A 111606-nucleotide genomic window follows, 5' to 3' on the forward strand; every position below is an offset into this window, starting at 1 on the left:
ACGCTGCTCGTCTACGTGGTCGCCGGCCGCTACTTCGTGCGCGGGCTGACGGCGGGCGCGGTGAAGGGGTAAGCGCGGCTTCATCCGATACGACGAACCGGCCGCGCACGACGCGCGGCGCATCGAAACGAACCCGACGCGGCGTTGTGGCGCCGCGCGAGACGAGACAGAGGATTCACAGCATGGCAAGCCTTTCCATCCGTGACGTGTACAAGACCTACCCGAACGGGGTGCCGGTCCTGAAGGGTGTCGACATCGAGATCGAGGACGGACAGTTCCTGATCCTGGTCGGCGGCTCGGGCTGCGGGAAGTCGACGCTGCTCAACATGATCGCCGGTCTCGAGACCGTGACGAGCGGCGAGATCTGCATCGACGGCAAGGTCGTCAACGACCTGTCGCCGAAGGATCGCGACATCGCGATGGTGTTCCAGTCGTACGCGCTGTACCCGTCGATGACGGTGCGCGAGAACATCTCGTTCGGCCTGAACATCCGCAAGGTGCCGAAGAGCGAGCAGCAGCAGATCGTCGAGCGCGTGTCGGCGATGCTGCAGATCCAGCATCTGCTCGACCGCAAGCCGGGCCAGCTGTCGGGCGGCCAGCGCCAGCGCGTCGCGATGGGCCGCGCACTGGCGCGCGATCCGTCGCTGTTCCTGTTCGACGAGCCGCTGTCGAACCTCGACGCGAAGCTGCGCATCGAGATGCGCGCGGAAATCAAGCTGCTGCACCAGCGCCTCGGCACGACGATCGTCTACGTGACGCACGACCAGATCGAGGCGATGACGCTCGGCGACCGGATCGCGGTGATGAAGGACGGCGTGGTCCAGCAGTTCGGTGCGCCGCAGGAAATCTACGATTCGCCGTCGAACCTGTTCGTCGCGGGCTTCATCGGCGCGCCGCCGATGAACTTCATCAACGGCCGCCTGGTCGAGCAGGGCAGCGGGGTCGCGCTCGAGATCGATACGGGCCTCGCGCGCAGCGCGCTGAACCTGCCGTTCGACGCGAAGCGGATGAACGGCCACGTGGGCCGCGAGGTGATCCTCGGCCTGCGTCCGGAGCGCATCACCGACGCGCGCAATGCGCACCACGGCGAGGCGTCGAAGCTGCAGCCGATCGACGTGCGCGTCGACGTGACCGAGCCGACCGGGCCGGACACGCACGTGTTCGCGCAGGTCAACGGCAAGCGGATCGTGAGCCGCGTGCATCCGGCCGCGAACCCGCAGCCGGGGCAGACGCAGTCGCTGCTGTTCGACGTGTCGAAGGCGGTGCTGTTCGATCCGGCGTCGGAAGAGCGGATCGCGTGAGGCCGCGGTTGCGCTGAATGAAGAAGGGGCCGTCTCGAAGGAGCGGCCCCTTTTGTTTCTGGCGGTGCGTCTGGTGTCGCGGCGGCGATCAGTGCGGCAACCGCACGTCGAACTTGAACGTCGCGAGCCGCGCGACGAGGATGAAGCCGGTCGCGAGCAGTACGCTGTACACCGAGTCGAACTGCAGCCATGCGAGCAGCAGGTAGAACCAGCAACCGACGAACGCGCAGGTCGCGTACGGCCGCGAATCGCGCAGGATCAGCGGGATGTCGTTGCACAGCACGTCGCGGATGATCCCGCCGACCACGCCCGTGATCACGCCCATCATCACCGCGATGAAGCGCGGCATCTCGGCATCGAGCGCGATCGCGGTGCCCGAGATGCTGAAGATGCCGAGCCCGATCGCGTCGGCCACCAGCAGCAGCCGCTCGGCCGACAGCCGCGACAGCATCCGCAACACGAACGGCGCGAACAGCGCGAGCACGAAGATCGCGATCACGTAGTCGTCGTGCACGACCCAGTAGAACGGTCGGCGTTCGAGCAGGATGTCGCGCAGCGTGCCGCCGCCGAACGCGGTGGCGAGCGCGACGACGAACGTGCCGACCGAGTCGAGACGGTTCTTGCGCGCCTCGATGAAGCCCGAGATCGCGAACGCCAGCGTCGCGATCGCCTCCAGTACCGCGATCGCGAGCGTCAGCCTAGGATGCGGCACGCGGCCCCCGATCGGCGGGCGCCGCGAGCGGCTGCAGCAGCACGAGCACCGCGCCCGCGCCGCCGTCGTGGCTGCGCGCCTCGCAGAACGCGATCACTTCTTCCTTCTGCACGAGCCACGCGCGCACCTTGCCTTTCAGCACGGGTTCCTTGCCGATCGAGCCGAGCCCCTTGCCATGGATCACGCGCAGGCAGCGCAGCCCCTTCTTGCCGGCTTCGCGGATGAATTCGGCGAGCGCATCGCGCGCCTCGTCGCGTCGCATCCCGTGCAGGTCGATCTGCGCCTGCACGATCCACGCGCCGCTCCTCAGCTTGCGCACGACGTCGCGACTGATGCCGGGGCGGTGGTAGTACAGCGATTCGTCGCTGTCGAGCAGCGTCTCGGGATCGAATTCGTCGGACAGCGTCGCGTTCAGCACGGCTTCCTCGTCGCGCTGCGTCTGCTTCGGCACCGGGTCGGGCGGCGTACGGCCGGATTTCGCGCGCGGCGGCGCGTTCAGCGGCTGGATCGCGCCGATTTCGTTGCGGAACAGGTTCGCGTCGGCTTCCGCCTTGCGTTCGGCCTTCGCGGTTTCGATGCGCTCGCGGTCGCGGCGATCGGCTTCGCCTTGCAGCGCCTTGCGCAACGCGCCGAGGCCGGCCAGGCCCTGGCCGCGCAATGCGGCCGGATCGGGCGCGGGCGGCGGGGCGGCCGGCGCGGGACGGGCGGCGATCTTCCGCTTCGCGGGATCGCTCGGATGGGGCTGGTTCTTCGCCATGATTCGGTAACCGGGCAGGCGCGTTCGGGCGCGCGGGCACAAAAAAAGCCGCTGCGCGACGGCAGCGGCTTTCCGGTCAAGCCTGCTTCGCGGCAGCGGACGCCATTGTAGCGCCCGGCGCGCGAAGGCTCGACGCTTACTTCTTGTCGTGCAGGCTTTCGAGGTAGCGCTGCGCGTCGAGCGCGGCCATGCAGCCCGTGCCGGCGCTCGTGATCGCCTGGCGATACACGTTGTCCTGCACGTCGCCGGCGGCGAATACGCCCGGCACGCTCGTCGACGTCGCGTTGCCCTGCAGGCCGCTCTTCGTCAGGATGTAGCCGTCCTTCATCTCGAGCTGGCCCTGGAACAGGTCGGTATTCGGCTTGTGGCCGATCGCGACGAACACGCCCTGCACGGTGAGGTCCTGCTTCTCGCCGGTCTTCACGTTCTTGATGCGCAGGCCCGTGACGCCCGAATCCTCGCCCGTCACTTCGTCGAGCACGTGATCCCATTTGATGTCGACGACGCCTTCCTTTTCCTTCTCCAGCAGGCGGTCGATCAGGATCGGCTCGGCGCGGAACTTGTCGCGGCGATGGATCACCGTGACCTTCTTCGCGATGCCCGTCAGGTAGAGCGCTTCCTCGACCGCGGTGTTGCCGCCGCCGATCACCGCGACTTCCTGGTTGCGGTAGAAGAAGCCGTCGCAGGTCGCGCAGGCCGACACGCCCTTGCCCATGAACAATTCTTCGGACGGCAGGCCGAGATACTGTGCGGATGCGCCGGTCGCGATGATCAGCGAGTCGCACGTGTATTCACCCGAATCGCCGATCAGCCGGATCGGCTTTTCGTGCAGTTTCGCGGTGTGGATGTGGTCGAAGACGATTTCGGTGTTGAAACGCTCGGCGTGCTCGAGGAAGCGCGCCATCAGTTCCGGGCCTTGCACACCCTTCGCGTCCGCCGGCCAGTTTTCGACGTCGGTCGTGGTCATCAGCTGGCCGCCCTGCGCGATGCCGGTGATCAGCACCGGGGACAGGTTGGCGCGAGCCGCATAGACGGCAGCCGTGTAGCCGGCGGGGCCGGAACCGAGAATCAGGACTTTGGCGTGTTTGGGCGTGGACATGTGCGAATCCGTAAAGGGCGGCCGCGGCGGGCGGGGTAAGGCTCGCCGGACGGTCTGGGTTGACCGGGATGCCGTCGTAGATGGGTATCAGACGCGCATTATAAAGGCCCCGTTGCTGCGCTGCCGAACGAGAGTTTCAATCGTGGCGATAGCGTTTCTCGGTGGGGCGCCCGCAGCCGCGGGGCAGGTTGGGCGGGCGGGTCGGCGTGGGAGAGGCGGGCGGCTGCGGCCCGTGGCGCGCATTGCCGCGGCCCGGCGTCACGGGCCGACCGGCGGCCGGATCGCATGCGCGGCTATCGGCGTCGGCCGCCCCGACCCTCTTATGTAACCGTCATTTACACTTGGCGCCCCGGTGCAGCGTTTACAATAAGCGCGATCGAACGACAGGCGGGCGCGCGGCCCGTCCTCTTTATACGGATTCATGGCAAAAGCTCCTTATTCCGCCCAGGCACAGGCGTTGCCGCACCGGATGTCGAAGCTCCTCACGGAGATCCGCTGGATTCTCCAGGTCGCGCTCTGCGCTTTTCTGGTGATGGCCCTGTTGAGCTACAGCCGGCGCGATCCGAGCTGGACGCACGCCGCGCAGGTGGACCACATCTCGAACTGGGCGGGCCGCGTCGGCGCGTGGACGGCCGACATCATCCTGCTGCTGTTCGGCCTGTCGGCCTACTGGCTGATCGTGCCGCTCGGGCGGCGCATCGCGGTCAACTACCGGCGCATCACGCGTCACGAGGCGGTCGCCGACGAACCCGAGCGGCCGATCGGCTGGCTCACCGAGATCCTGGCGTTCGTGCTCGTCGTGCTCGCGTGCGACGGCATCGAGGCGCTGCGCATGTGGTCGCTGAAGGTGCAGCTGCCGCGCGCACCGGGCGGCGTGATCGGCGAGGCCGTGGCGGGTGCGATGTCGCACGCGTTCGGCTTCACCGGCGGCACGCTGCTGCTGCTGATCCTGCTCGCGATCGGCCTGTCGCTGTATTTCCGCTTCTCGTGGCTGTCGGTCGCCGAGCGCGTGGGCGGGGCGATCCTGTCCGCCGTCAACGTCGCTAAGCTGCGCCGCGAGGCCGAGCGCGACCGCAAGCTCGGCGAGGCCGCGGCCGTGCGCCGCGAAGGCAAGGTCGAAGAGGAGCGTGTGCGCATCGAGGATCACGAGCCCGTGACGATCGTGCCGCCGGTCGTCACGCCGGCGAAGTCCGAGCGCGTCGAGCGCGAGCGCCAGGTGCCGCTCTTCACCGACCTGCCGGGCGATTCGACGCTGCCGCCGGTGTCGCTGCTCGATCCCGCGCCGAAGACGCAGGAAGCGATTTCCGCCGATACGCTCGAATTCACGTCGCGCCTGATCGAGAAGAAATTGAAGGACTTCGGCGTCGAGGCGAGCGTCGTCGCCGCGTATCCGGGCCCGGTCGTCACGCGCTACGAGATCGAGCCGGCCACCGGCGTGAAGGGCAGCCAGATCGTCAACCTCGCGAAGGATCTCGCGCGTTCGCTGTCGCTCGTGTCGATCCGCGTGGTCGAGACGATCCCCGGCAAGAACTACATGGCGCTCGAGCTGCCGAACCAGCGCCGCCAGACGGTCCACCTGTCCGAGATCATCGGCTCGGAAGTCTATGCGGCCGCGTCGTCGGCGCTGACGCTGAGCCTCGGCAAGGACATCGGCGGCAAGCCGGTCTGCGCGGATCTCGCGAAGATGCCGCACCTGCTGGTCGCCGGCACGACCGGTTCGGGCAAGTCGGTCGGGATCAACGCGATGATCCTGTCGCTGCTGTACAAGGCCACCGCCGAGCAGGTGCGCCTGATCCTGATCGATCCGAAGATGCTCGAAATGAGCGTCTACGAAGGCATTCCGCACCTGCTGTGCCCGGTCGTCACCGACATGCGCCAGGCCGGCCACGCGCTGAACTGGACGGTCGCGGAGATGGAGCGCCGCTACAAGCTGATGAGCAAGCTCGGCGTGCGCAACCTCGCGGGCTACAACAACAAGATCGACGACGCGGCGAAGCGCGAGGAAAAGATTCCGAATCCGTTCAGCCTGACGCCGGACGATCCTGAACCGCTCGGCCGCCTGCCGAACATCGTCGTCGTGATCGACGAGCTGGCCGACCTGATGATGGTCGTCGGCAAGAAGGTCGAGGAACTGATCGCGCGGATCGCGCAGAAGGCGCGCGCGGCCGGCATCCACCTGATCCTCGCGACGCAGCGTCCGTCCGTCGACGTGATTACCGGCCTGATCAAGGCGAACGTGCCGACGCGGATCGCGTTCCAGGTGTCGTCGAAGATCGACTCGCGCACGATTCTCGACCAGATGGGCGCCGAGTCGCTGCTCGGGATGGGCGACATGCTGTACCTGCCGCCGGGCACCGGGCTGCCGGTGCGCGTGCACGGCGCGTTCGTCGCCGACGACGAAGTGCATCGCGTCGTCGAGAAGCTCAAGGAGCAGGGCGAGCCGAACTACGTCGAAGGGCTGCTCGAAGGCGGCACGGCCGACGGCGACGAGGGCTCGGCCGGCGCGGGAACCGGCGAAGGCGGCGAGGAGTCTGATCCGCTGTACGACCAGGCGGTCGAGATCGTCATCAAGAACCGCCGCGCGTCGATTTCGCTCGTGCAGCGCCATCTGCGGATCGGCTACAACCGTGCGGCGCGGCTGCTCGAACAGATGGAACAGTCGGGGCTCGTGTCGGCGATGTCGTCGAGCGGCAACCGCGAAATTCTTGTGCCGGCGCGCGACGCGGAATGAGTCCGCGGCGCCCGCAGCGCCGGCCACCCAGGGAGAAAACCGCAATATGCAGCAACATTCGTTCGCAGTGTCCCTTCGTTCGACGCGGCGCTGGCTCGGCGCGGCGCTCGCCGGCGCATCGCTGATGCTCGCGGCGACGCACGCGTTCGCGGGCGGCACCGAGCAGCTGAAGGCCTTCGTGTCGCAGGTGCGCTCGGCGAAAGGCGATTTCACGCAGCAGATCGTCAAGGCGCCGGCCAAGGGCGCGAGCGCCGTGCAGGCCGCGCCGAAGCCGAACGACAATTCGAGCGGCACGTTCGTGTTCTCGCGTCCCGGCAAGTTCATCTGGACGTACCAGAAGCCGTACCAGCAGGTGCTGCAGGCCGACGGCGACAAGCTCTACGTGTACGACCGCGACCTGAACCAGGTCACCGAACGCAAGCTGAACGGCGCGCTGGGCGCGAGCCCGGCCGCGATCCTGTTCGGCAGCAACGATCTCGACAAGAACTACACGCTGCGCGATGCCGGCGAGAAGGGCGGCATCGAGTGGCTCGAGATGCTGCCGAAGGCGCAGGACACGCAATTCCAGCGGATCGGCATCGGCTTCCGCAACGGCACGCTCGCCGCGATGGAATTGCACGACGTGTTCGGCAACGTCACGCTGCTCACGTTCACGAACATCCAGACGAACCCGCCGCTCAAGAGCGATACGTTCAAGTTCGTCGTGCCGAAGGGCGCGGACGTGATCAACGGCTGACCGGCACCACGCCGTTTTCCCGACACGGGCCTGCCGGCGACGGCAGGCCCGTGTTGTTTTGGGGCGCGGGCATCGGGCGCGGGCACTGGGCGCGCGGGCACCGGGCGCGGCACCAGGCGCGGCGGTGCAGTCGCGCGGCTGTCATAATGTCGGGTCCGGCGGCCCGTTCGGCCGCCATCGTTTGATCTGGAGCGAGGGTTCATGTCCGACCTGTTTCAAGTCGAGCCGCGCCGGCCGCTCGCCGAGGCGCTGCGGCCGAAGACGCTCGCCGAGGTGATCGGCCAGACGCATCTGCTGGGCGAAGGCAAGCCGCTGCGGCTCGCGTTCGAATCCGGCAAGCCGCATTCGATGATCCTGTGGGGGCCGCCCGGCGTCGGCAAGACGACGCTCGCGCGCCTCACCGCGCTCGCATTCGACTGCGAGTTCATCGCGCTGTCCGCGGTGCTCGGCGGCGTGAAGGACATCCGCGAGTCGATGGAGCAGGCGAAGGACACGCTGAATCGCACCGGCCGCCACACGATCCTGTTCGTCGACGAAATCCACCGCTTCAACAAGGGGCAGCAGGATGCGCTGCTGCCGTTCGTCGAGTCGGGGCTCGTGACCTTCATCGGCGCGACGACCGAGAACCCGAGCTTCGAAGTCAACTCGGCGCTGCTGTCGCGGGCGCAGGTGTACGTGCTGCAGTCGCTGAACGACGACGAGATGCGTCAGCTGCTCAAGCGCGCGCAGGAAATCGCGCTCGACGGGCTCGCGTTCGACGACAAGGCGATCGATACGCTCATCGGTTATGCGGACGGCGACGCGCGGCGCTTCCTGAACCTGCTCGAGCAGGCGCAGACGGCCGCAGCGTCCGCCAAGGTCACGACCATCGATGCCGAGTTCGTCAGCAGCGCGATGACGCTGAACGCGCGGCGCTTCGACAAGGGCGGCGACAACTTCTACGACCAGATCTCGGCGCTGCACAAGTCGGTGCGCGGTTCGAGCCCGGACGGCGCGCTGTACTGGTTCTGCCGGATGATCGACGGCGGCGCGGATCCGAAGTATCTCGCGCGGCGCATCGTGCGGATGGCGTGGGAAGACATCGGCCTCGCCGATCCGCGCGCGCTGCAGGTGGCGAACGACGCGGCCGAGACCTACGAGCGGCTCGGCTCGCCCGAAGGCGAGCTGGCGCTCGGGCAGGCGGTGATCTATCTCGCGTGCGCGGCGAAGAGCAACGCGGGCTACAACGCGTTCAACCAGGCGATGGCGTTCGTGAAGCAGGACAAGTCGCGCGAGGTGCCCGTGCATCTGCGCAATGCGCCGACCAAGCTGATGAAGGAACTCGGCTACGGTCACGCGTATCGCTACGCGCATGACGAGCCGAATGCCTATGCGGCCGGCGAGTCGTATCTTCCGGAAGGGATGCGCGAACCGCGCTGGTACAAGCCGGTGCCGCGCGGGCTCGAATCGAAGATCGCCGACAAGCTCGCGTGGCTGCGCGAGCTCGACCGCGAGGCCGGCAAGAAGGACTGACCGGCCGCGCGCGGCGCGACGGCCGGCGCTGCCTGGGGCGTGTCATCGCCGGCGGCCCGGCTGCTTCTTCCAGTACTCGAACGGCTCCTCGTGGCAGTCGATGTCGAGCTCGGCGACCCGTGCGTGCAGGCGCTCCTGCGCATCGGCGATCGCGAGGTTGTAGATTGCCGGCGCGATTTCCTCGACGAAGAAGTGCAGCAGCGCTCCGGCCTGGATGTTGCCGATCGGCTCGTCCATGTTTTCTGTGAAATAGCGTTGCAGCGACGCGATCGCGCGGTCGCGGACATCCTTGTCCAGTTCGATGGCCATCGGGTTCCCTCGGGTGATGATGATGCGAAGACGGGTGCGTTGCCCGCCGCGTTGCGCCCGGCCGGAGCGGCTGTCGCGCGCTGCGCCGCGGCGTCGCGCAACGCGCTTCGCCGGCTGCGGGCGCGCAGGCCGGCAATGCGATACTGCCACGCCCGTCGCGCGTTTGCGGCACTGTCCATCCGGCCAATGCCGTGGCGGCCCCGCGGTGCGTTAGAATTCCCGTCTTACACAACGATTTTCCAAGTCCTCCCATGCTCGACATCCAGTTGCTGCGCAAAGACCTCGACGGCGTCGCGAAGCGCCTCGCCGATCGCGGCTACACCCTCGACGTCGCCGCGTTCTCCGCCCTCGAAGCGGAACGCCGTGCGATCCAGACCCGTACCGAAGAGCTTCAGGCGCGCCGCAACAGCCTGTCGAAGCAGATCGGCGCGATGAAGGGGAAGGGCGAGGACACGTCGGCCGTCATGGCCGAAGTCGGCGGGATCGGCGACGAAATGAAGGCGTCGGAGGCCAAGCTCGGCGAGATCCAGACGCGCCTGTCCGACCTGATGCTGGGCATGCCGAACATCGCGCACGAAAGCGTGCCGGTCGGCAAGGACGAAGCCGACAACGTCGAAGTGCGCCGCTGGGGCACGCCGCGCCAGTTCGACTTCGAGGTGAAGGATCACGTCGACGTCGGCACGCCGCTCGGCCTCGATTTCGAAACCGGCGCGAAGCTCGCCGGCGCACGCTTCACGATGCTGCGCGGCTCGATCGCACGCCTGCACCGCGCGCTCGCGCAGTTCATGATCGACACGCACACGCTGCAGCACGGCTACAGCGAGACGTACACGCCGTACATCGTGAATCCCGAGATCCTGTACGGCACGGGCCAGCTGCCGAAGTTCGCGGACGACATGTTCCGCGTCGAGAAGGGCGGCGCTGAAAACACGATCACGCAGTACCTGATCTCCACGTCCGAGATTTCGCTGACGAACACCGTGCGCGAGTCGATCGTCGAAGGCTCCGCGCTGCCGATCAAGCTGACCGCGCATTCGCCGTGCTTCCGCTCGGAAGCCGGCTCGTATGGCCGCGACACGCGCGGGATGATCCGCCAGCACCAGTTCGACAAGGTCGAGATGGTGCAGGTCGTCGCGCCGGACGCGTCGTATGCGGCACTCGACGAGATGGTCGGCCACGCGGAGGCGATCCTGCAGAAGCTCGGCCTGCCGTACCGCGTGATCACGCTGTGCACGGGCGACATGGGCTTCTCGGCCGCGAAGACGTTCGACCTCGAAGTGTGGCTGCCCGCGCAGAACACCTATCGCGAGATCTCGAGCTGCTCGAACACCGAGGCGTTCCAGGCGCGCCGGATGCAGGCGCGTTTCCGCAACGCGCAGGGCAAGCCGGAACTCGTGCATACGCTGAACGGCTCCGGCCTCGCGGTCGGCCGCACGCTCGTCGCAGTGCTGGAGAACTACCAGAATGCCGACGGTTCGGTCACGGTGCCCGAGGCGCTGCGTCCGTACATGGGCGGCATGGAGCGAATCGAAGCGCCTGCGCAGGCGTCGTGAGATCGCTGCGCGATCGGTCTTCGACGGGCTCGCAAAAATTTTTGCAAAAAACGCTTGTGAGTTCCGAAGAGATCGTTCTATAATCTTTTCTTTCCCGGACACGACCAACCGGGAAATGAAGCAGCAAGGAAGGAGAGGTGGCAGAGTGGTCGAATGTACCTGACTCGAAATCAGGCGTACGGTTTCCCCGTACCGTGGGTTCGAATCCCACCCTCTCCGCCAAAATACGAAGCCCCGTGATCCGGAAGGATCACGGGGTTTTTCGTTTTGGTCGCCCGGTGGCGAGCGTGGATGCGATGTGCGGTACGCGCGCGCGTACCGATCGGCCGGCACCCGCTTGGGCGTTGCTGCCTCGGTTCCCGCCGCCGACGGATCGCCACGGGCTTCGTGCTCGACCCGCACGGTTCCCGCCGCCGCTTGCCCGCTTCAGCCTTGACCTCGCGCGCCGTTAACAGAGCGGTCGGCGGCTCGCGCTTTTTGCGCGGTCGCCGTTCTCCGACGATCCAAGGTCCCATGAAGCTGAGCTACAAGATTCCCCTCGCATTCGCCATTGCGCTGCTGCTGATGTTCTGCGGCGCGCTGTACGGCATCCGCATTCTCAATCGCTCGATCGACACGTTCGCGAACGACGTGCAGACGCACGTTGCCGACGAGCGGCTCGTATCGGCCACGCTCGTGCAGTTCAAGCTGCAGGTGCAGGAATGGAAGGACACGCTGCTGCGCGGCAAGCAGCCCGACAAGCTCGACAAGTACTGGCAGGCATTCCAGACGCGTGAGCGCACGGTAGACACGCTGGCCGCGCAACTCGTCGGCGAGCTGCCGCCCGGAGAGAGCCGGACGCTCGTCGAGCAGTTCATGCGCGCGCATGCGGCGATGGGCGACGGCTACCGGCGCGGGTTCGACGCGTTCAAGGCCGCGGGCTTCGAGCCGACGGCCGGGGACGCGGCCGTGGCGGGCGTCGACCGGGCGCCCGCCGCGCTGCTCGAGCGCGCGGCGAAGGCGATCGCCGACGAGAGTGCTGCCGTGTCGGCGCAAGCGAGCCGCGATGCGCGCCACGCGACCGCGGCGAGCGTCGTGCTGATGCTGATCGTGCTCGGCATCGCGATGATCGGTGCGTTCCTGTTCAGCCGCGCGATCCTGCGGCCGCTCGATCGCGCCGTGGCCTGTGCACAGGCGGTGGCCGGCGGCGACCTGACGCGCGACGTCGACGCGGCCGGCCGCGACGAGATCGCCGATCTGCTGCGCGCATTGAAGACGATGCAGGCGAGCCTGTCGGGTGTCGTGCTCGAGGTGCGTACGCATGCCGAAGCCGTCGCGACCGCGAGTGCGCAGATCGCGGCGGGCAATCACGACCTGTCGTCGCGCACCGAGGCGCAGGCTGCGTCGCTCGAGGAAACCGCGGCCAGCATGACCGAACTGACGGGCATCGTGCGCCAGTCGGCCGAACACGCGCAGCATGCGGCGCAGCTCGCACGCGACGCATCGGACATCGCGTCCGCGGGCGGTGGCGTGATGACGGACGCGGTCGGCACGATGAGCGGGATTGCCGCCAGCGCGGCGAAGGTCGGCGAGATCATCGCGGTCATCGACGGCATCGCATTCCAGACCAACATCCTCGCGCTGAACGCGGCCGTCGAGGCGGCGCGCGCGGGCGAGCAGGGGCGCGGCTTCGCGGTCGTCGCGTCGGAGGTGCGCACGCTCGCGCAGCGCAGCGCGGCCGCCGCGAAGGAGATCAAGGCGCTGATCGAGCAATCGACGCGGCGGGTCGACGAGGGCGCCGTGCTGATCGCGCGCGCGGGCGAATCGATCCACGAGATCGTCGGCGCGGTGCAGCGGGTCACGTCGATCGTCGGCGAGATCTCGTCCGCTTCGCAGGAGCAAAGCGGCGGCATCCAGCAGGTGAACGTCGCGGTCACGCAGATGGATGAAGCGACGCAGCGCAATGCGGCGCTGGTCGAACAGGCGTCGGCGGCGACGCAGGCGCTGGCCGAGCAGGCGAGCGCGCTGCGGCACGCGGTCGCCGTGTTCAGGCTGCCGCAGGCCGCGTGACGATATTGCCGACCGCGACCGCGACCGCGACCGCGACCGCGACCGCGACCGCGACCGCGACCGCGCCGTCCTGCGTCACCCCGCGGCCGAATACTGCGCGAGCACGCGAGCGCGGATCGATGGCTTGATGTTCGATTGCGCCATGTTGCCGCCATAGTGCGCGACGACACGCGGATTCATCACGCGATACCAGAGCGGCGGCACATAGGCGAACAGGATCATCGTCGCGTAGCCGGCCGGCAGTTGCGGCGAGTCGTCGAAGTGTCGCAGCGCCTGGTACGAGCGCGTCGGGTTCGCGTGATGGTCGGCGTGCCGCTGCAACTGGTACAGGAACAGGTTGGTGACGACGTGATTGCTGTTCCACGAATGCTGCGGCGTGCAGCGCTCGTAGCGGCCGCTCGGCAGCTTGCGGCGGCCGAGCCCGTAGTGCTCGACGTAGTTGACGACTTCGAGCAGCGACGCGCCGTACACGGCCTGGATCACGAGGAACGGGATCACGATCTTGCCGGCCATCGCGATCGCGATGGCCCACACGACGACGGTCATCGCCCACGCGTGCAGCACCTCGTTGCGCCAGGTCCACGGCGAATGCCCGAGCCGCTCGAGGCGTGCCTTCTCGAGCCGCCACGCCGAGCGGATGCTGCCCGTCACCGTGCGCGGCAGGAAGGCCCAGAACGATTCGCCGTAGCGCGCGCTCGCCGGATCCTCGGCCGTCGCGACGCGCACGTGATGGCCGCGGTTGTGCTCGACGAAGAAGTGCCCGTACGCCACCGGCGCGAGCGTGACTTTCGCGAGCCAGCGCTCGAAGCGGCTGGTCTTGTGCCCGAGTTCGTGCGCGGTGTTGATCGAGATGCCCGTCGCGGCGCCGAGCGACAGCGCGAAGCCGACGTAGTCGTACCACGCGAGCGCATGCGTGCCGACGATCCGCACGCACATGAAGAACGCGCTGTATTCGACCAGCGTCGCGAGATAGACGATGTAGCGGTAGTAGCGCTCGCGTTCGAGATGCGGGACGACGGCTTCGGGCGGATTGTCGCGATCGTCGCCGATCAGCGTGTCCAGGACCGGGATCACGCCGAACGCGAACAGCGGGCCGAACCACCAGAACACGTGGAGGCCCGTCGACAGCGCGAGCTGGGCCGAGAGGATCGGCAGCGTGATCGTCACCGCGCCGAGCAGCCACAGATAACGTTTGCCATCCGACCAGCCCGAGGCCGATGCGTCGGTCATTGCCATTGTCTCCCTCCTTTTCGGGGCCGGCTCCCGCGTGTGCGGTGCGGCGGCCGAGTGACGCGCTTGTCGTCGGTCGAATCGTCGTGGGTCCGCGGCACGGCGCGCGGCACCGGATCGGTGGTCCGGTTGTGCCAGTTATACGACCGTCGCGCGCGCTTTCCAAACCCCGCCGCTAGGCGGGCAACTCCAAACGGCGGGCCGTGCAGGACGCGGGCCGGGAGGGGCCTGCGCCACGGTGATTGAAACAGGCCGGAGCGGGCCCGATCCGCTCGCGCAGCCGGTATTCTCGTCGGATGAATACGCGATGAATACGCGAGGCCACACGCGCGAGTATGCGGCGGCGCGGTCCGCAACGAATGTTGCAATGCAATAAATGCGACGCGACATCGCGTGGCGGCGAGGCTTTTTGGGATACATATATTACGGATCATTACGGCGCCGCTGCGGGGTAACGTCGGACCTGGACCACGTGAATGCCATGCATGACAAGGCGAGCGGGGCGACGCGTCCGACTTCGCCGTTCGGACTGCCATGCGTCGCGGCCCGTCGACGCGTCGATGCTGCACCCGCACACCCGCGCGTGCGCGACGCGTGCTGCCTTTCGATCCGCGCTGTCATTTGAAAATTACGATTTGACTCATGCCCCGCTTTCGGTTGAAGCTAGTAACTTGCTGTCCGAAGGGGGCTGTGCCTGCATGAGTTCGACCTTGACCGTTCGTCGTATCGCTGCCGATCAGGGCGGCGTGTATCGCGAACTCCGCGCCGCATCGCTGCGTGAGCCCTACGCGCCCGGTGAAGCGCCGGAGGCCGAATTGCTGAACGTCGATTCCGACGCGGCGGCGGCCATCGCCGCGCTGCGTGCCGCGTCCGACGAGTCGACGACTTTCCTGCTGTACACCGAAGGCCATCCGGCCGGCATGATCGGCGCGTATTTCGACACGACGCCCGAGCGGCGCGCGTTCGTCAGCGAGCTGTGGGTCGCGCACGCGGTCCGCCACCTGCGCGGCGGCGTGCTGTTGCTGGAAACGGCTACCGCGTGGCTGGCCGAACGCGGGGCGCGGGACGTCTACGCATGGATCGCCGATGCGAACCGCAACGCGATCCGTTTCTACGAACGCGCGGGCTTCGGCAACACGGGCGAGCATGCGCCGATCGCGCGGATGCCCGGCGCGATGAAGTCGTTGTTCGTGTCGCACTTCAACACACCCTGACGCATGAATGCGCGGGCCGCACGGCGTGATGAAGGCCCGGCCGCCCGCCCGACTGCCCGCCTGCCGGTTGCGCGCTCGCCGCGACGGTCGCCCCCCCGGCTCCCCAAAAATAATGGCCGCACGCGTGGACGCCTGTAAAATACGCAAAAATTTTTTGCAGAGTGTCCATGTCGCTTAAAAAATCGCCATTCTTCGAGCTGCGCAGCGGATCGGTCGATACGTTGCTGTTCACCGTGAAGACGACCGATCTCGACGCGTTGCGTACCGAACTGGTCAAGCGCTTCGAAGCGACTCCCGAGTTTTTCGCCGACGATGTCGTCGCGATCGACGTCCGCCGCCTCGCGGACGGCGAACGCGTCGCGCTCGCCGACATCCGCCAGATGCTGAACGACGTGCGGATGCGCCCGGTGGGCGTCGTCGCGCTGGCCACGCAGGGCTGGGCGGGGGAAGCCGGCCTGCCGTTGCTCGAGGCGCGCGATCGCCGCGTGTCGGCCGCGAAGCCGGCCGACGAAGCGGAGCCGGCGCCCGTCGCGGCGCCGGCCGCTGCCGCGGCAGCCGAACCGGCGCCGGAACCTGCGCCGACGCCGGTTGCGGCGGGCGGCCAGACGCTGGTGATCGATCGGCCGCTGCGTTCGGGGCAGCAGATTTACGCGAAAGGAGACCTCGTGGTGCTGGCGCCGGTCAGTCACGGCGCCGAGATCATCGCGGAAGGCAACATCCACATCTACGCGCCGTTGCGCGGCCGCGCACTCGCGGGCGTGCACGGCAATCACGACGCGCGCATTTTCTGCACGTGTCTCGAGCCGGAACTGATTTCGATCGCGGGTATCTATCGAACGACCGAGAACCCGTTGCCCGCCGACATACTGGGCAAATCGGTGCAGATCCGGCTCGAAGAGGAAAAACTGATGATCGAACCGCTGCGCCTGACGTGATTCACGCGGCACGCTCCGGGTCGATCGGCTCTCATTGACGAACACAGGGTATTGGGTAAATGGCAAAAATCATCGTGGTGACTTCGGGCAAGGGCGGCGTGGGCAAGACGACGACCAGCGCGAGCTTCGCGTCCGGCCTCGCGCTGCGCGGCCACAAGACGGCCGTGATCGACTTCGACGTCGGCCTGCGCAACCTCGATCTCATCATGGGCTGCGAGCGTCGCGTGGTGTATGACCTCGTCAACGTGATCCAGGGCGAAGCGAACCTGAACCAGGCGCTGATCAAGGACAAGAAGTGCGAGAACCTGTTCATCCTGCCGGCATCGCAGACGCGCGACAAGGATGCGCTCACGCGTGACGGCGTCGAGAAGGTGCTGAACGACCTGGTCGCGATGGACTTCGAATACATCGTCTGCGACTCGCCGGCCGGTATCGAGGCGGGCGCGCTGCACGCGATGTACTTCGCGGACGAAGCGCTGATCGTCACGAACCCGGAAGTGTCGTCGGTGCGCGACTCGGACCGCATTCTCGGCATCCTGTCGTCGAAGACGAAGCGCGCGGCCGAAGGCAAGGATCCGATCAAGGAACACCTGCTGATCACGCGCTACAGCCCGAAGCGCGTGAGCGAAGGCGAAATGCTGTCGCTCGAGGACATCAGCGAGATCCTGCGCATCAAGCTGATCGGCGTGGTGCCGGAATCGGAAGCCGTGCTGCACGCGTCGAACCAGGGCCTGCCGGCCGTGCACATCGACGGCACCGACGTTGCGGAAGCGTACAAGGACGTCGTCGCGCGCTTCCTCGGCGAGGACAAGCCGCTGCGCTTCACCGATTATCAGAAGCCGGGCCTGCTGCAGCGCCTCTTCGGCAGCAAGTAACGGAGGCCGCCCATGTCCATCCTTTCGTTTCTCCTCGGCGAGAAGAAGAAGTCCGCATCGGTCGCGAAGGAGCGCCTGCAGCTCATCATCGCGCACGAGCGGGTCGGCGGCCGGCCGCCGGCCGACTACCTGCCGGCGCTGCAGAAGGAGCTGGTCGCGGTCATCTCGAAGTACGTCCATATTTCGAACGATGACATCCGCGTGAGCCTCGAGCGCCAGGACGATCTCGAAGTCCTCGAAGTGAAGATCGAGATTCCGCAAGCCTGACCGCTGTCTGTCCCCCCGCACGGTGGCGCCTGCCGCCGTGCGCGTCTTACGCCCTGTTGCACTTTCGGGCGCGCCGTAACACGGCGTCTGTCGGCCGTTGGTCGATCTCCCGCATTGAACGAATACGCTCGCGTCATTTGTCAATCAGGAGGTTGTGATGGCTGTCTCTACCGTTCAACGCCGTATCGTGTCGCTCGTACTGTTCGCCGCGGGCCTGTCAGCCGTCGCCGCGCCGCTCGCCGCACGCGCCGACGAAATCCTCGTCGGTACGCCGGTGATGGTGCAGTCGGGCCGGATGCTCGTCGCCGAACCGGTGGCCGCGCCCGCCGAGGAAATCGTCGTCGTCGCGCCGAACGCGCCGCCGCCGCTGCGCTACGAGGTCGTGCCCGACGCACGCGTCGGCTATGTGTGGGAGCGCGGTCACTGGCACTGGGATCATGGCCGCTACGTCTGGATCGGCGGCCGCTGGGAAACCGAGCGTATCGGCATGCACTGGGTGCCGGGCCACTGGGATCAGCGCGGCCCGAACTGGTTCTGGACGCGCGGCCACTGGGCCTGACGGAGGCGCGCGATGAAACGAACCGCCCTTGCCATTGCGCTCGTCGCGATCACGCTCGCCGGCTGTATCGTCGTGCCGGCGCGGCCCGTCTACTATCGGCCCGCGCCGGTGGTGATCTACTGAGGGGTAGGCGGGCCCGTCTGCGCCGGGCCGCTCGTGCCGGAAGGAGTCGTGCCGGATACGGTCGTGCCGGAACCGGACGGTCCGTCGTCGTGCGACGTCGCGGGCGTGTGCGTGGCGGCGTTGCCGGCCGCCGGGGCCTGCCGCTCGCCACCGTCCCGTTCGCGCAGCGTGTCGAGCGGATCGGCGGGCGCGGCGGCCGCATCCTGCGGCTCGACGACGCCGGCCGTAGCCGCCGGCGCCACGGCGGGTTCAGCGGCGGCCGCTGGCGGCGCGAGATAGCGCTGCGCGAGTGTTTCGTAGAGCGGCGGCGCGAAGAAGCGCGCCATCCGGCTCGACACCAGCGCGGTCGCCATCAGCGAAATCACGAGCGCGTGACCGTTGATCATCTCCATCACGATCACGAACGACGTGATCGGCGACTGCGTGACCGCCGCGAGGTAGCCGACCATCGCGAGCGCGATCAGCATCGGCAGGCTCATGTCGCCGAACACGAGGTGCAGCAGGTTGCCGAACCCGGCGCCGATCGACAGCGACGGCGCGAAGATCCCGCCCGGAATGCCCGGCAGGTACGACGCGACCATCGACACCATCTTCAGGAACGGATAGAGCACCGACAGCCGTTCATGGCCGTCGAGCAGGCCGCGCGCCTCGGCATAGCCGCTGCCGAACGTCGTCCCGCCCGACACGAGGCCGACGACGGCGATCACGAAACCGCACAGCGCCGCGAACGCGATCGGGCGCTCGCGATACAGGCCGAGCAGGCGCGCGGGCAGCCAGCGCCCGGTATTGAGCAGGAGCCAGCTGAAGAGGCCGCCCGCGACGCCGGTCACGAGCGCGGTGACGAGCACGGCGACGGCGAGCATCTTCGGGAAATGCTGGCCGGCGTCGATCGTGCCGAAGTACGTGTAGTTGCCGTTCAGGCCCAACGCGACGACGCCGGCGAGGATGATCGCGGTGATCAGCACGCCGCTTGCGCGGGCGGAGAAGCTGCGGGTGAGTTCCTCGATCGCGAACACGATCCCGGCGAGCGGCGTATTGAACGCGGCCGACAGGCCGGCCGCCGCGCCGGCGAGTACGAGCTGTCGTTCGATCTGCGCGTTCGAGCGCGGGTAGAAGCGCCGCAGGTTGAACATCAGCGACGCGCCGACCTGCACGGTCGGGCCTTCGCGTCCGATCGTGAAGCCGCCGAGAATGCCCATGAACGAGATCAGGACTTTGCCGAACAGGATGCGCAGGGTCAGCAGCCGCGCGCCGAATGCGCCCGGGCTCGCATGCAGCGTTGCAATGACCTGCGGGATCCCGCTGCCTTCGGCGCCGCGGAAGAAGCGGCGCGTGAGCCATGCCGACGCGGCGGCGATCGACGGCGTCAGCAGCAGCGGCAGCCACGCGGCGTGGTCGCGCATCGTGCGGAACGTGTCGTAGCCCCAGTCGATCAGCCGCGCGTACAGCACGGCCGCGAGGCCCACGGCGATCGCGCCGAGCCAGAACACGCCGTACTGGCGCCAGATCCGCAGCGAGCGGCGGGTGAGGGCGGGAAACAACCCGGAAAGCAGGGCAGGAAGGGCGGGGCGTTGCATCGGCGGACGCCGGGAGGGCAAAGAGCGCATTATAAAAAGAACCTGATGCAGCCGGGGCTCGACAAATCCTCACCCAAGCGTCGCACTTTGTTGCAAATGTAATGTCGGCGTAATGTATCAACGCGGCAACCGTCGTTAGCATCACCAAATGGCCGGCCCACCCCATTCATCATAAGAAAAGTGAAACGCATCCTCATCGTGAAAGTGACGTCGCTCGGCGACGTCGTCCAGACGCTGCCTGTCGTCGCGGACCTCCACCGTGCCTTTCCGGGCGTAACGGTCGACTGGGCCGTCGACGAATCGTGCGCCGAGGTCGTGCGCTGGCATCCGGGTGTGAGCAAGGTGCTTTGCGCGCCGTTGCGGCGGTTCAAGAAGCTCCGGAACGGCGGCGACCTGAAGGCGATCTCGGCGTCGATCGGCGCGCTGCGCGCGCACCGCTACGATGCGGTCATCGACCTGCACGGCGTCTACAAGAGCGCGATCATCTCGGCACTCGCGCGTGCCGCGCGCCGCGTCGGCTATCAGACGCAGGATCTCGGCGAGGCGGGTGCCCGCTTCGCCTACTCGCATCGCTTCGGCCCGCGGCCGGACTGCGACGCGTGGCACGGGATGCGCGTGAGCGCCGGCGAGGCGCTGGGCTATGTCCCCGAGGGCAGCGCCGCTTACGGGATCGTCCCGCCGCAGGATGCGAACCTGCCGCCCGCCGTGACCGACGGCGCGCCGTTCATGCTGCTGTTTCACGCCACGTCCAATCCGGACAAACAATGGCCCGCCGACCACTGGGCCGCGCTGGCTACGCAGATGATGGCGCGCGGCGTGCGCGTGCTCGTGCCGTGGGGATCGGCAGCCGAACACGACGCTGCGCAGGACATTGCCGCGCGTGCGTCGGGCGCGATCGTGCTGCCGGCGATGTCGGTGCGCGAACTGGGTGCGGCCATCGGCCGGGCCGCGCTCGTGGTGGGCGTCGATACCGGGTTCGTGCATATGGCGCACGCGCTGCAGCGGCCGACCGTGATGATTTTCGTCGCGACGTCGCGTCACCATTGCGGCATCGGCGGCGCGCCGAACGCGCTGTCGATCGGCGAACCGGGCGCGCCGCCGTCGGTTGCGCAGGCACTCGATGCGATCGATGCGGTCGGGCCGGCCTATGGCGCGCTGCGTGACCGGCTGACGGCCTAGGGCCAGCGCGAGCCCGCTATTGGCATGAACCGGCCCGGGGGAAGCGGGCCGCGCGTTCAGGCGAGCAGCGCTTCGACCGTCATCACCGCGGCGACGGCGGCCAGGTTGGCGAGAAGTGCCTCGAACAGGAGGCCGCGCCGGGTTTTCGGCCGGAAGCGCGCCGCGAGCAGCAGGGCGCCACCCGGCGCGAGCGCCAGGATCAGGACGAGGTCGGCGTTGTCGAGGCCGAGGTCCATTGCGGCGGCTCCTTCAGCGGAGGGAGCCCCGGGTGCGTGACGGCGCCCCCGGATCGAACGTAAGCGGCGGCCCCCGCCGCACAACCCGGGGCGCCCCGAGGGCTCAGACGAGCGATGCGTCGCGGGTTTCGCGCATCAGCAGCACGCCGACCAGGCTGATTGCCGCCGCAACCGACACGTAGCCGCCGACCCACGACAGGCCGCCGCGCGCGGCGAGCAGCTGCGCGATGTACGGCGCGATCGACGCGCCGAGGATCCCGCCGAGGTTGTACGCGACGCCCGCGCCCGTATAGCGCACGTTGGTCGGGAACAATTCGGGCAGCAGCGCGCCCATCGGCGCGAACGTCACGCCCATCAGGAACAGCTCGATGGTCAGGAACAGCGCGACGAGCGGCATCGAGCCGCTGCCGAGCAGCGGCTCCATCGCGAAGCCGGACGAGAGCGCGGCGATCGCGCCGACGACCAGCACCGGCCTGCGGCCGAAGCGGTCGGAGGCCCACGCCGACAGCGGCGTCGCGAGCCCCATGAACACGACCGCGAAGCACAGCAGGCCGAGAAAGCTCTGGCGCGGAATATGCAGCGTCGACACGCCGTACGACAGCGAGAACACCGTCGAGATATAGAACAGCGTGTAGCAGACCACCATCGCGAGCGCGCCGAGCAGCGTCGGCTGCCAGTGTTGCGAGACGAGCGTCGCGACCGGCACGCGCACGCGCTCGTTGCGCTCGAGTGCGGCCTGGAACGCCGGTGTCTCGGTGATCTTCAGCCGCACGTACAGGCCGAGCGCGACGAGCACCGCGCTGACGAGGAACGGGATGCGCCAGCCCCAGCTGCGGAATTGTTCGTCGGACAGCGACAGCGCGAGCGCGAAGAACAACCCGTTCGACATCAGGAAGCCCACCGACGGGCCCAGCTGCGGGAACATCCCGAACCAGCCGCGCTTGCCTTGCGGCGCGTGCTCGGTCGCGAGCAGCGCCGCACCGCCCCATTCGCCGCCGAGGCCGATCCCCTGGCCGAAGCGCAGCACGCACAGCAGCACCGGTGCGAGCGCACCGATCGTGTCGTAGCCGGGCACGAAGCCGATCGCGGTGGTGGACACGCCCATCACGAGCAGCGACGCGACGAGCGTCGATTTGCGGCCGATGCGGTCGCCGAAGTGGCCGAACAGGAACGAGCCGATCGGCCGCGCGATGAACGCGATGCCGAACGTGACGAATGCGGACAGCGCCTGTGCGGTCGCGGAGCCGTGCGGAAAGAACACGGGGCCGATGACGAGTGCCGCGGCCGTCGCGTACACGTAGAAGTCGTAGAACTCGATCGCGGTGCCGATGAAGCTCGCGAACACGATGCGCCGGTGGCTGACGGCGCCGGCCGAACCGGTTGCGTGTGCAACGGCCGGGGGAGATGCGGACATGGATGTCTCCGTTTTGTCGTTGGGCGGTCGGCCGGGTGAGCGCTCGGGCAGGCGGACGCCAGCCGGGAGCGGCCGAGCGGATGAGGCGGCGGCGTGGACGCGCGGCGTGGCGCGGACGTCACCCGCCGGTCGACGATGGAGACGGATAGGTCGCCGCCGCCCGGTGCCGGCGTGGTCGGCTCGCATGCCGGGTGCGGCGCGCGAACGCGCGCGGGAGGGTGGCCGCGCGATTGCGGAAAATTATAGCCAGCGCCGCGACATGGCGGCAAACGCGGGCGGGCGCGGGCTCAGTCGATCGATTGCGCCTGCGCGGATGCGGTGCTTTGCAACTGGAAGTGGCCGTCGTCGTTGAACAGCCAGCCTTCCATCATCTCGAGCCGGCCATTGCCGTCCAGCAGTTTCGACGGCGGTGGCGGCAGTGGCGCCGAGCGGCGCAGCGACGCGAGCGCGAGCGCTTCCGCTTCACTGTCGCCGTTGCTGCGATAGACGGATGCGTTGACGAGCTGGCCGCTGCGATCGACGGTGAACGCGACGACGACGAGCGAGCGCAGCATCGCCTGCGGCATCCCGTGCGACACGGCGGACGGATTGTGCTCGGCGACGCACTGCGCGACTTCCACGCGGTACTGGTCGCGATTCGCGCTGCGGATGACCGACGGAATCGTCAGGATCGAGCGCAGCGACGGGGGCGGTGTGATCGTGCAGGCGGCAAGCATGACGGCGGCGACCAGCGCGGAAATGCGCAGCCGGTCGACGCCCGGGCAGGGAAGAGAAGGCATGGGGGAGTGCCGGAGGGTGACGATAAAAAAATGATAGGCGTCTGCGCGCGGCGCGTTATCGGGACAAACGCATAGCACGCGAAGCGCGATGTGCCGATTCGCGGATGATGGCGATTCGGCGGGGCTTCCGGCGCGCATCGCGACGCGATGTGACATGACACGTGACCATGCGGGCACGACGATTGCGCACGCGCGGCGCGTGCGGGACGCAACGGCAGCGGCGTGCTCGACCGGCTCAGTAGCCGTGTGTCACGAGCGATAGAACGGACAGGTCCGGATGCGTGCCGTCGATGATGGTCTTGCCGATGTGCACGGCTTCATGCACCGCTTCCTCGACGCTCGCGAAGCTTTCTTCGCCGTCCGCATGGAACGGTACGGCATGATCCGGCAGCGCGGGGTTCACGCCCGGATGGCAGACATAGCCGGTGTAGGTGTAGCGCGCGTCGCTGCCGGGGACGAGGCCCGGCACCACATGGATCTCGAAGCCTTCGTAATCGACGTGATCGGGCGCTGTCGACAGTTCGGTCATGGCGGTCTCCGTGTGCCGCCCGCACGGATGGTGCGGGCGGCATCGAATTGCGGCGGCGGTCGTGTCGCCGTGCTGATCGAATTCTAGGCGATGGCGGCCCGGCCCGTGAGGGCTGCGCGCGTCGCCTGCGGCAACGTCGAGCGTGCCGCAGGCGGTGCGTGTTACCGCGTGCAGCGCGCGTCCTTGCGCTGCACCACGAGGATCACCGGATACTTCTGGCCGTGCTCGAGTTCCACCGGCGCGACGACCGTCAGCGTCGCCGGGTCGGAATCGTCGTACACGCTGACCTGCTCGTTGCGGATGTAGGTCACGCCGGTGCAGTTCGACGCGCGCCCGTCATCCGACACCTTGCACTGGAGCTCGTTTTCCTTCAGGTAGTTGTACGGCGTCGGGCTCGCGAGATATTCGCGCAGGCCGCGCGGCGAGCCGCCGACGCCCTTCACGTACGCGATCGCGCACGACGGTGTTTGCGCGTCGGTGCCGGAGGCGGAATCGGCGGCCGCTGCGTGCGTGCCGACGGCGGCCAGCAGGGCGACGAGCGACGAGGCGATGAAGGGCTTCATGACGTGGATTTCCCGTTTCGCGAATCGGAGCGCCGGATTGTAACGGCATCGGGCGAGATGCGTCGGCAGGCGGAGGCGGGCAGCGTGCGCGCCGCGGACAAACAAAAACCCCGTCATTCGATGAATGGACGGGGTTGGGCGAACTTCCTGGCGGAAGCGGTGAGATTCGAACTCACGGACAGTTTCCCGTCGCCGGTTTTCAAGACCGGTGCCTTAAACCGCTCGGCCACGCTTCCACACGAGGCGGCATTGTAACCGAAATGCCGCCTCGTTCCGCTTCAATCGTCACGCAGGAACAATTCCTGCAAGTCGTTGAGGAAACGCTGGCCGAGCGGCGTCGGCGCGATCTGCGCGAAATCGCGCGTGATCAGCCCGCGCCGTTCCGCTTCCTTCAGTGCCGGCTCGATCGTGCTGATCGGCAAACCCGTGCGTTCGACGAAGCTGTGCACCGGGAAGCCCTCGACGAGCCGCAGCGTGTTCAGCATGAACTCGAACGGCAGGTCGCGCGCACCGACTTCGCGCTCTTCCTGCACCGGCGTGCCGGCCATCGCCTGTTCGATGAAGGTGGCCGGATGCTTGTAGCGCGCCTGCCGCAGGATCCGGTTCGGGAACGACAGCTTCGTGTGCGCGCCCGCACCGATCCCGAGATAGTCGCCGAAGCGCCAGTAGTTCAGGTTGTGCTTGCACTGATGATTCGGCTTCGCGTACGCCGACACTTCGTAGCGGTCGTAGCCGGCCTCGGCCGTGCGCGCGTGGATCCATTCCTGCATGTCGGCCGACGCGTCGTCGTCGGGCACCGCGGGCGGAAACTTCGCGAACAGCGTGTTCGGCTCGAGCGTCAGGTGATACAGCGACAGATGCGGCGGCGCGTACGACAGCGCGGTCTCGATGTCGGTCCGGCATTCGTCGAGCGTCTGGTTCGGCAGCGCGAACATCAGGTCGAGGTTGAAGTTGTCGAACGTCTTCGCGGCGATCTCGACGGCCGCGCGCGCCTGCGCGGTGTCGTGAATGCGGCCGAGCGCTTTCAGATGGCCTTCGTTGAAGCTCTGGATGCCGACCGACAGGCGGTTCACGCCGCTCGCGCGGAATTGCGCGAACTTCGCGGCCTCGAACGTGCCCGGGTTCGCCTCGAGCGTGATCTCGGCGTCGGCATCGAGCGGCAGCAGCGCGCGCACGTCGGACAGCAGCCGGTCGAGGCCGGCCGCGGACAGCAGGCTCGGCGTGCCGCCGCCGATGAACACCGTATGCACCTGCCGGCCCCAGACGAGCGGCAGCGCCTGTTCGAGATCGGCGCGCAGCGCATCGAGGTACTCGGTTTCCGGGAACCGCTCACCTTTCCACTCGTGCGAGTTGAAATCGCAGTACGGGCACTTGCGCACGCACCACGGAAAATGCACGTACAGCGCGAGCGGCGGCAGCGACGTGAGCCGTACCTGCCCGGGCGACGTGAAGGTCGCGACGACGCGCGCGCCGGTTTCCGCCGCCTGGCTCATGCGGCCTCCGGTTGCGAATGCGTGACGAAGACGATCATGCCGGTTCCTCCGCGAGCCGCGCGAGCAGTGCCTTCAGCGCGAGCGCGCGATGGCTGTGCGTGTTCTTCACGGCCGGCTCGAGTTCGGCCGCCGTCGCGCCGAGCGACGGCAGGAGGAAATACGGGTCGTAGCCGAATCCGTGCTCGCCGCGCGGCGTGTCGACGATCTCGCCCACCCAGCGGCCTTCGGCGAACAGCGGTTCGGGATCGTCCGCGTGGCGCACCAGCGCGAGCACGCAGCAATAGTATGCGCGTCGGTCTGCGACGCCGCGCAACTGCTCGACGAGGTACGCATTGTTGGCCGCGTCGCCCTTGGCGCCGCCCGCGCGCTGCGCGTAGCGCGCCGAATAGACGCCCGGTGCGCCGCGCAGCGCGCGCACGCACAGCCCCGAATCGTCGGCGATCGCCGGCAGGCCGGTGAGCCGCGACGCGTGCCGCGCTTTCGTCAGCGCATTCTCGATGAACGTGCCGAACGGTTCTTCCGCCTCGGGCACGGCCAGGTCGCCCTGCGGCACGATCTCGATGCCGACCGTCGAGAACAGCGCGGTGAATTCGCGCAGCTTGCCGGCGTTGTTCGACGCGAGCACGATGCGCGACAGCGGCGCGAGGGTGCGATCATCAGACATGGCCGGCGCCCAGCACGTCCTTCTGCAACTGCACGAGCTGGCCGATCCCGTTTTGCGCGAGGTCGAGCAGCGCGTTCATCTCGGCGCGCGAGAACGGCACGCCTTCGGCGGTGCCCTGGACTTCGACGAAGCCGCCGGCGCCCGTCATCACGACGTTCATGTCGGTATCGCACTGCGAATCTTCGGCGTAGTCGAGATCGAGCACGGGCGCGCCTTCGTACACGCCGACCGAGATCGCGGCGACGTGGTCGGTGATCGGCGAGCGCGCGAGCTTGCCGGCCGCGATCAGCTTCGACACGGCGTCGTGCGCGGCGACGAAGGCGCCGGTGATGCTGGCCGTGCGCGTGCCGCCGTCGGCCTGGATCACGTCGCAGTCGATGTGGATCGTGCGCGGGCCGAGCGCCTCCAGATCGAACACCGCGCGCAGCGCACGGCCGATCAGGCGCTGAATTTCCTGCGTGCGGCCCGTCTGCTTGCCGCGCGCCGCTTCACGGTCGCTGCGCGTGTGCGTCGCGCGCGGCAGCATCCCGTATTCGGCCGTCAGCCAGCCCTGGCCGCGATCGCGCAGGAATTCGGGCACGCGCTCGGCGACGCTCGCGGTGCAGATCACCTTGGTATCGCCGAATTCGACGAGTACCGAGCCTTCGGCGTGTTTCGTGTAGTGGCGCGTGAGGGCGACCTTGCGCAGTTCGTCGGCGCGGCGGCCGCTCGGGCGGGACAGGGAAGACGTCATGGGGGAATCGTGGACGGAAGAGGAAACCCCGATTTTAGCGCCGAACGGCAGGCGTGCCCGGCGGGGTGGGACGCAAAAATGGGATAATGCGCGCTTCCCGCCCCGCGCCTTGCAATGCGCCGGGCGCCTCGACATATTCCCGCCCGTGAAGGGCACCCAGACGGCGAGACGAACCATGATCTACAGCATGACGGGCTATGCGAGCGCGACGCGCGAACTCGCGACGGCCACCGGCAACGGCGGCACCAGCGTGTCGGTCGAACTGCGCACCGTGAACTCGCGCTTCCTCGACCTGAATTTCCGCATGCCGGACGACGTGCGCGCGTGCGAACCCGCGCTGCGCGAAATGCTGATGAACAAGCTGTCGCGCGGCAAGGTCGACGTGCGCATCAACCTGCAGCGCGGCGAGCAGAGCATCGGCGCGGGCGCGCTGAACCAGTCGGCGCTCGGCCAGCTGGCCGATCTCGAGCGCGCGGTGCTCGATTCGTTCCCGGGCGTCGGCCGCCTGCGCGCGGGCGAAATCCTGCGCTGGCCGGGCGTGATCGCCGAGAGCGGCGTGTCGGCCGAAGCGATCCGCGACGCGGTGCTCGCGTGCGGCAAGGAAGCGATCGGCGAGCTCGTCGTCGTGCGTTCGCGCGAAGGCGCGCAGCTGGCGACGATGCTGCTGTCGAACGTCACCGAAATGGAAGCGATCGTCGCGCGCATCACGCCGCTCGTGCCTGAGCTGATCGCGAAGCATCAGCAGAAGATCGTCGAGCGGCTGCAGGAAGCGCTCGGCATCGCGGCGCCCGAAGGCAGCGCGCCGATCGTCACGCGCGAGGAAGCCGCGGAACGCATTCGTCAGGAAGTGACGATGTACGGCATCCGGATCGACATCGCGGAAGAGCTGTCGCGACTCACCGCGCACCTGAACGAAACGCGTCACGTGATCGAGAAGGGCGGCCGCGTCGGCAAGCGTCTCGACTTCATGATGCAGGAACTGAATCGCGAAGCAAACACGCTCGGCTCGAAGGCGGCGGCGAAGGAACTCGCCGACGCATCGATGGCGCTCAAGCTGTTGATCGAGCAGATGCGTGAGCAAGTGCAAAACCTGGAGTAAAGCAAGATGATCCACCCCACTCACGACGCACATACGCTTCACGCGGGCGTCTATCCCGGCAACCTGTTCATGGTCATCGCGCCGTCGGGTGCCGGCAAGTCGACGCTCGTGAACGCGTTGCTGTCGAAGGACAGCGACATCTGCCTGTCGATTTCGTACACGACGCGCAAGCCGCGCCCGGGCGAGCAGGACGGCCAGCACTATCACTTCACGAGCGTCGAGGATTTCCGCGCGCGCCACGCCGCGCACGAATTCCTCGAGAGCGCGGAAGTGCACGGCAACTATTACGGCACGTCGCGCGTCTGGATCGAAGAGCAGATGATGAACGGCCACGACGTGCTGCTCGAGATCGACTGGCAGGGCGCGCAACAGGTGAAGAAGCAGTTCCGCAACGCGGTCGGCATCTTCATCCTGCCGCCGTCGCTCGATGCGCTCGAGGAACGTCTGAAGAAGCGCGGCCAGGACGAGCCGAACGTGATCACGCGGCGCTTGCTGGCTGCCGGCAGCGAGATCGCGCACGCGTCGGAAGCGGAATACGTCGTGATCAACGAGAATTTCGATCGTGCGCTCGCCGAACTCGAATGCATCGTCGCGGCCACGCGCCTGCGCTTTGCTTCGCAGTACGCGCGACACGCGGAGCTGTTCATCGAGCTCGGCATCCATCTGCCCCACGCGGAATGACGCGAGGGTAGAGGGACATAAGGTAGAATAACGACTATATTCAGAAGGAATTTCCAACATGGCTCGCATTACCGTCGAAGACTGCCTGAAGCAAATCCCCAACCGCTTCGAACTGGCGCTCGCCGCCACCTACCGCGCGCGGCAGCTCGCGCAAGGCCATACGCCGAAGATCGAGAGCCGCGACAAGCCGACCGTCGTCGCGCTGCGCGAGATCGCCTCCGGCCAGGTCGGCGTCGAGATGCTGAAGAAGGTGCCGGTGTAACGCGCATCCGGCCCGTTCCAGCCATGTAGTCCACGCGCGCAACGACTCGACCTGGAGGCGAATATGAGCACCACCCCATCGTCCGCCTCCGCGGATTCGACCACCGAAGCCACGGCCCAGTCGCCTGCGCGCCAGTACATCGACGCGGTCCTCGAACAGTCCTTTCGGCACCTGTTCGGGCCGACCGCCACGCCGGAGCAGCCGCGCAAGCACGGCGTCGTTTCGATCGCGAAACTGACGGGCGTGCTTGCCGAGTATCTCCCTCCGGAAGAAATCAAAGAGGTCAAGGCGGCGTTCCATTTCAGCGACGAAGCCCACCTCGGTCAATATCGCCAGAGCGGCGAACCCTACATCACCCATCCCGTCGCCGTCGCGGAAATCTGCGCCGGCTGGAAGCTCGACGCGCAAGCCGTCATGGCGGCGCTGCTGCACGACGTGATGGAAGACCAGGGCGTGACCAAGAGCGAGCTGGCCGAACGGTTCGGCCCGAAGGTCGCCGAACTGGTCGACGGCCTGTCGAAGCTCGACAAGATGGAGTTCCGCAGCCGCGAGGAAGCGCAGGCGGAAAACTTCCGCAAGATGCTGCTCGCGATGGCGCGCGACGTGCGCGTCATCCTCGTCAAGCTCGCCGACCGTCTGCACAACATGCGCACGCTCGGCGCGGTGCCGATGGAAAAGCGCCGCCGCGTCGCCCGCGAGACGCTCGACATCTATGCGCCGATCGCGCACCGCCTCGGGTTGAACAACACGTATCGCGAGCTGCAGGACATGAGCTTCGCGAACTTCAACCCGCATCGCTACGCGACGCTCGAGAAGGCCGTGAAGGCCGCGCGCGGCAACCGCCGCGAAGTGATCAGCAAGATCCTCGAGGCCGCCCAGCGCGCGATGGGCGACGCGAAGCTCGACGCCGAGATCACCGGCCGCGAAAAGACGATCTACAGCATCTATCGCAAGATGCGCGACAAGCAGCTGTCGTTCTCGCAGGTGCTCGACGTGTACGGCTTTCGCGTCGTCGTCGAGAGCCCGCTCGACTGCTACACGTGCATCGGCGCGCTGCACGCGCTGTACAAGCCCGTACCCGGCAAGTTCAAGGACTACATCGCGATCCCGAAGATCAACGGCTATCAGTCGCTGCACACGACGCTCGTCGGCCCGTTCGGCGCGCCGATCGAGTTCCAGGTGCGCACGCGCAAGATGCACGAGATCGCCGAGGCCGGCGTGGCCGCGCACTGGCTGTACAAGAACGGCGGCGCGGACCTGAACGACGTGCAGAAGCGCGCGCACCAGTGGCTGAAGTCGCTGCTCGACATCCAGAGCGAAGCCGGCGATTCGAGCGAGTTCCTCGAACACGTGAAGATCGACCTGTTCCCGGATGCGGTCTACGTGTTCACGCCGAAGTCGAAGATCATGGCGCTGCCGCGCGGCGCGACGGCGCTCGATTTCGCGTATTCGATCCACAGCGATCTCGGCAACCAGTGCGTGGCCGTGAAGATCAACAACGAGTTGCTGCCGCTGCGTACCGAGCTGAAGAGCGGCGACATCGTCGAGGTGATCACCGCACCGTATTCGAAGCCGAACCCCGCATGGCTCGGCTTCGTGCGCACCGGCAAGGCGCGTTCGGCGATTCGTCACTACCTGAAGACGATGCGCCTGAACGAGTCGGTGCAGCTCGGCGAGCGGCTCGTCGACCAGAGCCTGAAGGGTTACGGGCTCGCGCTGGCCGATGTGGGGCCGGAAGTGTGGGAGAAGCTCGTGCAGTGGACGGGCAACAAGAGCCGCCAGGAAATCTTCGCGGACATCGGCCTCGGCCGCCGCGTCGCCGCGGTGATGGCCAAGCGCATCGAGGTGCTGATGAGCGGCCGCGATGCGGACGACGATCTGCCGAAGTCCGAGCGGCATCCCGCGCACAATGCGCCGCCGGTCGTGATTACCGGCACCGAAGGGATGTCCGTGCAGCTGTCGGCGTGCTGCCGGCCGATTCCGGGCGACGCGATCATGGGCTATATCGGCATCGGTCTCGGGATGGCGATTCATACGACGGATTGCCGCGTCGCGCAGCGCATCCATCGCCGCGACCCGGGCCGCTGGATCGACGTCGAATGGGCGCCGCAGCCCGGTCGTCTGTTCGACGTCGCGGTGAAGGCGCTCGTGAAGAATACGAAGGGCATCTTCGCGCGCGTCGCGGCGGATATCACGTCGGCGGACGCGAACATCGTTCACATCGCGATGGACGAGGATCTGACGCACGAATCGACGGTGCTGCGCTTCGTGATCCAGGTGAGCGATCGCGTGCATCTCGCGAACGTGATGCGGCGCGTGCGGACCAATCCGGACGTGATGCGGATCATGCGCGAGCGCTCGACTGACGACAGTGTGCACGCGCGTCACGACGGCGGCATGCGCATCGAGCGCGAGCGGCAGGATTACTGACGCCGCGCATTGCGATGCAGCGGAATGAGACGGCGGCCACGGGCCGCCGTTTTCGTTTGTGATGTGGGCTTGGCGTTGTGTGGCGGCAGTTCCCGCACGATTCGGGCGCGATCGGTGTTGCCGGGAAGAGGGGGGAGAGGCGAAGAGGTAAGCGGAAAAGAAAAAAGGGCCTTCCCGGAGGAAGGCCCTTCTGAGGTGGCGCGGCTGGCAGGATTCGAACCCACGACCCCTTGGTTCGTAGCCAAGTACTCTATCCAACTGAGCTACAGCCGCACGCAAAGCGGTACTACTTCAACTGTCGGAACCTTCTACGGTGGGAAGGTTCCCAAAAAGGTGGCGCGGCTGGCAGGATTCGAACCCACGACCCCTTGGTTCGTAGCCAAGTACTCTATCCAACTGAGCTACAGCCGCACGCAACAACAAAACGCTACAACATCGAACTGAAAGGGCCTTCGGTTGGGAAGGCCCTCGAAAAAGGTGGCGCGGCTGGCAGGATTCGAACCCACGACCCCTTGGTTCGTAGCCAAGTACTCTATCCAACTGAGCTACAGCCGCACGCAGAAGCGGAAGTATAGCAGGGTTGTATAAAAAGGGAAGCCTTATTCGCAAAAAATGTCACCCGATCTTGGGAAGGCCGCCTTCGTGTACCCTTGAAGCATCAGTCATCCATGCGTTGAATCTGCATCATGAACAAGGCGTTTGTCAAAGAGTCGGACGGCGACGACGACGATCTCGACCCGAGTCAGCCCGCGATTCCGGCGGGCACGAAGAATTACATCACCCCGGCCGGCCACAAGCGGCTCAGGGACGAGCTCCTGAACCTGATCGACGTCGAGCGTCCCGAGGTCGTGCGGCTGGTGTCGTGGGCCGCGTCGAACGGCGACCGGTCGGAGAATGGCGACTACATCTACGGCAAGCGCCGGTTGCGCGAGATCGACCGCCGGATCCGCTTCCTGACGAAGCGGCTCGATCTCGCCGAAGTCGTCGACGCGAGCCGCCAGGAGAACGTCGACCAGGTGTTTTTCGGCGCGACCGTCGATTACGCGACGCCGGACGGCGAGGATCATACCGTTACCATCGTCGGGATCGACGAGGTCGATCTCGATCGCGGTTGCGTCAGCTGGATCTCGCCGGTCGCGCGGGCGCTCATCAAGGCGAAGATCGGCGATACCGTCACGCTGATGACGCCGGCCGGTCCCCAGCCGATCGACGTGCTCGACGTTCGCTATCCGGCATCGGGCAGCGCGTGAGCATGGCGCGGCGCATGCGTGCGGTGCAGCGCTGAAACGAACGAGCGCCCCGGGTGGGGCGCTTCGTCATGACGGTCCTGGCCGAACGGCCGGGCTCACGCGCATCGCTCAGAAGCGATGACGCATGCCGGCCGTGACGGCGATCTGCTTGTTGGTGGACGACGCGGTGCCGAGCCCGTTGATGTTCGCGCCGATCGCCAGGCCGTCCGCATTGACCCGCTGGTATTCGCCCTGCAGGTACAGGTCGGTGCGCTTCGACAGCGCATAGTCGGCCTGAAGGTTGAACTGGTGCCAGCTCGGCGTCTGGCCGTCGAGGCGGCTGTCGGTGTACGTGTACGAGCCGGCGAGCGAGAACGCCGGCGTCAGCGCGTAGCGGCCGTTCACTTCGTAATTGTTGAAGCGCGTGCCGCCGATGAGCGGGATGCCGCCCGACACGCCGGACTGCCCGGCGCTGATCCTGGCCGAATCGGTCAGGCGTGTCTGCGTGAACACGAAGCCGGCCGTCGCGGGCCCGAACGCGTAGTTGAGGCCCGCGCCCCAGGTGCGCTGACGGCTGGCCCCGAACGTCCAGTCGCCGGCTACCGCGCCCGGGTCGCTGGCCGCGAGCGCCAGCGCGTTGACGTTGTTGTTCAGCTGCATGTACGCGGCCGCGACGTTGAAGCCCATGTAGCTGTACGACGCGCCGACGCTGTACGCGCGGTTGTTCGAGAAATTGCTGGAATTCGAGAAGCCGTACAGCGCACCGAATTTCAGGCCGCCGTAGTTCGCGCTCTGGTACTTGACCGCGTTGTTGATCCGGAACGAGTTGTTCAGGTTGTCGTTGTCGAACGGGTGCGCGAACTGCGTGCCGCCGTACTGGGTGCCGGTCAGCGACAGCGGGCCGAGGAAATCGACGACGCTGTCGTACTGGCGGCCGAGCGTGAGCGAGCCGTAGCTCTCGTGCGCGAGCCCGACGAACGCCTGGCGGCCGAATTCGCGGCCGTTCTGCTTGAGTGAACCGTTATTGATACCGAAGCCGTTTTCCAGCGTGAAGATCGCCTTCAGGCCGCCGCCGAGATCCTCGGTGCCGCGCAGGCCCCAGCGGCTGCCGTTGATCGAGCCGCTCGTCTCCTGCCACGCGCTGTGACCACCCTGGTTGTTCGTGTAGGTGATGCCGGCGTCGATCAGGCCGTACAGCGTGACGGCGCTTTGCGCATGGGCGCCGGTGGCGTACGCGCCCGCCAATGCCGCGACGATCAGGGTCTTTTTCATGATCTGTCTCCAAACAGGATGATGTCGATCGAACCTGCTGCGGGTATCGGCGGCGTCGCAGGTTGGCGACGCCGTGCGCATTGGGCGCGGCACCCTCGTCGGATATCCATTTGCAGTGTACGGATCGGTCCGGGCGTAGAAGAAAATTGCTTCCCGCAATACTGTATTTTGAATCCGGCAAGAATCAGCATATGCGCCGAGAGGCCCGGCCATCAAGAGTTTGCGGCAATGCAGCACGCAAAAAAAAGCAATCAGGACTGCGTATCGGGTGTCGCGGGCGTTGCGCGATCGCGACAGGCGATCAATGACGGGCGAGAGCAGGCCTAGCGCGATTATTGACACATCGGCAATAGAGGTTTGTGCAGGGCATGGATAATGAAAGGATGTTCTCTCGCTATACTGCGATCTCTGCTTTCCGAAGCAGACTTTTTCGTTGACGGAAAAGATCTCCAAACCTTTGTCGGCGCGACTTCCCAGTCGCGCTTTTTTTTTGCCCTGTGGTTCCGATCCCTACTGCGCGTACGAGCGCCGTTTGCGCTTGCCGGTCGGCTGCGTGTCGTCGGCTTCGGCCTGCGGCGGCGTGTACGTCCAGTCTTCCATTACGTAGTGACGGGCGTCCAGCGGTGACGCCAGCAGGTTCTGCCAATGATCGCCGTGCCAGGTCGGGTCGAACTCGGTGTCGCACGGCGCTTCACGGGTCTCGGCCAGCGCGCGGGACTTGCGGCGTACGCGTGCAAGCCGGCTCGCGAAGCGCTTGAATCCGTCCAGCCACATGGCCTTCTCCTTCCCATTGCCTTTGCACCAGCATCGCAACGTTCCCCGTTTTCCGCAACCCGGAAAAAACCCGAGGAATTTACCGAAGCGATTCGTCCCCGGTATGTTTTTCACGATTTCGATTATTGGCGATCCGATCCCGGTAATATTGACAGGTTCTTGATGCGAATCAATTAATAAAAGGCGATCGTGTACCGATTCCAGTGGCATTAGCGTTTTTTTGATAAAGAAAGCCCTAAAAATTCCCTTGACGCACCCGGATTGTCCAATTTATAAAGTCAGCACTCCGTCCCCGGGCGGAGCGCTGGGGGAGTGTCGGCGCGCCGTTGCGGGATTTCGGGAAGCGGCTATAACAGTAGCTTTTTTGATCTAAACGAGTGGGGAACGAAGGTATGGATACCGGTATCGTAAAATGGTTTAACGATGCTAAAGGTTTCGGCTTTATTACGTCCGACAATGGCGGCGAAGATTTGTTTGCGCACTTTTCCGAAATCCGGATGGACGGCTTCAAAACGCTGAAGGAAAACCAGCGCGTTTCCTTTGACGTGAAAGTCGGGCCGAAAGGCAAGCAGGCAGCGAATATCCAGGCGGTCTGACGCGCCACGCTTCGCCGATCACGTCCGGCCCCCGCATCGCGGGGGCTTTTTGCTTTCCGGGGCACGAAAACCGGCGGCCGGCGAATCGATTCGGGTTCGGACTGGTCGCGAACACGCCTGCCGGTGCATACTCACGAAAGCATCGTTTCCCCCGTCTTTTCATGTCCGATTCCCGTCTGTCCGATCCCGCCTGCGACCAGCCGCTCGTCTTCGTCGACCTCGAAACCACCGGCGGCTCGTCCGCCGAGCACCGCATCACTGAAATCGGCGTGGTCGAACTCGGTCCGCTCGGCGTATCGACATGGACGACGCTGGTCAATCCGGGACAGTCGATTCCGCCGTTCATCCAGCAGCTGACGGGCATTTCCGACGAGATGGTGCGCGACGCGCCGTCGTTTGCGTCGTTCGCGCCCGCGCTGTTCGAGCGGCTCGACGGCAAGCTGTTCGTCGCGCACAACGCGAGCTTCGACCGTGGCTTCCTGCGCGCCGAATTCGAGCGCGCCGGCATCGCGTTCAATCCGGACGTGCTGTGCACGGTGCGCCTGTCGCGCGCGCTGTTTCCGCGCGAGGCGCGGCACGGACTCGATGCGCTGATCGAGCGGCATGGCCTCGTTCCATCCGCCCGCCACCGGGCACTCGCGGATGCCGATCTGCTTTGGCAGTTCTGGCGGCAATTGCACGAGATCGTGCCGCTCGAGCGTCTGCGCGACCAGATTGCGCGTACGACGCGCCACTTCCGTCTCGCGGGCGGCATGACCGAAGCGTGGCTCGATACCGCGCCGGCCGGATGCGGCGCGTACGCGCTGTTCGGGGAGGACGACCAAGCGCTGTATGTCGGCCGCAGCGTACGCGTGCGGCAGCGCTTGCGCGCGCTGCTGACCGGCGAGCGGCGCTCGTCGAAGGAAATGCGGATTGCGCAGCAGGTACGGCGGGTCGAGTGGCGGGAGACCGGCAACGAACTGGGCGCGATGCTCGCCGAAGCGCAGTGGATCGCCCGCCTGCGTCCGTCATACAACCGGCGTCCCGCAGCCGATCACGCCCGTGCGGGCAATGCGCCCTGGCCGTTCGACGGTGCGGTCGCTTTCGAAGCGAGCGGCGAGCGCCGCCTGTTTCATGTGATCGACGGCTGGCGCTACCTCGGTACGGCCGAATCGCTCGACGCGGCCGTGCGGCTCGTGGCCGACGGCACGGACGGCGCGTTCGAACCCCATACCCATCGTCTTCTGCAGACGCATCTCGCGCGCGGCCTGCAACTCATTCCGCTCGCGGCACTTACGCCTGCCGACTGAGCAGCGCGGGCCGCGGCGCGCGACGCCGCCGTCAGCCGATCGCGCTGGCGCCGCCTGCGGCGCAAACGTGCGACAGCGCGGTGCCGAGCGCCTGCGTCTGGGTGGAGTCGTAGCGGGTGAGCGTCTTCCAGTTCGCGATGCTGCGTGCGAGCCGCGCCTGGCAGTCGGGTGCGTCGCGCAGCGGTGCGACTTGCGCGAGGCCCGTCAGCATCTTTTGCGTGAGCTGGTCGAGCGCCGGCCGCGTGCTGGTCGCGAGGTCGGGCGGCGTGCCTTCCGGCGGCTGCGTCGCGCGCCACTTTGCAAAGAGCGCGTTCTGCACGTCCTTGCTGGCCGCGATCTGATCCTCGAAAAACGTGCGCGCGAACGCCGGATCCACGCCGGACTGTGCGGCGCGCTTCTCCACCGATGCGAGCAGTGCCGCTTCGCGCGGCCGATCCTCGATCGCCTGGTGGTTCGCCCATTTCCATCGTGCGACGGGTTCGGCAAGCGCGAGCCGCTGCGATGCGAGCGCGACGAGATTGGTGAGCGCCGTGTCGTCGCCGTCCGCGCGCGCGACATGCGGTGACGAAAAAAGGGCGACGCCGAGCGCGGCGACAGCGACGCTGGCACGAATGGCTTGTTTCATCGGAACGATCGGGAGAGGGGCGAGCCGGACAGGCCGGAGGTGGAAAACCAGAAGGATAGACGAAGACAGTCGCGCGGCGGAACGACGCGACAGAAGAATCAGCGGACGGGCTGATCCGGCACCGTCAGGCCGTTGCAGCCGGGGTGCGAAGCGATCTGCGCCGAAAACGCAGCGATGAACCGCACGATATCGATCGACACGTGGCGGTTACAGGACGGAACGTAGGTTCACTTCGGCGAGTACAGCTTGTGCTGCTCGTCGAAGAATGCCCGGACGTGCTCGGGCAATTCGGCGAGGAATTCCACGCCGACGGGTTCCGGATCCGGGCTCATCACTTGCTCGGGCGGGGGCATGCGGGTTGGTCTTTCGTCCATGTTCGTTTCTCCAGCGGGTTCAATGATTATCAACCTCGCGCTTGGATTTATGCCAGTGGCGAATCGTTAGATTTTGTCTCTGTTGTATTAACGGCACATGCGCTGCTGCGCGCCGAGCAATGCCGACTATCACACCCTGCACAATCGGCAACAATCGGGCCGCTTGCTATACTTGCGCGCACTTTTTCCTGGACCGCGATGAAACGAACGACGCGATGGATCGGCCTCGTATGGCTGGCGCTGGTACTGAACGTACTGTCGCCCGTCGTCGGCTACGCGCGTCTCGCATCGAGCGGTTCCGGCGGCCTCACGCTCGAGTTGTGCAGTGCGGCAGGCGCTCGCGAGGTCGTCCTCGCGCAGTCCGGCGACGACCGCGGCGCGGCGTCGTTCGATCATGCCGGCGTGCCGCACTGCGTGTACTGTCCCGGCTTCGCGGCGAACGTCGCGCTCGGCACGAGCCTGCCCGCGTTGCCGGGTTTCGTGCGCGCGTTCGCGTACCGGGCGGCCGCGCCGGCCGTTCCCGATGTTCCCCGCACGGGCATCCGTCTCGCGCAGCCGCGCGGTCCGCCTGAAAACGTCCCGATCTGATTGATATCGTTCGCGCGCCCCGGTGGCGCGCGTGCCGCCCGCGGCCCGGTCCGCGCGCCGTGCCGTCTGCGCGCGGCGCGTTGGCTTGCGTGCGGCGGCGTCCGGTCACGTTTTCAGGAATTCATCCATGTCGTTCACCTTCGCCGCGCGGCCCTCGCGCGGCCGGCTCGCGCTTGCCTGCGCGGCCGCTTTTGCCTGGCCGGCCGCGCAGGCGGCCTCGATCGATGGCGCATCCGCCGCGCCAGTGCCCGCCGGCGCCGGCAACCCGGCCGGCCGTGCCGCACCGGTCGCCGCGCTCGCCTCTGCGGGCGACACGCTGAGCGCCGTCAGCGTCACCGCAAGCCGGCAACCCGTCGATCCGGACACGCCGGCCGTCGTCGAGTCGATCACGCGCGAGCAGATCGACGCGCATACCAACGTCACCACCGAGGACGCGCTGAAGTACGCGCCCAACCTGATGGTTCGCAGGCGCTACATCGGCGACCGCAACAGCGTGTTCGCCGGCCGCGACTTCAACGAACTGCAGAGTGCGCGCGGGCTCGTGTACGCCGACGGCCTGCTGCTGTCGAACCTGCTCGGCTCGAGCTATGCGTACCCGCCGCGCTGGTCGCTGATCGCGCCCGACGATATCGCGCGCGTCGACGTGCTGTATGGCCCCTTTTCCGCGCTGTATCCCGGCAACGCGATCGGCTCGACCGTGCTGCTGACGACGCGGCGTCCCGACAAGCTCGAGGGGTCCCTGTCGACGCAGTTCTTCACGCAGCGCTATCACGACGGCTACGGGTTCGCGGACAGCTTCGGCGGCAATCACCAGACCGCTCGGATCGCGAACCGCGTCGGCAAGTTCTGGTTCTCGCTGTCGCTCGACCGGCTGGAGAACGACGGCCAGCCGATGCAATATGCGAGCCCCAACGCCGCCTACAACCCGCGGCTGGGTGCCGCGGTGCCCGTGACGGGCGCGGCCACCGACATCGGCCCCAACGGCAAGCCGCGCACGATCGTCGGTGCGCAGAACATCGAGCGGACCGAGCAACTCAACGAGACGGTCCGGATGGGCTATGCGTTCACGGACCGCGTCGACGCGACGCTGACGCTCGGGCACTGGGAGAACCATTTCCGGCAGCACGGCGAAACCTTCCTGCGCGACGCGGCCGGCAATCCCGTGTACGGCGGCAACGTGTCGCTCGGCGGCCGGAACGTGACCGTCGCGCCGAGCGCGTTCGCGCCGCAGCGCGGCGACCAGGAGAACTGGCTGTACGCGCTCGGGCTGAACGGCCGGCTCGATTCGGGCTGGCGGCTGTCGGGCGTGGTTTCCGCCTACGACGTGTCGCGCGACGTGCTGCGCGCGGCATCGACCGTGCAGGGCGGGGCGGGCACGCTGTTCCAGGGCGACGGCACGGGCTGGCGCACGCTCGACCTGAAGGCCGAGGCGCCGGAAGTGAAGGGGCACACGCTCACGTTCGGCTATCACTACGACAACTACTTCCTGCGCAACGTCACGTACAACACGGCCGACTGGCTGGCGGGGCCGACCACGTCGCTCGCGAGCGTCTACCGGGGCGACACGCGCACGCAGGCGCTGTTCGCGCAGGACGCGTGGCGTTTCGCGCCCGGCTGGCTCGCGACCCTCGGGCTGCGCTACGAGCGCTGGGATGCGTACGGCGGCGCGCTCGGCAACGCGAACGGCACGCTCGGCTACGCGGACCGCGGCGCGAATGCGCTGTCGCCGAAAGTCGCGCTGCAATGGGATGCGACGGACGTCTGGCGTTTCCGGCTGTCGTTCGCGACCGGCACCCGCTTCCCGACGGTCGGCGAGCTGTTCCAGGGCACGATCTCGAACAACGCGATCGTCAACAACAACCCGAACCTGCGGCCGGAAAAGGCGATCGACTGGGACTTCACGGCCGAGCGCGACGTGGGCGTCGGCGTCGTGCGTGCGAGCGTGTTCCAGAGCGACCTGCGCGATTCGATCTACAGCCAGACGACGGTGTCGGGCGCGTCGACCGTCACCAACATCTCGAACGTCGATCGCGTGCGCGTGCGCGGCGTCGAACTCGCATTCGGCGGCCAGAACGTCGGGCTGCGTGGGCTCGACATCGACGCGAACGTGTCGGCGAGCAACGCGCAGATCCTGGCCGACACCGCGAATCCCGCGTACGTCGGCTCGCGCTTTCCGCGCATCCCGCGCATGCGCGCGAACCTGCTCGCGTCGTACCGCTTCGACGAGCACTGGCTCGCGAGCGTCGGCGTCCGCTACTCGGGCCGCCAGTTCAACACGCTCGACAACAGCGACGTGAATCCGGACGTGTACGGCGGCACGAGCATCTTCACGGTCGTCGACCTGAAGGCGCGTTACCGGTTCGATCGTCACTGGACTGCGTCGGTCGGCATCGACAACCTGACGGACCGCCGCTACTACGTGTTCCATCCGTATCCGGGCCGCACTTTCTTTGGAGAACTGAAATGGTCGCTGTGAAATCGCTCGCGGCAGGCTGCGCGCTGTGGCTCGCGGCGCTGTCGCCTGCCGGCGCGCACGACGCGCCGAAAGCCGCCGATCCGCATGCGGCGCACATGAGCATGCAGGCCGCACCGGCGCAACAGAAGCAGCCGCTCGCGACCGGCGCCGCGTTCGACGCGCGGCACCGGCTGTGGGTCGCATGGGTCGAAGGCGCGCACGTCGTCGTCGCGCACTCGGACGATGCGGGCCGCACGCTGTCCGCGCCCGTGACCGTCAACGCGATGCCCGAGCCGATCTACACGAGCGCGGAGAATCGCCCGAAGATTGCGACGAGCCCGGACGGTCGCGCGGTGTACGTATCGTGGTCGATGCCGCTGGATGCGCCGTACACCGGCATGGTGCGCTTCGCGCGTTCGCTCGACGGCGGCGCGACCTGGAGCGTGCCGGTCACCGTGCATCGCGACCGGCAGGCGATCACGCACCGCTTCGACATGATGGCGGTCGATCCGGCCGGCAACATCGCGATCGCGTGGATCGACAAGCGCGATCTCGTCGCGGCGAAGGCGGCGGGGCAGGCGTACGAAGGGGCGGCCGTCTACTACGCGGTGTCGCGCGACGGCGGTGCGTCGTTCGAGCCCGAGCGCAAGGTGACGGATCACACGTGCGAATGCTGCCGCATCGCGATGGCGATCGATCCGGCCGGGCACATCGAAGCCGTGTGGCGCAACGTGTTCCCGGGGCAGATCCGCGACCATGCGCTCGCGGTGTTGCCTGTTTCGGCATCGGAATCCGTCGTGCCGGTGCGTGCGACGTTCTCGAACTGGCATGTCGAGGCTTGCCCCGAGCACGGGCCGGCGCTCGCGATCACGCCGGACGGCACGCGCCATCTTGCGTGGTTCGGCGTCGTCGACGGCCGCGCCGACGTGTTCTATTCGCGCATCGGCGCTGATGGCCGGCCGAGCGGCACGCCGTGGGCGTTCGGCGCGAATCCGGCGGTGCCGGCCGAGCAGGCATCGCATGCGGCGCTCGTCGTGCGCGGCGAGGTCGTCTGGCTCGCATGGAAGGCGTTCGACGGCGACACGATGCAGATCAAGCTGCGCCGCTCGGACGATCGCGGCGAGCACTGGTCGGCGCCGCGCGTGATCGCGTCGACGTCGGGCGCGAGCGACAACCCGCAACTGCTCGACGATGCGGGCCGCATCTACCTGTCGTGGCGTACGCGTAACGACGGTTACCGGCTGATTGCCGTGGAGGGGGCGCAATGAAACGGCTGATCGTGTTGATGGGCGCCGTGTTCGCAAGCCTGCCGGGATGGGCTGGCGGACTGCAGCCGCTGCGCGCGGCCGAGGTCGCGAAGGTGTACGCGACGGCGCACGAACGGCCGCTCGCAGTCGAGATCTGGTCGCTCGATTGTGGCTACTGCCGCGAGAACGCCGCGCATCTGGTCGCGTGGCAGCGCCGCCATCCGGACGTGCAGCTCGCGATGGTCTCGATGGACGCGTACGACGACAACGGTGCGGCAATCGCACAGGCGCTCGCGCAAATGAACCTGCCGCCGCAGGTCGCGCAGTATGCGAACGCCGAGCCGATGCCCGAGCGTCTGCGGGCGGCGCTCGATGCGGGATGGCGGGGAGAAATGCCGCGTACCGTGTGGGTTGGCCGCGACGGCGCACGCAATGCGCGCAGCGGCTTGCTGACGACCGACGTGCTCGACGGCTGGTTGCAGCGCGGCAAGCGCCGCTGAAACGGACGGCGGCGCGGGGGATGCCCCGCGCGCCGCTTCGATGCGACAAACGAAGGCGCGCTCGAAGGCGCGCGAGAAGATCGTCAGGCCGCGCGCCTGAACAGCCGGATCACGAACAGCAGGATCACGGCGCCGATGACCGCGACGATCACCGAGCCGATGAAGCCGCTGCCGAGGGTGATGCCGAGCAGCCCGGCCAGCCAGCCGCCGATCACCGCGCCGACGATACCGACGATGATGTCGACGATCAGGCCGAACCCGCCGCCCTTGACGAGCACGCCCGCCAGCCAGCCGGCGATCGCGCCGATGATGAGCCACATAATCAAGCCATGAGTCATGGTGATCCTCTCCTTGTGTTGAGTCGAAATGACCGGACGTCGGCTGTTTCGCCGCAACCTGCATGAAGGCGGCATGCGACCCGCCGCGCCGCCCACGCAATGTAACGCGATAGACGGGTCGGAATCGTTAAGTAATGTTATGCACCCTTAACGGGTTTTTCCAGAGGATTCGTCTGTCATTCGAAATGAATCTGTAAGGATGGGCCGCGCGATGGTGCGTCATGCGTCATCGTCCGTGCGTCGGCGCCGGTGTGCCCGTGTCGGGCAGGCCGTCGCCGGCGTCGGCAATCAGGCGGTTGACGGTTGCCGTATCGCCGATCGCCTCGATCGCCAGCAACGCGAAGCGGGCAAGAAAGAGCGCCGCATCGGCTTCGCCGATGCCGGTCATCGTGCGGCACAGGTCGGTGTAGAGGATGTCGCGTTCGGTATCGGTGATCATGTGTTCTCCTGAATGTTGACCGACGTGCGCGGGTGCAGCGCGCGTTCGAGTGCGGCGGTCACGTCGGCGGCGCGTGCATCGTGCCAGCGGCCGAGCACGTGTCCGTCCGGACGTACGAGATAGAGGGTGCCGTCGCGCGCGCCGTACAGGTCGAACAGCCGGCCGTCGGCATCGTAGCCGCCGCATCCCGGCTGTTGCGGTGCCGCGTGCCGTGCAAGCGTGACCAGCGTGAACGGTATGCCGGCGTCGTGCAGGTGTCGTTCGAGCTCGGCGAACGACGGATCGGGCGCACCGTCACGCATGAAGCGGAACGCAGTGAAACGCGGACCGACGAGATCCGTCAGGTGGCCGCGACGCATGCCTTCGTCGGTGCCGATGTCGCCCGACGCGTGCAGCATCAGCGGACATTCCGCGAGTACCATGCCGGGCGACGGCCCGGCCGAAAACGCATCGCGCTCGTCCGCATTGAGCGGTGACGCCGTGTAGGCGATGGCCGACGTCTGGCGCGGATTGATCAGCGAACGCAACGCCGGATGCCGGACCGCGAGCGTCAGCACGGCCTTGCGCATCAGGTCGAACGCGAACGACGGCGGCGCCATGAACTCGGTGCTCTTGGTGCCGTAGCGCAGGTTCTCGTGCGTCGCGAACACGCGCTCGTCCGAATAGCTGTCGAGCAGCGCGTCCGACGCGAGGCCGCGAATCACGTACGCGAGTTTCCACGCGACGTTGTCGGCGTCGTCGATGCCCGAGTTCGCGCCACGCACGCCGAAGATCGGCACGAGGTGGGCGGCATCGCCGCAGAACAGCACGCGGCCGTGCCGATAGCGTTCGAGCGTCAGCGCGTTCGCCTTGTAGATCGTGATCCAGATCGGCGACCAGTCGCCGCGCTCGCCCATCATGTCGAGCAGGCTCTGCACGCGCGGGATCACGTTCTCGGGTTTCACGGCCGCTTCGGGATCCTCATCGTCGCGCAGTTGATAGTCGATCCGCCATACGTTGTCCGGCTGCTTGTGGACGAGTACCGTCGAGCCGGGGTTCGACGCCGGGTCGAAGTACGCGAGCCGCTCGGTCGGCCGGTCGCTGTCGAGCGCGATGTCGACGATCACGTAGCGGCCTTCATAGCTTGTGCCCTGCAGCGACAGCCCGAGCGCATCGCGTATCGTGCTGCGCCCACCGTCGCTCGCGACGACCCAGTCGGCATCGAGTGCATAGCGGCCGAGCGGCGTATCGACGTCGAGGCGCGCGCCGGCCGGGTGCTGCGTGACGCCCGCGACTTTCGTCTGCCAGCGGATCTCGATGAGCTCAGGGCGGCGCAGCGCGGCATCGAGCAGGAACTGCTCGATGTGATACTGCGCGAGGTTCAGCATCGGCGGCAGCTTCTGATTCTCGTCCTGCGGCATCGTGAAATGCAGCACTTCGTCGTGACGATGGAAACTGCGTCCGCCGCTCCACGGCAGTCCGACGCGCATGAAGCTGTCGAGCGCGCCGAGCCGCTCGATGATCTCGAGGCTGCGTCGCGAGATGCAGATCGCGCGGCTGCCGTGACAGACCGAATCATCGGCTTCGAGCAGCACGCTGCGGATGCCGTGATTGGCGAGGCCGAGTGCGACAGCGAGGCCCACCGGGCCGCCGCCGACGATCGCGACGCGGTGCCGCTGCGTATCGACACCGGCGCTGCAGATCGGCAGGTGCGGGGGATGACGCACGGCGACGAACGGGTAGGGTTTGAATTCGATGCCCATCGTTGGCTTCCAGGTTGCGCTGATCGAACGCGCACGCTCGGCGACGCGATGCGTGCGGCAGGTTGGATGCAGTATGGAAGCCGCGCCGGACACCGCTGTCCCCATTCCGGGTACGGCGAACGGCTGGCGGCGGGCCGGGATTTACCCCGACGCGTTCAGGATCGGCAGGCGACGTTCAGGGTTGCAGGCACAGCGCGAACAGCTGGCGCTGGCTCGAGATGCCGAGGCGCCGGTACGCGCGCTTCTGATAGGTGACGACACTCGAAGCCTTCACGCCGATCGTCTCGCCGATCTCCTGCGCGGTCTGGCCTTCGAGCACGCCGCGCAGCACGTCGAGCTCGCGCTTGGACAGTGTCGGGCATGCGCCGCGCAGCCGCGCGAGCATCTGTTGCGGGATGCCGATCTGCGCCGAGCCCGCGAGCGCATAGTGATGCTGCGCGGCCTGCGCGATCAGCGGTGCGAGCGTTTCGATGGCCGTGATCTCGCGCGGCTGGAACGTGCCGCTGCGGTGCGCGCGATACAGATTGATCGACAGCCAGGTCGCGTCGTTCGGCTGCATCAGCAACGCGAGGCGATCGGAGACGTCGGGGCCGCGGTAGCAGGCCGTGCGATACGCGTCGTGGCCGATCTCGTCGCCGGCCTGCTGATGCAGCAGCACGTCGCGGCGCTGCGTGCGGCGACCGGCGGCCGAGACGATCTGCTGGTTGCCGTCGAGCGCATAGAAATGGCGCGCGTAGGTGTCGGCAACGTCGCGCAGGTAGCCGCCGCCGCGATGATCGGCGACCGAGACGGTGCGCGGCCGGTTGCCGAACTCGTACGCGAAGATCGTGCACTGCGTGATGGCCAGCGCATCGTCGAACAGCTTCAGGATTTCCGCGGCGAACGCGTTCGGCTCGCTGCCGCCGATCGCGGCGACGAGACCGGTCGCACGGGACACGTCCAGTTGTCCGCTGAGGTTCGGTCGCTCGAGACGCCAGGTGCGCATGATGCTGGGGAGGGGCCGGTGGTCCGGCGATTGTAATCGGCGGCGCGCGGTGCGGGAGTCGGGGGATGCCCGCAAGCGGAAATGGCGGAGAGGGTGGCGCACGACTTCGCGTATCGGAAATCGTGGCCGGGATCGGAATTGCGGCCGGAAAAGAGAAAAGGCCTGACAAGCGATGCTTGTCAGGCCTTTATATCTTGGTGCCGGAGATAGGAGTCGAACCTACGACCTTCGCATTACGAATGCGCTGCTCTACCAACTGAGCTACACCGGCAGCAGAGAAATGAAATTATATGGTCAAATCCGAGATCTTGGCAATAGGTTTTGCGAAATTTTTTTCAGCTTGCTGCTGCTGCTTCGCGAAACCCTCGATCCGGCGGACTTCCCGCTTTCACTTCACTGCGATGCAGCCTGTCAGGGCCACATCGCGAAGGCGCGATTGTACTGACGTCTCGCACCTCCGTCTAGTGCTGCACTGCAAATTTATTTGCCTTCGTTGTGATAGCCGGTCACCCGCTCGACTTCGTTCTTCGAACCGAGGAACACCGGCACGCGCTGGTGCAGGCCGGTCGGCTGCACTTCCATGATGCGCTGCGTGCCCGTCGTCGCGGCGCCGCCCGCCTGTTCGACGATGAACGACATCGGGTTCGCTTCGTACATCAGGCGCAGCTTGCCCGGACGATCGGGCGTGCGCTTGTCGGCCGGGTACATGAAGATGCCGCCGCGGTTCAGGATCCGGTGCACGTCGGCCACCATCGACGCGATCCAGCGCATGTTGAAGTTGTCGCCGCGCGGGCCTTCCTTGCCGGCGTTCAGTTCGTTGACGTAGCGCTGGACCGGTTCGTACCAGTGGCGTGCGTTCGATGCGTTGATCGCGTATTCGCGCGTATCGGCCGGGATCTGCATGTTGCTTTGCGTGAGCACCCACGAGCCGACTTCGCGGTCGAGCGTGAAGCAGTTCACGCCGTTGCCGGTCGTCAGCACGAACACGGTTTGCGGGCCGTACACCGCGTAGCCGGCCGCGACCTGCTCCGTGCCCGGCTGCAGGAACGATTCCTCGGTGGCCAGCTTGCCGTCCGGGCAGCGCAGTACCGAGAAGATCGTGCCGATCGACACGTTCACGTCGATGTTCGACGAGCCGTCGAGCGGGTCGAACACGAGCAGGTATTCGCCGCGCGGGTAGTTCGCCGGGATCGGGAAGAACGTTTCCATTTCCTCCGATGCCATCGCGGCGAGGTTGCCGCCCCATTCGTTCGCGTCGAGCAGGATCTCGTTCGACAGGATGTCGAGCTTCTTCTGCACTTCGCCCTGGACGTTCTCGCTGCCGGCGGTGCCGAGTGCATCGCCGAGCGCGCCCTTCGACACGTTGTAGCTGATCGCCTTGCACGCGCGGGCGACGACTTCGATCAGCAGGCGGAGGTCGGCGGGGAGGTTGTTGGTCTCACGCTGCTGCTCGATCAGGAACTTGGACAGCGTGGTGCGGCGGGCAATGGACATGACAGACTCCGAGAGGCCAAAGAATCCTTGAATTGCCGCAATTTTACCCGGCGCGCCTCCCGAGCCGCCGCCTTTTTTCGTCCGGTTACATGGTCGGCCGCGCGGTTCGGCCGGGCTCCGGCGTGCACGGCGCGGCGGATCGGCCGGGCAGCGGCGGTAAAACCGGGGGGCCGAACGCGCGGTCCGGCGCCCGGCCGCCAACCTTCAGACGACAAAAAAGCCGGCGCCGCAACGGGGCGGCACCGGCTTCGTCGCGCTCGCGCGCGCGGCGAGTCGCGTGCGTGACGTTACGCGAGCGCCTTCTCGACGATCTCGCGCACGTCGCGCGATTTGGCACCGGCCGCGACCTGCTCGAGCGCTTCGCGCATCCGGTCGCGCAGCGCCGGCGTAAAGCGGCGCCACAGTTCGAGCGAGCGGGCGAGGCGCGCGGCGACCTGCGGGTTGATCGCGTCGAGCGCGAGCACCTGTTCGGCCCAGAACGCGTAGCCCGAGCCGTCCGCCGCGTGGAATTGCGCCGGGTTCGCCGCGCAGAAGCTGAAGATCAGCGCGCGCGCGCGGTTCGGGTTCTTCAGGTTGAACGCGGGGTGGGCCATCAGCGTGCGGACCTTCGCGAGCGTCGGCTGGGCCGGCGTGCCGCGCTGCGCGGCCTGCATCGCGAACCACTTGTCGATCACGAGCGCTTCCTTTTCGAAGCGGCGGTAGAAGTCGTCGAGCGCGCGCGCGGCCGCGTCGTTCGCACCGGCCGCCGCGGCGGACAGCAGTGCGCCGAGCGCGGCGGCGCGATCGGTCATGTTGTTCGCCGCGTCGTACTGCGCGGTCGCGATGCGCACGGCGTCGGCCGGATCCTCGAGTTCGGCGAGATACGCGAGCGCGAGGTTCTTCAGCGCGCGGCGGCCGGAGGCTTCAGGCGTCGGCTCGTACGCGCCCGGCGTCTGGTGCTGCTCGTACGCGGCGAGCCACTCGGCGTGCAGCGCGGTCGCGAGCTGGCGGCGTACGAATTGGCGCGCGCGATGCACGGCGGCCGGATCGGCTTCCGCCATCTGGTCGGCCAGATAGGTTTCCGACGGCAGCGTCAGTGCGAGCTCGCGGAACGCGGGCGACAGGTTTTCATCGGTCAGCACGCGGCGGAACGCGGCGACGAAATTCGCGCCGAGCGTGAGCGGTTCGTTCGCGGCGGCACGCGCGGCGAGCGTCAGCAGCGCGCGTGTCGCGAGGCGCTGGCCGGCTTCCCAGCGGTTGAACGGGTCGCTGTCGTGCGCGAGCAGGAACGCGAGGTCGTCGTCGCCGTAGTCGTATTCGACGATCACCGGCGCGGAGAAATTGCGCAGCAGCGACGGCAGCGGCTCCGCCGGAACGTCGACGAACGTGAAGGTCTGCTCGGTGTCGGTGAAGTCGAGCACGCGCGTCGTGCCCGATGCGGCGGCTTCGCCGTCGAGGCGCAACGGCAGGTCGCGGCCGTCACGGCCGATCAGGCCGATCGCGAACGGAATCAGCAGCGGCCCTTGCTGCGTCTCGCGCGCGGCCGGCGACGCGTCGCCGTAGCCCTGCGCGAGCGTGACCGTGTAGCGGCGTGCAGCCGCGTCGTACGCGGTGCGCACCGACACGCGCGGCGTGCCGGCCTGGCTGTACCAGCGCTCGAATTGCGCGAGGTCGCGCCCGTTCGCGTCGGCCATCGCGTGACGGAAGTCGTCGCACGTCACCGCTTGACCGTCGTGGCGCTGGAAGTACAGGTCCATCCCCTTGCGGAAGCCGTCGCGGCCGAACAGCGTCTGGTACATCCGCACGACTTCCGAGCCTTTCTCGTAGACGGTCATCGTGTAGAAGTTGTTGATCTCGACGTAGCTTTCCGGACGCACCGGATGCGCCATCGGGCCCGCATCCTCGGCGAACTGCAGCTGGCGCAGCACGCGCACGTCCTCGATGCGCTTGACCGCGCGGGCCGCCGACTCGACGTCGTCGCCCGCGGCCATGTCGGCCGAGAACTCCTGGTCGCGGAACACGGTCAGCCCTTCCTTCAGGCTCAGCTGGAACCAGTCGCGGCAGGTCACGCGGTTGCCGGTCCAGTTGTGGAAGTACTCGTGGCCGACCACCGATTCGATGTTCGCGAAGTCGGTGTCGGTCGCGGTCTCGGGGTTCGCCAGCACGTACTTCGTATTGAAGATGTTGAGCCCCTTGTTTTCCATCGCGCCCATGTTGAAGTCGCCGACCGCGACGATCATGAAGCGGTCGAGATCGAGCTCGAGGCCGAAGCGCTTTTCATCCCAGCGGATCGAATGGATCAGCGAATCCATCGCGTGACGGGTCTTGTCGAGATCGGCCGGTTCGACCCACACCTGCAGCAGCTTTTCCTTGCCGGAGCCGGACGTGATCTTCTCCTCGATCGCGACGAGCTTGCCCGCGACCAGCGCGAACAGGTAGCTCGGCTTGCGGAACGGGTCCTCCCATTTCGCGAAGTGGCGGCCGTCGGCCAGCTCGCCCGAGTCGACGAGATTGCCGTTCGACAGCAGCACCGGGTACGCGGTCTTGTCGGCGCGCAGCGTGACGGTGTACGACGCCATCACGTCGGGACGGTCGAGGAAGTAGGTGATGCGGCGAAAGCCTTCGGCCTCGCACTGCGTGAAGAAGTTGCCGCTCGATACGTACAGGCCGGACAGCGTCGTGTTCTGGTCCGGCGCGCACGCGCTGTCGAGCGTAAGCTCGAACGCATCGGGCACGTTTTCGACGGTCAGCCCGTGGTCGTGCGCGCGCACCGGACCATACGGCGCGCCGTCGAGCCGTGCGCCGAGGAATTCGAGCGCTTCGCCCATCAGCTCCAGATGCGGAGTGGGCGCCGCGTCCGGATTGCGGCGCACGCGCATCGTGTTCCTGACGATCGTGCGGGCCGGCGCGAGATCGAATTCGAGTGCGACGGAATCGATGAGGAAGGCCGGCGGCGTGTAGTCGGCGCGGCGGATCACGGTGGAGGAGGCGTTGTCGGACATGGTCGTCGAGATCGGTGGAGTGGGGATCGGGCCCGCAGCACGGGCCGGCTGAACCGGGCCATTGTACAAAGGCTTGCGGCCGCGTGCCGCGCGAACTTTTTACCGGTTCCGGCAGTCCGCGTATTATCGGCATCCCGTGCAGTTCGCGCGGTGCGACGAACGGGTGACGGATCGACGAGGATCGACATGAAACATGAATGGATTCAACGCGGTGCGGGCTGGGCGGCGGCGCTGTGCGTGGCGCTGCTGACGGGCTGCACCAGCTACGTGACGACACAGGTCACGGCCTTCTCCGACTGGAGCGGCAGCGACGCGACGCGCACTTACGCCTTCACGCGCAGCGACGCGCACAAGCACAGCATCGAGCAGTCGACCTACGAGCCGATCGTCGCGAACGAACTGTCCGCGTATGCGTTCCGCCAGGTGCCGGCCGCGCAGGCACGCTATCTGGTCGGGCTGGCCTACGGGGTCGGCAGCGATCTGGTGACGGTGCCGCAGCCGGTCTACTACGACCCGTGGTTCATGGGGCCGGGGCCGTACTGGCGGGGCGGGCCGTGGGGCCCGTGGGGGCCCTGGGGGCCGATGCCGGCCGGCTACGTCGCGCAGACCTACCAGGTGTTCGACTACACGCTCGGCATCCGGATCACCGAGCGCGCGACCGGCAAGGAGGTCTATAACGTGACCGCGCGCACCACGGGCGACAACGGCGCGCTGCTGTATGCGATGCCGTTTCTCGCGCGCAGCGCGCTCGCCGATTTCCCGTTGTCGAACGGGGCGATCCGCACGGTGCGGCTGCCGGTCGACAAGCGCGGCGGGCCGGCCGCGCCGGCCACCAACGAGCGCGTGGTGCCGGCGGCGCCGGCATCGGGTGCGGCGGTCGCGAAGTAACGCGGTATCGACACCGGCGCGGCCGCCCGGCCGCGCCACTTGCCTGCGTGCGTCAGACGCCGACGCCCAGCAGCGCCAGCGCCCCCAGCACGACGAACAGCACGGCCGCGATGCCGTGCACCAGCTTGGTCGGCAGGCGGTGCGCGAAACGGTCGCCCAGCAGGATCGCGGGTACGTTCGCCAGCGTCATCCCGAAGGTCGTGCCGGCCACCACGCCGATGTAATCCTGGAAGCGCGCGGCGAGCGCGACGGTCGCGATCTGCGTCTTGTCGCCCATTTCCGCGAGGAAGAACGCGACGAGCGTCGCGCCGAACACGCCGAGCCGCGAGCGGTTCGCATTGGCTTCGTCCGCATCGAGCTTGTCCGGCACGAGGATCCACAAGCCCATCGCGATGAACGAGAACGCGAGCGCCCAGCGCATGATCGACGGCGTGACGAGAATGCCGAGCCATTCGCCGAGCGCACCGGCGAAGCCGTGGTTCACGACCGTCGCAACCAGCACGCCGAGAATGATCGGCACGGGCTTGCGATAGCGCGCGGCCAGCACGAGGGACAGCAGTTGGGTCTTGTCGCCGATTTCAGCGAGGGCGACGGCGCCGGTGGAGATCAGGAATGCTTGGGACACGTATGGGGTTCCACGGGCCGATGTTGTGCGTGCGAGCGACGATCCGCCGCGCGCCGGGCCCTGATGCGGCGCGCAGTGAACCATCGGTCTCGCCAGGCCTTGGTGGCTGCGCCCGCCATGGCCGAACGGCCAAGTCTGTTGACGGACGCCTCCGTCACGATGCGCGCCGGGGGCGCGGGACATCGAGCGGAGCGGCTACTCCCCAATGAGCGGCGAATTCTAGCACGGCGCGTGCCGCGCGCGGTGAATTCGACGGCTCCGGCATGCGCCGCAGCGCATGCCGGAGCAGGGTGGGGCTCAGGTGCGCCGGTTACGCGGCGGCGCGGCGTGCGGCACCGCGCTCGTGCACGAGCCGGCCGGCCGCGTACGTGCGGTACACGGCGCGGTCGTCGCCGAGCAGCGCGAATGCGAACAGCAGTTCCTCGAGCGACTCCGCGCGCTTCGTGCGGCGTGCGAGCAGCGGCGTGGCCCGCGGGTCGAGCACGACGAAGTCGGCTTCGGTGCGCGGCGCGAGCGTGCCGACCGTGTCGGCGAGATCGAGCGCCTGCGCGGCGCCGGCCGTCGCGAGCCAGAACATCCGCGTCGCGCTCAGGTGGTGGCCCGACAGCCGCGCCACCTTGTGCGCCTCGTTCATCGTCTGCAGCATCGAGAACGACGTGCCGCCGCCGACGTCGGTGGCGAGCGTGACGGGCACGTCGTATTCGCCGGCCTTGTCGAAGTCGAACAGCCCGCTGCCGAGGAAGAAGTTCGACGTCGGGCAGTGCGCGACGACGGTGCGCGTCTCGGCCATCCGGCGACGGTCCTCGTCGTCGAGATGGATGCAGTGGCCGTACACCGCGCGCGGGCGCAGCAGCCCGTAACGATCGTAGATGTCGAGATAGCTGCGGTGGCCCGGGAACAGCTCGGCCGCCCATTTCACTTCGTCGACGTTTTCCGCGACGTGGCTCTGCACGAACACGTCCGGATGGCGGCGCGCGAGTTCGCTGCACGCCTCGAGCTGCGCCTCGGTGGAGGTCGGCGCGAAGCGCGGCGTGAGCGCGTACATCTGACGGCCCTTGCCGTGCCAGCGGCCGATCAGCTCGGCGCTGTCGTCATAGCCCGATTGCGCGGTGTCGCGCAGGAACTCGGGGCAGTTGCGGTCCATCAGCACCTTGCCCGCGATCATCCGCAGGTCGCGCGCATCGCTCGCCGCGAACAGCGCGTCGGCCGACTGCTTGTGCACGGTGCAGTAGACGAGCGCGCTCGTCGTGCCGCACGCGAGCAATTCGTCGACGAAGAAGTCGGCGACTTCGCGCGCGTGCTCCGGATCGCCGAACTGGCGCTCGGTCGGGAACGTGTACTTGTCGAGCCACGGCAGCAGGCCGGGGGCCGGCGACGCGATCATGTCCGTCTGCGGATAGTGGATGTGCGTATCGATGAAGCCGGGCACGATCAGCTTGTCGCGCAGGTCGTGGACGACCGCGTCGCGCGCGAGCGTCGCGGCCAGCCGTGCATGCGGGCCGGCCGCGACGACCTTGCCGTCGTCGACGATCAGGAGGCCGTCGGTCTCGTGGTTCGCGGCCTGGCTCGACTGCGCCGGGTCGCCGTTGAAGGTCAGCAGCTGGGAACGGAAAGCGGTTTGCGTCATGACGAAGGGTCCTGCATCAAGGTAAGGCGAACAGAAGAAAACGGTCGGTGCCGCGCGGGCGACGACGCGGCGGGGGCGGCCCGGGCGTGCGCGATGCGGCGAGCCGCGCAGGCGGCGGCGCGGACTGCGATCGCGTACGCAAGCGCGGCGGCCGTCGCCGCGATGGCCGACGTACCGGCGGACAGCGCCGCCATCGCGATGGCGATCGCGATCACGGCGACCGGCTCGCCGGCGAGCAGCATCGCGAGCCGCAACAGTCGTTGCACGACGCGCAGCGGCAGGCTGCGGCGCGCGACGATGCACAACACCGTCGCCACGCGTACGACGGACGCGATGCCGGCCTGCGTGCCCGGCGCACGCAGGCGGCCGGTGCGGCACAACGCCGGGCCGGTCGTCGCGAAGCGGATGTCGTTGCGGTGTTTCATCTGTCTAGCGAACCTCGATGCCGGCCGTCACGCGGCCTGCCAGTACGAATCGAGACGTTCAATCAGCGCATCGCGCTGCGCGGCGTCGACGAACGACGCCTCGAAGCCGTTGCGAATCACCGCGTGCACTTCGGCGTCCGCCAGCTGCAGCCCGTCGACCGTCGCGAAGTAGTTGTCATTGACGTAGCCGCCGAAATAGGCCGGATCGTCGGAGTTGATCGTCACCGCGACGCCGCGATCGAGCAGCGCCTTCAGCGTGTGCTTCGCCATGTCGTCGAACACGCACAGCTTCAGGTTCGACAGCGGACATACGGTCAGCGCCGTGCGCGTGCGCGCGAGGCGTTCGACGAGCGCCGCATCCTCGATGCTGCGCACGCCGTGGTCGATCCGGTCGACCTTCAGCACGTCGAGCGCTTCGTAGATATAGGCGGGCGGGCCTTCCTCGCCCGCATGCGCGACGAGCTTCAGCCCGAGCGCGCGCGCCTTCTCGAACACGCGCGCGAACTTCGTCGGCGGATGGCCGAGTTCGGACGAGTCGAGCCCGACGCCGATCAGCCGATGGCGATAGCGTTCGAACAGCGGCAGCGCGGCGTCGAACGTCGCGAGCGCATCTTCTTCCGGCAGGTGGCGCAGGAAACACAGGATCAGCTTGCTCGACAGCCCGCGCTGCTCGGCATCGGCGAGCGCGCGGTCGATGCCGGCCACCACCGTCTCGATCGGCACGCCGCGTTCGGTGTGCGTCTGCGGGTCGAAGAACAGCTCGGTGTGGACGACGTTGTCGGCGAGCGCGCGTTCGCAGTACGCGGCCGTCATGTCGTAGAAATCCTGCTCGGTCAGCAGCACGCTCGCGCCGGCGTAATAGATGTCGAGGAACGACTGCAGGTCGGTGAACGCGTATGCGGCACGCAGTGCGTCGATCGATTCGTACGCGAGCTTCACGCCGTTGCGCTGCGCGAGCGCGAAAATCAGTTCGGGCTCGAGCGAGCCTTCGATATGGATGTGCAGCTCCGCTTTCGGAGCGCGGGCGATCTTGTCCTTGAATGTCGGGGTCATGGCGTTGTTCTTGGTCGGTCAGAATGTTGGGGAAGCCTGCACGGGTGCGTTCGCCTCGACGGCCTGCAGCAACTGCGCGGCCACCGAGATCGCGATCACTTCGGGTGCCTTGTCGATGATGCCTTCGACGCCGATCGGGCAGCGCATCCGCGCGACCTGGGCCGGGTCGATGCCGATCGCCGCCAGCCGATGATCGAACTGCGCGCGCTTGGTGTGCGAGCCGGTCATCCCGAAGTATGCATAGTCGCCGCGCCGCAGGATGCGCTCGGCCAGCATGAAATCGAGTGCGTGGTCGTGCGTCATCACGACGAAGTACGCGTGCGGCGGCGCCGTGTCGACGGCATCGGCCGGGCTGGCAAGCGCGTCGATCGCGAGATTGCCGATCCCGGCGAGTGCCTCGGCCGGCGGGAACACCGCATCGGGGCCGTCGATCCAGCGCACGTGGCACGGCAGCGTCGCCAGCACCTTCACGAGCGCGGTGCCGATGTGCCCGGCGCCGAACAGCACGACGGGGAACGCATATGGCGCGATCGTTTCGGTCATCAACGCTACACCGCCGGTTTCCCACAGCAGGCAATCGGCACGCGCGGCCGGCGATTCGGGCTCGCTCAGCAGCGGCGCGCCCGGCGAGGGGCCGAATGATACGCTACGCACGGTCGCGGCGCCGGCCGCGACGCGCTTCGCGAGCGACATGATCCAGCCGAGGTCGCCGACGTCGAGCCGCTCGAACGCGAGCACGACCGCGCCCCCGCAGCACTGGCCGAGGCTCGGGCCGAGCGCGAGCCGTTCGAGCCGGCGCGCATGGGGCACGTGCGCGCCGTCCTTCAGCAGGTGCCGCGCGATCTCGATCGCCTTCCATTCCAGATGACCGCCGCCGATCGTATGGCGGGCCGTGTCGCGCGTGACGAGCATCTTGGTGCCGGCCTCGCGCGGCGCGGAGCCGTCGGTATGCGCGACCGTCACGAGCACGGCCGCTTCGCCGTGTGCGAGCAGTTGCTGCAGATCGCCGAGCCAGGCTTCCATCAGCACGCTCCGTTCCGGACGATTCGGCACGACGCGCGGCGCGGGCTGGCGGGCGCGGCGGCAACGAGGACGGACGGGAGCGAGGCGGGCCGGCCGCACGACGGGTTCAGTGCGGTGGCCGTGCGCCGAAGGCGCACGCGAACGACGCCGCGCAACGTGCGGACGCCATGAGGGTGACGGATGCGGATGGTTTGCGTTGTCATGATGAATCCAGTCGACATTGCGGATCGGGCGCGCGTTACGCAGGAGGTGAGACCGCCTGGCCTCGCGCACGTAGATCGCCATCCAGTCGTGAAGATAGCACCGCAAGGCGGCGGGAACATTGCCGGGCGGTGATCCGGGCTATCAGACGGCGATCATGTCGATCATAGGCCCGCCGCGCGGGATCCGGGCGCCGATGCGCGGGCGTCGGGCCGAAACGCATGTGTGGCGGGGCGTGCGCGCGGATCTCGTGCGACGCGCGTTCGCCCGTGAATCGGGACGGCGGCGGGGATAGGTGTTTACGCGCGGCCGGCAGGGTGCGGCCGCATCGGGGTCGCGCCGGTGTCGTGGGCCGAGCCGGACGAAGCGGCCACGCGGCCACGCGGCCACGTGGCCTCGACCGGTCGGCCGGTTCGCGCGGCGCGGCCGGTCAGCCCGCCAGCTTGCGGCGATGGCGCCAGAGGCTCGAGGCGACGGCAATCAGGATCACGGCGAAGCCGATCAGCGCCCAGCCGGGCAGCAGGATCCCGAAGATCGGCGGGTAGACCGTCTCGCACAGGCCGGCAACCTTGAACATGCCGGGGAACCACTGGGCGGGCGGCAGGCTGTCGACGATCGGCTGCAGCGTGTCGAAGCCGCAGCTGAAGCCCGGATTCATCTGGATCGACAGATGCCGCGCGGCGGTGCCGACGCCGCCGGCCGCGGCGATCGCGATCAGCAGCTCGAGCACCCAGATGCCGCGCCAGTTGCGCATCCCCGCGGCCAGGAACGCGAAGATCCCGATCGCCGCGAAGAAGTAGCGCTGGATGATGCACAGCGGACACGGATCTTCGTTCTTCACGTACTGCAGATACAGCGCGCCGGCCAGCAGGGCGATGCACACCCAGCCGAGCAGCATCAGCAGGCGGCGTTCACGGCGGAGTGCGAGCGTGGAGTCGTTCATGTCGGCGGGATTCCTGTCGTTGGTCGGTCCGATAAACAATCGCGCGATTTTAGCGCGAACGATCTGGCACGAAACTGACGGCGCGCGTGCGGCACCCGGCCGCCGTCGCTTCGTCCGGTCCATAGCCCGCCGTCATGCCGCGCGGGCGGTCACCGGATCGTGTTCAGCACGGCCTCGACCGCCTGGCCGATCGCGAGCAGCGCGTCGTCGCGATGCGGCGCGGCCGCCAGCATCAGGCCGACCGGCGCCGCGTCGCGCGGATGGCACGGCAGCGACAGCGCGCATGCGTCGAGGAAGTTGAAGGCGCTCGGATTGCGCAGGATCAGCGCATTGGTGCGCGTGAACGCGGCGTCGTCCGCTTCGAGTTCGGCGATGCGCGGCGGCACGACCGGCACCGTCGGCGCGACGAGTGCGTCGAAGCGCGACCAGACGGTGTGTGCCGCTTCTTCCAGCATCGCGTGGCGGGCGGCGAGCAGGTCGAGATAGTCGGCCGCGCTCGCCGGCTCGCCCTTCAGGATGCGCGACAGCACGCGCGGGTCGTATTGGTCGCGGTGCTGCGCGAGCAGCGGGCGATGCCACGCGTACGCCTCGATCGGCGAGAAGCCGAAGCGGTTGATGTCCGGCAGCCGGTCGAGCGCGGAAAAGCGCACTTCAGTGACGATCGCGCCCGCGGCTTCGAGGTGCTTCAGCGATGCGTCGAGCGCGGCGGCGACGTCGGCGTCGACGCCGTCGGTCACGTAATTGGTCAGCACGCCGAGCCGCACGCCTTCGAGCGGCCGCGCGGCCGGCACGTGCGGTTCGAGGCCCGCGAGCATCCGGTCGACGAGTGCGCAGCAGGCAACCGTCAGGCCGATCGGGCCGAACGAGTCGAGCGTGGTCGACAGCGGCACGCCGCCTTGCGTCGGGATCCGGCTCGCGGTCGGCTTGAAGCCGGTCAGCCCGCACAGGGCGGCCGGAATGCGGATCGAGCCGCCGGTGTCGGTGCCGAGCGCGACGGCGGCCATCCCGTCGGCGACGGACGCGGCCGCGCCCGACGACGAGCCGCCGGAAATCCGTGCATCGCCCGGCACGTCGCGGTGGTACGGCGAGCGCGGATTGCCGAAGTGCGGATTCAGCCCGAGCCCCGAGAACGCGAACTCGCTCATGTTGGTGCGGCCGACCAGCACCGCGCCCGCGCGCTTGAGCCGCGCGACGGCGACCGCGTCGGCCCTGGCGGGCGGCGCCCCGTCGAGCACGCGCGAACCGGCGCGCGTTACCTGGCCCGCGACGTCGAACAGATCCTTCACCGATACGGGGATGCCCGCGAGCGGCGACAGCACGGTGCCCGCGGCACGCAGGCGGTCGTGCGCGTCGGCGGCCGCGCGCGCGTTGTCGGCGTCGACTTCGGTGAAGACGGCGGCACCCTGGCCGGCCGGATCGGCGATCCGGTCGAGCGCGACGTCGACGAGCGCGCGGCTCGTGGTCCGGCCGGCGGCGAGGTCGGCGGCGAGCTGGGCGAGCGGAGGGAAGGGCGTGAAGGTGGTCATGGGCGGCTCAGGGGCGAAGGTGTTGGACAAGGGTGGCGCGAAACGAATCGATGTGGCGTTCGACGGCCGTGCGTGCGCCGGCGGCGTCGCGCGCGGACAGCCGCTCGAACAGTTCGCGGTGTTCGTGCTGGACGTCGGACAGGTGATGCGGCTCGGACAGCGTGACGAACCAGAAGCGCAGCGAGCGTTCGTGCAGCGCGCGCAGGATTTCCGCGAGCACCGTGTTGCGTGCCGCCGCGGCGATCGTCTGATGAAACGCGCGGTCGAGCTCCATCATGCCCTCGACGTCGTGCGAGTCGACGCAGGCCTGGCCGTCGTCGAGCAGCGCGGCCATGCGCGCGAGATCGTCGGGCGTTGCGTGGCGGGCGGCGAGTTCGACGCAATGCGCTTCGTTGATGCGGCGCACGTCGATCACCGCGGCGATGTCGTCGAGCGACAGCGGTTGCACCATCAGCCCCTTGCGCGGCATCACGGACAGCAGCCCTTCGAGCACCAGCCGGTGGACGGCCTGATGGACGGGCGTGCGGCCGATGCCGGTGCGGGCCACGAGGTCGGCTTCGTTGAGCGCGGCGCCCGGCTTCAGGCGCATCGTGATGATGTCGCGCTGGATCAGCGCGTACGCGCGGTCGGCGAGGCTGACCGCCGATGCGGCGGGCCGGTCGTGGAGGGCGTCGGTCAGGGCGTTCATGCAGGCGGGGGCGCGGTGGCCGGACAGGGCGCGGTCATGGCGCGGGCGATCGGGCAACGTGGACGATCCGTGAATATTATTGTGATATATCACTGATGTCCAGTTCGCCCGGACGACCTTCGATACCATCGAATGGAGGCCGGTGGCACGTCCGGCGGGGGATGCGACGACTTGCAACAATTTCGACAGGATGTTGCAGGTTTACCGCGCGATCGTGCACTGAAGCATAATGAATCCTCGTCAATCCAATACGCGCGAGCGACGTACCAGACCATCGTCATGAGCGAAAACACGCCTTCCCCGGCCGGTCTGCCCGGCACTTCTTCCGCTTCCACCGATTCCCCCCGTTCCGGTCCGGCGCCCACGCCGGAGGCGCCCGCCACGCAGGCTGCCGCTGCGCAGGTCGCCGCGGCGAATGGCGCAGCGCCGGTCGCGGCGGCGTCCGAGCCGGGCGCCGCGGGCACGACGGCCGCTGCCGAAGGCAGTGCAGCGCCGCCGAAACCCGGTGCAGCGCCGCCCGGTTTCGGCGCGCAGCCGGATTTCGACACGCCGCGCCCGCCGCCCGCGAGCGCGCAGAACGTGCCGCCGGCTTATCTGAAGCAAAGCGACACGCCGTGGTCGGTATTCGGCCGGATCATCGCGGCGCGCGCACGCCGGATGTTCGATCGCGCCGGCCAGCGGATCACGCAGCGCACGCTGCGCATCGGCGTGTCGGCGCGGATCTTCCATCCGGAGCCCGGCGCGAAGGGGCTGCGCGGCAAGACGCTGCAGTATCTCGAGGAATCGATCGCGCACTGGGTGATGTCGCGCGACGTGCTCGTGTTCATGATCCCGACCGTCGGTCACCAGGGCATGCTGCATCCGAGCAACATCCGCCTGCGCGACTACGCGAAGCATCTCGACGGCCTGCTGCTGCAAGGCGGCGCCGACGTGTCGCCGCAAACGTACGCGGCGTCGGACGCGCGCCCCGAATGGCCGGGCGATCGCGTGCGCGACATGTACGAGCTCGAGCTGTTTCACGAGTTCGTCGAGTCCGGCAAGCCGGTGCTCGGCGTGTGCCGCGGTTGCCAGCTGATCAACGTCGCGTTCGGCGGGTCGCTGTACCAGGACATCGCGACCGACGTACCGACCGCGAACGCGCACGTGAGCGAGCATTACGACCAGCATCGCCACGCGATCCGCTTCCCGGACTCGTCGACGCTGGCGAGCATGTTTCCCGGGCGCAGCGAAGCGATCGTGAACTCGATCCACCATCAGGCGATCCGCGATCTCGGCCGCGATCTGAACATCGAGGCCGTGTCGGCCGGCGACGGGATCATCGAAGGCATTCGCTACCGGCGCGCGCCGTTCGTCGTCGGCGTGCAATGGCACCCGGAGTTTCATCGCGCGGGCGGCGCCGAACTGCTCGACTGCACGCCGCTGCTCGATGCATTCCTGCGCGCGGCACGCGAAACGCGCCTGTAGCCGGCGTTTGCAGTACCGAGCAGGAAGGCCGGCCGCATCCCGTTAAATTCGAGATGCGGCCGTTTCGTTTTGAACGATAATCGCGACTCTCGATTCGTTCGCCGGAGTCTGACGTTGGCCTTCCGAGATTTTTCCCCTGCCCGATGCGCAACGTGGATCGTTGCGCTGGCCGCCTGCGTGCACGCGGGCGCGGCGTGGTCCGTCGACGCGACCGCGCCGGTCGCGGGCTCGCGCCCCGCGGTGACGAGCCTGCGCGGCGATGCCGCGCAGGCGGCTTCTCCTTCCGACGCGTCCGCTGCCTCCGCGACGGATGCGACCGCGCAAGGCAACGTCGCCGAGCTCACGCAGATGCTGCACGACGGGCGAATCGTCGAGATGCGCACCACCTACAACGGCAGCTACGGCGCGAGCCTGATGTTCGATCCGCGCGAGATGACGTATTACGTCGCGCTGTTCCAGGACAAGCATCTGTGGCGCGTGGTCAAGTCGCAGGAGAAGACCCGCGCGGAAATGGTGTACGCGAACTTCGTCCAGCAGACGACGCAACTCGCGGACGTCGAAATCCGCCGCACCGAACTGCAGGCGCAGAAGGCGTTTCTCGAACGCGTGATCGCGCTGCAGGCGAATCGTGCGCAGCAACTGCAGGCCGACCTGAGCGTCGCGCGCAGCCAGCAGGCCGAGGTCGCGCAGCGGCAGAAGTCGGCGCATGAACAGGCGCAGGCGCTGCAGGTCGAGAAGCGGGCGGCGCAGCTGCAGTTGCGCGACCTGCAGGAGCAGGTACGGCAACTCGAGCGGCAGGCCGAAACTGGGTTGCCCGCGCACAAGTGACGAGCGGCCGGCCCGACGGACCGGTCGACGAACGAAAACCCGGCGCAGCGTGCTTCGCCGGGTTTTTTATTGCCCGCGCGTCAGCGGGTGAGCGTGGTGGGTGTGTCGGTCAGGCGGCGGTGGGACAGGTGCGTCGTCCAGTCGAAACCGGCGGCGGGCGCAGCGGTTGTTCGAGCCGGGCGTTCGGCGTGCAGCGCGTTCGCCATCGCGATCCGCGTGAGCGGATCGTCGAGCGAAGCGTGCTGGTCGTGCCGGGTGTCCGGAACCGGTAGTGAACCGGCGCGACCAGGTATTGGCATGCGCGATGCGACGTGCGCGATCGATGGGCGGCCGGCGAACCGCGGCGCGGAAGGCGGGTGGACTTGCGCGGCTGTGGCGTGCGTGCCGTTCGGTCGATTCGGCGACGGTGCCGCCGCGGTGGCGGCGCGTCGTACGTCCGGCGCGGCGTTGGCGTCGGCGAGTCGCGGCGACGGCGCGAGCGCAGCGTCGCGTGCGGGCTGCGACGATGTGATAGGTGTACTGGCAACGGCCCGCGCCGAGTGGTGCCGTGCCGGCGTGATGGCCGTGGCGGGCTCGGCCCCGGCGTTCCGCACTCGACCCGTGAATTCCGTCGCGTGCTCCGGCACGGCGCTGGCGATTTGCATTACCGGCGAACGCGCGACATCCGGAAACGGTTCGTGGGCGACGATCAGCCCGCCGATGATCGCGAGTGCGCCGATGCTCCAGCAGGCGGCATGCCGTGCCCGCCGGTCGTGTGCTGGATTGACGGCACGTGCGATGTGCCGATGCCGACCGGCGGCGCCGGCCGCCACGGCCGGTACGCCCGCTGACGACGGCTGTACGGCGGCCAGCGGTTGCCAGCGGCAGGTGCGATGCGGCGCGTCGACGTCGATGCACGAAGTCGTCAACGTTGCCACGCAGCGGATGTCGGAGCGGCTGCCGGACGCGGCGCCGAACCGCCATTCGCGGCCGAACGGCGGCACGCCGTCGAGCGGCGCGACGCGAGGGCGGGCGATCGAGCCTTCGACGGAAACGAGGGGCGATGGAATCATGAGGGCGGTACGCGGTGCGACGCGGGCCGCGTGGCCGGCCGCGGCGCGGAGTGCGTCGCAAATCGTGACATTGTGGTCAGGCGATCGCGATCGGTCGATCGGATCAATCTGATTTTGATGCGCCTTTCGCGGCGATTCGTACGAGCCGGACGCGGCGTCCGCAACGCCGGCCCGGTACAAGGCAATTGTCGGCTTCGCGTGTCATCATTCGCCAACCATGCCGGCATGCGCATCGTTGCGCGCGGCGCCGCCGGCTGGCAGCGATGCCCGTGCGCGCCGGCCCGGCGCGACGCATCGTCGGATCCCCACGGCGCGCAGGTCGCGCCTTCCGAGCCGAGAGAACTCCATGTCCACAGCCACACACGCCGTCGCGCAGGAATCGAAATTCCGTACCGTGTTCCGGGTCGTCAGCGGCAACTTCCTGGAAATGTACGACTTCATGGTCTACGGGTATTACGCGTCGGCCATCGCGAAAACGTACTTTCCGAGCGGCAACGCGTTCGCGTCGCTGATGCTGTCGCTGTCGGTGTTCGGCGCGGGCTTTCTGATGCGCCCGGTCGGCGCGATCGTGCTCGGCGCGTACATCGACCATCACGGCCGCCGCAAGGGGCTGATCCTGACCCTCGGGCTGATGGCGCTCGGCACGCTCACGGTGGCCTCGATACCGGGTTACGCGACGATCGGCGTGCTCGCGCCGGTGCTCGTGCTGCTCGGCCGGCTGCTGCAGGGCTTTTCCGCGGGCGTCGAGCTCGGCGGCGTGTCCGTCTACCTGTCGGAGATCGCGACGAAGGGGCACAAGGGGTTCTATACGTCGTGGCAATCGGGCAGCCAGCAGGTGGCGGTCGTGTTCGCCGCGTTCGTCGGCGTGCTGCTGAACCGCGCGTTGCCGGCCGAGGACATGACCGCGTGGGGTTGGCGCATTCCGTTCCTGATCGGTTGCCTGATCGTTCCGTTCCTGTTCCTGATCCGTCGTTCGCTGAAGGAAACCGACGAATTCCTCGCGAAGCGTCACCGTCCGACGATGGGCGAGATCATGCGCTCGATGCTCGAAAACTGGGGCGTCGTGATCGCCGGCATGGGGATGGTGATCATGACGACGGTGTCGTTCTACATGATCACCGCATACACGCCGACGTTCGGCAAGGAAGTGCTGCACCTGTCGTCGCTCGACGCACTCGTCGTGACCGTCTGCGTCGGCCTGTCCAATCTCGTCTGGCTGCCGCTGTCCGGCGCGTTGTCGGATCGCATCGGCCGCCGCCCGGTGCTGATCGCGTTCACGGTGCTCACGCTGCTGTCGGCCTATCCGGCCGTGCTGTGGCTCGTGGCGGATCCGTCGTTCCTGCGGCTGCTCGCGGTCGAGCTGTGGCTGTCGTTCCTGTACGGCTCGTACAACGGCGCGATGGTCGTCGCGCTGACCGAAGTGATGCCGGCCGATGTGCGCACGGCCGGCTTCTCGCTCGCATACAGCCTCGCGACGACGATCGGCGGGTTCACGCCGGCGATCTCGACGTTGCTGATCCACGAGACCGGCAACAAGGCGGCACCGGGGCTGTGGCTGAGCGTCGCTGCATTCTGCGGATTGATCGCGACGCTCGTGTTGTATCGCACGCGCGAAGCGCGCAACCAGTACAAGTCGGCCTGACGCCGCCTGTATCGCATCACGTCGACTGAAAAAAGGGAGCGCGCCGCGCTCCCTTTTTTTGTCTGCGCTCGGGTATTCAGGCGTCGCGCAGCGCGGCGGCGACCGCCGCCGCCACGTCGAGCCATTGTCCCGGTGCGGACTGGCGGGCGAGCCTCGCTCGCGGATACCACGGACAGTCGTCGCCGGTGAACCAGCGCCAGTCGGGCGCGAACGGCAGCATGATCCACAGCGGCTTGCCGAGCGCGCCCGCGAGGTGCGCGACCGCCGTATCGATCGTGACGACGCCGTCGAGCCGTTCGATCAGCGCTGCCGTGTCGGCGAAGTCGTTCAGCCGCCCGTCGAGGCGATGCATGCGGGGATGCGCGTCGACGCGTGCCCGTTCGTCGTCGTCGAGCGCCGGCTGCAGCACGATCCAGTCGATGTCCGGCAGCGCGAGCAGCGGCGCGAGCGCGTCGAACGGCATCGAGCGGTTTTCCTGTGCCTGCCGGCGACCCGTCCAGGCAAGGCCGAACTTGCGCTTCGACTGGCCGCCCAGCGAGCCGCGAAAGCGCCGCTGCGTGCTGTCCGGCACGTCGAGGTAGCGTGTGCCCGCGACGATGTCGGCCGGCTGCAGGCCGAGCAGGAACGGCAGGCTCATCAGCGTGCATGCGATGTCCGCCGCCGGCGGCTTCGCGGCGCCCTGCGCGACGAGCGTCACGCGCCAGCGTGCCGCGGCCGGTGCGAGCAGCGCGACGAGTTCCGGCTGCACTTCGAGCACGACGCGCGCGCAACGCGCGCGGGCGAGCGGCACGAAGCGGACGAACTGCAGCGTGTCGCCGAAGCCCTGTTCCGCGCGGATCAGCAGCGTGCGCGCGGCAATCGGCTCGCCTTGCCAGCGCGGCAGCGTGCCGAGCGGCGTCGCGCCCGGCGTGTCGTGGCGCGTTTCGTACGCGGGCAGGCCGCGGGCGAAGTCGCCCAGCGTCAGCAGCGTGACGGCGCGGTGCAGCTGCGCGAGTTTCAGGTCGGGGGCGACGCGCAGCGCCTGGTCGAACGCGCGCAGCGCCATCTCGTGCGCGCCGAGTGCGTGATGCGCGTTGCCGAGGTTCAACCACGCGAGACTGAACGACGGATCGAGACCGACCGCGCGTTCGTAGTAGGGCAGCGCTTCGCGCTGGCGTGCCTGCGCGCACAGCGCGTTCGCGAGCCCGAAGAGGGCGAGCGGAAACGGCGGGTGCAGCGCGAGCGCGGCTTCGAATGCGGCGGCGGCTTCGCCATGACGGCCGAGCGCCTCGAGCGTGTTGCCGAGATTGAAATGCGCGGCGACGAAGCGTGGCTGTGCGGCGATCGCCGCCTGGAAATGGGCGATCGCGTCGTCGGCCCGGCCCATCGCGTTCAGCGCCATCGCGAGATTGTTGTGCGCGCCGGCATGCCCGGGCCGCAGCTCGAGCGCGCGATGGAAGGCGGCGAGCGCATCGTCGTGACGGCCGAGCGCATTCAGCGCGTTGCCGAGGTTGTTGTGGATCGATGCGTCGTCCGGTGTGAGCCGAAGTGCGCGGGCAAATGCGTCGACCGCATCTTCGTGGCGCTGCAGTGCCGCATAGGCGTTGCCGAGGTTGTAGTGCGCGAGCGGAAATTCGGGCGCGAGCGTCAGCGCGTTCCGAAAGCGGTCGATCGCTTCGTCGAGCCGGCCGAGCGCCTTCAGCGCGTTGCCGAGATTGAGCTGCAGCGCGGCGTCGTTCGGGCGCAACTCGACCGCACGCCCGACGAGATCGGCCGCCTCGGCATGCTGGCCCTGCTGATGCCGCAGCACGCCGAACAGATGCAGCGCGTCGGCGTCGGCGGGATGGGTGGCGAGTGCGGCGCGATAGCCGTGCTCGGCCTCGGCGAGGCGGCCCGCGCGGTGCGCGGCATACGCTCGGTCGAATGCGGATTCCATGACGCGAAAACTGACGGAAAGCGCGTATTTTCCCACACTGCGCGCGGGCACCCCAGATCGGCCGGTCGGCATATGGCCCCGTCACGCGGAGCGGCGTAGACTTGCACAATCGCGTGTCATCGAGGTTCTCATGGCTGACACACTGCTCGATATCCCGCCGGTGCTGATCGTCGGCGCAGGCCCCACCGGCCTTGCCGCAGCGATGAGTCTCGCGCGCGCCCGCGTGCCGGTGCGCATCATCGACCGGCTGGCCGTGCCCGCGCCGTATTCGCGCGCGATCGGCATCCAGGCACGCACGCTCGAACTGCTGGAGCAGCATCGCGCGGTCGAACCGTTTCTCGCGCTGGGTCATCGTGCCCATGCGGCCGCGCTGCATGCGGACGGCCGCGTGATCGCGCGGCTCGATTTCGATCCGCTGCAAACGCGCTATCCGTATCTGCTGTTTCTCGACCAGAGCATCACCGAGCGGCTGCTCGCCGAGCATCTGGCCGGGTTCGGCGTGACCGTCGAACGCGGCGTCACGCTCACCGCATGCGATGCGGGCGGACCGTCGCTTGACGTGACGATCCGCGATGCCGACGGTCGTGAACAGGCGTTCGCGCCCTCGTACCTGATCGCCGCCGACGGCGCGCACAGCACGGTGCGCCACCTGCTTGGCCTGGGCTTCGCCGGGCATGCGTTCGAGCAGACTTTCCTGCTCGCCGATTTCGCGGCGATACCCGACTGGCCGGACGAGGAGATCCATCTGTTCACGACGCCCGACGGCATCGCGGGGCTGTTTCCGATGGGCGGCGGCCGCTACCGGCTCGTTGCCGACCGGCCGCCCGGCAGCGACGCATCGCCCGACGGACTCACGCCCTCGACTCCGTCGCTCGACGAATGCGAGGCGATCGTGCGCGCGCGCGTCGGTGCGTCGATTGCGCCGAGCGATCTCGCGTGGTCGACGTATTTCCGCCTGCATAGCCGGATGGTCGAGCGACTGCGTCACGGGCGGGTATTCTTCGCGGGCGACGCCGCGCACGTTCACAGCCCGGCGGGCGCGCAGGGCATGAACACGGGCATCCAGGAAGCGTTCAATCTTGGCTGGAAGCTCGCGCGCGTGCTCGGCGCGGGCACGCCGGAGCGCCTGCTCGACACGTATCACGCCGAGCGCCACCCGATCGAGCGTGACGTATTGCGGCAGACCGGCCTCGTCACGCAGATCGTCGAAGCCGACCACGGCGCGATGAAGCTGCTGCGCGATCACGTCGTGCCGCTGCTGGCGTCGTTCGGGCCGGTGCGCGACGCGGTGCGCCGCACCGTCAGCGAGCTCGGCGTGCAATACCGGAAAAGCCCGCTCACGCTCGAACGCGTGCTCGACGGCGGGCCGCGCGCAGGCGAGCGCGCGCCCGACGCGCTCGTGCACGTGGTCGACGGGCCGCTCGGCCGGGCGCCCGGAACCGCGCGGCTATACGACCTGCACGACCCGGCGAGCTTTACGCTGCTGCTGCTCGAGGAACCGGCAGGTGCCGACGCCGGCGAGACGGGCGACGTGCCGCCGATGCCCGCGGATGCGCAGGCGCTTGTGCAGGGCCTGGAGCGGATCATGCCGGGCGCCGTGCGAACATGGCGCGTCGCCGATGCCGAAAGCGACGGCACGGATGGGCTTGCGCAGGTATACGGCCGCTCGAGGCCGTCGTTCTACCTGCTGCGGCCCGACGGCTACATCGCGGTGCGCGGCCGTACCGCCACCGACGCGAACGCGCTGCTGCGCCACTGCGAAAGCTGGTTCGCGGGCATGTCGGTGCCTGCGTAGCGGGGCGCTCAGGCGGAGGCCGCGGCCGGTACGAGCGATGCACGGTGCGCGGCGATCGCGTCGCGCACGATCGGCGCCGCGCGTTGTCCGGCCTCACTCGACGGATCGTCGAGCGCCGCGAGCAATGCACGACGCATCCGCGGTTCCCAGAAGCGCCGGATATGCTCGGCGATCCCGCTCAGCGCTTCTTCGCGATCGGGCATCGATTCGAAGAACGCGCCGATCTGGTTGGCCATGTCGACCAGGTGTCCGTTGTCCATCGCTTCCTCATTTGCCCGTCGTCACGGCGGCCGGCGTGGCGGCGCGGCGCTCGAGCAGGTCGAGCTGCTCCGAGTTGAAGCGCGCATACGCGCGCTGCCAGTCCGACGGCTGCGCGACCGGCATCACCTGCACGGCCGTCACCTTGTATTCCGGGCAGTTCGTCGCCCAGTCGGAGCTGTCCGTCGTGATCACGTTCGCGCCCGATTCGGGGAAGTGGAACGTCGTGTACACGACACCCGGCTGCATGCGGTCGGACACGAGCGCGCGCAACACGGTCTGGCCCGCCCGCGATTCGATGCCGACCCAGTCGCCGGTCCGGATTCCGCGATCCTCCGCGTCGTGCGGATGGATCTCGAGACGGTCCTCTTCGTGCCACTGCACGTTCTCGGTCCGGCGCGTCTGCGCGCCGACGTTGTATTGCGACAGGATGCGACCCGTGGTCAGGATCAGCGGATAGCGCTGCGTGACCTTTTCCGGCGTCGGAATGAACTGCGTGATCACGAACCGGCCCTTGCCGCGCACGAACGCGTCGATGTGCATCGTCGGCGTGCCGTCCGGCGCCTGCTCGTTGCACGGCCACTGGATGCTGCCGAGCGCATCGAGCTTCTCGTACGACACACCCGAGAAGGTCGGCGTGAGCCGCGCGATCTCGTCCATGATTTCCGACGGATGCGTGTAGTGCATGTCGTAGCCGAGCGCCCGCGACAGCAGCAGCGTCACTTCCCAGTCCGCGTAGCCCGCGAGCGGCGGCATCACCTTGCGCACGCGCGAGATGCGGCGCTCCGCGTTCGTGAACGTGCCGTCCTTCTCGAGGAACGTCGAGCCCGGCAGCAGCACGTGCGCGTATTTCGCGGTTTCGTTCAGGAAGATGTCCTGCACGACGATGCATTCCATCGACGACAGCGCGGCCGCGACGTGCTGCGTGTTCGGGTCCGACTGGACGATGTCCTCGCCCTGGCAGTAGAGGCCCTTGAAGCTGCCGTCGAGCGCCGCGTCGAACATGTTCGGGATGCGCAGCCCCGGTTCCGGCTGCAGCGTGGCCGACCATGCCTGTTCGAACTGCGTGCGTACGACTTCGTCGCTGATGTGCCGGTAGCCGGGCAGTTCATGCGGGAACGAGCCCATGTCGCACGAACCCTGCACGTTGTTCTGGCCGCGCAGCGGATTGACGCCGACGCCTTCGCGGCCGATGTTGCCGGTCGCCATCGCGAGGTTCGCGATGCCCATCACCGTCGTCGAGCCTTGCGCGTGTTCGGTCACGCCGAGGCCGTAGTAGATCGCGGCGTTGCCGCCCGTCGCATAGAGGCGCGCGGCGTCGCGCACCAGCGCGGCCGGCACGCCCGTTACGTCGGCGGTCGCTTCGGGCGAGTTCTCGGCGCGCGATACGAAGTCGCGCCATTGCTCGAACGCGCGCGTGTCGCAGCGTTCGGCGACGAATGCGTCGGCGACGAGCCCTTCGGTGACGATCACGTGCGCGAGCGCGTTGACGATCGCGACGTTGGTGCCGGGGCGCAACTGCAGGTGATGCGTGGCCTTCACGTGCGGGCCGTCGACCACGTCGATGCGGCGCGGGTCGATCACGATCAGCTTCGCACCTTCGCGGATGCGCCGCTTCATGCGCGAGCCGAACACCGGGTGACCGTCGGTCGGGTTCGCGCCCATCACGACGATCACGTCGGACTGGCCGACCGACGCGAAGGTCTGCGTGCCGGCCGATTCGCCGAGCGTCGTCTTCAGGCCATAGCCGGTCGGCGAGTGGCACACGCGTGCGCAGGTGTCGACGTTGTTGTTGCCGAACGCGGCGCGCACGAGCTTCTGCACGAGGTAGGTTTCCTCGTTCGTGCAGCGCGACGACGTGATGCCGCCGATCGAATCGCGGCCGTACTTCTGCTGCAGCTTGCGGAACTGCGTCGCCGCGTAGGTGAGCGCCTCTTCCCAGCTGACTTCGCGCCACGGGTCGGTGATCTTCTCGCGGATCATCGGCTTCGTGATGCGGTCCTTGTGCGTCGCGTAGCCCCACGCGAAGCGGCCCTTCACGCACGCGTGGCCTTCGTTCGCGAGGCCGTTCTTGTGCGGCGTCATGCGCACGACCTGCGTGCCCTTCATCTCGGCCTTGAACGAGCAGCCGACGCCGCAGTACGCGCAGGTCGTGACGACCGAATGCTCGGCCTGGCCGAGCTGGACGACGGTCTTTTCCTGCAAGGTGGCCGTCGGGCACGCGGCGACGCACGCGCCGCACGATACGCATTCCGATGCCATGAACGATTCGCTTTCGCCGGCGGCGACGCGCGATTCGAAACCGCGTGCGGCGATCGTCAGCGCGAACGTGCCTTGCGTTTCCTCGCATGCCCGCACGCAGCGGTTGCAGACGATGCACTTCGACGGATCGTACGTGAAGTACGGATTCGATTCGTCCTTCTGGTCGCGCAGGTGATTGGCGCAGTCGTTGCCGTAGCGCACTTCGCGCAAGCCCACCACGCCCGCCATGTCCTGCAGTTCGCAGTCGCCGTTGGCGGGGCAGGTGAGGCAGTCGAGCGGATGGTCGGAGATGTACAGCTCCATCACGTTGCGGCGCAGCGACTGCAGCCGGTCCGACTGCGTACGCACCTTCATCCCGGCTTCGGCGGGCGTCGTGCACGATGCCGGATAGCCGCGCCGGCCTTCGATTTCGACCAGGCACAGACGGCACGAGCCGAACGGTTCGAGCGAATCGGTCGCGCAGAGCTTGGGCACGTTGACGCCGGCTTCGATCGCGGCGCGCATCACCGACGTGCCGGCCGGCACCGTGACCGGCTGGCCGTCGATTTCGAGCGTGACGTCGGTATCGGCATACCGTTGCGGCGTGCCGTAGTCGGTTTCGTCGAACGGATCGCGCACGCGCGCCTCAGCGGCGCTCTTGCACGCGCATTGGCCCGAGCCGCAGCCGCCTTGGCGGACGTTGTTCGTGTCGAGGGACATGCAGGGCTCCTTCTGGGTCAGGCCGCAGCCTTGACCGGACCCGACGCGGCTTGCTTGCCGGCGGCGAGCCCGAAATCTTCGGGGAAATGGTCGAGCGCGGACAGCACCGGATACGGCGTCATCCCGCCCATCGCGCACAGCGAGCCGGCGAGCATCGTGTCGCACAGGTCGCGCAGCAGCGTGACCTGGCGCTCCGACGTGTCGCCTTCGCGAATCCGTGCGATCGTCTCGACGCCGCGCGTCGAGCCGATCCGGCAGGGCGTGCACTTGCCACACGATTCGATCGCGCAGAACTTCATCGCGTATTCGGCGAGCTCCGCGAGATTCGACGTGTCGTCGTGCAGCACGATGCCGCCGTGGCCGACCACCGCGCCGATCGCCGCGTACGCCTCGTAGTCGAGCGGCACGTCCCACTGGTGTTCGGGCAGGTAGGTGCCGAGCGGGCCGCCGACCTGGGCGGCGCGCGCGGGCCGGCCGCTGGCCGCGCCGCCGCCGTAGTCGAACAGCAGCTCGCGCAGCGTGACGCCGAACGCGAGCTCGACGAGGCCGCCGTGACGGATGTTGCCCGCGAGCTGGAACGGCAGCGTGCCGCGCGAGCGGCCCATCCCGTAGTCGCGATAGAACGCGGCGCCGCGCGCGAAGATCACCGGCGCGGTCGCGAGCGTGATCACGTTGTTGATCACGGTCGGCTGGCCGAACAGGCCGGCGAGCGCCGGCAGCGGCGGCTTCGCGCGCACGACGCCGCGCTTGCCTTCGAGCGATTCGAGCAGCGCCGTTTCCTCGCCGCACACGTACGAACCGGCGCCCTTCGCGACGTGCAGGTCGAACGCATGCGCGGAGCCGAGCACGCGTTCGCCGAGCCAGCCGGCTTCGCGGGCCCGCTCGATTGCCGTTTCGAGTGCCGCGATCGCATGCGGGTATTCGCTGCGCACGTAGATGTAGCCGAGCGTCGCGCCCGTCGCGATGCCCGCGATGATCATCCCTTCGATCAGGCAGTACGGATCGCATTCCATGAGCAGGCGGTCGGAGAACGTGCCCGAATCGCCTTCGTCCGCGTTGCAGACGATGTACTTTTGCGCGGCGCGCGCCTGCCGGACCGTGCGCCACTTGATGCCGGCCGGGAAGGCCGCGCCGCCGCGGCCGCGCAGTCCCGATTCGATCAGCTGCTCGCACGCGGCGTCGCCGTCGAGTGCGAGCGCGTTCTTCAGGCCGGCGAGACCGTCATGCTTCAGGTAATCGTCGATCGACAGCGGATCGGTCAGGCCGATACGCGCGAACGTGAGGCGCTGCTGGCGCGCGAGATAGGGCAGCGCGTCGACGAGGCCGACGCCGCTCGGGTGCGTGCCGCCGTCGAGCCAGTTTGCGTCGAACAGGGCGGGCACATCGGCCGCCGACAGGTTCGCGTAGCCGACGCGCCCGGCGGCCGTGCCGACCTCGACGAGCGGCTCGAGCCACAGCAGCCCGCGCGAACCGTTGCGGATCAGTTCGATCGCGACGCCGCGCCGCTCGGCTTCCGCGACGATCGCGGCGGCGAGGGCGTCGGCGCCGAGCGCCAGCGCGGACGAATCGCGCGGAACGTAGATGCGGGTCGTCATGCGGCCTCCGGGGTGTGGGCGGCCGCGTCGGCGAGCAGGGCGTCGAACTTCTCCGGCGTGACCTTTGCGTGCAGCACGCCGTTGACCGTCATCGACGGCGATTGTGCGCACAGCCCGAGGCAGTAGACCGACTCGAGCGCGACGTCTCCCGGCGCGTGCGCGTCGGCGCCATCGCCGTGCGCGGCGTCGAACCGGCAACCCGTGCGCGCTTCCGCGTGTGCGGCCAGCGCTTCGCAGCCCATGCTGCGGCACGCCTCGGCGCGGCACATCTGGATCGTCACGCGCGCGGGCGGCGCGGTGCGGAAGTGGTGATAGTAGGTGAGCACGCCGTGCACTTCGGCACGCGACAGATTCAGCGCCTTCGCGAGCGGCGCGACGCAGCCTGCCGGTACATAGCCGGCCTCGTCCTGGATCGCATGCAGAATCGCGACGAGCGAGCGGCCGGCGCGCGCATGACGCTCGACGAGCGCGTCGGGCGCAGGGGAATTCGGGGACATCGGTTGTGCTCCTCCAAAGTCTCATATGTGCCCATGATTCATATAGTGCACACCGGGACTTCGTCCTGATTGATTTTGAGCAACGATAAGCGGAAGATTTCGCAGTCGCAATAGGAAATCGGAGTGCATAATTGATTCGAATCGAATGCGACGCGTATCTGACCGTACGCGACACGGAGGGCCGCACGGCGAGCCTGTCGGATGTCGCCCCGTTGCTGGAGCTCGTGGCCGATACGGGCAGCATTGCACAGGCCGCGCAGGCGAAAGGGCTGTCGTATCGGCACGCGTGGGGCATGCTGCGGGCGCTGGAGGCGTGCGTCGGCGGCGAGTTGATCGAGACCGCGCGCGGCAAGGGATCGACATTGTCCGAGCTGGGGCAGGCGGTCGTCGACGCGCAGCGGCTCGCGCGCAGCCGTCTCGACGGGAACCTGCGCGCGCTGGCGGCCGAGGTGGCGAGCGACCTGAACCGGCGGCTCGCACAGCGCGACGGCGCCGTGCGCATCCATGCGTCGCACGGCTATGCGGTTGCGGCGCTCGTTTCCGCGCTCGTCGATGCGCAGGCCGCCGTCGACATCAAGTATCGCGAGAGCGTCGAGGCCGTGCAGGCGCTCGCGCGCGGCGAATGCGAGCTGGCCGGCTTCCATCTGCCGCGCGGCGCGTTCCGCGAACAGTGCGCGCAGATCTACCGGCCGTGGCTCGACGACACGCGTCACGTGCTGATTCATCTGACGCGTCGCCAGCAGGGGCTGTTCGTGCCGCGCGGCAACCCGAAGCAGGTCGGCGGGCTGGCCGATCTCGCCCGCCACGACATCCGCTTCGTCAATCGGCAGCCGGGGTCGGGCACGCGCATGCTGCTCGATCTCGCGTTGCGCGCGATCGGCATCGATCCCGAGCGTATCGACGGCTATGCGTCGGCCGAGCTCACGCACTCGGCGATCGCCGCGTTCGTCGCGAGCGGGATGGCCGATCTCGGCTTCGGCGTCGAGCCGGCCGCCCGTCATTTCGGGCTCGATTTCATCCCGGTCGTCGACGAGGACTACTACTTCGCGTGCGAACGCGCGCAGCTCGACTCGCGGCCGCTCGCCGGCGTGCTCGCCTTGCTGCGCGATGCACGTTTCGTCGAGCGCGTCGCGCATCTCGACGGCTACGATCCGGCGGCGTGCGGGACGCTGGCCGGTGTCGCGGAGGGCTTCGCCGGTACGGTCGCGGCCGGTACGCCGGACGGCAACGCACGGTAACGGGAATGCACGCGAGCCGCGCTGCAGCAGCGAGGGATTTGCGCTACGCTTGCCGCTTGATCAACGTTCCAACAAGCACGCCGTTCAGGCGTCATCCCGCCATGAAACTTTCCGTTCCCTTCGCCGCGGCAGCGTTGACCGCAGGGCTTCTCGTCGCTGTTTCGCCGTTTGCGCTTGCGCAGAATTCCCCGGGCGTGCCTGGCGGCATCCTGAGCGAACAGTTCCGCCTGAACGAGCATCCGCAGATGCCGTTCGCGGCGTCTGCGCCGTCGCAGAAATATCAGAGCGGCAAGAAGTCGGCATTGCGCCGCAAGGGCGATATGGGGGATCCGAACGGCTGCAACCTGAAGTGCCCGCTGGACACTCAATAAACCAACGCAGGCGCGCGGGTCGTCGACGCGTCTGTCCGGCCGCGCCGATGCCGCGCGGTTCTTTTCGAGCCCCGCAGGGCATGCTGCCTTGCGGGGCTCGTGCTTTATGGCCGGTCGCAGTCCAGTGCGATCGTGCGATGCCGGATCGGGCGCCTGTCGGGATTCTAGGGTTAACCCGTAATCCAGGAAGGATGTCTTCCTGAAACCTGCCTTATTCTTAAGCATCCGCCTACATAAACTTCGGTTTGTCAGCGATGAACGGGTGTTCACCGCGAAATCAGACAAATCTGGAGGTAGGTCATCATGAAGTCGCTCGTTCAAGCCGTTGTCGTTGCTGCCGCTCTCGTTGCTCCGGTCGTTTCGTTTGCACAGTCCGGCTCGGCACTCACCCGCGCACAGGTTCGCGCCGAACTGGTTCAGCTCCAGCAGGCCGGTTACAACACCGCCCGCGGCGAAGATCCGCACTATCCGGAAGCGATCCAGGCCGCAACCGCGCGTGTTGCAGAACAGCAGCGCAGCGCGTTGGCCCAGGCGCAAGGCGCCGACGCCAGCGGCTACGGCGCGCAGGTGCAGGGCGCATCGGCAGCGGGCTCGCGTGCGATCGGCGTGCGTCCGGCCAGCGCGGAAGAAATGAAGTCGCTGTATCGCGGCAGCTAAGCTGCGCATTGCCTGGCGGGGCCACGGGGCCGGTGCGACGATGCATCGCGTCCGGTCGCGGTGCCGGGCAGGGCGTCGTCCGCTGCGCTCGAGCGCAGCGCGGAACGGCGCCGAACCTCCGTCACCTCCTGTCGCCGGCGTATCGGTGGCATTCCGCCTGGCCCGCCCGGGCCGGGCGCTTTTTCGGAGGGCGCGGGAGGTGGGGCGCACCGGCAACAAAAAACCCCGCAGACTTGCGTCGTGCGGGGTTCGTGCGTCAAGCGCGGAATTTGGTGGGGCGGCGTCACTCGAATTTCTCCTGAAAAGCCTTTTCTAGCATGGTTGTGCGAATTTTTGTTGGTATAGATACCACCAAAAATACCACCAATCAGCGACTGCTAGCCGACTAGTCGCATTGGTCCGGAGTGTTCCAAGTCTTCGCGAAACGCCGGATAGCAAGACTACACCTGACCAGCGTGATGTTGTGAATTTGCAACGGTTTGTCTAACGCGTTGCGATACATCTGCTTTTATTCCTTATGCACTCAGTTCGCTCTCAATAATAGAGATTTCTATATTTGAGGGCGTTTTGCTTGTCTGAGAAATATAGATGTCTATATTTCGGATTGGTAAAGTGGTTCTATAAATAGAAGTATCTATATTCATTTATTAGGGGCGTGGGGCGAAGGGGGTTATAAGGAATTTTGTCAACGAATTAAAGTTGTTGTGAGTGGGTTTGTGCGCTGGCAGTATTTGATCCTTGTTCCTAGGGTGTCCCGGGGATTCTAATAAGGATTTGTATATGGCGAATCAAATTAAATCTGCGCTCACAATAATTCGCAGGCGACAAGTCGAGGAGGCAACCGGACTTTCGCGCAGTCAACTGTACCTTCGTATGAAATCGAAGACCTTCCCCCAGTCCGTTAGACTGAGCGTGCGTTCTGTTGGTTGGCGCTTGCAAGACATCGAGGATTTTCTAGTCGATCCAGCGAATTACCGTGTTTCGGAGGACGTGTAATGGACGCGGCGACGAAAATCAAAAATGGCCGCGACTCCGGAAAATGCACGCCCCTAGCGGTCGGCAGGGTGCGCGAGCGTCTCAGTCGAATTGCGGCTATTGCAATTACTGGTTCGCATTATGTCGGCGACGACGATTGCGTTGCGCGTGAATTGTTCGAGCTGATTCACGACCTCACGAACGAAGCTGGTGCTTTCGTTTCGGCGCGTGCGGACGATCAACCGCTGGCAGGTGGCCGCTGATGGGCGCGCGTAATCAAATCCGCGATCTGCGCGCGAATCAAATGGCGCTTGCTCACGCGATGAAACACGAATCCGCATCGGGCAAAAAGAATCTGGCTCACCGCATCTGCATGGGGCTTCGCACCTACGTCGCGTTGATATCGGCGGCCATCCGCAAAGAGGCCGGTGAAGCCAACGGAGGCGGCGATTGAACTGGTTTCGATGGTGGGTCGGCTCGGTGACCGATCCGAAGTTCGGGTGGATCGCGCGCCGTAGCAAGCAGCCCGTCGCAAGCGTGTTGGCGACGTGGGCCTGCTTGCTGGAGTGCGCGAGTGATGCAACGAAGTGCAACGCAGATGCAACGCGAGGCAACGTCACATCGTTCGACTGTGCCGACTGGGACGTTGCTTTAGGTCTGGACGATGGAGCGGTCCAGTCGATTTGCGCGGCCATGGTCGAGAAGGGACTGATTGCGGATGGTTGCCTGACCGGGTGGGAACGCCGTCAGCCGAAGCGCGAAGATTCCGGCAACCCTAATACTGGCGCGCTTTCCAGCACGGAGCGCAGCCGCTTGCACCGAGAGCGAAAGAAACGCGACGCAACGGATGCAACGGGCATGCAACGCGATGCAACGCACTGCGACGCACCAGAGGAGATAAGAGGAGAGGAGAAGAGAGAAAAGCTAAACCCTACCAACCCTACCGGGTTGGTTGTCGCCAGCGAAGCCGACGACCAATCCCAAGACCGCCAGACGACGAAGAAACCGGACTGCCCGCATCAAGAAATCATCGCCCTGTATCACGACCTGCTGCCCACCAGCCCCGCTATCCGCGATTGGACGCCGACGCGCGCCGCCCACCTGCGCGCACGCTGGAACGAGGATGCGAAGCGCCAGAATCTCGATTGGTGGCGTCGCTTCTTCGCCTACGTGGCTGAATGCGGCTTCCTGACCGGCAAGGTCACGTCCAACGGTCGCAAGCCGTTTGTGGCGTCTCTCGAATGGCTCGTGAAGCCCGACAACTTCGCCAAGGTCCGTGAGGGCCGCTATCACGACGCGGAGGCCGCATGAACGACGACCTGAGACGCGCGGTGCCGCAGGCTATCGAGGCAGAGCAAAGCGTTATCGGCGGCCTGCTGCTCGACAACGACGCCATCGACCGCGTCGGCGGCCTGCGCGCCGAGCACTTTTACCGTGCCGACAATCGGGTGATTTTCGAGCAGGTCACGGTGATGATTGCCAGCGGCGGCGCGGATGTGGTGACGACCTTTGCCGCATTGCAGGCCAAGGGTAAGGCCGAGCAAGTGGGCGGGCTGGCATACCTCAACGATCTGGCGCAGAACACGCCGAGCGCGGCGAACATCGCCCGATACGCAGGAATCGTGCGCGACCGTGCACAAAAGCGCGGTCTACTGGCTGCCGCCGCTGAGATTCAAGACTCGGTCGGGGCATCGCCGGACAGCGCCGCCGACCTGATAGACCGAGCCGCCTCGAAGTTGGAGGCGCTATCTGAGGGTGTGGTAAAGCGAGAGCCGAAGCCGGTAGCGCAAGGGCTGGCGGAACATTTGGCCGAGCTTGATCGCCGCATGAACGGCACGTCGCCCGCGTTCTCGACCGGCTTCCCTGACCTCGACAAGCGATTGAACGGCGGATTGCGTCCGGGCTGGTTGGCAATCCTCGCTGCACGCCCGGGTATGGGTAAGACGGCGCTGGCGCTCAACATCGCCGCGCATGCCGCCGAGAGCAGTAGCGTGCTGTTCCTCTCGATGGAGATGCCTGAAACCGAGCTGTACGACCGCCTCATCGCCGCGCTTGGCCGTGCCTCGCTTGCTCGCGCGATGAAAGCACCAGCCGACGACAACGAATTCTGGGGGCGTGTCACGGTCGCGGCGCAGAAGGTCACGGGGATGAACCTGCACATTGACGACCAAGCAGCATTGCGATTGCAGGACGTGCGCGCCAAGGCCCGGATGGTGAAGCGAAAACACGGCCTCGACCTCATCGTTGTCGATTACCTGCAACTGATGGCGGGCGACGGCGCGAACCGGAACGCGGAGATTGAGGGCATATCGCGCGGGCTCAAAGCACTCGCGAAAGAGCTGGGCGTCGCGATTATCTGCCTTGCGCAATTGAACCGGCGTGTTGAGGAGCGCGGTGGTATGCCGAAGCTGTCCGACCTGCGCGATTCGGGCGCTATCGAGCAGGACGCCGACGCTGTGCTGTTCATCCATCGCGAGGAAGTGTCGAACCCGGACGCTGGCGAGCAATGGCACGGCTTCGCTCAGGTGCGAATCGCAAAATTCCGGCATGGCGGGACGGGGGATGTTGCCCTGTCGTACCGCGGCGAGTACGTTTTGTTCGAAAACCACGACGGACCGTGGCCGACGCAACCGGTGAGCCGCCCCGCCCGAAGCCGAGGATTCGACTGATTGTGCGACGGCGTGTAACCAAACACGAGGGGAAAGGCCGAAAATCGCGCGATGGCTGGCCTGATGCGGGAAGGAAAGTAGGCAGGTAGCGGGTTCGCGCCCGAAAGCCGTAGAAGCGCCTTGGATTGGTCTTCAATTGATTTATAAGTGTAGGATAGCTAACTAGGAAAACATGACCGACAACGAAACCGCGAAGCGCGCCGCCCTGCGCGCATTGGACTGGGCGCGCGCCATTCGCGCGGCCATCGAGCAGCGCGACCGCGCGCATCGTGCTGCGCCGTCCAACTCGCCGGGCGATGTGCTGACCCGTTTGCGGGCGAACGAGCGGCTGCGCGCTGCTGTGCGAGGCCGGAAATGATGCTGACGAAGCGCCCGAAGCGAACGCTCCGCGAACGCGCAGAAGCCCGCGCCCGCCGCTTTTTGCGCAAGTCCGGTGTGGCGGTGCGTCCCGAGGTATTCGAGCGGGCCGTTGATCGCGCAACCGCCCGCGAAGAGCAACGCGCCGAAGCCCGCGCCGAAGCGCAACGCGAACGGTTCGATGGATGCGACCCGGTAAGCGCGGTCGCCGTGTCGCTCGGGATGAAGCGTGCGCACCTGTTCGAATGGCTTGAGGGCGAGGGCTGGCTGGTTCGCGGCAGCAACGGCAAATTGCAGCCGACGCCGTCGGCCGTTTCGCAGGGCTTCATGGTGGCGCGCGGACCGGTGTCGATTCGATACGGGCAGATCACGCCTTCCGGGCGCGTCGAACTGGCGCGGCGTTTGGGCGAGAACGTGGACGGTGAGCCTATCGGTGGATGCGCTGGCGGGAATTTTTCCATGCATACGCACATGCGCGCGCACGCGCGAATGCCGAGGCGCGCGCGATAGCCCGCGTATAACGGCCGTGCGCGCCGCCCGCCGCACTGAGCCGTGGTTGTGGCCGGCGATGTGTTGGCAGCGCTCGGTTATGAACGTACGGCGTGCGCATTGCAAGGGGGAAACGCGACGCCCATACGCCGGGCGGCGCGCAGACGAGGATGCTCGTTTCGTCATGCGGTCGACACTCCCGACCGCCGCGCTTGAAGGAGCGCGTCATCAGCGAGGTATTGCCGACCCACCGTCGAACTACCCAAGGTAGATCACCTCCAGATGGAGTGGATTTGCGATAACGTACCCAAAATGTCGAAACGGCGACTGATACGCGATGCGGTGCGCATACATCTCGCTGCGATGCTCGACAAGCACTATCCAAAGGATGAATAGGGAACGTATGTGCGGCTTTACTAGAGGTTCGTCCGGGTGTCCGCGGATGGTCGTTCGGCGAAAGGCAAAAGAGCGCCGACAGCGAACGCCTCAGATGCGGCGGACCCGCTTTCGCACACGGCGCGCGCCAATTGTGCCGCCATCAAGCCGACGCGTACGGACGGACGCCGATATCGTGAACGCATTCCGCGCCACTGGGCCGGGGTGGTTGACCCGTATGAATGACGCCCTGAGAACTTACCTGCACGAGCACGCGCTATGAGAAAGTCTGCCGTGCGCCCGATGCGAATCCGTCTTTCTTTCGCGATCCACAAGCAACCGGGCGCAGCCCCTCGCCTCAGTGGTTAGCGTTTCAGCTCATACCCATTTGCTTCGTTATGATGGCGGTGAGCACCCCCCATGCAACTTGCTTGACTCCATCCACAGCCGTTCCGAAGAAGCGCTGAAAAAGCGGCTTGACCGCTGCGAGATTGCCTGCATTAGCGTTGCTGACCATCTCAGCCACATGAGCACGCGCCGAATCGTCAACCGGCTGCCCGGACCGGGCGAGCAGGTCAAGCAGATGACTGATAGTTTCGGAATCGTTGCCGATGTCCACGCTCAATTGCTGATGCACGTTATCGCCAATTCCAATTGGTGACTGGTTAAAAGTTCCACCAGAGATATGAACACTCGTCTTGTTGCCATGGCCACGCGAGTTGGAAGTCGATGATTTTGCTTTTCGGTAGCCGCCTTCGGTTAAGCATGCGTACTGACGCAGGGAGTAGCTTCCTATTACGACGAACCCCGAACCCGGCTTGTTGTCATAGGCTTTCATTGGTCCGGTTCTGATGAGTTTGTGACTCTCCAATTCCTTGATAGCTAGGTCGAAGTCCACTTTCGCATGCTTCCCTGAAGCACAAAACTCGCGTTCGATGTCAATCAGGAGCGGCCCTGCGTAACCCTGGTGCAACTCGGCGGACCCGAGGTTGCGCTCGGTGAAGTCCGCGAGTAGATTTTTTAAAATTGTTTCCGCAGAAATATCCAACGTTTCCGACACTTCAGTCTCCTCGTGACATAACTTGAAAGGCACACTGCCTAGGCAGCATCAAAATCTGATTATAAGTGTCGAGTCGAGCAAAGATACGCGGGCGTCCGACGCGCTGAAGCGCTCCGGCGCTGCGTCACTATTGGCATTCTAAGAGTTTTGTTACGCCTACGTGCGCGCACGCACGCGTGAGGCTGGTTGCCGATGTTGCCTCGGCAGAACATCGGCCTTTCGCATAGCGCGGGCTCTTTCGCAGCGCGCGGTGAGCCAGTCGACGGCGTGCTGCGCCTTGATGCCCGCGCACACAAACCAAGCCTTTGTGAGCGGCTTCTTGCGCCGTCACTGTGACATTTCGGCCTGTCACGACAGGCCTGCGTTTGCTCTACGCTTGAGTCCGAACGGAATTGCCGCTCATCCCACTTGACCGGCTGAAGAGTGTCCGCGTCGATTACAACGACTTCAGCGAGGCGACGCGCTTGTGGCTCCTCCGCAACTCCGATTTTTCTGACGCCTACGCGCCTGCGCACGCACGTGGGCGCGCGGGATATCTGAATTCACATTGGCTATCAAGAGCGATGCACTAGCCGGACTTGCACGGCTAGCGCGCCTTGCACGGTTGGAAAATCGTAAGCGTGCCAGCACAGAATGCGCGCGCAACATGGAGGCTCTATAAATCGGAGCCCCAGATGTTCACAAAACTCAAGAAACGTGTTTCCTCGAAGGTGCTCGCGCAGCCCCAAGGCGAAAGCAATCAGCCCGCAGCAGGCGTCCTGTGTCCTAGCCAAGAATTTCTTTCAAACATGAAGGCATTCGGCCAGCAAGCCGAGCTGGATGCAGCAGCAGTCGATGAGGTGCTTCGCGCGGCGCTGCTCGACCGCAGCCTCGTCGGCATTCTCGAACGAATTCAGGCCGAGCAGAGTGCCCTGCTTGCTGAGAGTGGCCACGGAAGCGAGCTTGAGGCCGCTGCACGGCGCTCGGTGTCGGAAGGGACGAGTGTCCGCGCGGCGCTTGAAGCACGCTCCCGAGAACTTCACAAGGCCCGCAAGCAGATCATCGCGGATCGTCGTGAGAAGCATGCTGCCGACGCTCGCGAGGCTGGCCCGGCAATGCAGCGCGCCGTCGAGCAATTGTGGGCGGCGCAGACGGAAGCTCGCAGGCTTGAGAACCTTGTCAGCGGTTTCGCTGCCGCCCGACTGGCGTGGGTTGAGCGCCTTCGCGACACGGGTCTCACCGAGGTTGAAATCGCCGCAATTGAGGTGCGCCCGACCGACGCGGACCGCGAGCAATGGCTTGTCGCACTCGAAGCGTGCCGCGAGCAGGAGCGTCAGCTTCCGGAGCGCCTGCGCCGTGGGGCCGCAGCGTTTGTCGCGGGCGAGTGACCTTCCCATGTCGATTTTCGACTCCATTGCCTCCACGCTATCCAGTTCGGCGGGTAGCTCTTTTTCCATCGGTCGCGCCGCACAGGCCGCGCAACGGCTCATGGGCGGCACGACCATTCTGAAATCCGACTGGACCGGCCTCAACCCGAACCTGCTCGCGAAGTTCTATCCGCTCAAGCGCACGTCCGACGGCTGGGCGCAAAGCAATGACGTGCGGCAGATTTCCGCCGCGGACAAATTCACGGTCGATGACGGGTATGAGGTCTGGTGCCCGGTTACGGACGGGCAAAGCGAAATGACGCTCAACTGGCACAGCCCCTTCGAGGGAGCGGGTGCGGAATCGAAGGCGCAGACGCTTTCCGCGATGCTCCAATCGGGCGAACTGTCGCCGTTCGTACAGGCCGTTGGCGAGAGGGTCGGCGTGACATCGACGGCCGACGCGGCAAGCGCGGCGCTTGCCTCGGCAGAGGGGCGCGCGGGCATTACCAAGCTGAATTCGACGCAGGTTTTTCAGGGTATGCCACCCGTCAAGCTGTCGATGACGCTGCATTTTCGCGCGCTGATTGATCCCGTTTCGGAGGTCAAAGCGCCTATCTCGATGCTCAAGCAATGGGCCGTGCCGCAATACCTCGCCGCCGATGGTGTTGTGACAAACGCGGTCAAAAACGGCGCGCAAGACGGCATCGTGCAAACCATTTTCCCGTCGATGACCCCGCAGATCATCGGAATGCGCTACGGCGACATGACGTGGGAGCCGCTTGTCATCGAATCGGTTTCCGATCCCTTTACCGGGCCGCGCGACGTGGACGGCGTGATGATTTCGTGCAGCGTGAATGTGACGCTCGCCACGTTGACGGCGCTCGACCGTCGAGACATTCAGAGGATTTACGCATGATTAATCGAATGACCCCCGCACGCTGGCGCGAACTGCGTGCGCAGTATGTCGCGGGCCGCACGGCGAAATGGCTGGCTCAACGTTTCCCGATATCGGCGGCGAGCATCCATCGGCGCTCCTGCAAAGAGCGCTGGCGCGACGCGGCTCTCGCGGCCGAACAAGCAACTTTGAGCGGGGAGTGAGGATGAGCGAATACCAACGCAACAATGTGAGTACGGCAGGCTACAGCCCTGAGCAAGAAGCGACGATTCGTCGGAACCTGATTCGGGCGCGCATCACGGCGGGCCTCACCGCCGTCGAAGCCGCACAGAAGTTCGGCTACTCGACCAGCACGCAACTGAGCCTAATCGAGGTCGGAAAGCGCAAAATTCCGAACGGTGCGGCATTTTTGACCGCCGCGGCGTTCACCTACGGTGTGTCTGTCGATTTCCTGCTCGGGCTTTCGCCGTGCATGGAGCAGGACGGAAAGCTGTTGCGCGAGCGCGCTGTCCTTCGCGAAATGGAGTCGGTCGCGCACGGCATAGCCGCAACGTTGGCGAGCGCAATGGTGCAGCACGCCGACCGCGCATATCCGCTGGCACGAGAGTATGAGAACCTGCTTGCCAAGGTCGAGCGCGCCGATGCCGCGCTGACCATCATGCGCGAGCGCTTCGGATTTGATGTTGCGCCGGGCGGCGCGCCTCTGCTGCGCGCGATGGAGGAAATGGCCGCTGTTGCCGAACCGCTGCGTGTCAAGCTGCGCCAGTTCTGCGCGATTGAGGCGGCGCTTGCCGATCTTAAGGCTGGCCGCGCCGTCGTGCCGGAGCATTTGGAAGCGCTCCCCGATGAACCGCCGCCCTACGAAATAGACCCGGATGCGCCTGTCGAGCAGCAGCGCGACGAGGCGAGGCGCGCGCTTCACCGAAAACCGCGCAAGGCATACCCAGATGGCATTGAGGTGGTCGTATGAATCAGACCTTGCCGCACGACCATCGCGGCTTCGAGATTGCCGACAAGTCGCTCGACCTGAGCGACCTGAGCGACCTGACAACCGGCCTCGACGGCATCAGGAGCGACACCGGCGCAATCCTCGCGCTGTTGCAGCAGGGTGCCAAGATGGCCTGGTTACGTCGCCAGAAAATGCTGAACCCCAATGCGGCCGCGAGCGGCGCACAGACGCATCTATTGCGCGAGCGAGACAGCGCGCGAAACATGGCAGCCACGTCGGGCGCATCCGCAGTTCCATCGCCTCGCATGGCCGCCGCACCCGTTCCCGTTGCGCCGCCGTCTGTCGTGGCCGCCGCCGCGCGTGAGCGCGGTAGCGGCCGGTGTGCCCGCGCCCGTCAACGTGTCGCCCGCTGCGCAGGCGTCGATTCCCGTCGCGATGAATAGCGCCGGTCCGATGGAAGTCCGCGTAGCGAACGATCAACCCGTCGGTCAAAACTTGCGCGACCGCCGCCTTGTGCAGATAGCAACGGGCGGGATTGCAGCCTGATATCCCCGCCGCTGGGCGGAACATCCTCGGGTATTCGGATTCTGTGGTTGGTTTCTGCTTGTGCGGCGCAGCAGTCGCCGCGCAGGGAGATCGATAATCCCGAGGGCACAGAGCGGCCATCAAGCGACGTTTGCCTCTGCCAATGACTGGACGTTTGGGCGTCTGCTTCGCACCCCTCAACGGACCTCCAAGCGCGGTTCTGTACCAAGACTATTCACAACAAAAAGCGCCTCGAATGCTGCCGTGAGATGGCGGTAGGACGAATGGTCGCAGCCGGTTTAAGCCTGTTGTGGACAGCTGGGAGGGCAACCTGCTGGATTCAGCACGGGCATATGTGGCAATTTTTTAAAGGCTGTTTCCGACTCGCCGCGACGGGCAATGCGCTCAACGGTGTGGACTTCAACAGATTGCACGATTGATGACTACCGCTACCAAAACTTCATGACAGCGTGGTCGGCAGGCGGATGCGTGCCATAATCCGACACATGCCTTCCGTGTGCGCCATGCGGAAATGGCTGTCATGCTATCGGACGGAAAGGTAAGGGCCATGGATCATCCGAGTACCACCGTGACGCTGCCAATCGTCACTTCCGGGCCGACGCTGTGGTTCTCGGCATACGCGGTCGGGTGGGGCTATTGCGCCTTTTCACTGAAGTCCGAAGTGATTTGCGAACAACTTGGCGCTGCCGATGGGACATCGAGACAGTTGCTGCTTGCGTTTGAATTGGGCAAGCGGCGGATCTTGCATGCGGTCGAGCGGAAAGAATTGCCGCAGACAGGCGAACGGATCCCGCTCCCGGCGAAGGATCTGGCGCAACCCGGCGTTCGTGAGGTGGAAACGACGACGGCCGCCTGATGGTCGCTATCGCGTCCCACCGCCGCACTCAATCCATCAGCGCTTTCCCGGAGGCGTCCTTGATTTTCGCCTTCCATTGCTTGCGGATTTCGGCGACGACCGGATCCGGAAGCGAGATGTAGTCGAGATCCGTGGCGGCCTGGTTGCCATTGCTGAACGCCCAGTCGAAGAACTTCAGCGTTTCCTTTCCCTGTTCCGGCTTGACCTGCTTCGTGTACAGCAGCACGAACGTCGCGCCGACGACCGGCCATGCTTCCTTGCCCGGCTCGTCCGTCAGGATCTGGTAGAACGACTTCGACCAGTTCGCGCCGGCCGCAGCGGCCTTGAAAGTTTCCGTTTTTGGCTCGACCACCGTGCCCATCGAGTTCTTCAGCGCGGTGTAGGTCATGTTGTTCTTCTTCGCGTACGCCCACTCGACGTAGCCGATCGCGCCCGGCAGGCGCTGCACGAAGGCCGCGACGCCGTCGTTGCCCTTTCCGCCCGTGCCCGTCGGCCAGTTGACCGTCGTGCCTTCGCCGATCTTCGACTTCCACTCGCCGTTGACCTTCGACAGGTAGTTCGTCCAGATGAAGCTCGTGCCCGAGCCGTCCGCGCGGCGAACGACGGCGATGTCCGTATCCGGCAGCTTGACCTTCGGGTTCAGTGCGGCGATCGCCGGGGCGTTCCACTTCTTGATCTTGCCGAGGTAGATATCGCCTAGCACCGGGCCCGACAGCGTCAGCTCGCCTGACTTCACGCCCGGCACGTTGACGACCGGCACCACGCCGCCAACCACCGTCGGAAACTGGAACAGGCCTTCCTTCGCGAGTTCGTCATCCTTCAGTGGAGCGTCCGAACCGGCAAAATCGATCGTCTTCGCATTGATCTGCTTCAGGCCGCCCGACGAGCCGATGCCTTGATAGTTGACCCTGCCGCCGCCCGCTTTCTTGTACGCATCGGCCCACTTTGTGTAAATCGGTGCTGCAAACGTACTCCCGGCACCGGTGATATCGGCAGCTTGAGCGGCGGTGGCAACAAGAGCGAGGGCGCAGGGAATCAGGATCCGGATGTTCATGTATCACCTCCTGTCTGCGGTCGGCACGCTGGCCCGCATGTTGGTTCCGATCTAGAAGTCTGATTTATCGAGCTGGATGTGCCGGCCGTCGCTCGGCAATGCATGTCGATTGACCGCGATCGTGATCTTCTCGCGATTGCTTTCAAATGCGGTGAGCAGCTGCTCGGGGGTCGCCGCGTTTGCGCCGAGCTTGTCTCGAATGATGTCGGACGGGAGCTTGATCGCAACGTACCCCCAACCGGTGCCATAGGCAGAGAACGACAGGCTCAGATCGTCGCAGACGATTGGGCATGTCAGACGAGTGGCGGAGTCTGTCATGGCGCGCGGCGAGTGGTCTCGCATCGGAGGGTGATAGGAGTATTGCATCTGGATGTGAAAACTCAAGGCGCGTGCAACTGCCGGAAACGTTCAGTTCCCGTCACTTGCCGCGATGGAGGCCAACGCTCGATCGCCGTCGCGTTGGGCAGTGTCTTCAGCGGAAAAGATGTGCTCGCTGAATGCAATCAGTTTGAAGCCGCTTCCCATGGAGCGAGGAACCGTGATGCCCCAATGCCAACCCCCGTCTTGTTCGAATACGTGGAGGGCGGGGGATGTCTGGCTCGGTGCTGGCGAAGAAGTCGTCATGGCGTGTTCTCCCGTCATGGGGCGACTGCGGGGTTGCGACATCGAAGGCGCGAACTCAGTCTACGGGCATTCTTGTTGCGCTGCAATATTCCGGTTGCTGTAAAAATTCCGACACGTCAGGCGTCACAATTTTGAAACGACAATATGCAAAGCGAGAGCTTGCTGGCATATTGATGTGATGATTGTGATTCTTCGGAGGCTTCATGGACAGCGGTTCGCTTGTTTGGGCCGGAGTGCCGCACAACAGCGATGGCGTGGTCTTTCAGGTTCGTGTTGGGCGCGGACTTCAGCGTTTTCATATCGCGCGGACGGTTCTTGAAAAGGTGCTCGATCTTGAGCGATTGGCGTCCGATGCGCGACAGCTTGAATGCTTTTATGAGCAACTGAGCCCGATTCTGGGCGTCGCCCGGAAAGCGCGCTCGAAGGCCAAGGCGGATACTGTCTCGCTGAACATTGCCGATTTCTTGCGAACGAGCAAGGCGCGCGCCGTGCAGGATTCTGTGGCGGTAACGCGGTGAGCGCCATAGAGAGGTTGATAGGCGTCAAGCCTGGGAGGCTACCCTCGTCGCACACTATCCTATGACTGCGTTCACTCGGAATTTGCGAAGGTGCTGCGATGGATCTCCCGTCTTCAAGCGCAACAACGCCAGCGTCTGAGAAAGGGCCCAGTTACCGGGCGGCCGGTGCCAGCCAAAGCCTCGAAATTTCGGGGGCCACCGTCGCAGAGGCGTTCGTGCTGTCAGCGTCATCTACCGCTCACGAAGCAGTGCGATGGGCTGCTCAACTCGATCCACAAGAAGATCCGGAGGTGTTTCATAAGTTGCGGGTTGCCCTGCGGCGCATGCGGTCGCTTTGGTGGGCATATGGTCCGTTGCTTGACAAACGGGATGCTGCGAACTGGCGTGCCCAATTTAAAACGCTCGCCAACATTGCAGGCAAAACGCGAGACTGGGACATTTTGCAGGGGCTGCTGACCCAATACGAAGCGGCCAAGCATCCTCGTGTATCGCTGCTGATGTTCGTAGCCAGTTGTCGTAGAGACGCGGCGTTGTTCAGTTGCAAGGCGATACGAGAGGCGGATGTTAAGCACGCACTTGACCGTGCTGTCGAAAGCGCTAGGCGTCAACTGACCACCTCTGCCGAGACGCCTGCATTCGAACAGTTCATCAGGAGCCGCGTGCTTGTGGCGGAACGCGCCATGGAAAAGCGGCTCAGGCGTGCAACATTGCACGGCGAGTCGAGTTATGCGGCGCTCCACGAAGTCCGAATTGCGGGAAAGAGATTGCGGTATCTGCTCGAGTTTTTCTCACCAGTTCTTGATATTGGCCACCGCGAGACGATCAAACGATTGAAGGCTGCCCAAGACGAGCTGGGCGAGCTGAACGACGTCGTGGCGAGCGAGGCGCTGCTTCAAGAATACGGGCCTCAATTTGGCCAGCGCGAAATGGTGGATGCGGCTGTCAGCTATCTTCACGATCAAAAAAAACGACGTGTGCACCGCGCGTACGAAACGCTACGCCATTCTCGATAGCTCGAAAATTACTCAACCAGACGAATCTGCTGCGATCAAGATGAAGCCGTTGCGATATCAGGCGTGATTGATAGCGCGAGATGTTCGCAGGACGCCTGTCTGGCTGACGCAACCAACGAGCGGCGGTTGCTACCTGGAAGCGGACTGTGCGATAGAAGGAGTCCGACGGCTGTTGAGGGTCGATAACGGTCGAAGGGGGCATTCCCTGACTGGCTCAATCGGGTGGCATGCGCCGCATGTTCCGCAGATGCCCAAGACGCTCGATTTTCGCGATGTAGCATGGATGGCGAACGTCAACCGCTGAATCCGATTACCCGATTTGCTTGAACTTCCTCATCGTTGGCTCGCGGATCACGGTCGTGGAATTGGCAGCATGCCGATACGGGCTCGGTGATATATCTGCAACGCGCCGAGCACGGTTACCAAACCAACCTGCTATATGAGAGGAAAGGAAACCCGGCTTTGTGTGTCAGGTGCCGGGAACCCCGCGCCAGCAGCCCATCCTGAGGTTTCGCCGCGTCGGTGGCGGATGTTGCGCTCAGGCCCGCAAGTACGAGCGTACATCCAAAGGGCGGGGCGCTGCGACGTCTGGCGGAATGAGGAGGTGCATCGCTGGTTGGCGGATCCGTTGACCTATCGTGCCGAATAGGCTGCTTGCTTGTGATCCCACAAAAGAAGCAGCCCCTCAGGTTCTCTGAGGGGCTGGGTTTCACCACTCTCGTCCGTTACTTATCCTTCTTCTTGCGAAGAACGATGCGGAACGGCTGGCCATTAGGACGGCGAATCACCTTCCCTTTGACCGTAATGGTCATCCGATAGATGACCTGCTCGTCGTTGTTGTCGCTTTTGGACATATCAATGCTCCGAGGCGCACCCAACATCCAACTTGACATTTGACAGACACCAACTCCGTGACTATCATGCAGGTCGCCACAACCAAGCAGTCAAGACGCGTCGCTCATGGGCACTTTGAGTCTTCGCGTTTTCCCCAAGGGTCGAAAGCGTTCGCAGCGCTATCGACCCTTATTACTTTCCGAACGGAAAATCGAACAAGCCTTGCTGCCACTTCGGTTCGATCACCCGTCGCTTGACGAGATTTTCGATCCGGTAACCCGCTGCTTGATCACTAGTTCCGCATGCCTGTGCAAGTTCATGCGCCGAACGGGCCTCACGGCAAGCTTCAATCGACATCATTACGGCTGCGGTCAGCGCCTTGGCTTGCCATTCGGAGTCCTCGCAGAACTGATGCTGTCCGAGGATCGCCCCTCGATGCAGAGTCACATGGTGCCGAAGCACGATATGAGCCAGTTCGTGGATCACCGTGCTTCGTGAGAACGGCGAGTCGTCGAACAAGCCTTCGTACACATCCTCGCGCAGTACTACGATGTTGCGCTCGGGGATCGTGAAGGCTGCGCAGTCTTTCAAGTCGTCGACGGCCTCGATCATGTAGTTGTATCCGGCTCGGGGCAGCGTCTGCTCCAGCACGCGGACACAATCGATTGCCATACTCGAGCGTCCCGTGCGCGACAGCGTCGGCAGGAGCGGCCGCAGATCCTTCGCGGCCCGCTCGAGCTTCTCATAGCTGGTGGGCGCTACCTTCATCCCCGACGGGGTGCGCGCGCCTTGCGTGGCGGTTCCAAGTGTCGTCATTTACTCTTCACCTCTTTCTTCGCAATCCACTCGTGAATTTCCGGCGTCGGGACTCCGCCTTCCTGCAGTCGCCGAGCAAATGCAGCGACCAGCCCGCGAGCGTCCGGCGTAAGCGCCTCCAGCGCCATTACGTCCTTTGAACGCGCTGCGGCGTCACGCAAGTTCGCCAACTCTTCGTCGGTTGCGCGACCGCGGAAAAATGCCAGTGCGGAATCCACGTGTTTCTGCAGCAGGCGACGCTCGCCATACTCAATGCCGCTGAGATACGACGAACTGATTTGCATTGCCTCTGCCATGGACTTCAGCGATGCGTCGTACCGCATCCGAAGGTGGCGAACCGTTTCGCCAAAGGGTGTAAGTTTCATGGCATGTCCTCTCCCGGTAAGGGTGTTAGCTGGATTGTATAGCAATTCACAAATTTGTGAATAGATTATCTCGAATGAGAAGGCATTCGCTGTGTTGCGTAATGGCAACGCTCGCCTGAATTGCTTCGGTCGGTGGAAATCTCGATCGAGAGCGACGGCGCGGAAGGGTTTCATGCTCCATCTGGTCCGCGAAGGTCGCGTCGGGCAGCGTCATTCTTTTGTAAGGCGAAATGCTCTCGACACGGATGCCGTCGCGTTCTACCTTGTTGCCGCATTGATCGGGATGACGTCTGCGCCTGCTTTGAGCCGGTCGAGGTAGTCAGCCCACAGCTGCATCATTTCTCGACGCTGGGGCAGGTGGGCGGTGCGGTTGTACGCGCGCCCGAGTGGGTCTTTCACGGCATGCGCGAGCTGCGCCTCGATGATTGCCGCGGGTAGGCCCAGCACCTCATCTAGGATCGTGCGGGCCATCGCGCGGAAGCCGTGACCGGTCATCGTGTCGCCGTCATAACCCAGCCGGCGCAGCGCGCCATTGATCGTGTTGTCCGACATAGGGCGATCTTTTGTCCGGACGCTTGGGAACAAGAAGCGACCATTCCCCGTCAGTGCGCGCAACTCGCGCAGAACCGCGACTGCCTGAGATGACAGCGGCACGATGTGAGCGCCTCCGGATGCCTTGCCCTGTTTGGTGCGCTTCATTCGGTCGCTCGGAATCTCCCAGACCCCGGCGTCGAGATCGAGCTCGGCCCACTCGGCGGCGCGCAGTTCGCCGGGCCGTTGAAAGAGCAGCGGGGCGAGGCGAAGGGCGCATATCACCGGGAAGGTGCCTTGGTAGCCGTCGATCGCGCGCAGCAACTCGGCGACCTGTTTCGGATCGGTGAGCGCGGCCATGTGCTCTTGCTGCACCGGCGGCAGCGCGCCACGAAGGTCGGCGGTCACATCGCGCGAGGCGCGGCCGGTCGCTACCGCATAGCGGCACACCTGGCCGATGTTCGCGTGCAGGCGATGGGCCGTTTCGAGCGCGCCGCGCTTTTCGACCCGGCGCAGCACGTCGAGCACGTCGGGCGGCGCGAGGTCGGCAATCGGCTTGCCGCCTATCCACGGAAATGCGTCTACCTCAAGGCGGCGCAGGATTCGGGAGCCGTGGCTTTCCGACCATGACGATGCGTATTTTGCGTGCCACTCGCGAGCAATGGCCTCGAACGAATTTTCGGCATTGAGGCGCTGGGTGCGTTTCTCTGCCTTCTTGGACTCTCCGGGGTCTATGCCCGCGGCCAGCTTCTCGCGCGCCTCGTCGCGCTTCTTGCGTGCCGCTGCCAGCGACACATCCGGATAGACGCCGAGGGCCAGAGTTTTGTCTTTGCCGTTGAAGCGGTAGTTGAGTCGCCAGTATTTCGCTCCGGACTGGACGATCTGGAGGTACATGCGTCCGCCGTCGGAAAGGCGATTGCCGGTGCCGTCCGGGTTGTAGCGGGCGTTCCTGATCTGTGTGTCGGTGAGCGGCATGGTGGTATCGGGGGCGGTGGTATAGCAAGATGCCACCGAAAATACCACCCGATACCACCGGCTGTCCATGGAACATACCGGAACACTCTGGAATGAAAAAACCCGCGAAGCCTTGAGCCATCGCGGGTTTCTGTACTTCCTGGGAACACTTCGGAAGAAAATTTGGTGGAGGCGGCGGGAATCGAACCCGCGTCCAGAAGCGCTCCACGACTAGTTCTACATGTTTAGTTCAGTCATTTGATTTAACCGCAGCGACGCGGACGAACACGCTGCACTACGGCGATTCGCTAGGTTTTCGACCCTGGCGTCGCGACGCCGACAGGGCTTAACTGACGTAAATGACCTCTGGCGGTATTGCTACCGGTCTTGCGACACTAGCCCGTCAGTGAACTAGGCAGAGGACGGCGGCCGTTAGGCTGCCAGTGCGAACGTATCGTCGTTTGCAGTTACGATTTTCCCATTGATTAACGAGGTGACGGGTCCTCGACATGCCCTAGCCGCTTCACAACCCCTGTCGAAACCAGGTCGCCCCCGCGGATAAGATCAAACATTATAGCCCAACATCGCGCAACAGTTCGCGTAGTTCCTGCGTCGAGCCGACGAGATGCTGCGCCTGCCAGTCGGCCGGCGCGGCACCGTCGCCGCAGTAGCCATAGGCAGCCGCGACGGTTGCCATCCCTGCAGCGCTGCCGGCCTGGATGTCGCGAAGGTCGTCGCCGACATAGACGATGCGCTCGGGCGCGAGCGTCATCTGTCCGGCCGCGTGCAGCAGCGGGGCTGGATGCGGTTTCGAGTGCGGCGTTGTGTCGCCCCCGACGATGCAGGCCGCGCGCGGCGCAAGGCCGAGCAGGTCGGCGAGCGGCGCGGTGAGGCGCATCGCCTTGTTCGTGACGATGCCCCAGCGCACGCCGCGCGCATCGAGTTCGTCGAGCACGTCGCCGATGCCGGGGAACAGCACGGTGTGCACGCAGATGTCCGTCGCGTAATTGGTCAGGAACTCGTCGCGCATCGCTTCGTAGCCGGCCGATTGCGGGTCGATGCCGAATGCGCCGCCAAGCAGGCCGCGCGCGCCGGCCGATGCCAGCGGCCGCAGCACGTCGAGCGACGTTTCGGGCAGGCCGCGCACGCGCTGCATCTTGTTGACGGCGGCGGCGAGATCGGGCGCCGTGTCGGCGAGCGTGCCGTCGAGGTCGAACAGCACGGCATCGCAGTGCAGCAGGCGCGGCTCGTCGAGTGCGGGCCGCCCGGTCGAAAGGGGAGTCGTCATGCCGGTCGGAAGGTCACGCGCCGCGGCGGCACGCGACGAGATAGTTGATGTCGGTATCGTTCGACAGCGCGAAGCGCTTGCCGATCGGGTGATAGGTGATGCCCTTGATCTCCACGATATGCAGATCGGTCCCGCGCACGAAGCTCGCCAGTTCCGACGGGCGGATGAAGCGCGCGTAGTCGTGGGTGCCCTTCGGCAGCATCTGCGCGATGTACTCCGCACCGATCACTGCGAACAGGTAGGACTTCAGGTTGCGGTTCAGCGTGGAGAAGAACACCCAGCCGCCCGGCTTCACGAGCGTCGCGCACGCGGCGACGACGCCGGCCGGCGACGGGACGTGCTCGAGCATTTCCATGCACGTGACGACGTCGTAGGTGCCCGGCTCGCGTTCGGCAATCGCTTCGGCGGCGATCGCCTCGTAATCGACCGTGATGCCGCTTTCGAGGCTGTGCAGGTCGGCCACGCCGAGCGCTTCGGTCGACAGGTCGATGCCTTTCACCTGCGCGCCGAGTCCGGCCATCGATTCGGACAGGATGCCGCCGCCGCAGCCGATATCGAGCGCGCGCTTGCCGGCGAGGTGCGCATGCGAATCGATCCAGCCGAGCCGGACCGGGTTCAGGTCGTGCAGGGGCTTGAATTCGGCATTCGGATCCCACCACCGATGGGCGAGGTCGCTGAATTTCTGGAGTTCGTGCGGATCGGCGTTGGTCATGTCGGCAAACGGGCTACGGAAGGAGGGCGATGCGTCGGTACGTCAGCCCCGAGTATATAAGGGGGCGCACAACGAGGCCAGCGAGCGCCTGGGCGGGCGTCAAAGAAAAAGCCCCGCCGGAGCGGGGCTTTGAAGCAGTCGAAAACCGCGGCTTACTGTGCCGGAACGGTCGTCTTCTGGACTTCTTGCGTACCGACCACTTCGACTTCCACGCGGCGGTCCGGTGCGAGGCAGGCGATCAGTTGCTTGCGGTTCTTCTGGTTGCAGCCCGTCGTGACCGGGTTGCGCTTGCCCTTGCCTTCCGTGTAGATCTTGTTGGCCGGGACACCCTTGCTGACCAGGTACGACTTGACGGCTTGCGCACGGCGCAGCGACAGACGGTCGTTGTACTTGTCCGAACCGATGCGGTCCGTGTAGCCCGTAGCGACGACCACTTCCGTGTTCATGCCCTGGATCTTCGAAGCCAGTTCGTCCAGCTTTTGCTTGCCCAGCGGCTTGAGCGTTGCCTTGTCGAAGTCGAACAGTGCGTCGGCTTGATACGTGATCTTCTGGCTCGTGATTGCCGGAGCGACCGGAGCGACCGGTGCCGGTGCCGGTGCCTGGGCGACCAGTGCGCCATCGCACTTCGCGTTGGCGGTGGCCGGCGTCCAGAACGCGTCACGCCAGCAGAGCTCGTTCGTGCCGTTCATCCACACCCATTCGCCCGTGCCGTTCACCCAGTTGTCGTTGACGGCTTGACGCGACGCCGGCACCGACTGTGCCGAAGCGGATGCAGCCATAACTGCGGTAGCTGCAATGAACGCGAGCTTTGAAAGTTTATTCATATTTCTCCTCTCGAAATTGAGATTACCGCAGGTTTACTGCGAGCCTGTTGACGGTGACAAGTCATACATTGCTCGAAGTATAACATTGGTGCGGCACAAAAAACGCGGCACCGCTCTGTGTAGACTTCGAGCAGCGTCTAACTTTCAGTGCGTTGGCATTTTGCCATATCGTTCCCTTCCTACGAAAAAAAATCCTCCCCACCCTAAGATCGCTTCAACTTTGTGGTGCATGCGCAACACCGGCCTGCCGTAACTTTTAGAGATTGTCAAGAGTGGGTCCGCGAAATTGCGCGAAAGGCCGCAAATGTTTACCCGCGTGCGCGACTCGGATCCGCGCGGCCCCCGAGCCGCCTGAAGGGGCGCGATCGCGGCCGGTTCGCCGTGCTGCTGCCGTGGTCGCGATTTTTGCTGTTTACATATAGAGGGGGTGGCGAATCGGCGGCTGATGGGCGCATGTTAGAATCTCGCGTTGCGTTGCGCATGCAGCGCCCACGCGAAAGGCGTTCGCCGTCTTCGCTCCGAAACGATACGGATACATGGATCAATTCGCCAAAGAGACCCTGCCCACCTCCCTAGAGGAGGAAATGCGCCGTTCGTATCTCGATTACGCGATGAGCGTGATCGTCGGACGTGCCCTTCCGGATGTCCGCGATGGCCTGAAACCCGTGCACCGGCGCGTATTGTTCGCGATGCACGAACTGAACAACGACTGGAACCGCGCGTACAAGAAATCGGCGCGTATCGTCGGTGACGTGATCGGTAAGTATCACCCTCACGGCGATACCGCGGTGTACGACACGATCGTGCGGATGGCGCAGGACTTCTCGCTGCGCTACATGCTGATCGACGGGCAGGGCAACTTCGGCTCGATCGACGGCGACAACGCCGCGGCGATGCGTTACACCGAAATTCGCATGGCGAAGATCGGTCACGAGCTGCTCGCCGACATCGACAAGGAAACGGTCGACTTCGAGCCGAACTACGACGGCAACGAGATGCAGCCGTCGGTCCTGCCGTCGCGCATCCCGAACCTGCTGATCAACGGCTCGTCGGGCATCGCGGTCGGCATGGCGACCAACATCCCGCCGCACAACCTGAACGAAGTCGTCGACGCGTGCCAGCACCTGCTGGGCAACCCGGAAGCGACGATCGACGAGCTGATCGAGATCATCCCGGCGCCGGACTTCCCGACGGCCGGCATCATCTACGGCGTCGCCGGCGTGCGCGACGGCTACCGCACCGGGCGCGGCCGCGTCGTGATGCGCGCGGCCACGCACTTCGAGGAGATCGACCGCGGCCAGCGGATGGCGATCATCGTCGACGAGCTGCCGTACCAGGTGAACAAGCGCTCGCTGCTCGAGCGCATTGCCGAGCTCGTCAACGAGAAGAAGCTCGAGGGCATCTCCGACATCCGCGACGAGTCCGACAAGAGCGGCATGCGCGTCGTGATCGAGCTGAAGCGCGGCGAAGTGCCCGAAGTGGTGCTGAACAACCTGTACAAGGCGACGCAGCTGCAGGACACGTTCGGTATGAACATGGTCGCGCTGGTCGATGGCCAGCCGAAGCTGCTGAACCTGAAGGAAATCCTGCAGTGCTTCCTGTCGCATCGACGCGAAGTGCTGACGCGCCGCACGATCTACGAACTGCGCAAGGCCCGCGAACGCGGCCACGTGCTCGAAGGTCTCGCGGTCGCGCTCGCGAACATCGACGAGTTCATCGCGATCATCAAGGCCGCGCCGACGCCGCCGATCGCGAAGCAGGAACTGATGGCGAAGCCGTGGGATTCGTCGCTCGTGCGCGAGATGCTGATGCGCGCCGAGACCGAGAACGCATCCGCGGGCGGCCGCTCCGCGTACCGTCCGGAAGGCCTGAACCCGGCGTTCGGGATGCAGACCGACGGGCTGTACCGTCTGTCCGACACGCAGGCGCAGGAAATCCTGCAGATGCGTCTGCAGCGCCTGACCGGTCTCGAGCAGGATAAGATCATCGGCGAGTACCGCGAAGTGATGGCGCAGATCGCCGACCTGCTGGACATCCTCGCGCGCCCGGAGCGGATCACGACGATGATCGGCGAAGAGCTGACGTCGGTGAAGGCCGAATTCGGCGACGCGCGCCGCTCGAAGATCGAGCTGAACGCGACCGAGCTGAATACCGAAGACCTGATCACGCCGCAGGACATGGTCGTCACGATGTCGCACGCGGGCTACGTGAAGTCGCAGCCGCTGTCCGAGTATCGCGCGCAGAAGCGCGGCGGTCGCGGCAAGCAGGCGACGCAGATGAAGGAAGACGACTGGATCGAGACGCTGTTCATCGCGAACACGCACGACTACATCCTGTGCTTCTCGAACCGCGGCCGCGTGTACTGGGTCAAGGTCTATGAAGTGCCGCAAGGCTCGCGCAACTCGCGCGGCCGTCCGATCGTCAACATGTTCCCGCTGCAGGAAGGCGAGAAGATCAACGTCGTGCTGCCGGTCAAGGAGTTCTCGGCCGACAAGTTCGTGTTCATGGCGACGTCGCTCGGCACCGTGAAGAAGACGCCGCTCGAGGCATTCAGCCGCCCGATGAAGAAGGGCATCATCGCGGTCGGCCTCGACGAGGGCGATTACCTGATCGGCGCCTCGATCACCGACGGCGCGCACGACGTGATGCTGTTCTCCGACGCCGGCAAGGCCGTGCGCTTCGACGAGAACGACGTGCGCCCGATGGGCCGGGAAGCGCGCGGCGTGCGCGGCATGCAGCTCGAGGACGGGCAGCAGGTCATCGCGCTGCTGGTTGCCGGCAGCGAGGAGCAGACCGTGCTCACCGCGACCGAAAACGGCTACGGCAAGCGCACGCCGATCACCGAGTACACGCGTCACGGCCGCGGCACGAAGGGGATGATCGCGATCCAGACGTCCGAGCGCAACGGCAAGGTCGTCGCCGCGACGCTCGTCGACGCCGAGGATCAGATCATGCTGATCACGACCGCCGGCGTGTTGATCCGGACGCGTGTGTCCGAGATTCGCGAAATGGGGCGCGCCACGCAAGGTGTTACACTCATCAGTCTCGATGAGGGTACCAAGCTCTCCGGCCTGCAGCAGATCGCGGAAGCCGAAGAGGGCGATGGCGAGGCCGACGAGGCGTCGGACGGCGAAGCCTGAAGAACGGATGAGACTCGAGCCGCCGCGGGCGAAAAGCGCCGCGGTCGGCGAGCAACCATTCATATTTCCAAAAGGGAGTGATGATGCAAAAGCAATTCAAGCAACTGGTTCTGCTGGCTGCACTGGTGCCGACGTTCGCGATGGCGCAAGCGCTGTCGAATTCCGCACCGGCTGCGACCGCGGCAGCTGCGCCGATCGACGCCGACAAGAAGGCAGCGATCAAGGATCTGCTCGACGCGATCGACGCGCCGAAGCTCGTGTCGGCTATCGGCAACAGCGCCGAGATGCAGGCAAAGCAGCTCGTGCCGGCGATCCTGTCGGACGCGCTGTCGGAAAACAAGTCGCTGAACGACAAGCAGAAGCAGGCTGCCGTGCCGACGCTGCAGAAGAACGCGGTGCCGAAGCTGGTTGACGGCGCGGGCAAGGTGTTCGGCTCGCAGCAGTTCCAGAACGACGCGATGTCGGCTCAGTACGACGCCTATGCGAAGTACTACAGCACGTCGGAGATCAAGGATCTGACGACGTTCTACAAGAGCCCGACGGGCCGCAAGTTCATCCAGGTTCAGGATCAGGTCGGCCGCGACGTGGTCAACGGCCTGATGCAGAAGTACATGCCGCAAGCGATCCAGGCGACGCGCGCGCAGGCTGACAAGGAAGTCGCGGCAGTCAAGCCGGGCAAGTAAGCCGTCCGGGCACGCCGCCCGGCCGTTCGGCCGGGTTTGGCGGGAGCCTGATGACAGTGCGATAATGGCCGTTTGCGCGCGAGCGCAAGCGGCCATTTCTTTTCAGGCGCGGTTCTTTCTGCCGGCGGCAAGCCGGTCGCAAGCCGGTCGCGTCCCTCCCGAGGTTTTCACGATGCGCGTCTTTAATTTCTCCGCCGGTCCTGCGGCGCTCCCCGAGGAAGTGCTGCGGCAGGCCGCCGACGAAATGCTCGACTGGCACGGCAGCGGCATGAGCGTGATGGAGATGAGCCATCGCGGCAAGGAATTCATGTCGATCCACGAGGCGGCGCTGACCGACCTGCGCGACCTGCTCGATGTGCCGGCCAGCCACCGGATCCTGTTCCTGCAGGGCGGCGGCATCGCCGAGAACGCGATCGTGCCGATGAACCTGCTCGGCGCGCGCAAGACCGCCGACTTCGTCGTGACGGGCTCGTGGTCGCAGAAGTCGTTCAACGAAGCGAAGAAATACGGCACGCCGCATCTGGCCGCCTCCGGCAAGACGGCCGACGGTTTCACGCGCGCGCCTGCCCGTGCCGAATGGCAGCTGTCGGACGATCCGGCCTACGTGCATCTGTGCACGAACGAGACGATCGACGGCGTCGAGACGTTCGAGATTCCCGACCTCGGCGACGTGCCGCTCGTCGCCGATGTCTCGTCGCACATCCTGTCGCGCCCGATGGACGTCGCGAAGTACGGCGTGCTGTTCGGCGGCGCGCAGAAGAACATCGGGATGGCCGGCGTGACGGTCGTGATCGTGCGCGAGGATCTGCTCGATCGCGCGCTGTCGATCTGCCCGTCCGCATTCGAATGGAAAACCGTCGCCGAGAACAACTCGCTGTACAACACGCCGCCCACCTATGCGATCTACGTCGCGGGCCTCGTGTTCCAGTGGCTGAAGCGGCAGGGCGGCCTCGAGGCGATCGAGGCCCGCAATATCGAGAAGGCGAAGCTGCTCTACGACACGATCGATGCGAGCAGCTTCTATCTGAACAAGGTCGAGCCGGCGGTGCGTTCGCGGATGAACGTGCCCTTTTTCCTGGCCGACGAAACGCGCAATGAAGACTTCCTTGCCGGCGCAAAGGCGCGCGGGTTGCTGCAGCTGAAGGGCCACAAGTCCGTCGGCGGCATGCGGGCGTCGATCTACAACGCGGTGCCGCTCGAGGGCGTGCAAGCGCTCGTCGAGTACATGAAGGACTTCGAACGGCGCGGCGCCTGACGGCGGCGCTGTTCAAACAGCACGGCAAAACGCATGGACGACGAACTGAATTCCCGCCTGAAACCGCTGCGCGACCGCATCGATGCGATCGACGCGCAGCTGATCGCGCTCCTCAACCAGCGCGCCGCGGTGGCGCTCGAGGTGGGCGAGGTCAAGAAGCATTTCAATGCGCCGGTGTTCCGGCCGGAACGCGAGCTGCAGGTGATCGCGCGCCTGCAGGACATGAGCGCGGGGCCGCTCGCGAGCGAGCACATCAGCGCCATCTGGCGCGAGATCATGGCCGCGAGCCGCGCGCTCGAGCAGACGATCCACGTCGCGTTCCTCGGGCCGGTCGGCACGTACAGCGAACAGGCGATGTTCGAGTATTTCGGCCAGTCGATCGAGGGGCTGCCGTGTCCGTCGATCGACGAGGTGTTCCGCTCGGTCGAGGCGGGCGCGTCCGCATTCGGTATCGCACCGGTCGAGAATTCGACCGAAGGCGCGGTGTCGCGCACGCTCGACCTGCTGCTGCAGACGCAGTTGCTGATCAGCGGCGAACTCGCGCTGCCGATCCATCACAACCTGCTCACGCAGAACGGCACGCTCGACGGCGTGAAGCGCGTCTGCGCGCATGCGCAGGCACTCGCGCAATGCCAGCAGTGGCTCGCCGCGAATGCACCGCAGCTCGAGCGGCAAGCGGTGTCGAGCAACGCGGAGGCCGCGCGTCTCGCGGCGGCCGACCCGAGCGTCGCGGCGATCGCGGGCGACCGCGCGGCCGCGCACTACGGGCTGCAGATCGCGTTCTCGCTGATTCAGGACGATCCGCACAACCGCACGCGCTTCGTGATCATCGGCAAGCAGCCGGCCGGACCGAGCGGTCACGACCAGACCTCGCTGATCGTGTCGGTGAAGAACGAGCCGGGCGCGGTGTTCAAGCTGCTCGAACCGCTCGCGCGGCACGGGGTGTCGATGACCCGCTTCGAGTCGCGCCCGGCGCGCGTCGGCACGTGGGAGTATTACTTCTACATCGACATCGAAGGGCACCGGGACGAGCCAGCCGTGGCCGCCGCGCTCGCGGAGCTCGGCCAGAAGGCCGCGTTCCTGAAGGTACTCGGTTCGTATCCGCGCGCGCGCTGACGCGCAGCGGCCCGTCGCCTGCACCGCGCAGGCGGCGCGGCGAAGCGGGCAGGGCAGGCCGGGCGGCGCTGCCCAAGGCGGGCTCGGGCGGTATCCGGTGCAGGTCGTGCCGGGTGCGGGCCCGTCGCCCGGAATCTGGACTTCCGCGCGCGGGGCGTCGTTCCGCGCGCGTCACTTGGCTCTTGTCGTGTCAGGCTTTGCATTCAACAAACTGGTCATCTTCGGCGTCGGCCTGATCGGCGGATCGCTGGCGCGCGCGCTGCGCGAGCGCGCGCCGGGCGGCGCGGGCGAAGTCGTCGGCGTCGGCCGTTCCCGTGCGTCGGTCGAGCGCGCGCTCGCGCTCGGCGTGATCGATCGCGCGGCGGCGCTCGACGACGATGCGCAAGTGCGCGACGCGCTTGCCGGCGCCGATCTCGTGCTGCTGGCCGCGCCCGTCGCGCAAACGGGCCCGTTGCTCGCGCGCATCGCCCCGTGGCTCGACGCCGCGACGCTCGTCACCGACGCGGGCAGCACCAAGTCCGATGTCGTCGCGGCGGCGCGCGACGTGCTCGGTGAGCGGATCGCGCAATTCGTGCCGGGCCACCCGATCGCCGGGCGCGAGTCGAGCGGTGTCGAGGCCGCGCTGCCGGATCTGTACGTCGGCCGCAACGTCGTGCTGTGCCCGCTGCCGGAGAACGCACCCGACGCGGTCGCGCGGATCGACGCGATGTGGCGGGCGACCGGCGCCGACGTGCGCACGATGAGCACGGCGCAGCACGATCGCGTGTTCGCGTCGATCAGCCATCTGCCGCACGTGCTGTCGTTCGCGCTCGTCGAGCAGATCCTCGGCGAGACGGATGCCGAACTGAAATTCTCGTATGCGGCGGGCGGCTTCCGCGACTTCACGCGGATCGCGGCGTCGAGCCCGGAGATGTGGCGCGACGTGTGTGTCGCGAATCGCGCGGCGCTGCTCGACGAGCTCGACGGCTACACGCGCGTGCTCGCCCGGCTGCGTGCGGCGATCGATGCCGGCGACGGCGCGGCGCTCGAAGCCGTGTTCACGCGCTCGCGCGCGGCCCGCAAGGCATGGCAGGAACGCGGCGCGCAGCCCGCTGCCGAACCGGTCAAGAAATAACAGGAAACAGGACGATTCCCATGGACTATCTCGATCTCGGCCCGTATTCCAGTGCGTCGGGCACCGTGCGCCTGCCCGGCTCGAAGAGCATCTCGAACCGCGTGCTGCTGCTTGCGGCGCTTGCCGAAGGCGATACGACGATCACCAACCTGCTGGATTCCGACGACACGCGCGTGATGCTCGATGCGCTCGGCAAGCTCGGCGTGAAGCTCGCGCGCGACGGCGACACCTGTGTCGTCACCGGCACGCGCGGCGCGTTCACCGCGAAGACCGCCGACCTGTTCCTCGGCAACGCGGGCACCGCGGTGCGACCGTTGACGGCGGCGCTCGCGGTCAATGGCGGCGACTATCGTGTGCATGGCGTGCCGCGCATGCACGAGCGGCCGATCGGCGACCTCGTCGACGGCCTGCGGCAGATCGGCGCGCAGATCGACTACGAGCAGAACGACGGTTTTCCGCCGCTGCGGATCAAGCCTGCGGCGATCACGGTCGACGCGCCGATCCGCGTTCGCGGCGACGTGTCGAGCCAGTTCCTCACCGCGCTGCTGATGACGCTGCCGCTCGTGAAGGCGAAGGACGGCAGGATCGTCGTCGAAGTCGACGGCGAACTGATCTCGAAGCCGTACATCGACATCACGATCCGGCTGATGGAGCGCTTCGGCGTGACCATCGAGCGCGACGGCTGGCAGCGCTTCGTCGTGCCGGCCGGCGTCCGCTACCGTTCGCCGGGGCGCATCATGGTCGAGGGCGATGCGTCGTCGGCCTCGTATTTCCTCGCGGCCGGCGCGCTCGGCGGCGGCCCGCTGCGCGTCGAGGGCGTAGGGCGCGCGAGCATCCAGGGCGACGTCGGCTTTGCGAATGCGCTGATGCAGATGGGCGCGAACGTATCGATGGGCGACGACTGGATCGAGGTGCGCGGCATCGGCCACGACCATGGCAAGCTCGAGCCGATCGACATGGACTTCAACCTGATTCCCGACGCGGCGATGACCATCGCGGTCGCGGCGCTGTTCGCGAGCGGCACGAGCACGCTGCGCAACATCGCGAGCTGGCGCGTGAAGGAAACCGACCGCATCGCCGCGATGGCGACCGAGTTGCGCAAGGTCGGCGCGATCGTCGAGGAAGGCCCCGACTATCTGGTCGTCACGCCGCCGCAACAACTCACGCCGAACGCCGCGATCGACACGTACGACGATCACCGGATGGCGATGTGCTTCTCGCTCGTCAGTCTGGGCGGCGTGCCCGTGCGAATCAACGATCCGAAGTGCGTCGGCAAGACGTTCCCCGACTATTTCGACCGCTTCGCCGCGCTCGCCAAGGCCTGACCGACCGTACCGATGAAATCGACCCGACCCTTTCACCCGACTCCCGTCATCACGATCGACGGTCCGACAGCTTCCGGCAAGGGGACCGTCGCCGCGCTCGTCGCCGCGCATCTCGGCTTCCACCTGCTCGACAGCGGCGCGCTGTATCGTCTCGCCGCGCTCGCGAGCGTACGCTACGGCATCGCGGCGGAGGACATCGACGCGCTCGTGAAGCTGATCGACGATCTTCACATCACGTTCCGCGAAGGCTGCGCGCAGCTCGACGGCGTCGACGTGTCGAACGACATCCGCGCCGAAGCGGTCGGCAACCGCGCGTCGGCGATTGCCGTGCACGGGCCGGTGCGTACCGCGCTGGTCGCGCGCCAGCGCGCATTCCGCAAGACGCCGGGCCTCGTCGCCGACGGGCGCGACATGGGCACCGTAATCTTCCCGGACGCCGTGCTGAAGGTGTTTCTGACGGCCAGCGCCGAGGCGCGCGCGGCCAGACGGCATAAGCAATTGATGCAAAAAGGTTTTTCTGCTAATATAGATGACTTGCTCCGGGATCTTCGTGAACGTGACGCGCGCGACAGCAATCGCGCCGCCGCGCCGCTGAAGCCCGCGGCAGATGCCAAGCTGCTCGATACGTCGGCGCTTTCGGTCGATGAAGCGGTCGACCAGGTGCTGCAGTGGTACCGGGCGCTCGGCCAGCCCGCCTGAGAAGGCGAGCGGCAGTAGGTGCTTCGCGCGAGCAGCGCGGAGCGTGTTTCGAACCCTTAACCCCGTATGGACCTCGATCTGGCCCTTTCAGCCTGCCATTCCGGCCGGCGTGGCACAGCGAGCCATGCACAATCAGATTTTTATGTCCGACCTGCAAACCTCCACCCCGAATACCGAATCCTTTGCGGCTCTGTTCGAAGAGTCGCTGACCCGTCAAGACATGCGCGCCGGCGAAGTGATTTCCGCCGAAGTCGTGCGCGTCGACCACAACTTCGTGGTCGTCAATGCAGGCCTGAAGTCCGAGGCTTACATTCCGATCGAGGAATTCCTGAACGATCAGGGCGAGGTTGAGGTGCAGTCGGGCGATTTCGTGTCCGTCGCGATCGACGCACTCGAAAACGGCTACGGCGACACGATCCTGTCGCGCGACAAGGCGAAGCGCCTGGCATCGTGGCTGTCGCTGGAAAAGGCCCTCGACAACAACGAACTCGTCACCGGCACGATCACCGGCAAGGTGAAGGGCGGCATGACCGTGATGGTCAACGGCATCCGCGCGTTCCTGCCGGGTTCGCTGGTCGACACGCGTCCGGTCAAGGACACGACCCCGTACGAAGGCAAGACGCTCGAGTTCCGCGTGATCAAGCTCGATCGCAAGCGTAACAACGTCGTGCTGTCGCGTCGTGCAGTGATCGAAGCAACGCAAGGCGAAGAGCGCGCGAAGCTGCTCGAGACGCTGAAGGAAGGCGCGATCGTCAACGGCGTCGTCAAGAACATCACCGACTACGGCGCGTTCGTCGACCTCGGCGGCATCGACGGCCTGCTGCACATCACCGACATCGCATGGCGTCGTGTGCGTCACCCGAGCGAAGTCCTGTCGGTTGGCCAGGAAGTCACCGCGAAGATCCTCAAGTTCGACCAAGAGAAGAACCGCGTCTCGCTGGGCATCAAGCAACTGGGCGACGATCCGTGGGAAGGCATCTCGCGCCGTTACCCGTCGGGCACGCGCCTGTTCGGCAAGGTCACGAACATCACCGACTACGGCGCATTCGTCGAAGTGGAATCGGGCATCGAAGGCCTCGTCCACGTGTCGGAAATGGACTGGACCAACAAGAACGTTGCACCGTCGAAGGTTGTCCAGCTGGGCGACGAAGTCGAAGTCATGGTCCTCGAGATCGACGAAGACCGTCGTCGTATCAGCCTCGGCATGAAGCAGTGCAAGCCGAATCCGTGGGATGACTTCAGCCGCAACTTCAAGAAGGGCGACAAGATCACGGGCGCAATCAAGTCGATCACCGACTTCGGCGTGTTCATCGGTCTGCCGGGCGGCATCGACGGCCTGGTCCACCTGTCGGACCTGTCGTGGAGCGAAGCCGGCGAAGAAGCCGTTCGCAAGTACAAGAAGGGCGACGAAGTCGAAGCGATCGTGCTCGGTATCGACGTCGAGAAGGAGCGTATTTCGCTCGGCATCAAGCAGCTCGAAGGCGACCCGTTCAGCAACTACGTTGCAATGAACGACAAGGGTTCGATCGTCGACGGCGTGGTGAAGTCGGTCGATGCGAAGGGCGCTGTCATCACGCTGACGGGCGACATCGAAGGCTACCTGCGTGCTTCGGAAATCTCGCAGGATCGCGTCGAAGACGCACGCAACGTGCTGAAGGAAGGCGACAAGGTCAACGCGATGGTGATCAACATCGATCGCAAGTCGCGTGGCATCAACCTGTCGATCAAGGCGAAGGATTCGGCTGAACAACAGGAAGCGATCCGCGGCCTGCAGTCGGACACCAGCGCTGCTGCGACCGGTACGACCAACCTCGGCGCGCTGCTGAAGGCGAAGCTCGACGGCCAGAACCAGTAAGCCTCACGAGGTCTGCTGAAGTATGACCAAATCCGAGTTGGTCGCGCAGCTGGCACTGCGATTTCCGCAACTTGTCCTCAAGGATGCGGATTTCGCGGTGAAAACGATGCTCGATGCGATGTCCGACGCCCTGGCGAAAGGGCATCGCATCGAAATTCGGGGTTTCGGCAGCTTCGGCCTCAACCGTCGCCCGGCACGCGTCGGACGCAACCCGAAGTCGGGAGAGAAAGTGCAGGTGCCCGAGAAGTTCGTGCCTCACTTCAAGCCCGGCAAGGAGTTGCGTGAACGCGTCGACGGCCGCGCCGGCGAGCCGCTGAAAGCTGATGATCCGGACGACGAACGTTGAACGTCGTTCGGCTTGCCCGGAATCCGTCCGGCGAAGGCTGAAGAAAAAAGCGCCCCTTGCGGGCGCTTTTTTCATTTCCGGCTGCCGTGCGGCAATGCGCATCCGCAGGATGTGCGGTGACGCGGAAACGCTTCCTTTACAATACGGGTCGATTCGGCGCCGCGAAGGGGAGTCGCGCGCCGCGGCAAACCTCAACAAAGAGAGGGCTACATGAAGTTTATCGTCTGGCTGATCCGGGTATTGGTGTTCGTGCTGCTGCTGGTGCTCGCACTGGCCAATACGCAAACCGCGACGCTGAATTTCGTTGCCGGCTACGCATGGCAAGCGCCGCTGATCCTGATCGGCCTCGCGTTCTTCGTCGTCGGGCTGCTGGCCGGCCTGCTGTCGGCACTGCCGGCGATGTTCCGCCTGCGCCTCGAGAACGGGCGCCTGAAGCGCGATCTGCGTGCGGCGCGCGAAACCCCGGCCATCGTCGACCAGCCGCCGATGCCGCCCGTCATTTAACACGGACGCCGCGCGACTCCCGCGCGGTTTTCGTCTCTGCTTCGATATTTCGCATGGATCTGGATTTCTGGTGGTTGCTCGCGATTCCGGTGGCGTTCGCGCTCGGCTGGGCGGCGTCACGCTATGACCTGAAGAACCTCCTGTCGGAGAGCGCCAACCTGCCGCGATCGTATTTCCGCGGCCTGAACTTTCTGTTGAACGAACAACCGGACAAGGCGATCGACGCGTTCATCGAGGTCGCGAAACTCGACCCCGAGACGGTCGAGCTGCACTTCGCGCTCGGCAACCTGTTCCGCCGTCGCGGCGAAACGGACCGTGCGATCCGCGTGCACCAGAATCTGCTGAGCCGCACGGACCTGCCCGTCAACGAGCGCGACCATGCGCTGTACGAACTCGGCCAGGATTTCCTGAAGGCCGGCCTGCTCGATCGTGCCGAGGAGGCCTTCCACCGGCTCGCCGACGGCGACTACGCGCTGGGCGCGCAGCGGGCGCTGCTGACGATCTACGAGATCGAGAAGGACTGGAACAAGTCGATCGACACCGCGAAGCGCATCGAATCGATGAGCGACAAGCCGCTCGGCACCGAAATCGCGCAGTTCCACTGCGAACTCGCGCAGGACGCGCTGCAACGCAAGAACGCCGCGGCCGCGGCCGAGCAGTTGAAGCTCGCGCTTGCCGCGAACCCGCAGAACGTCCGCGCGACGATCTTGTCGGGTGATGCCGCGCAGGCGGCGGGCGATCACGCGGCCGCGATCGAGCACTGGAAGCGCGTCGAGGCGCAAAATCCCGCTTATCTGCCGCTCGTCGCCGACAAGCTGATGAAGGCCTATGTCGCGCTCGACAAGCCGGTCGAGGGCGCCGAGCTGCTGATGGGCTACGTCGATCGCTATCCGTCGAACGACCTGCTCGATGTTGCGTATCAGCACATCGCCGGGTTGCGCGGCCAGGAAGCGGCGCATACGCTCGCGCGCACGCAGATGGAGAAGTCGCCGAACCTGTCGGGCATGCTGCACCTGCTCGATGCGCAGATCGCGGCCGCCGACGAGCCGCGCCGTAAGGAACTTGAAATGATGCGCGCGCTGATCAAGCAGCGCACCAAAAATCTGCCACGCTATACGTGCCAGAATTGCGGTTTCCGGGCACGGCTCTTCTACTGGCAGTGCCCCGGATGCAGCGGCTGGGAAACCTATGCGCCGCGCCGCGTCGAACCTGCGATGCCGGGTTGATCCCGGCGCGCGGCGCCGACGCACTGCGGTTCCCGCCGGGTCCGGCCCGGCGGGCAAGTTAGTCAATTACCGGGACGTACCGGAACATCTATGAAAATCACCATCATCGGCACCGGCTATGTCGGTCTTGTCACAGGCTCCTGCCTCGCCGAGATCGGCCACGACGTCTTCTGTCTGGATGTCGATCCGCGCAAGATCGAGATCCTGAACAACGGCGGGATGCCGATTCACGAACCGGGCCTGCTGGACATCATCGCGCGCAATCGCGCGGCAGGGCGTCTGCGCTTCTCGACGGACATCGAGGCGAGCGTCGCGCACGGCGAGATCCAGTTCATCGCCGTCGGCACGCCGCCCGACGAGGACGGTTCGGCCGACCTGCAATACGTGCTCGAGGCCGCGCGCAACATCGGTCGTTACATGACCGGTTTCAAGGTGATCGTCGACAAGTCGACGGTGCCGGTCGGCACCGCGCAGCGCGTGCGCGCGGTGGTCGACGAGGCGCTCGGCGCCCGCGGGCTCGCGGGCAGCGTCGCGCACCGTTTCTCGGTCGTATCGAATCCGGAATTCCTGAAGGAAGGCGCGGCAGTCGAGGACTTCATGCGACCGGACCGGATCGTCATCGGCGTCGACGACGACGAGACGGGCACGGTGGCGCGCGAGAGGATGAAGAAGCTGTACGCGCCGTTCAACCGCAATCACGAGCGCACGATCTACATGGACGTGCGTTCGGCGGAATTCGCGAAATATGCGGCGAATGCGATGCTCGCGACCCGCATCTCGTTCATGAACGAGATGTCGAATCTCGCCGACAAGGTCGGTGCCGACATCGAGGCCGTGCGCCGCGGGATCGGTTCCGATCCGCGCATCGGCTATCACTTCCTGTACGCGGGCGTCGGCTACGGCGGCTCGTGCTTCCCGAAGGACGTGCAGGCGCTGATCCGCACCGCCGGCGAGAACGGCCAGCCGCTGCGCATCCTGGAGGCCGTCGAAGCGGCCAACTCCGCGCAGAAGGACGTGCTGATCGGCAAGATCGAGCAGCGCTTCGGCGCGGACCTGACCGGTCGCGAATTCGCGGTCTGGGGCCTCGCGTTCAAGCCGAATACGGACGACATGCGCGAGGCGCCGAGCCGTCGGCTGATCGGCGCGCTGCTCGGGCGCGGCGCGATCGTGCGCGCGTACGATCCGGTCGCGATCGACGAGGCGCGCCGCGTGTTCGCGCTCGATCTCGGCGAGGCTTCCGACGCGCTGGCGCGTCTGCATTTCGTCGATACCCAGGACGCGGCCGTGAGCGCCGCGGATGCGCTCGTGATCGTCACCGAGTGGAAGGAATTCCGGAGCCCGGATTTCACGCGCCTGAAGGCCGAACTGAAGGCGCCGGTGATCTTCGACGGACGCAACCTGTACGAACCGGACGCGATGGCCGAACTCGGCTTCGACTACCATGCGATCGGGCGTCCGCATGTCGATCCGCAGTCCTCCTCCCGTGGATGAGCGCACGATGACGACCCTTCGCGAAGTGGTGCCGGTCCCGCGCGCGCAGCTCGCGCGTTCGCGTGTGCTCGTGGTCGGCGACGTGATGCTCGACCGCTACTGGTTCGGCAACGTCGACCGTATTTCGCCGGAAGCGCCGGTGCCCGTCGTGCACGTGCAGCGCCAGGAAGAGCGGCTCGGCGGCGCGGCCAACGTCGCGCGCAACGCCGTGACGCTCGGTGCCCAGGCCGGGCTGCTGTGCGTGGTCGGCTGCGACGAACCCGGTGAGCGGATCGTCGAGCTGCTCGGCAGCAGTGGCGTCACGCCCCATCTCGAGCGCGACGCGGCGCTGCCGACGACCATCAAGCTGCGCGTGCTTGCGCGCCAGCAGCAGCTGCTGCGCGTCGATTTCGAGGCGATGCCGACGCACGAGGTGCTGCTTGCCGGACTCGCACGGTTCGACGCGCTGCTGCCGCAGCACGACATCGTGCTGATGTCGGATTACGCGAAAGGCGGGCTGACGCACGTGACGACGATGATCGAGAAGGCGCGCGCGGCCGGCAAGCCGGTGCTCGTCGATCCGAAGGGCGGCGACTGGGCGCGCTATCGCGGCGCCTCGCTGATCACGCCGAACCGCGCGGAGTTGCGCGAAGTCGTCGGTCAGTGGCATTCGGAAGACGACCTTCGCGCGCGCGTCGCGAAGCTGCGCGCGGAACTCGATCTCGATGCGTTGCTGCTCACGCGTTCGGAAGAGGGGATGACGCTCTTTTCGGCCGCGGGCGAACTGCACGCGCCGGCGCTCGCGCGCGAGGTGTACGACGTGTCGGGGGCGGGCGATACCGTGATCGCGACCGTCGCGACGATGCTCGGCGCAGGCGTGCCGCTCGTCGACGCCGTCGTGCTGGCGAACCGTGCCGCGGGTATCGTGGTCGGCAAGCTCGGCACGGCGACCGTCGGCTACGACGAACTGTTTCACTGAGCGCATCGGGCGGCGCACGCGCCGGCCGGACGGCTCCCATTTT

Annotated in this window: 110 protein-coding genes, 6 tRNA genes, 1 other RNA gene and 1 riboswitch (1 of these 118 cut by a window edge); of the genes, 62 read left to right on the forward strand and 55 right to left on the reverse strand. The window is 66.2% G+C overall.

The annotated features are described in order from the left end of the window. Together U4Z64_RS25600 and U4Z64_RS25605 are read left to right on the forward strand one after the other, a co-directional pair. On the forward strand, positions 1-72 hold the final stretch of the coding sequence (locus U4Z64_RS25600) for a carbohydrate ABC transporter permease (RefSeq protein ID WP_044846210.1). The gene continues 786 nt to the left of window position 1, outside the view; only the last 72 of its 858 coding nucleotides appear in the window; the start codon falls outside the window, past its left edge; its stop codon occupies positions 70-72. Between the two features lie 110 nt (positions 73-182). Further along, positions 183-1301 (forward strand): ABC transporter ATP-binding protein, encoded by a 1119-nt coding sequence (locus tag U4Z64_RS25605; protein ID WP_124521644.1) that lies wholly within the window; start codon positions 183-185, stop codon positions 1299-1301. 88 nt (positions 1302-1389) lie between these two features. On the opposite strand, the gene U4Z64_RS25610 is transcribed toward U4Z64_RS25605, so the two are convergent. From U4Z64_RS25610 to trxB, 3 genes are all read right to left on the reverse strand, one after another. Beyond that, on the reverse strand, positions 1390-2013 hold the full coding sequence (locus U4Z64_RS25610) for a trimeric intracellular cation channel family protein (RefSeq protein WP_044846208.1): 624 nt from the start codon (positions 2011-2013) through the stop codon (positions 1390-1392). Beyond that, positions 2000-2770, reverse strand: a complete 771-nt coding sequence (locus U4Z64_RS25615) for a Smr/MutS family protein (RefSeq protein ID WP_321821450.1) — start codon at positions 2768-2770, stop codon at positions 2000-2002. Before U4Z64_RS25615 ends, U4Z64_RS25610 begins: the two co-directional genes overlap by 14 nt. Positions 2771-2906: 136 nt before the next feature. Further along, positions 2907-3869: a thioredoxin-disulfide reductase gene (trxB, locus tag U4Z64_RS25620; protein ID WP_044846206.1), complete on the reverse strand. Its 963-nt coding sequence runs from the start codon at positions 3867-3869 to the stop codon at positions 2907-2909. Positions 3870-4290: 421 nt separating this feature from the next. Between trxB and U4Z64_RS25625 the strand changes: the two genes are divergently transcribed. The 3 genes from U4Z64_RS25625 (at position 4291) to U4Z64_RS25635 (ending at position 8848) form a co-directional block, all read left to right on the forward strand. Continuing rightward, a complete protein-coding gene (locus U4Z64_RS25625) occupies positions 4291-6600 on the forward strand; it encodes a DNA translocase FtsK (protein ID WP_044846205.1) in 2310 nt (769 codons plus the stop codon). Between the two features lie 46 nt (positions 6601-6646). Further along, entirely contained in the window at positions 6647-7336 is a 690-nt protein-coding gene (gene lolA, locus U4Z64_RS25630; RefSeq protein WP_044846204.1) for an outer membrane lipoprotein chaperone LolA, read from the forward strand. Positions 7337-7537: 201 nt separating this feature from the next. Next, the gene (locus tag U4Z64_RS25635; protein ID WP_044849211.1) at positions 7538-8848 is read left to right on the forward strand and encodes a replication-associated recombination protein A; all 1311 of its coding nucleotides are present in this window, start codon (positions 7538-7540) and stop codon (positions 8846-8848) included. 42 nt (positions 8849-8890) lie between these two features. Here U4Z64_RS25635 and U4Z64_RS25640 read toward each other — a convergent pair whose 3' ends face one another. Further along, complete coding sequence (locus U4Z64_RS25640; protein WP_124487783.1) at positions 8891-9157, reverse strand: DUF2164 domain-containing protein; 267 nt, start codon at positions 9155-9157, stop codon at positions 8891-8893. Between the two features lie 251 nt (positions 9158-9408). Between U4Z64_RS25640 and serS the strand changes: the two genes are divergently transcribed. From serS to U4Z64_RS25655, 3 genes are all read left to right on the forward strand, one after another. Then, entirely contained in the window at positions 9409-10710 is a 1302-nt protein-coding gene (serS, locus tag U4Z64_RS25645; protein WP_044849213.1) for a serine--tRNA ligase, read from the forward strand. 131 nt (positions 10711-10841) lie between these two features. Beyond that, positions 10842-10932, forward strand: a tRNA-Ser gene (locus U4Z64_RS25650). 291 nt (positions 10933-11223) lie between these two features. Then, entirely contained in the window at positions 11224-12759 is a 1536-nt protein-coding gene (locus tag U4Z64_RS25655) for a methyl-accepting chemotaxis protein (protein WP_321821451.1), read from the forward strand. Positions 12760-12834: 75 nt separating this feature from the next. On the opposite strand, the gene U4Z64_RS25660 is transcribed toward U4Z64_RS25655, so the two are convergent. Further along, positions 12835-13995 carry an alkane 1-monooxygenase gene (locus tag U4Z64_RS25660; RefSeq protein ID WP_321821452.1) on the reverse strand — a complete coding sequence of 387 codons (1161 nt, stop codon included), beginning with the start codon at positions 13993-13995 and terminating at the stop codon, positions 12835-12837. Positions 13996-14549: 554 nt separating this feature from the next. Between U4Z64_RS25660 and U4Z64_RS25665 the strand changes: the two genes are divergently transcribed. From U4Z64_RS25665 to U4Z64_RS25685, 5 genes are all read left to right on the forward strand, one after another. Then, positions 14550-15203, forward strand: a complete 654-nt coding sequence (locus tag U4Z64_RS25665; RefSeq protein WP_260426262.1) for a GNAT family N-acetyltransferase — start codon at positions 14550-14552, stop codon at positions 15201-15203. A gap of 167 nt (positions 15204-15370) precedes the next feature. Beyond that, positions 15371-16138: a septum site-determining protein MinC gene (minC, locus tag U4Z64_RS25670; protein WP_321821453.1), complete on the forward strand. Its 768-nt coding sequence runs from the start codon at positions 15371-15373 to the stop codon at positions 16136-16138. 59 nt (positions 16139-16197) lie between these two features. Next, positions 16198-17013 (forward strand): septum site-determining protein MinD, encoded by an 816-nt coding sequence (minD, locus tag U4Z64_RS25675; protein ID WP_044849298.1) that lies wholly within the window; start codon positions 16198-16200, stop codon positions 17011-17013. A gap of 12 nt (positions 17014-17025) precedes the next feature. Continuing rightward, positions 17026-17280, forward strand: a complete 255-nt coding sequence (gene minE / locus U4Z64_RS25680; RefSeq protein WP_006486661.1) for a cell division topological specificity factor MinE — start codon at positions 17026-17028, stop codon at positions 17278-17280. 157 nt (positions 17281-17437) lie between these two features. Next, positions 17438-17839 carry a YXWGXW repeat-containing protein gene (locus U4Z64_RS25685; RefSeq protein WP_321821454.1) on the forward strand — a complete coding sequence of 134 codons (402 nt, stop codon included), beginning with the start codon at positions 17438-17440 and terminating at the stop codon, positions 17837-17839. 116 nt (positions 17840-17955) lie between these two features. Here U4Z64_RS25685 and U4Z64_RS25690 read toward each other — a convergent pair whose 3' ends face one another. Beyond that, positions 17956-19539 carry a chloride channel protein gene (locus U4Z64_RS25690; protein ID WP_321821455.1) on the reverse strand — a complete coding sequence of 528 codons (1584 nt, stop codon included), beginning with the start codon at positions 19537-19539 and terminating at the stop codon, positions 17956-17958. 180 nt (positions 19540-19719) lie between these two features. On the opposite strand from U4Z64_RS25690, the gene waaC reads away from it, so the two are divergent. Further along, positions 19720-20718, forward strand: a complete 999-nt coding sequence (gene waaC, locus U4Z64_RS25695) for a lipopolysaccharide heptosyltransferase I (RefSeq protein ID WP_124487788.1) — start codon at positions 19720-19722, stop codon at positions 20716-20718. A gap of 56 nt (positions 20719-20774) precedes the next feature. Here waaC and U4Z64_RS25700 read toward each other — a convergent pair whose 3' ends face one another. From U4Z64_RS25700 to rph, 9 genes are all read right to left on the reverse strand, one after another. Further along, positions 20775-20954, reverse strand: a complete 180-nt coding sequence (locus U4Z64_RS25700; RefSeq protein WP_321821456.1) for a hypothetical protein — start codon at positions 20952-20954, stop codon at positions 20775-20777. A gap of 103 nt (positions 20955-21057) precedes the next feature. Next, positions 21058-22368 carry an MFS transporter gene (locus U4Z64_RS25705; protein ID WP_321821457.1) on the reverse strand — a complete coding sequence of 437 codons (1311 nt, stop codon included), beginning with the start codon at positions 22366-22368 and terminating at the stop codon, positions 21058-21060. A 287-nt stretch (positions 22369-22655) separates the two neighbouring features. Further along, entirely contained in the window at positions 22656-23147 is a 492-nt protein-coding gene (locus tag U4Z64_RS25710; RefSeq protein ID WP_321821458.1) for an energy transducer TonB, read from the reverse strand. Positions 23148-23382: 235 nt separating this feature from the next. Continuing rightward, complete coding sequence (locus tag U4Z64_RS25715) at positions 23383-23676, reverse strand: hypothetical protein (protein WP_044848553.1); 294 nt, start codon at positions 23674-23676, stop codon at positions 23383-23385. Between the two features lie 161 nt (positions 23677-23837). Next, on the reverse strand, positions 23838-24239 hold the full coding sequence (locus tag U4Z64_RS25720) for a hypothetical protein (protein WP_124571019.1): 402 nt from the start codon (positions 24237-24239) through the stop codon (positions 23838-23840). A gap of 148 nt (positions 24240-24387) precedes the next feature. Then, a tRNA-Ser gene (locus U4Z64_RS25725) sits at positions 24388-24475 on the reverse strand. A 42-nt stretch (positions 24476-24517) separates the two neighbouring features. Continuing rightward, positions 24518-25732, reverse strand: coding sequence for a radical SAM family heme chaperone HemW (hemW, locus tag U4Z64_RS25730; RefSeq protein WP_044848528.1), 1215 nt, complete (start codon positions 25730-25732; stop codon positions 24518-24520). A 34-nt stretch (positions 25733-25766) separates the two neighbouring features. After that, a complete protein-coding gene (rdgB, locus tag U4Z64_RS25735) occupies positions 25767-26396 on the reverse strand; it encodes an RdgB/HAM1 family non-canonical purine NTP pyrophosphatase (RefSeq protein WP_044848529.1) in 630 nt (209 codons plus the stop codon). Then, positions 26389-27129 carry a ribonuclease PH gene (gene rph / locus U4Z64_RS25740; RefSeq protein ID WP_124487793.1) on the reverse strand — a complete coding sequence of 247 codons (741 nt, stop codon included), beginning with the start codon at positions 27127-27129 and terminating at the stop codon, positions 26389-26391. Before rph ends, rdgB begins: the two co-directional genes overlap by 8 nt. A 175-nt stretch (positions 27130-27304) precedes the next feature. Between rph and U4Z64_RS25745 the strand changes: the two genes are divergently transcribed. The 4 genes from U4Z64_RS25745 (at position 27305) to U4Z64_RS25760 (ending at position 31601) form a co-directional block, all read left to right on the forward strand. Next, positions 27305-28228, forward strand: coding sequence for a YicC/YloC family endoribonuclease (locus tag U4Z64_RS25745; RefSeq protein WP_044848531.1), 924 nt, complete (start codon positions 27305-27307; stop codon positions 28226-28228). 6 nt (positions 28229-28234) lie between these two features. Continuing rightward, the gene (gene gmk / locus U4Z64_RS25750) at positions 28235-28909 is read left to right on the forward strand and encodes a guanylate kinase (protein WP_044848532.1); all 675 of its coding nucleotides are present in this window, start codon (positions 28235-28237) and stop codon (positions 28907-28909) included. A gap of 58 nt (positions 28910-28967) precedes the next feature. Then, positions 28968-29171, forward strand: coding sequence for a DNA-directed RNA polymerase subunit omega (gene rpoZ, locus U4Z64_RS25755; protein WP_044848533.1), 204 nt, complete (start codon positions 28968-28970; stop codon positions 29169-29171). Between the two features lie 63 nt (positions 29172-29234). Continuing rightward, positions 29235-31601, forward strand: a complete 2367-nt coding sequence (locus U4Z64_RS25760) for a RelA/SpoT family protein (protein ID WP_044848534.1) — start codon at positions 29235-29237, stop codon at positions 31599-31601. A gap of 196 nt (positions 31602-31797) precedes the next feature. Here the strand turns inward: U4Z64_RS25760 and U4Z64_RS25765 are convergent. From U4Z64_RS25765 to U4Z64_RS25775, 3 genes are all read right to left on the reverse strand, one after another. Continuing rightward, positions 31798-31874 (reverse strand) — tRNA-Arg (locus U4Z64_RS25765). Positions 31875-31935: 61 nt separating this feature from the next. Then, positions 31936-32012, reverse strand: a tRNA-Arg gene (locus U4Z64_RS25770). 67 nt (positions 32013-32079) lie between these two features. After that, positions 32080-32156: transfer RNA gene (locus tag U4Z64_RS25775), tRNA-Arg, on the reverse strand. Between the two features lie 131 nt (positions 32157-32287). Between U4Z64_RS25775 and greB the strand changes: the two genes are divergently transcribed. Further along, positions 32288-32851: a transcription elongation factor GreB gene (gene greB, locus U4Z64_RS25780; protein WP_044848535.1), complete on the forward strand. Its 564-nt coding sequence runs from the start codon at positions 32288-32290 to the stop codon at positions 32849-32851. Between the two features lie 108 nt (positions 32852-32959). On the opposite strand, the gene U4Z64_RS25785 is transcribed toward greB, so the two are convergent. Further along, positions 32960-34102: a porin gene (locus tag U4Z64_RS25785; RefSeq protein ID WP_044848536.1), complete on the reverse strand. Its 1143-nt coding sequence runs from the start codon at positions 34100-34102 to the stop codon at positions 32960-32962. Between the two features lie 510 nt (positions 34103-34612). Then, complete coding sequence (locus tag U4Z64_RS25790; RefSeq protein WP_321821459.1) at positions 34613-34876, reverse strand: hypothetical protein; 264 nt, start codon at positions 34874-34876, stop codon at positions 34613-34615. A gap of 392 nt (positions 34877-35268) precedes the next feature. Here U4Z64_RS25790 and U4Z64_RS25795 point away from each other — a divergent pair, with 392 nt between their 5' ends. Next, a complete protein-coding gene (locus U4Z64_RS25795) occupies positions 35269-35472 on the forward strand; it encodes a cold-shock protein (RefSeq protein WP_006476615.1) in 204 nt (67 codons plus the stop codon). A 161-nt stretch (positions 35473-35633) separates the two neighbouring features. Beyond that, entirely contained in the window at positions 35634-36761 is a 1128-nt protein-coding gene (locus U4Z64_RS25800; RefSeq protein WP_321821460.1) for an exonuclease domain-containing protein, read from the forward strand. A gap of 31 nt (positions 36762-36792) precedes the next feature. On the opposite strand, the gene U4Z64_RS25805 is transcribed toward U4Z64_RS25800, so the two are convergent. Further along, positions 36793-37386 (reverse strand): chorismate mutase, encoded by a 594-nt coding sequence (locus tag U4Z64_RS25805; RefSeq protein WP_044848539.1) that lies wholly within the window; start codon positions 37384-37386, stop codon positions 36793-36795. A 227-nt stretch (positions 37387-37613) separates the two neighbouring features. Then, the gene (locus U4Z64_RS25810) at positions 37614-37760 is read right to left on the reverse strand and encodes a hypothetical protein (RefSeq protein WP_009690993.1); all 147 of its coding nucleotides are present in this window, start codon (positions 37758-37760) and stop codon (positions 37614-37616) included. A 198-nt stretch (positions 37761-37958) separates the two neighbouring features. Here U4Z64_RS25810 and U4Z64_RS25815 point away from each other — a divergent pair, with 198 nt between their 5' ends. The 4 genes from U4Z64_RS25815 to U4Z64_RS25830 all read left to right on the forward strand — a co-directional run bounded on the left by U4Z64_RS25815 (position 37959) and on the right by U4Z64_RS25830 (position 42550). Next, positions 37959-38348 (forward strand): DUF2946 domain-containing protein, encoded by a 390-nt coding sequence (locus U4Z64_RS25815; RefSeq protein ID WP_044848540.1) that lies wholly within the window; start codon positions 37959-37961, stop codon positions 38346-38348. 127 nt (positions 38349-38475) lie between these two features. Further along, the gene (locus U4Z64_RS25820; protein ID WP_321821461.1) at positions 38476-40824 is read left to right on the forward strand and encodes a TonB-dependent receptor; all 2349 of its coding nucleotides are present in this window, start codon (positions 38476-38478) and stop codon (positions 40822-40824) included. Beyond that, positions 40812-42071 (forward strand): sialidase family protein, encoded by a 1260-nt coding sequence (locus U4Z64_RS25825; protein ID WP_124522108.1) that lies wholly within the window; start codon positions 40812-40814, stop codon positions 42069-42071. The genes U4Z64_RS25820 and U4Z64_RS25825 overlap by 13 nt, the downstream gene beginning before the upstream one ends. Beyond that, positions 42068-42550, forward strand: a complete 483-nt coding sequence (locus tag U4Z64_RS25830; protein ID WP_321821462.1) for a TlpA family protein disulfide reductase — start codon at positions 42068-42070, stop codon at positions 42548-42550. The genes U4Z64_RS25825 and U4Z64_RS25830 overlap by 4 nt, the downstream gene beginning before the upstream one ends. An 83-nt stretch (positions 42551-42633) precedes the next feature. On the opposite strand, the gene U4Z64_RS25835 is transcribed toward U4Z64_RS25830, so the two are convergent. The 7 genes from U4Z64_RS25835 to pepN all read right to left on the reverse strand — a co-directional run bounded on the left by U4Z64_RS25835 (position 42634) and on the right by pepN (position 50529). Further along, positions 42634-42888, reverse strand: coding sequence for a GlsB/YeaQ/YmgE family stress response membrane protein (locus U4Z64_RS25835; protein ID WP_044848544.1), 255 nt, complete (start codon positions 42886-42888; stop codon positions 42634-42636). 226 nt (positions 42889-43114) lie between these two features. Next, positions 43115-43327, reverse strand: coding sequence for a hypothetical protein (locus U4Z64_RS25840; protein WP_044848545.1), 213 nt, complete (start codon positions 43325-43327; stop codon positions 43115-43117). Further along, a complete protein-coding gene (locus U4Z64_RS25845; RefSeq protein ID WP_321821463.1) occupies positions 43324-45069 on the reverse strand; it encodes an FAD-dependent oxidoreductase in 1746 nt (581 codons plus the stop codon). Before U4Z64_RS25845 ends, U4Z64_RS25840 begins: the two co-directional genes overlap by 4 nt. A 175-nt stretch (positions 45070-45244) precedes the next feature. Beyond that, a complete protein-coding gene (locus tag U4Z64_RS25850) occupies positions 45245-46054 on the reverse strand; it encodes a helix-turn-helix transcriptional regulator (RefSeq protein ID WP_321821464.1) in 810 nt (269 codons plus the stop codon). 195 nt (positions 46055-46249) lie between these two features. After that, positions 46250-46325: transfer RNA gene (locus U4Z64_RS25855), tRNA-Thr, on the reverse strand. Between the two features lie 209 nt (positions 46326-46534). Next, the gene (locus U4Z64_RS25860; protein WP_124892481.1) at positions 46535-47548 is read right to left on the reverse strand and encodes a class 1 fructose-bisphosphatase; all 1014 of its coding nucleotides are present in this window, start codon (positions 47546-47548) and stop codon (positions 46535-46537) included. Positions 47549-47835: 287 nt separating this feature from the next. Continuing rightward, positions 47836-50529, reverse strand: a complete 2694-nt coding sequence (gene pepN / locus U4Z64_RS25865; RefSeq protein ID WP_321821465.1) for an aminopeptidase N — start codon at positions 50527-50529, stop codon at positions 47836-47838. Positions 50530-50715: 186 nt separating this feature from the next. Between pepN and U4Z64_RS25870 the strand changes: the two genes are divergently transcribed. Next, complete coding sequence (locus tag U4Z64_RS25870) at positions 50716-51417, forward strand: DUF4136 domain-containing protein (protein ID WP_321821466.1); 702 nt, start codon at positions 50716-50718, stop codon at positions 51415-51417. A 52-nt stretch (positions 51418-51469) separates the two neighbouring features. On the opposite strand, the gene U4Z64_RS25875 is transcribed toward U4Z64_RS25870, so the two are convergent. The 8 genes from U4Z64_RS25875 to U4Z64_RS25910 form a co-directional block, all read right to left on the reverse strand. Then, a complete protein-coding gene (locus tag U4Z64_RS25875) occupies positions 51470-52042 on the reverse strand; it encodes a TMEM165/GDT1 family protein (protein WP_321821467.1) in 573 nt (190 codons plus the stop codon). A 78-nt stretch (positions 52043-52120) separates the two neighbouring features. Further along, positions 52121-52258: riboswitch (yybP-ykoY riboswitch) on the reverse strand. A gap of 94 nt (positions 52259-52352) precedes the next feature. After that, positions 52353-53669: a guanine deaminase gene (gene guaD / locus U4Z64_RS25880; protein WP_321821468.1), complete on the reverse strand. Its 1317-nt coding sequence runs from the start codon at positions 53667-53669 to the stop codon at positions 52353-52355. Beyond that, entirely contained in the window at positions 53666-54094 is a 429-nt protein-coding gene (locus U4Z64_RS25885; protein WP_321821469.1) for a hypothetical protein, read from the reverse strand. Before U4Z64_RS25885 ends, guaD begins: the two co-directional genes overlap by 4 nt. A 27-nt stretch (positions 54095-54121) precedes the next feature. Next, positions 54122-55147, reverse strand: coding sequence for an adenosine deaminase (locus U4Z64_RS25890; protein WP_321821470.1), 1026 nt, complete (start codon positions 55145-55147; stop codon positions 54122-54124). A gap of 18 nt (positions 55148-55165) precedes the next feature. After that, positions 55166-56170: a xanthine dehydrogenase accessory protein XdhC gene (gene xdhC, locus U4Z64_RS25895; RefSeq protein ID WP_124487810.1), complete on the reverse strand. Its 1005-nt coding sequence runs from the start codon at positions 56168-56170 to the stop codon at positions 55166-55168. Between the two features lie 631 nt (positions 56171-56801). Next, entirely contained in the window at positions 56802-57314 is a 513-nt protein-coding gene (locus U4Z64_RS25900; protein ID WP_124487811.1) for a disulfide bond formation protein B, read from the reverse strand. Positions 57315-57463: 149 nt separating this feature from the next. Next, on the reverse strand, positions 57464-58840 hold the full coding sequence (locus U4Z64_RS25905; RefSeq protein WP_321821471.1) for an amidase: 1377 nt from the start codon (positions 58838-58840) through the stop codon (positions 57464-57466). 7 nt (positions 58841-58847) lie between these two features. After that, positions 58848-59528 carry a GntR family transcriptional regulator gene (locus U4Z64_RS25910; RefSeq protein ID WP_044849232.1) on the reverse strand — a complete coding sequence of 227 codons (681 nt, stop codon included), beginning with the start codon at positions 59526-59528 and terminating at the stop codon, positions 58848-58850. Positions 59529-59807: 279 nt separating this feature from the next. Here U4Z64_RS25910 and U4Z64_RS25915 point away from each other — a divergent pair, with 279 nt between their 5' ends. Continuing rightward, positions 59808-60992, forward strand: coding sequence for a gamma-glutamyl-gamma-aminobutyrate hydrolase family protein (locus U4Z64_RS25915; RefSeq protein WP_044849226.1), 1185 nt, complete (start codon positions 59808-59810; stop codon positions 60990-60992). A 114-nt stretch (positions 60993-61106) separates the two neighbouring features. Next, a complete protein-coding gene (locus tag U4Z64_RS25920; protein ID WP_044849225.1) occupies positions 61107-61820 on the forward strand; it encodes a DUF2968 domain-containing protein in 714 nt (237 codons plus the stop codon). A gap of 80 nt (positions 61821-61900) precedes the next feature. On the opposite strand, the gene U4Z64_RS25925 is transcribed toward U4Z64_RS25920, so the two are convergent. Next, positions 61901-63052 (reverse strand): hypothetical protein, encoded by a 1152-nt coding sequence (locus U4Z64_RS25925; protein ID WP_321821472.1) that lies wholly within the window; start codon positions 63050-63052, stop codon positions 61901-61903. Positions 63053-63218: 166 nt separating this feature from the next. Between U4Z64_RS25925 and U4Z64_RS25930 the strand changes: the two genes are divergently transcribed. Continuing rightward, positions 63219-64514, forward strand: a complete 1296-nt coding sequence (locus U4Z64_RS25930) for an MFS transporter (protein WP_321821473.1) — start codon at positions 63219-63221, stop codon at positions 64512-64514. Positions 64515-64590: 76 nt separating this feature from the next. On the opposite strand, the gene U4Z64_RS25935 is transcribed toward U4Z64_RS25930, so the two are convergent. After that, entirely contained in the window at positions 64591-66429 is a 1839-nt protein-coding gene (locus U4Z64_RS25935; RefSeq protein WP_415750370.1) for a tetratricopeptide repeat protein, read from the reverse strand. 130 nt (positions 66430-66559) lie between these two features. Between U4Z64_RS25935 and U4Z64_RS25940 the strand changes: the two genes are divergently transcribed. Continuing rightward, on the forward strand, positions 66560-68224 hold the full coding sequence (locus U4Z64_RS25940; RefSeq protein WP_044844852.1) for an FAD-dependent monooxygenase: 1665 nt from the start codon (positions 66560-66562) through the stop codon (positions 68222-68224). An 8-nt stretch (positions 68225-68232) separates the two neighbouring features. On the opposite strand, the gene U4Z64_RS25945 is transcribed toward U4Z64_RS25940, so the two are convergent. From U4Z64_RS25945 to U4Z64_RS25960, 4 genes are read right to left on the reverse strand one after another with little or no spacing between them, the layout of a single operon-like run. Further along, on the reverse strand, positions 68233-68484 hold the full coding sequence (locus U4Z64_RS25945; RefSeq protein WP_124487818.1) for a formate dehydrogenase subunit delta: 252 nt from the start codon (positions 68482-68484) through the stop codon (positions 68233-68235). Positions 68485-68491: 7 nt separating this feature from the next. Next, the gene (fdhF, locus tag U4Z64_RS25950) at positions 68492-71443 is read right to left on the reverse strand and encodes a formate dehydrogenase subunit alpha (RefSeq protein WP_321821474.1); all 2952 of its coding nucleotides are present in this window, start codon (positions 71441-71443) and stop codon (positions 68492-68494) included. Positions 71444-71460: 17 nt separating this feature from the next. Beyond that, a complete protein-coding gene (locus tag U4Z64_RS25955) occupies positions 71461-73038 on the reverse strand; it encodes a formate dehydrogenase beta subunit (RefSeq protein ID WP_321821496.1) in 1578 nt (525 codons plus the stop codon). Beyond that, the gene (locus U4Z64_RS25960; protein WP_044844848.1) at positions 73035-73535 is read right to left on the reverse strand and encodes an NAD(P)H-dependent oxidoreductase subunit E; all 501 of its coding nucleotides are present in this window, start codon (positions 73533-73535) and stop codon (positions 73035-73037) included. Before U4Z64_RS25960 ends, U4Z64_RS25955 begins: the two co-directional genes overlap by 4 nt. Positions 73536-73666: 131 nt before the next feature. Here U4Z64_RS25960 and U4Z64_RS25965 point away from each other — a divergent pair, with 131 nt between their 5' ends. The 11 genes from U4Z64_RS25965 to U4Z64_RS26015 all read left to right on the forward strand — a co-directional run bounded on the left by U4Z64_RS25965 (position 73667) and on the right by U4Z64_RS26015 (position 80949). Next, entirely contained in the window at positions 73667-74773 is a 1107-nt protein-coding gene (locus U4Z64_RS25965; RefSeq protein WP_321821475.1) for a substrate-binding domain-containing protein, read from the forward strand. Positions 74774-74874: 101 nt separating this feature from the next. After that, the gene (locus U4Z64_RS25970) at positions 74875-75144 is read left to right on the forward strand and encodes a hypothetical protein (protein ID WP_044844846.1); all 270 of its coding nucleotides are present in this window, start codon (positions 74875-74877) and stop codon (positions 75142-75144) included. Between the two features lie 303 nt (positions 75145-75447). Next, positions 75448-75801 carry a DUF4148 domain-containing protein gene (locus tag U4Z64_RS25975; protein ID WP_059599002.1) on the forward strand — a complete coding sequence of 118 codons (354 nt, stop codon included), beginning with the start codon at positions 75448-75450 and terminating at the stop codon, positions 75799-75801. A 780-nt stretch (positions 75802-76581) separates the two neighbouring features. Further along, the gene (locus U4Z64_RS25980) at positions 76582-76797 is read left to right on the forward strand and encodes an AlpA family phage regulatory protein (RefSeq protein WP_175889768.1); all 216 of its coding nucleotides are present in this window, start codon (positions 76582-76584) and stop codon (positions 76795-76797) included. Then, positions 76797-77039: a hypothetical protein gene (locus tag U4Z64_RS25985; RefSeq protein ID WP_321821476.1), complete on the forward strand. Its 243-nt coding sequence runs from the start codon at positions 76797-76799 to the stop codon at positions 77037-77039. The genes U4Z64_RS25980 and U4Z64_RS25985 overlap by 1 nt, the downstream gene beginning before the upstream one ends. Beyond that, positions 77039-77230: a hypothetical protein gene (locus U4Z64_RS25990; RefSeq protein WP_175889766.1), complete on the forward strand. Its 192-nt coding sequence runs from the start codon at positions 77039-77041 to the stop codon at positions 77228-77230. Before U4Z64_RS25985 ends, U4Z64_RS25990 begins: the two co-directional genes overlap by 1 nt. After that, positions 77227-78087 (forward strand): hypothetical protein, encoded by an 861-nt coding sequence (locus U4Z64_RS25995; RefSeq protein WP_175889765.1) that lies wholly within the window; start codon positions 77227-77229, stop codon positions 78085-78087. Before U4Z64_RS25990 ends, U4Z64_RS25995 begins: the two co-directional genes overlap by 4 nt. After that, positions 78084-79445, forward strand: a complete 1362-nt coding sequence (gene dnaB / locus U4Z64_RS26000; protein WP_321821477.1) for a replicative DNA helicase — start codon at positions 78084-78086, stop codon at positions 79443-79445. The genes U4Z64_RS25995 and dnaB overlap by 4 nt, the downstream gene beginning before the upstream one ends. Before the next feature lie 172 nt (positions 79446-79617). Continuing rightward, entirely contained in the window at positions 79618-79803 is a 186-nt protein-coding gene (locus tag U4Z64_RS26005; RefSeq protein ID WP_175889763.1) for a hypothetical protein, read from the forward strand. Further along, the gene (locus tag U4Z64_RS26010) at positions 79800-80312 is read left to right on the forward strand and encodes a phage antirepressor KilAC domain-containing protein (protein ID WP_175889762.1); all 513 of its coding nucleotides are present in this window, start codon (positions 79800-79802) and stop codon (positions 80310-80312) included. Before U4Z64_RS26005 ends, U4Z64_RS26010 begins: the two co-directional genes overlap by 4 nt. 421 nt (positions 80313-80733) lie before the next feature. Continuing rightward, complete coding sequence (locus tag U4Z64_RS26015; protein ID WP_279609932.1) at positions 80734-80949, forward strand: BrnA antitoxin family protein; 216 nt, start codon at positions 80734-80736, stop codon at positions 80947-80949. Positions 80950-81039: 90 nt separating this feature from the next. Here the strand turns inward: U4Z64_RS26015 and U4Z64_RS26020 are convergent, their stop codons facing one another. After that, a complete protein-coding gene (locus U4Z64_RS26020) occupies positions 81040-81726 on the reverse strand; it encodes a hypothetical protein (RefSeq protein WP_175889760.1) in 687 nt (228 codons plus the stop codon). A 674-nt stretch (positions 81727-82400) separates the two neighbouring features. Here U4Z64_RS26020 and U4Z64_RS26025 point away from each other — a divergent pair. The 6 genes from U4Z64_RS26025 (at position 82401) to U4Z64_RS26050 (ending at position 86318) form a co-directional block, all read left to right on the forward strand. Next, positions 82401-83093: a hypothetical protein gene (locus tag U4Z64_RS26025; protein ID WP_321821478.1), complete on the forward strand. Its 693-nt coding sequence runs from the start codon at positions 82401-82403 to the stop codon at positions 83091-83093. A gap of 7 nt (positions 83094-83100) precedes the next feature. Then, complete coding sequence (locus U4Z64_RS26030; protein ID WP_321821479.1) at positions 83101-83988, forward strand: hypothetical protein; 888 nt, start codon at positions 83101-83103, stop codon at positions 83986-83988. After that, positions 83985-84170 carry a hypothetical protein gene (locus tag U4Z64_RS26035; RefSeq protein WP_175891472.1) on the forward strand — a complete coding sequence of 62 codons (186 nt, stop codon included), beginning with the start codon at positions 83985-83987 and terminating at the stop codon, positions 84168-84170. Before U4Z64_RS26030 ends, U4Z64_RS26035 begins: the two co-directional genes overlap by 4 nt. Positions 84171-84172: 2 nt before the next feature. Then, positions 84173-84937 (forward strand): XRE family transcriptional regulator, encoded by a 765-nt coding sequence (locus U4Z64_RS26040; protein ID WP_321821480.1) that lies wholly within the window; start codon positions 84173-84175, stop codon positions 84935-84937. Next, positions 84934-85359, forward strand: coding sequence for a hypothetical protein (locus U4Z64_RS26045; protein WP_321821481.1), 426 nt, complete (start codon positions 84934-84936; stop codon positions 85357-85359). Before U4Z64_RS26040 ends, U4Z64_RS26045 begins: the two co-directional genes overlap by 4 nt. A 650-nt stretch (positions 85360-86009) precedes the next feature. Next, positions 86010-86318 (forward strand): hypothetical protein, encoded by a 309-nt coding sequence (locus U4Z64_RS26050; protein WP_321821482.1) that lies wholly within the window; start codon positions 86010-86012, stop codon positions 86316-86318. A gap of 28 nt (positions 86319-86346) precedes the next feature. On the opposite strand, the gene pstS is transcribed toward U4Z64_RS26050, so the two are convergent. The 3 genes from pstS to U4Z64_RS26065 all read right to left on the reverse strand — a co-directional run bounded on the left by pstS (position 86347) and on the right by U4Z64_RS26065 (position 87996). Further along, complete coding sequence (gene pstS / locus U4Z64_RS26055) at positions 86347-87372, reverse strand: phosphate ABC transporter substrate-binding protein PstS (RefSeq protein ID WP_321821483.1); 1026 nt, start codon at positions 87370-87372, stop codon at positions 86347-86349. 51 nt (positions 87373-87423) lie between these two features. Next, the gene (locus tag U4Z64_RS26060; RefSeq protein WP_321821484.1) at positions 87424-87690 is read right to left on the reverse strand and encodes a hypothetical protein; all 267 of its coding nucleotides are present in this window, start codon (positions 87688-87690) and stop codon (positions 87424-87426) included. 90 nt (positions 87691-87780) lie between these two features. Then, entirely contained in the window at positions 87781-87996 is a 216-nt protein-coding gene (locus U4Z64_RS26065; RefSeq protein ID WP_321821485.1) for a hypothetical protein, read from the reverse strand. 203 nt (positions 87997-88199) lie between these two features. On the opposite strand from U4Z64_RS26065, the gene U4Z64_RS26070 reads away from it, so the two are divergent. Both U4Z64_RS26070 and U4Z64_RS26075 read left to right on the forward strand, forming a co-directional pair. Continuing rightward, positions 88200-88514 carry a hypothetical protein gene (locus U4Z64_RS26070; RefSeq protein ID WP_082160917.1) on the forward strand — a complete coding sequence of 105 codons (315 nt, stop codon included), beginning with the start codon at positions 88200-88202 and terminating at the stop codon, positions 88512-88514. A 98-nt stretch (positions 88515-88612) separates the two neighbouring features. Continuing rightward, the gene (locus U4Z64_RS26075) at positions 88613-89527 is read left to right on the forward strand and encodes a CHAD domain-containing protein (protein ID WP_321821486.1); all 915 of its coding nucleotides are present in this window, start codon (positions 88613-88615) and stop codon (positions 89525-89527) included. Positions 89528-90252: 725 nt separating this feature from the next. Here U4Z64_RS26075 and U4Z64_RS26080 read toward each other — a convergent pair. From U4Z64_RS26080 to ompA, 8 genes are all read right to left on the reverse strand, one after another. Beyond that, complete coding sequence (locus tag U4Z64_RS26080) at positions 90253-90381, reverse strand: hypothetical protein (protein ID WP_279609951.1); 129 nt, start codon at positions 90379-90381, stop codon at positions 90253-90255. Positions 90382-90553: 172 nt separating this feature from the next. Further along, a complete protein-coding gene (locus U4Z64_RS26085) occupies positions 90554-91177 on the reverse strand; it encodes an ImmA/IrrE family metallo-endopeptidase (protein ID WP_321821487.1) in 624 nt (207 codons plus the stop codon). Further along, positions 91174-91716, reverse strand: a complete 543-nt coding sequence (locus U4Z64_RS26090; RefSeq protein WP_321821488.1) for a helix-turn-helix transcriptional regulator — start codon at positions 91714-91716, stop codon at positions 91174-91176. Before U4Z64_RS26090 ends, U4Z64_RS26085 begins: the two co-directional genes overlap by 4 nt. A gap of 84 nt (positions 91717-91800) precedes the next feature. After that, positions 91801-93048, reverse strand: coding sequence for a tyrosine-type recombinase/integrase (locus U4Z64_RS26095; RefSeq protein ID WP_175891466.1), 1248 nt, complete (start codon positions 93046-93048; stop codon positions 91801-91803). Positions 93049-93211: 163 nt separating this feature from the next. Beyond that, positions 93212-93581, reverse strand: a transfer-messenger RNA (tmRNA) gene (gene ssrA / locus U4Z64_RS26100). A gap of 17 nt (positions 93582-93598) precedes the next feature. Continuing rightward, entirely contained in the window at positions 93599-94315 is a 717-nt protein-coding gene (gph, locus tag U4Z64_RS26105) for a phosphoglycolate phosphatase (RefSeq protein WP_044844844.1), read from the reverse strand. Between the two features lie 13 nt (positions 94316-94328). Then, the gene (ubiG, locus tag U4Z64_RS26110) at positions 94329-95027 is read right to left on the reverse strand and encodes a bifunctional 2-polyprenyl-6-hydroxyphenol methylase/3-demethylubiquinol 3-O-methyltransferase UbiG (protein ID WP_044844843.1); all 699 of its coding nucleotides are present in this window, start codon (positions 95025-95027) and stop codon (positions 94329-94331) included. 152 nt (positions 95028-95179) lie between these two features. Next, positions 95180-95851 carry an outer membrane protein OmpA gene (gene ompA, locus U4Z64_RS26115; RefSeq protein ID WP_044844842.1) on the reverse strand — a complete coding sequence of 224 codons (672 nt, stop codon included), beginning with the start codon at positions 95849-95851 and terminating at the stop codon, positions 95180-95182. Positions 95852-96387: 536 nt separating this feature from the next. Here ompA and gyrA point away from each other — a divergent pair. From gyrA to rfaE1, 13 genes are all read left to right on the forward strand, one after another. Then, a complete protein-coding gene (gene gyrA, locus U4Z64_RS26120) occupies positions 96388-98991 on the forward strand; it encodes a DNA gyrase subunit A (RefSeq protein WP_321821489.1) in 2604 nt (867 codons plus the stop codon). A gap of 83 nt (positions 98992-99074) precedes the next feature. Further along, the gene (locus tag U4Z64_RS26125) at positions 99075-99674 is read left to right on the forward strand and encodes a DUF2059 domain-containing protein (RefSeq protein WP_044844860.1); all 600 of its coding nucleotides are present in this window, start codon (positions 99075-99077) and stop codon (positions 99672-99674) included. A 172-nt stretch (positions 99675-99846) separates the two neighbouring features. Next, a complete protein-coding gene (gene serC / locus U4Z64_RS26130; protein ID WP_321798323.1) occupies positions 99847-100929 on the forward strand; it encodes a 3-phosphoserine/phosphohydroxythreonine transaminase in 1083 nt (360 codons plus the stop codon). 33 nt (positions 100930-100962) lie between these two features. Further along, entirely contained in the window at positions 100963-102045 is a 1083-nt protein-coding gene (pheA, locus tag U4Z64_RS26135) for a prephenate dehydratase (protein WP_321798325.1), read from the forward strand. 187 nt (positions 102046-102232) lie between these two features. Then, complete coding sequence (locus tag U4Z64_RS26140; protein ID WP_321821490.1) at positions 102233-103159, forward strand: prephenate dehydrogenase/arogenate dehydrogenase family protein; 927 nt, start codon at positions 102233-102235, stop codon at positions 103157-103159. Positions 103160-103179: 20 nt separating this feature from the next. After that, complete coding sequence (gene aroA / locus U4Z64_RS26145) at positions 103180-104484, forward strand: 3-phosphoshikimate 1-carboxyvinyltransferase (protein ID WP_044844837.1); 1305 nt, start codon at positions 103180-103182, stop codon at positions 104482-104484. A 12-nt stretch (positions 104485-104496) separates the two neighbouring features. After that, the gene (gene cmk, locus U4Z64_RS26150) at positions 104497-105183 is read left to right on the forward strand and encodes a (d)CMP kinase (RefSeq protein WP_044844836.1); all 687 of its coding nucleotides are present in this window, start codon (positions 104497-104499) and stop codon (positions 105181-105183) included. A 142-nt stretch (positions 105184-105325) separates the two neighbouring features. Then, positions 105326-107038: a 30S ribosomal protein S1 gene (gene rpsA / locus U4Z64_RS26155; protein ID WP_044844859.1), complete on the forward strand. Its 1713-nt coding sequence runs from the start codon at positions 105326-105328 to the stop codon at positions 107036-107038. A gap of 22 nt (positions 107039-107060) precedes the next feature. Further along, complete coding sequence (locus U4Z64_RS26160) at positions 107061-107384, forward strand: integration host factor subunit beta (protein ID WP_034187427.1); 324 nt, start codon at positions 107061-107063, stop codon at positions 107382-107384. Between the two features lie 210 nt (positions 107385-107594). Beyond that, positions 107595-107888: a lipopolysaccharide assembly protein LapA domain-containing protein gene (locus tag U4Z64_RS26165; protein WP_044844835.1), complete on the forward strand. Its 294-nt coding sequence runs from the start codon at positions 107595-107597 to the stop codon at positions 107886-107888. Positions 107889-107941: 53 nt separating this feature from the next. Beyond that, positions 107942-109114, forward strand: a complete 1173-nt coding sequence (lapB, locus tag U4Z64_RS26170) for a lipopolysaccharide assembly protein LapB (protein WP_321821491.1) — start codon at positions 107942-107944, stop codon at positions 109112-109114. Between the two features lie 90 nt (positions 109115-109204). After that, a complete protein-coding gene (locus U4Z64_RS26175; protein WP_321798336.1) occupies positions 109205-110605 on the forward strand; it encodes a UDP-glucose/GDP-mannose dehydrogenase family protein in 1401 nt (466 codons plus the stop codon). A gap of 7 nt (positions 110606-110612) precedes the next feature. Continuing rightward, positions 110613-111563 (forward strand): D-glycero-beta-D-manno-heptose-7-phosphate kinase, encoded by a 951-nt coding sequence (gene rfaE1 / locus U4Z64_RS26180; RefSeq protein WP_124487829.1) that lies wholly within the window; start codon positions 110613-110615, stop codon positions 111561-111563. Positions 111564-111606: the final 43 nt, after the last annotated feature.

It is taken from the genome of Burkholderia sp. BCC1996 (assembly GCF_905339955.1).
GTDB lineage: Bacteria > Pseudomonadota > Gammaproteobacteria > Burkholderiales > Burkholderiaceae > Burkholderia.

Bases quoted from the DNA above. Each gene is read 5' to 3' on its own strand.
- U4Z64_RS25605 (WP_124521644.1), top strand. From the start codon at position 183: ATGGCAAGCCTTTCCATCCGTGACGTGTACAAGACCTACCCGAACGGG.
- U4Z64_RS25615 (WP_321821450.1), bottom strand. From the start codon at position 2,770: ATGGCGAAGAACCAGCCCCATCCGAGCGATCCCGCGAAGCGGAAGATC.
- trxB (WP_044846206.1), bottom strand. From the start codon at position 3,869: ATGTCCACGCCCAAACACGCCAAAGTCCTGATTCTCGGTTCCGGCCCC.
- U4Z64_RS25625 (WP_044846205.1), top strand. From the start codon at position 4,291: ATGGCAAAAGCTCCTTATTCCGCCCAGGCACAGGCGTTGCCGCACCGG.
- lolA (WP_044846204.1), top strand. From the start codon at position 6,647: ATGCAGCAACATTCGTTCGCAGTGTCCCTTCGTTCGACGCGGCGCTGG.
- U4Z64_RS25635 (WP_044849211.1), top strand. From the start codon at position 7,538: ATGTCCGACCTGTTTCAAGTCGAGCCGCGCCGGCCGCTCGCCGAGGCG.
- U4Z64_RS25640 (WP_124487783.1), bottom strand. From the start codon at position 9,157: ATGGCCATCGAACTGGACAAGGATGTCCGCGACCGCGCGATCGCGTCG.
- serS (WP_044849213.1), top strand. From the start codon at position 9,409: ATGCTCGACATCCAGTTGCTGCGCAAAGACCTCGACGGCGTCGCGAAG.
- U4Z64_RS25655 (WP_321821451.1), top strand. From the start codon at position 11,224: ATGAAGCTGAGCTACAAGATTCCCCTCGCATTCGCCATTGCGCTGCTG.
- U4Z64_RS25660 (WP_321821452.1), bottom strand. From the start codon at position 13,995: ATGGCAATGACCGACGCATCGGCCTCGGGCTGGTCGGATGGCAAACGT.
- U4Z64_RS25665 (WP_260426262.1), top strand. From the start codon at position 14,550: ATGCTGCACCCGCACACCCGCGCGTGCGCGACGCGTGCTGCCTTTCGA.
- minC (WP_321821453.1), top strand. From the start codon at position 15,371: ATGTCGCTTAAAAAATCGCCATTCTTCGAGCTGCGCAGCGGATCGGTC.
- minD (WP_044849298.1), top strand. From the start codon at position 16,198: ATGGCAAAAATCATCGTGGTGACTTCGGGCAAGGGCGGCGTGGGCAAG.
- minE (WP_006486661.1), top strand. From the start codon at position 17,026: ATGTCCATCCTTTCGTTTCTCCTCGGCGAGAAGAAGAAGTCCGCATCG.
- U4Z64_RS25685 (WP_321821454.1), top strand. From the start codon at position 17,438: ATGGCTGTCTCTACCGTTCAACGCCGTATCGTGTCGCTCGTACTGTTC.
- U4Z64_RS25690 (WP_321821455.1), bottom strand. From the start codon at position 19,539: ATGCAACGCCCCGCCCTTCCTGCCCTGCTTTCCGGGTTGTTTCCCGCC.
- U4Z64_RS25700 (WP_321821456.1), bottom strand. From the start codon at position 20,954: ATGGACCTCGGCCTCGACAACGCCGACCTCGTCCTGATCCTGGCGCTC.
- U4Z64_RS25705 (WP_321821457.1), bottom strand. From the start codon at position 22,368: ATGTCCGCATCTCCCCCGGCCGTTGCACACGCAACCGGTTCGGCCGGC.
- U4Z64_RS25710 (WP_321821458.1), bottom strand. From the start codon at position 23,147: ATGCCTTCTCTTCCCTGCCCGGGCGTCGACCGGCTGCGCATTTCCGCG.
- U4Z64_RS25715 (WP_044848553.1), bottom strand. From the start codon at position 23,676: ATGACCGAACTGTCGACAGCGCCCGATCACGTCGATTACGAAGGCTTC.
- U4Z64_RS25720 (WP_124571019.1), bottom strand. From the start codon at position 24,239: ATGAAGCCCTTCATCGCCTCGTCGCTCGTCGCCCTGCTGGCCGCCGTC.
- hemW (WP_044848528.1), bottom strand. From the start codon at position 25,732: ATGAGCCAGGCGGCGGAAACCGGCGCGCGCGTCGTCGCGACCTTCACG.
- rdgB (WP_044848529.1), bottom strand. From the start codon at position 26,396: ATGTCTGATGATCGCACCCTCGCGCCGCTGTCGCGCATCGTGCTCGCG.
- rph (WP_124487793.1), bottom strand. From the start codon at position 27,129: ATGACGTCTTCCCTGTCCCGCCCGAGCGGCCGCCGCGCCGACGAACTG.
- U4Z64_RS25745 (WP_044848531.1), top strand. From the start codon at position 27,305: ATGATCTACAGCATGACGGGCTATGCGAGCGCGACGCGCGAACTCGCG.
- gmk (WP_044848532.1), top strand. From the start codon at position 28,235: ATGATCCACCCCACTCACGACGCACATACGCTTCACGCGGGCGTCTAT.
- rpoZ (WP_044848533.1), top strand. From the start codon at position 28,968: ATGGCTCGCATTACCGTCGAAGACTGCCTGAAGCAAATCCCCAACCGC.
- U4Z64_RS25760 (WP_044848534.1), top strand. From the start codon at position 29,235: ATGAGCACCACCCCATCGTCCGCCTCCGCGGATTCGACCACCGAAGCC.
- greB (WP_044848535.1), top strand. From the start codon at position 32,288: ATGAACAAGGCGTTTGTCAAAGAGTCGGACGGCGACGACGACGATCTC.
- U4Z64_RS25785 (WP_044848536.1), bottom strand. From the start codon at position 34,102: ATGAAAAAGACCCTGATCGTCGCGGCATTGGCGGGCGCGTACGCCACC.
- U4Z64_RS25790 (WP_321821459.1), bottom strand. From the start codon at position 34,876: ATGTGGCTGGACGGATTCAAGCGCTTCGCGAGCCGGCTTGCACGCGTA.
- U4Z64_RS25795 (WP_006476615.1), top strand. From the start codon at position 35,269: ATGGATACCGGTATCGTAAAATGGTTTAACGATGCTAAAGGTTTCGGC.
- U4Z64_RS25800 (WP_321821460.1), top strand. From the start codon at position 35,634: ATGTCCGATTCCCGTCTGTCCGATCCCGCCTGCGACCAGCCGCTCGTC.
- U4Z64_RS25805 (WP_044848539.1), bottom strand. From the start codon at position 37,386: ATGAAACAAGCCATTCGTGCCAGCGTCGCTGTCGCCGCGCTCGGCGTC.
- U4Z64_RS25810 (WP_009690993.1), bottom strand. From the start codon at position 37,760: ATGGACGAAAGACCAACCCGCATGCCCCCGCCCGAGCAAGTGATGAGC.
- U4Z64_RS25815 (WP_044848540.1), top strand. From the start codon at position 37,959: ATGAAACGAACGACGCGATGGATCGGCCTCGTATGGCTGGCGCTGGTA.
- U4Z64_RS25820 (WP_321821461.1), top strand. From the start codon at position 38,476: ATGTCGTTCACCTTCGCCGCGCGGCCCTCGCGCGGCCGGCTCGCGCTT.
- U4Z64_RS25825 (WP_124522108.1), top strand. From the start codon at position 40,812: ATGGTCGCTGTGAAATCGCTCGCGGCAGGCTGCGCGCTGTGGCTCGCG.
- U4Z64_RS25830 (WP_321821462.1), top strand. From the start codon at position 42,068: ATGAAACGGCTGATCGTGTTGATGGGCGCCGTGTTCGCAAGCCTGCCG.
- U4Z64_RS25835 (WP_044848544.1), bottom strand. From the start codon at position 42,888: ATGACTCATGGCTTGATTATGTGGCTCATCATCGGCGCGATCGCCGGC.
- U4Z64_RS25840 (WP_044848545.1), bottom strand. From the start codon at position 43,327: ATGATCACCGATACCGAACGCGACATCCTCTACACCGACCTGTGCCGC.
- U4Z64_RS25845 (WP_321821463.1), bottom strand. From the start codon at position 45,069: ATGGGCATCGAATTCAAACCCTACCCGTTCGTCGCCGTGCGTCATCCC.
- U4Z64_RS25850 (WP_321821464.1), bottom strand. From the start codon at position 46,054: ATGCGCACCTGGCGTCTCGAGCGACCGAACCTCAGCGGACAACTGGAC.
- U4Z64_RS25860 (WP_124892481.1), bottom strand. From the start codon at position 47,548: ATGTCCATTGCCCGCCGCACCACGCTGTCCAAGTTCCTGATCGAGCAG.
- pepN (WP_321821465.1), bottom strand. From the start codon at position 50,529: ATGTCCGACAACGCCTCCTCCACCGTGATCCGCCGCGCCGACTACACG.
- U4Z64_RS25870 (WP_321821466.1), top strand. From the start codon at position 50,716: ATGAAACATGAATGGATTCAACGCGGTGCGGGCTGGGCGGCGGCGCTG.
- guaD (WP_321821468.1), bottom strand. From the start codon at position 53,669: ATGACGCAAACCGCTTTCCGTTCCCAGCTGCTGACCTTCAACGGCGAC.
- U4Z64_RS25885 (WP_321821469.1), bottom strand. From the start codon at position 54,094: ATGAAACACCGCAACGACATCCGCTTCGCGACGACCGGCCCGGCGTTG.
- U4Z64_RS25890 (WP_321821470.1), bottom strand. From the start codon at position 55,147: ATGACCCCGACATTCAAGGACAAGATCGCCCGCGCTCCGAAAGCGGAG.
- xdhC (WP_124487810.1), bottom strand. From the start codon at position 56,170: ATGGAAGCCTGGCTCGGCGATCTGCAGCAACTGCTCGCACACGGCGAA.
- U4Z64_RS25900 (WP_124487811.1), bottom strand. From the start codon at position 57,314: ATGAACGACTCCACGCTCGCACTCCGCCGTGAACGCCGCCTGCTGATG.
- U4Z64_RS25905 (WP_321821471.1), bottom strand. From the start codon at position 58,840: ATGACCACCTTCACGCCCTTCCCTCCGCTCGCCCAGCTCGCCGCCGAC.
- U4Z64_RS25910 (WP_044849232.1), bottom strand. From the start codon at position 59,528: ATGAACGCCCTGACCGACGCCCTCCACGACCGGCCCGCCGCATCGGCG.
- U4Z64_RS25915 (WP_044849226.1), top strand. From the start codon at position 59,808: ATGAGCGAAAACACGCCTTCCCCGGCCGGTCTGCCCGGCACTTCTTCC.
- U4Z64_RS25930 (WP_321821473.1), top strand. From the start codon at position 63,219: ATGTCCACAGCCACACACGCCGTCGCGCAGGAATCGAAATTCCGTACC.
- U4Z64_RS25935 (WP_415750370.1), bottom strand. From the start codon at position 66,429: ATGGAATCCGCATTCGACCGAGCGTATGCCGCGCACCGCGCGGGCCGC.
- U4Z64_RS25940 (WP_044844852.1), top strand. From the start codon at position 66,560: ATGGCTGACACACTGCTCGATATCCCGCCGGTGCTGATCGTCGGCGCA.
- U4Z64_RS25945 (WP_124487818.1), bottom strand. From the start codon at position 68,484: ATGGACAACGGACACCTGGTCGACATGGCCAACCAGATCGGCGCGTTC.
- fdhF (WP_321821474.1), bottom strand. From the start codon at position 71,443: ATGTCCCTCGACACGAACAACGTCCGCCAAGGCGGCTGCGGCTCGGGC.
- U4Z64_RS25955 (WP_321821496.1), bottom strand. From the start codon at position 73,038: ATGACGACCCGCATCTACGTTCCGCGCGATTCGTCCGCGCTGGCGCTC.
- U4Z64_RS25960 (WP_044844848.1), bottom strand. From the start codon at position 73,535: ATGTCCCCGAATTCCCCTGCGCCCGACGCGCTCGTCGAGCGTCATGCG.
- U4Z64_RS25970 (WP_044844846.1), top strand. From the start codon at position 74,875: ATGAAACTTTCCGTTCCCTTCGCCGCGGCAGCGTTGACCGCAGGGCTT.
- U4Z64_RS25975 (WP_059599002.1), top strand. From the start codon at position 75,448: ATGAAGTCGCTCGTTCAAGCCGTTGTCGTTGCTGCCGCTCTCGTTGCT.
- U4Z64_RS25980 (WP_175889768.1), top strand. From the start codon at position 76,582: ATGGCGAATCAAATTAAATCTGCGCTCACAATAATTCGCAGGCGACAA.
- U4Z64_RS25985 (WP_321821476.1), top strand. From the start codon at position 76,797: ATGGACGCGGCGACGAAAATCAAAAATGGCCGCGACTCCGGAAAATGC.
- U4Z64_RS25990 (WP_175889766.1), top strand. From the start codon at position 77,039: ATGGGCGCGCGTAATCAAATCCGCGATCTGCGCGCGAATCAAATGGCG.
- dnaB (WP_321821477.1), top strand. From the start codon at position 78,084: ATGAACGACGACCTGAGACGCGCGGTGCCGCAGGCTATCGAGGCAGAG.
- U4Z64_RS26005 (WP_175889763.1), top strand. From the start codon at position 79,618: ATGACCGACAACGAAACCGCGAAGCGCGCCGCCCTGCGCGCATTGGAC.
- U4Z64_RS26010 (WP_175889762.1), top strand. From the start codon at position 79,800: ATGATGCTGACGAAGCGCCCGAAGCGAACGCTCCGCGAACGCGCAGAA.
- U4Z64_RS26015 (WP_279609932.1), top strand. From the start codon at position 80,734: ATGGTCGTTCGGCGAAAGGCAAAAGAGCGCCGACAGCGAACGCCTCAG.
- U4Z64_RS26025 (WP_321821478.1), top strand. From the start codon at position 82,401: ATGTTCACAAAACTCAAGAAACGTGTTTCCTCGAAGGTGCTCGCGCAG.
- U4Z64_RS26030 (WP_321821479.1), top strand. From the start codon at position 83,101: ATGTCGATTTTCGACTCCATTGCCTCCACGCTATCCAGTTCGGCGGGT.
- U4Z64_RS26035 (WP_175891472.1), top strand. From the start codon at position 83,985: ATGATTAATCGAATGACCCCCGCACGCTGGCGCGAACTGCGTGCGCAG.
- U4Z64_RS26040 (WP_321821480.1), top strand. From the start codon at position 84,173: ATGAGCGAATACCAACGCAACAATGTGAGTACGGCAGGCTACAGCCCT.
- U4Z64_RS26045 (WP_321821481.1), top strand. From the start codon at position 84,934: ATGAATCAGACCTTGCCGCACGACCATCGCGGCTTCGAGATTGCCGAC.
- U4Z64_RS26050 (WP_321821482.1), top strand. From the start codon at position 86,010: ATGGATCATCCGAGTACCACCGTGACGCTGCCAATCGTCACTTCCGGG.
- pstS (WP_321821483.1), bottom strand. From the start codon at position 87,372: ATGAACATCCGGATCCTGATTCCCTGCGCCCTCGCTCTTGTTGCCACC.
- U4Z64_RS26060 (WP_321821484.1), bottom strand. From the start codon at position 87,690: ATGACAGACTCCGCCACTCGTCTGACATGCCCAATCGTCTGCGACGAT.
- U4Z64_RS26065 (WP_321821485.1), bottom strand. From the start codon at position 87,996: ATGACGACTTCTTCGCCAGCACCGAGCCAGACATCCCCCGCCCTCCAC.
- U4Z64_RS26070 (WP_082160917.1), top strand. From the start codon at position 88,200: ATGGACAGCGGTTCGCTTGTTTGGGCCGGAGTGCCGCACAACAGCGAT.
- U4Z64_RS26075 (WP_321821486.1), top strand. From the start codon at position 88,613: ATGGATCTCCCGTCTTCAAGCGCAACAACGCCAGCGTCTGAGAAAGGG.
- U4Z64_RS26080 (WP_279609951.1), bottom strand. From the start codon at position 90,381: ATGTCCAAAAGCGACAACAACGACGAGCAGGTCATCTATCGGATGACC.
- U4Z64_RS26085 (WP_321821487.1), bottom strand. From the start codon at position 91,177: ATGACGACACTTGGAACCGCCACGCAAGGCGCGCGCACCCCGTCGGGG.
- U4Z64_RS26090 (WP_321821488.1), bottom strand. From the start codon at position 91,716: ATGAAACCCTTCCGCGCCGTCGCTCTCGATCGAGATTTCCACCGACCG.
- U4Z64_RS26095 (WP_175891466.1), bottom strand. From the start codon at position 93,048: ATGCCGCTCACCGACACACAGATCAGGAACGCCCGCTACAACCCGGAC.
- gph (WP_044844844.1), bottom strand. From the start codon at position 94,315: ATGACGACTCCCCTTTCGACCGGGCGGCCCGCACTCGACGAGCCGCGC.
- ubiG (WP_044844843.1), bottom strand. From the start codon at position 95,027: ATGACCAACGCCGATCCGCACGAACTCCAGAAATTCAGCGACCTCGCC.
- ompA (WP_044844842.1), bottom strand. From the start codon at position 95,851: ATGAATAAACTTTCAAAGCTCGCGTTCATTGCAGCTACCGCAGTTATG.
- gyrA (WP_321821489.1), top strand. From the start codon at position 96,388: ATGGATCAATTCGCCAAAGAGACCCTGCCCACCTCCCTAGAGGAGGAA.
- U4Z64_RS26125 (WP_044844860.1), top strand. From the start codon at position 99,075: ATGCAAAAGCAATTCAAGCAACTGGTTCTGCTGGCTGCACTGGTGCCG.
- serC (WP_321798323.1), top strand. From the start codon at position 99,847: ATGCGCGTCTTTAATTTCTCCGCCGGTCCTGCGGCGCTCCCCGAGGAA.
- pheA (WP_321798325.1), top strand. From the start codon at position 100,963: ATGGACGACGAACTGAATTCCCGCCTGAAACCGCTGCGCGACCGCATC.
- aroA (WP_044844837.1), top strand. From the start codon at position 103,180: ATGGACTATCTCGATCTCGGCCCGTATTCCAGTGCGTCGGGCACCGTG.
- cmk (WP_044844836.1), top strand. From the start codon at position 104,497: ATGAAATCGACCCGACCCTTTCACCCGACTCCCGTCATCACGATCGAC.
- rpsA (WP_044844859.1), top strand. From the start codon at position 105,326: ATGTCCGACCTGCAAACCTCCACCCCGAATACCGAATCCTTTGCGGCT.
- U4Z64_RS26160 (WP_034187427.1), top strand. From the start codon at position 107,061: ATGACCAAATCCGAGTTGGTCGCGCAGCTGGCACTGCGATTTCCGCAA.
- U4Z64_RS26165 (WP_044844835.1), top strand. From the start codon at position 107,595: ATGAAGTTTATCGTCTGGCTGATCCGGGTATTGGTGTTCGTGCTGCTG.
- lapB (WP_321821491.1), top strand. From the start codon at position 107,942: ATGGATCTGGATTTCTGGTGGTTGCTCGCGATTCCGGTGGCGTTCGCG.
- U4Z64_RS26175 (WP_321798336.1), top strand. From the start codon at position 109,205: ATGAAAATCACCATCATCGGCACCGGCTATGTCGGTCTTGTCACAGGC.
- rfaE1 (WP_124487829.1), top strand. From the start codon at position 110,613: ATGACGACCCTTCGCGAAGTGGTGCCGGTCCCGCGCGCGCAGCTCGCG.